The sequence below is a fragment of the Tangfeifania diversioriginum genome (genome assembly GCF_900141875.1).
Lineage (GTDB): Bacteria > Bacteroidota > Bacteroidia > Bacteroidales > Prolixibacteraceae > Tangfeifania > Tangfeifania diversioriginum.
On record NZ_FQZE01000002.1, the window covers coordinates 1 to 115,343 of the forward strand.

The 115,343-nt window shown below is 43.3% G+C and carries 94 protein-coding genes and 1 pseudogene (1 of these 95 running past the window's edge); 38 read left to right on the plus strand and 57 right to left on the minus strand.

Annotated features, from left to right (window positions below):
• Positions 1 to 400 precede the first annotated feature (400 nt).
• Positions 401 to 874, plus strand: coding sequence for a methylglyoxal synthase (locus tag BUC07_RS01250; protein WP_073164963.1), 474 nt, complete (start codon positions 401 to 403; stop codon positions 872 to 874).
• A gap of 141 nt (positions 875 to 1,015) precedes the next feature.
• Here BUC07_RS01250 and BUC07_RS01255 read toward each other — a convergent pair whose 3' ends face one another.
• Positions 1,016 to 1,336, minus strand: a complete 321-nt coding sequence (locus BUC07_RS01255; protein WP_073164392.1) for a nucleotidyltransferase domain-containing protein — start codon at positions 1,334 to 1,336, stop codon at positions 1,016 to 1,018.
• A 150-nt stretch (positions 1,337 to 1,486) separates the two neighbouring features.
• On the opposite strand from BUC07_RS01255, the gene BUC07_RS01260 reads away from it, so the two are divergent.
• Entirely contained in the window at positions 1,487 to 2,191 is a 705-nt protein-coding gene (locus BUC07_RS01260) for a queuosine precursor transporter (protein WP_073164965.1), read from the plus strand.
• A gap of 21 nt (positions 2,192 to 2,212) precedes the next feature.
• Entirely contained in the window at positions 2,213 to 3,373 is a 1,161-nt protein-coding gene (locus tag BUC07_RS01265; RefSeq protein WP_073164395.1) for an endonuclease/exonuclease/phosphatase family protein, read from the plus strand.
• A gap of 295 nt (positions 3,374 to 3,668) precedes the next feature.
• On the opposite strand, the gene BUC07_RS01270 is transcribed toward BUC07_RS01265, so the two are convergent.
• The 3 genes from BUC07_RS01270 to BUC07_RS01285 all read right to left on the minus strand — a co-directional run bounded on the left by BUC07_RS01270 (position 3,669) and on the right by BUC07_RS01285 (position 9,743).
• Positions 3,669 to 5,978 carry a hypothetical protein gene (locus tag BUC07_RS01270; protein ID WP_073164398.1) on the minus strand — a complete coding sequence of 770 codons (2,310 nt, stop codon included), beginning with the start codon at positions 5,976 to 5,978 and terminating at the stop codon, positions 3,669 to 3,671.
• 523 nt (positions 5,979 to 6,501) lie between these two features.
• Complete coding sequence (locus BUC07_RS01280; protein WP_073164968.1) at positions 6,502 to 8,886, minus strand: S9 family peptidase; 2,385 nt, start codon at positions 8,884 to 8,886, stop codon at positions 6,502 to 6,504.
• Between the two features lie 35 nt (positions 8,887 to 8,921).
• Positions 8,922 to 9,743, minus strand: coding sequence for an aldo/keto reductase (locus tag BUC07_RS01285; protein ID WP_317039634.1), 822 nt, complete (start codon positions 9,741 to 9,743; stop codon positions 8,922 to 8,924).
• A 124-nt stretch (positions 9,744 to 9,867) separates the two neighbouring features.
• Between BUC07_RS01285 and BUC07_RS01290 the strand changes: the two genes are divergently transcribed.
• Both BUC07_RS01290 and BUC07_RS01295 read left to right on the plus strand, forming a co-directional pair.
• A complete protein-coding gene (locus BUC07_RS01290; protein ID WP_073164406.1) occupies positions 9,868 to 11,118 on the plus strand; it encodes an aspartate kinase in 1,251 nt (416 codons plus the stop codon).
• Positions 11,119 to 11,213: 95 nt separating this feature from the next.
• Positions 11,214 to 12,506: an efflux RND transporter periplasmic adaptor subunit gene (locus tag BUC07_RS01295; RefSeq protein ID WP_073164408.1), complete on the plus strand. Its 1,293-nt coding sequence runs from the start codon at positions 11,214 to 11,216 to the stop codon at positions 12,504 to 12,506.
• A gap of 39 nt (positions 12,507 to 12,545) precedes the next feature.
• Here the strand turns inward: BUC07_RS01295 and BUC07_RS01300 are convergent, their stop codons facing one another.
• Positions 12,546 to 12,749: a transglycosylase gene (locus BUC07_RS01300; protein ID WP_073164411.1), complete on the minus strand. Its 204-nt coding sequence runs from the start codon at positions 12,747 to 12,749 to the stop codon at positions 12,546 to 12,548.
• 139 nt (positions 12,750 to 12,888) lie between these two features.
• On the opposite strand from BUC07_RS01300, the gene BUC07_RS01305 reads away from it, so the two are divergent.
• Positions 12,889 to 14,562: a T9SS type A sorting domain-containing protein gene (locus BUC07_RS01305; protein ID WP_073164413.1), complete on the plus strand. Its 1,674-nt coding sequence runs from the start codon at positions 12,889 to 12,891 to the stop codon at positions 14,560 to 14,562.
• Between the two features lie 57 nt (positions 14,563 to 14,619).
• On the opposite strand, the gene BUC07_RS01310 is transcribed toward BUC07_RS01305, so the two are convergent.
• The 3 genes from BUC07_RS01310 to lysS form a co-directional block, all read right to left on the minus strand.
• Positions 14,620 to 16,152: an outer membrane protein assembly factor BamB family protein gene (locus BUC07_RS01310; RefSeq protein WP_083578035.1), complete on the minus strand. Its 1,533-nt coding sequence runs from the start codon at positions 16,150 to 16,152 to the stop codon at positions 14,620 to 14,622.
• A gap of 209 nt (positions 16,153 to 16,361) precedes the next feature.
• Positions 16,362 to 16,958 (minus strand): DUF6680 family protein, encoded by a 597-nt coding sequence (locus BUC07_RS01315; RefSeq protein ID WP_073164419.1) that lies wholly within the window; start codon positions 16,956 to 16,958, stop codon positions 16,362 to 16,364.
• Between the two features lie 212 nt (positions 16,959 to 17,170).
• A complete protein-coding gene (gene lysS, locus BUC07_RS01320; protein WP_175552439.1) occupies positions 17,171 to 18,880 on the minus strand; it encodes a lysine--tRNA ligase in 1,710 nt (569 codons plus the stop codon).
• A 246-nt stretch (positions 18,881 to 19,126) separates the two neighbouring features.
• Between lysS and recJ the strand changes: the two genes are divergently transcribed.
• Positions 19,127 to 20,851 (plus strand): single-stranded-DNA-specific exonuclease RecJ, encoded by a 1,725-nt coding sequence (recJ, locus tag BUC07_RS01325; protein WP_073164422.1) that lies wholly within the window; start codon positions 19,127 to 19,129, stop codon positions 20,849 to 20,851.
• Here the strand turns inward: recJ and BUC07_RS01330 are convergent.
• The 5 genes from BUC07_RS01330 to purE form a co-directional block, all read right to left on the minus strand.
• Positions 20,848 to 21,489, minus strand: coding sequence for an HAD family hydrolase (locus tag BUC07_RS01330; protein WP_073164425.1), 642 nt, complete (start codon positions 21,487 to 21,489; stop codon positions 20,848 to 20,850). The two genes, recJ and BUC07_RS01330, sit on opposite strands and share 4 nt — an antisense overlap.
• A 1-nt stretch (position 21,490) precedes the next feature.
• Positions 21,491 to 22,630: a 1-acyl-sn-glycerol-3-phosphate acyltransferase gene (locus BUC07_RS01335; RefSeq protein WP_073164973.1), complete on the minus strand. Its 1,140-nt coding sequence runs from the start codon at positions 22,628 to 22,630 to the stop codon at positions 21,491 to 21,493.
• Positions 22,631 to 22,676: 46 nt separating this feature from the next.
• Positions 22,677 to 24,719 (minus strand): helix-hairpin-helix domain-containing protein, encoded by a 2,043-nt coding sequence (locus BUC07_RS01340; protein ID WP_073164427.1) that lies wholly within the window; start codon positions 24,717 to 24,719, stop codon positions 22,677 to 22,679.
• Positions 24,719 to 25,534, minus strand: a complete 816-nt coding sequence (locus BUC07_RS01345) for a PorV/PorQ family protein (RefSeq protein ID WP_139279433.1) — start codon at positions 25,532 to 25,534, stop codon at positions 24,719 to 24,721. Before BUC07_RS01345 ends, BUC07_RS01340 begins: the two co-directional genes overlap by 1 nt.
• Before the next feature lie 61 nt (positions 25,535 to 25,595).
• On the minus strand, positions 25,596 to 26,102 hold the full coding sequence (gene purE, locus BUC07_RS01350; RefSeq protein ID WP_073164432.1) for a 5-(carboxyamino)imidazole ribonucleotide mutase: 507 nt from the start codon (positions 26,100 to 26,102) through the stop codon (positions 25,596 to 25,598).
• Positions 26,103 to 26,212: 110 nt separating this feature from the next.
• Here purE and hpt point away from each other — a divergent pair, with 110 nt between their 5' ends.
• From hpt to deoC, 11 genes are all read left to right on the plus strand, one after another.
• The gene (gene hpt, locus BUC07_RS01355; protein ID WP_073164435.1) at positions 26,213 to 26,755 is read left to right on the plus strand and encodes a hypoxanthine phosphoribosyltransferase; all 543 of its coding nucleotides are present in this window, start codon (positions 26,213 to 26,215) and stop codon (positions 26,753 to 26,755) included.
• A 13-nt stretch (positions 26,756 to 26,768) separates the two neighbouring features.
• Positions 26,769 to 27,341, plus strand: a complete 573-nt coding sequence (locus BUC07_RS01360) for an adenylate kinase (RefSeq protein WP_073164438.1) — start codon at positions 26,769 to 26,771, stop codon at positions 27,339 to 27,341.
• 65 nt (positions 27,342 to 27,406) lie between these two features.
• Positions 27,407 to 28,396: a GTPase ObgE gene (gene obgE, locus BUC07_RS01365; protein WP_073164441.1), complete on the plus strand. Its 990-nt coding sequence runs from the start codon at positions 27,407 to 27,409 to the stop codon at positions 28,394 to 28,396.
• Positions 28,397 to 29,089 (plus strand): phosphatase PAP2 family protein, encoded by a 693-nt coding sequence (locus tag BUC07_RS01370; protein WP_073164444.1) that lies wholly within the window; start codon positions 28,397 to 28,399, stop codon positions 29,087 to 29,089.
• A 1-nt stretch (position 29,090) separates the two neighbouring features.
• Positions 29,091 to 30,878, plus strand: a complete 1,788-nt coding sequence (locus BUC07_RS01375; protein WP_073164446.1) for a MutS-related protein — start codon at positions 29,091 to 29,093, stop codon at positions 30,876 to 30,878.
• 193 nt (positions 30,879 to 31,071) lie between these two features.
• Positions 31,072 to 32,907, plus strand: coding sequence for a DNA topoisomerase IV subunit B (locus BUC07_RS01380; protein WP_073164449.1), 1,836 nt, complete (start codon positions 31,072 to 31,074; stop codon positions 32,905 to 32,907).
• Between the two features lie 20 nt (positions 32,908 to 32,927).
• Positions 32,928 to 35,576: a DNA gyrase/topoisomerase IV subunit A gene (locus tag BUC07_RS01385; RefSeq protein WP_073164452.1), complete on the plus strand. Its 2,649-nt coding sequence runs from the start codon at positions 32,928 to 32,930 to the stop codon at positions 35,574 to 35,576.
• A gap of 251 nt (positions 35,577 to 35,827) precedes the next feature.
• On the plus strand, positions 35,828 to 36,325 hold the full coding sequence (locus BUC07_RS01390; RefSeq protein ID WP_073164455.1) for a shikimate kinase: 498 nt from the start codon (positions 35,828 to 35,830) through the stop codon (positions 36,323 to 36,325).
• A 9-nt stretch (positions 36,326 to 36,334) separates the two neighbouring features.
• Positions 36,335 to 36,508 (plus strand): hypothetical protein, encoded by a 174-nt coding sequence (locus tag BUC07_RS20825; RefSeq protein WP_175552440.1) that lies wholly within the window; start codon positions 36,335 to 36,337, stop codon positions 36,506 to 36,508.
• Between the two features lie 219 nt (positions 36,509 to 36,727).
• On the plus strand, positions 36,728 to 38,020 hold the full coding sequence (locus BUC07_RS01395) for a serine hydrolase domain-containing protein (RefSeq protein ID WP_073164458.1): 1,293 nt from the start codon (positions 36,728 to 36,730) through the stop codon (positions 38,018 to 38,020).
• Between the two features lie 10 nt (positions 38,021 to 38,030).
• On the plus strand, positions 38,031 to 38,744 hold the full coding sequence (gene deoC, locus BUC07_RS01400) for a deoxyribose-phosphate aldolase (protein ID WP_083578053.1): 714 nt from the start codon (positions 38,031 to 38,033) through the stop codon (positions 38,742 to 38,744).
• 17 nt (positions 38,745 to 38,761) lie between these two features.
• Here the strand turns inward: deoC and BUC07_RS01405 are convergent, their stop codons facing one another.
• The 11 genes from BUC07_RS01405 to BUC07_RS01460 form a co-directional block, all read right to left on the minus strand.
• A complete protein-coding gene (locus BUC07_RS01405; RefSeq protein ID WP_073164464.1) occupies positions 38,762 to 39,325 on the minus strand; it encodes a DUF4256 domain-containing protein in 564 nt (187 codons plus the stop codon).
• Positions 39,326 to 39,393: 68 nt separating this feature from the next.
• A complete protein-coding gene (locus BUC07_RS01410) occupies positions 39,394 to 39,828 on the minus strand; it encodes a VOC family protein (protein WP_073164467.1) in 435 nt (144 codons plus the stop codon).
• A 195-nt stretch (positions 39,829 to 40,023) separates the two neighbouring features.
• Positions 40,024 to 41,595 (minus strand): TlpA family protein disulfide reductase, encoded by a 1,572-nt coding sequence (locus tag BUC07_RS01415; protein ID WP_073164470.1) that lies wholly within the window; start codon positions 41,593 to 41,595, stop codon positions 40,024 to 40,026.
• Between the two features lie 54 nt (positions 41,596 to 41,649).
• Positions 41,650 to 41,946, minus strand: a complete 297-nt coding sequence (locus tag BUC07_RS01420; RefSeq protein ID WP_139279434.1) for a hypothetical protein — start codon at positions 41,944 to 41,946, stop codon at positions 41,650 to 41,652.
• Between the two features lie 165 nt (positions 41,947 to 42,111).
• A complete protein-coding gene (locus tag BUC07_RS01425; protein ID WP_073164476.1) occupies positions 42,112 to 43,629 on the minus strand; it encodes a TlpA family protein disulfide reductase in 1,518 nt (505 codons plus the stop codon).
• Positions 43,630 to 44,357: 728 nt separating this feature from the next.
• Complete coding sequence (locus BUC07_RS01435; protein ID WP_073164482.1) at positions 44,358 to 45,449, minus strand: PHP domain-containing protein; 1,092 nt, start codon at positions 45,447 to 45,449, stop codon at positions 44,358 to 44,360.
• A 238-nt stretch (positions 45,450 to 45,687) separates the two neighbouring features.
• A complete protein-coding gene (locus tag BUC07_RS01440; RefSeq protein WP_175552441.1) occupies positions 45,688 to 46,599 on the minus strand; it encodes an endonuclease/exonuclease/phosphatase family protein in 912 nt (303 codons plus the stop codon).
• 7 nt (positions 46,600 to 46,606) lie between these two features.
• Positions 46,607 to 47,479, minus strand: a complete 873-nt coding sequence (locus tag BUC07_RS01445; RefSeq protein ID WP_073164485.1) for a metallophosphoesterase family protein — start codon at positions 47,477 to 47,479, stop codon at positions 46,607 to 46,609.
• Between the two features lie 82 nt (positions 47,480 to 47,561).
• Positions 47,562 to 48,332 (minus strand): DUF5018-related domain-containing protein, encoded by a 771-nt coding sequence (locus tag BUC07_RS01450; RefSeq protein WP_139279435.1) that lies wholly within the window; start codon positions 48,330 to 48,332, stop codon positions 47,562 to 47,564.
• Between the two features lie 28 nt (positions 48,333 to 48,360).
• Positions 48,361 to 50,172: a RagB/SusD family nutrient uptake outer membrane protein gene (locus tag BUC07_RS01455; RefSeq protein WP_073164492.1), complete on the minus strand. Its 1,812-nt coding sequence runs from the start codon at positions 50,170 to 50,172 to the stop codon at positions 48,361 to 48,363.
• A 119-nt stretch (positions 50,173 to 50,291) separates the two neighbouring features.
• The gene (locus tag BUC07_RS01460) at positions 50,292 to 53,555 is read right to left on the minus strand and encodes a SusC/RagA family TonB-linked outer membrane protein (protein WP_083578038.1); all 3,264 of its coding nucleotides are present in this window, start codon (positions 53,553 to 53,555) and stop codon (positions 50,292 to 50,294) included.
• Positions 53,556 to 54,106: 551 nt separating this feature from the next.
• Here BUC07_RS01460 and BUC07_RS01465 point away from each other — a divergent pair.
• A complete protein-coding gene (locus BUC07_RS01465) occupies positions 54,107 to 54,700 on the plus strand; it encodes a TetR family transcriptional regulator C-terminal domain-containing protein (RefSeq protein ID WP_073164494.1) in 594 nt (197 codons plus the stop codon).
• Positions 54,701 to 54,774: 74 nt separating this feature from the next.
• On the opposite strand, the gene BUC07_RS01470 is transcribed toward BUC07_RS01465, so the two are convergent.
• The 6 genes from BUC07_RS01470 to kdsB all read right to left on the minus strand — a co-directional run bounded on the left by BUC07_RS01470 (position 54,775) and on the right by kdsB (position 63,403).
• Positions 54,775 to 56,379: a high affinity choline transporter 1 gene (locus tag BUC07_RS01470; protein ID WP_073164497.1), complete on the minus strand. Its 1,605-nt coding sequence runs from the start codon at positions 56,377 to 56,379 to the stop codon at positions 54,775 to 54,777.
• Between the two features lie 23 nt (positions 56,380 to 56,402).
• Positions 56,403 to 58,013: a choline dehydrogenase gene (gene betA / locus BUC07_RS01475; RefSeq protein WP_073164500.1), complete on the minus strand. Its 1,611-nt coding sequence runs from the start codon at positions 58,011 to 58,013 to the stop codon at positions 56,403 to 56,405.
• A gap of 12 nt (positions 58,014 to 58,025) precedes the next feature.
• Positions 58,026 to 59,498: a betaine-aldehyde dehydrogenase gene (gene betB, locus BUC07_RS01480; protein WP_073164503.1), complete on the minus strand. Its 1,473-nt coding sequence runs from the start codon at positions 59,496 to 59,498 to the stop codon at positions 58,026 to 58,028.
• A 393-nt stretch (positions 59,499 to 59,891) separates the two neighbouring features.
• Complete coding sequence (locus BUC07_RS01485) at positions 59,892 to 62,132, minus strand: phospholipase D-like domain-containing protein (protein ID WP_073164506.1); 2,241 nt, start codon at positions 62,130 to 62,132, stop codon at positions 59,892 to 59,894.
• A gap of 93 nt (positions 62,133 to 62,225) precedes the next feature.
• Entirely contained in the window at positions 62,226 to 62,597 is a 372-nt protein-coding gene (locus BUC07_RS01490) for a T9SS type A sorting domain-containing protein (RefSeq protein WP_073164509.1), read from the minus strand.
• 56 nt (positions 62,598 to 62,653) lie between these two features.
• Positions 62,654 to 63,403: a 3-deoxy-manno-octulosonate cytidylyltransferase gene (gene kdsB / locus BUC07_RS01495; protein ID WP_073164511.1), complete on the minus strand. Its 750-nt coding sequence runs from the start codon at positions 63,401 to 63,403 to the stop codon at positions 62,654 to 62,656.
• Between the two features lie 306 nt (positions 63,404 to 63,709).
• Between kdsB and BUC07_RS01500 the strand changes: the two genes are divergently transcribed.
• From BUC07_RS01500 to secG, 4 genes are read left to right on the plus strand one after another with little or no spacing between them, the layout of a single operon-like run.
• Positions 63,710 to 64,954, plus strand: a complete 1,245-nt coding sequence (locus tag BUC07_RS01500) for a sigma-54 interaction domain-containing protein (protein ID WP_245792604.1) — start codon at positions 63,710 to 63,712, stop codon at positions 64,952 to 64,954.
• Between the two features lie 3 nt (positions 64,955 to 64,957).
• Complete coding sequence (locus BUC07_RS01505; RefSeq protein ID WP_073164982.1) at positions 64,958 to 65,473, plus strand: LptE family protein; 516 nt, start codon at positions 64,958 to 64,960, stop codon at positions 65,471 to 65,473.
• A gap of 1 nt (position 65,474) precedes the next feature.
• On the plus strand, positions 65,475 to 66,080 hold the full coding sequence (locus tag BUC07_RS01510) for a tetratricopeptide repeat protein (protein ID WP_073164517.1): 606 nt from the start codon (positions 65,475 to 65,477) through the stop codon (positions 66,078 to 66,080).
• 10 nt (positions 66,081 to 66,090) lie between these two features.
• Complete coding sequence (gene secG, locus BUC07_RS01515; protein ID WP_073164520.1) at positions 66,091 to 66,423, plus strand: preprotein translocase subunit SecG; 333 nt, start codon at positions 66,091 to 66,093, stop codon at positions 66,421 to 66,423.
• A gap of 122 nt (positions 66,424 to 66,545) precedes the next feature.
• On the opposite strand, the gene porE is transcribed toward secG, so the two are convergent.
• Positions 66,546 to 68,540 carry a PorE family type IX secretion system protein gene (porE, locus tag BUC07_RS01520; protein WP_073164523.1) on the minus strand — a complete coding sequence of 665 codons (1,995 nt, stop codon included), beginning with the start codon at positions 68,538 to 68,540 and terminating at the stop codon, positions 66,546 to 66,548.
• 160 nt (positions 68,541 to 68,700) lie between these two features.
• Entirely contained in the window at positions 68,701 to 70,890 is a 2,190-nt protein-coding gene (locus BUC07_RS01525) for a glutamine synthetase III family protein (protein WP_073164526.1), read from the minus strand.
• 307 nt (positions 70,891 to 71,197) lie between these two features.
• On the opposite strand from BUC07_RS01525, the pseudogene BUC07_RS21560 reads away from it, so the two are divergent.
• From BUC07_RS21560 to BUC07_RS01535, 3 genes and pseudogenes are all read left to right on the plus strand, one after another.
• Positions 71,198 to 71,263: pseudogene (locus BUC07_RS21560) on the plus strand (twin-arginine translocation signal domain-containing protein); the annotation flags it as partial.
• 45 nt (positions 71,264 to 71,308) lie between these two features.
• Positions 71,309 to 72,721 carry a TldD/PmbA family protein gene (locus tag BUC07_RS01530; RefSeq protein WP_245792606.1) on the plus strand — a complete coding sequence of 471 codons (1,413 nt, stop codon included), beginning with the start codon at positions 71,309 to 71,311 and terminating at the stop codon, positions 72,719 to 72,721.
• Positions 72,722 to 72,747: 26 nt separating this feature from the next.
• Complete coding sequence (locus BUC07_RS01535) at positions 72,748 to 74,064, plus strand: TldD/PmbA family protein (RefSeq protein WP_073164532.1); 1,317 nt, start codon at positions 72,748 to 72,750, stop codon at positions 74,062 to 74,064.
• 71 nt (positions 74,065 to 74,135) lie between these two features.
• On the opposite strand, the gene BUC07_RS01540 is transcribed toward BUC07_RS01535, so the two are convergent.
• The 3 genes from BUC07_RS01540 to BUC07_RS01550 form a co-directional block, all read right to left on the minus strand.
• Complete coding sequence (locus tag BUC07_RS01540) at positions 74,136 to 75,458, minus strand: aspartate kinase (RefSeq protein ID WP_073164534.1); 1,323 nt, start codon at positions 75,456 to 75,458, stop codon at positions 74,136 to 74,138.
• A gap of 242 nt (positions 75,459 to 75,700) precedes the next feature.
• A complete protein-coding gene (locus BUC07_RS01545; protein WP_073164537.1) occupies positions 75,701 to 76,606 on the minus strand; it encodes an alpha/beta hydrolase in 906 nt (301 codons plus the stop codon).
• A 198-nt stretch (positions 76,607 to 76,804) separates the two neighbouring features.
• Positions 76,805 to 77,512, minus strand: a complete 708-nt coding sequence (locus tag BUC07_RS01550) for a GntR family transcriptional regulator (RefSeq protein ID WP_073164540.1) — start codon at positions 77,510 to 77,512, stop codon at positions 76,805 to 76,807.
• Positions 77,513 to 77,697: 185 nt separating this feature from the next.
• On the opposite strand from BUC07_RS01550, the gene BUC07_RS01555 reads away from it, so the two are divergent.
• Positions 77,698 to 78,966 carry a dihydrolipoamide acetyltransferase family protein gene (locus tag BUC07_RS01555; protein ID WP_073164543.1) on the plus strand — a complete coding sequence of 423 codons (1,269 nt, stop codon included), beginning with the start codon at positions 77,698 to 77,700 and terminating at the stop codon, positions 78,964 to 78,966.
• A gap of 80 nt (positions 78,967 to 79,046) precedes the next feature.
• Positions 79,047 to 81,515, plus strand: coding sequence for an alpha-ketoacid dehydrogenase subunit alpha/beta (locus tag BUC07_RS01560; protein WP_073164546.1), 2,469 nt, complete (start codon positions 79,047 to 79,049; stop codon positions 81,513 to 81,515).
• A 314-nt stretch (positions 81,516 to 81,829) separates the two neighbouring features.
• On the opposite strand, the gene BUC07_RS01565 is transcribed toward BUC07_RS01560, so the two are convergent.
• From BUC07_RS01565 to BUC07_RS01575, 3 genes are read right to left on the minus strand one after another with little or no spacing between them, the layout of a single operon-like run.
• On the minus strand, positions 81,830 to 82,150 hold the full coding sequence (locus tag BUC07_RS01565; protein WP_073164549.1) for a YciI family protein: 321 nt from the start codon (positions 82,148 to 82,150) through the stop codon (positions 81,830 to 81,832).
• 58 nt (positions 82,151 to 82,208) lie between these two features.
• Positions 82,209 to 82,787: a YdeI/OmpD-associated family protein gene (locus tag BUC07_RS01570; protein WP_073164551.1), complete on the minus strand. Its 579-nt coding sequence runs from the start codon at positions 82,785 to 82,787 to the stop codon at positions 82,209 to 82,211.
• 14 nt (positions 82,788 to 82,801) lie between these two features.
• Complete coding sequence (locus BUC07_RS01575; RefSeq protein ID WP_073164554.1) at positions 82,802 to 83,185, minus strand: DoxX family protein; 384 nt, start codon at positions 83,183 to 83,185, stop codon at positions 82,802 to 82,804.
• An 817-nt stretch (positions 83,186 to 84,002) separates the two neighbouring features.
• Between BUC07_RS01575 and BUC07_RS01585 the strand changes: the two genes are divergently transcribed.
• Positions 84,003 to 86,432 carry a T9SS type A sorting domain-containing protein gene (locus BUC07_RS01585; protein WP_073164560.1) on the plus strand — a complete coding sequence of 810 codons (2,430 nt, stop codon included), beginning with the start codon at positions 84,003 to 84,005 and terminating at the stop codon, positions 86,430 to 86,432.
• Positions 86,433 to 86,774: 342 nt separating this feature from the next.
• On the plus strand, positions 86,775 to 87,149 hold the full coding sequence (locus tag BUC07_RS01590; protein ID WP_175552442.1) for a lipocalin family protein: 375 nt from the start codon (positions 86,775 to 86,777) through the stop codon (positions 87,147 to 87,149).
• 203 nt (positions 87,150 to 87,352) lie between these two features.
• Here BUC07_RS01590 and BUC07_RS01595 read toward each other — a convergent pair whose 3' ends face one another.
• The 10 genes from BUC07_RS01595 to BUC07_RS01640 all read right to left on the minus strand — a co-directional run bounded on the left by BUC07_RS01595 (position 87,353) and on the right by BUC07_RS01640 (position 97,882).
• Positions 87,353 to 88,615, minus strand: a complete 1,263-nt coding sequence (locus tag BUC07_RS01595; protein WP_073164566.1) for a hypothetical protein — start codon at positions 88,613 to 88,615, stop codon at positions 87,353 to 87,355.
• A gap of 76 nt (positions 88,616 to 88,691) precedes the next feature.
• A complete protein-coding gene (hydF, locus tag BUC07_RS01600) occupies positions 88,692 to 89,921 on the minus strand; it encodes a [FeFe] hydrogenase H-cluster maturation GTPase HydF (RefSeq protein WP_073164569.1) in 1,230 nt (409 codons plus the stop codon).
• A 122-nt stretch (positions 89,922 to 90,043) separates the two neighbouring features.
• A complete protein-coding gene (locus BUC07_RS01605; RefSeq protein ID WP_073164572.1) occupies positions 90,044 to 90,361 on the minus strand; it encodes a hypothetical protein in 318 nt (105 codons plus the stop codon).
• Between the two features lie 183 nt (positions 90,362 to 90,544).
• On the minus strand, positions 90,545 to 91,939 hold the full coding sequence (locus BUC07_RS01610) for an aspartate ammonia-lyase (protein ID WP_073164575.1): 1,395 nt from the start codon (positions 91,937 to 91,939) through the stop codon (positions 90,545 to 90,547).
• Between the two features lie 2 nt (positions 91,940 to 91,941).
• On the minus strand, positions 91,942 to 92,223 hold the full coding sequence (locus BUC07_RS01615) for a DUF2442 domain-containing protein (protein WP_083578040.1): 282 nt from the start codon (positions 92,221 to 92,223) through the stop codon (positions 91,942 to 91,944).
• Positions 92,220 to 92,525, minus strand: a complete 306-nt coding sequence (locus tag BUC07_RS01620; protein ID WP_073164578.1) for a DUF4160 domain-containing protein — start codon at positions 92,523 to 92,525, stop codon at positions 92,220 to 92,222. Before BUC07_RS01620 ends, BUC07_RS01615 begins: the two co-directional genes overlap by 4 nt.
• A 79-nt stretch (positions 92,526 to 92,604) precedes the next feature.
• Positions 92,605 to 94,005: a [FeFe] hydrogenase H-cluster radical SAM maturase HydG gene (gene hydG, locus BUC07_RS01625; protein ID WP_073164581.1), complete on the minus strand. Its 1,401-nt coding sequence runs from the start codon at positions 94,003 to 94,005 to the stop codon at positions 92,605 to 92,607.
• Positions 94,006 to 94,081: 76 nt separating this feature from the next.
• Positions 94,082 to 94,339 (minus strand): TM1266 family iron-only hydrogenase system putative regulator, encoded by a 258-nt coding sequence (locus tag BUC07_RS01630; protein ID WP_073164584.1) that lies wholly within the window; start codon positions 94,337 to 94,339, stop codon positions 94,082 to 94,084.
• 247 nt (positions 94,340 to 94,586) lie between these two features.
• Complete coding sequence (locus BUC07_RS01635) at positions 94,587 to 96,845, minus strand: VIT and vWA domain-containing protein (protein WP_073164587.1); 2,259 nt, start codon at positions 96,843 to 96,845, stop codon at positions 94,587 to 94,589.
• A 242-nt stretch (positions 96,846 to 97,087) separates the two neighbouring features.
• Positions 97,088 to 97,882 carry a hypothetical protein gene (locus BUC07_RS01640; protein ID WP_073164590.1) on the minus strand — a complete coding sequence of 265 codons (795 nt, stop codon included), beginning with the start codon at positions 97,880 to 97,882 and terminating at the stop codon, positions 97,088 to 97,090.
• 231 nt (positions 97,883 to 98,113) lie between these two features.
• Between BUC07_RS01640 and hydE the strand changes: the two genes are divergently transcribed.
• Positions 98,114 to 99,199: a [FeFe] hydrogenase H-cluster radical SAM maturase HydE gene (gene hydE / locus BUC07_RS01645; RefSeq protein WP_073164988.1), complete on the plus strand. Its 1,086-nt coding sequence runs from the start codon at positions 98,114 to 98,116 to the stop codon at positions 99,197 to 99,199.
• A gap of 61 nt (positions 99,200 to 99,260) precedes the next feature.
• Here hydE and BUC07_RS01650 read toward each other — a convergent pair whose 3' ends face one another.
• Together BUC07_RS01650 and BUC07_RS01655 are read right to left on the minus strand one after the other, a co-directional pair.
• The gene (locus BUC07_RS01650) at positions 99,261 to 100,769 is read right to left on the minus strand and encodes an alpha-L-fucosidase (protein WP_073164592.1); all 1,509 of its coding nucleotides are present in this window, start codon (positions 100,767 to 100,769) and stop codon (positions 99,261 to 99,263) included.
• A gap of 60 nt (positions 100,770 to 100,829) precedes the next feature.
• Positions 100,830 to 101,456, minus strand: coding sequence for a copper homeostasis protein CutC (locus BUC07_RS01655; RefSeq protein WP_073164595.1), 627 nt, complete (start codon positions 101,454 to 101,456; stop codon positions 100,830 to 100,832).
• 181 nt (positions 101,457 to 101,637) lie between these two features.
• On the opposite strand from BUC07_RS01655, the gene miaA reads away from it, so the two are divergent.
• Positions 101,638 to 102,564 carry a tRNA (adenosine(37)-N6)-dimethylallyltransferase MiaA gene (gene miaA / locus BUC07_RS01660; protein WP_073164598.1) on the plus strand — a complete coding sequence of 309 codons (927 nt, stop codon included), beginning with the start codon at positions 101,638 to 101,640 and terminating at the stop codon, positions 102,562 to 102,564.
• Positions 102,565 to 102,789: 225 nt separating this feature from the next.
• Here the strand turns inward: miaA and BUC07_RS01665 are convergent, their stop codons facing one another.
• From BUC07_RS01665 to BUC07_RS01675, 3 genes are all read right to left on the minus strand, one after another.
• Positions 102,790 to 103,179 (minus strand): HEPN domain-containing protein, encoded by a 390-nt coding sequence (locus tag BUC07_RS01665; protein WP_073164601.1) that lies wholly within the window; start codon positions 103,177 to 103,179, stop codon positions 102,790 to 102,792.
• The gene (locus BUC07_RS21400; RefSeq protein WP_073164604.1) at positions 103,176 to 103,496 is read right to left on the minus strand and encodes a nucleotidyltransferase domain-containing protein; all 321 of its coding nucleotides are present in this window, start codon (positions 103,494 to 103,496) and stop codon (positions 103,176 to 103,178) included. The genes BUC07_RS01665 and BUC07_RS21400 overlap by 4 nt, the downstream gene beginning before the upstream one ends.
• 278 nt (positions 103,497 to 103,774) lie before the next feature.
• Entirely contained in the window at positions 103,775 to 104,503 is a 729-nt protein-coding gene (locus BUC07_RS01675) for an acyl-[acyl-carrier-protein] thioesterase (RefSeq protein WP_175552443.1), read from the minus strand.
• Between the two features lie 194 nt (positions 104,504 to 104,697).
• Between BUC07_RS01675 and map the strand changes: the two genes are divergently transcribed.
• The 3 genes from map to BUC07_RS01690 all read left to right on the plus strand — a co-directional run bounded on the left by map (position 104,698) and on the right by BUC07_RS01690 (position 108,626).
• Positions 104,698 to 105,477 carry a type I methionyl aminopeptidase gene (gene map / locus BUC07_RS01680; RefSeq protein WP_073164610.1) on the plus strand — a complete coding sequence of 260 codons (780 nt, stop codon included), beginning with the start codon at positions 104,698 to 104,700 and terminating at the stop codon, positions 105,475 to 105,477.
• A 164-nt stretch (positions 105,478 to 105,641) separates the two neighbouring features.
• Positions 105,642 to 106,922 (plus strand): KamA family radical SAM protein, encoded by a 1,281-nt coding sequence (locus tag BUC07_RS01685; protein ID WP_073164612.1) that lies wholly within the window; start codon positions 105,642 to 105,644, stop codon positions 106,920 to 106,922.
• Positions 106,923 to 106,946: 24 nt separating this feature from the next.
• A complete protein-coding gene (locus tag BUC07_RS01690; RefSeq protein ID WP_073164615.1) occupies positions 106,947 to 108,626 on the plus strand; it encodes a diflavin oxidoreductase in 1,680 nt (559 codons plus the stop codon).
• Positions 108,627 to 108,699: 73 nt separating this feature from the next.
• On the opposite strand, the gene BUC07_RS01695 is transcribed toward BUC07_RS01690, so the two are convergent.
• Both BUC07_RS01695 and ilvD read right to left on the minus strand, forming a co-directional pair.
• A complete protein-coding gene (locus tag BUC07_RS01695; RefSeq protein WP_073164618.1) occupies positions 108,700 to 109,311 on the minus strand; it encodes a hypothetical protein in 612 nt (203 codons plus the stop codon).
• A 299-nt stretch (positions 109,312 to 109,610) separates the two neighbouring features.
• Entirely contained in the window at positions 109,611 to 111,287 is a 1,677-nt protein-coding gene (gene ilvD, locus BUC07_RS01700) for a dihydroxy-acid dehydratase (RefSeq protein WP_073164620.1), read from the minus strand.
• A gap of 170 nt (positions 111,288 to 111,457) precedes the next feature.
• Here ilvD and BUC07_RS01705 point away from each other — a divergent pair, with 170 nt between their 5' ends.
• Positions 111,458 to 111,841, plus strand: a complete 384-nt coding sequence (locus BUC07_RS01705) for a co-chaperone GroES (RefSeq protein ID WP_073164623.1) — start codon at positions 111,458 to 111,460, stop codon at positions 111,839 to 111,841.
• 81 nt (positions 111,842 to 111,922) lie between these two features.
• Here the strand turns inward: BUC07_RS01705 and BUC07_RS01710 are convergent, their stop codons facing one another.
• Both BUC07_RS01710 and BUC07_RS01715 read right to left on the minus strand, forming a co-directional pair.
• Positions 111,923 to 113,212: an aminotransferase class I/II-fold pyridoxal phosphate-dependent enzyme gene (locus tag BUC07_RS01710; RefSeq protein ID WP_073164991.1), complete on the minus strand. Its 1,290-nt coding sequence runs from the start codon at positions 113,210 to 113,212 to the stop codon at positions 111,923 to 111,925.
• Between the two features lie 223 nt (positions 113,213 to 113,435).
• Positions 113,436 to 113,858: a hypothetical protein gene (locus tag BUC07_RS01715; RefSeq protein WP_073164626.1), complete on the minus strand. Its 423-nt coding sequence runs from the start codon at positions 113,856 to 113,858 to the stop codon at positions 113,436 to 113,438.
• Positions 113,859 to 113,966: 108 nt separating this feature from the next.
• On the opposite strand from BUC07_RS01715, the gene BUC07_RS01720 reads away from it, so the two are divergent.
• Together BUC07_RS01720 and BUC07_RS01725 are read left to right on the plus strand one after the other, a co-directional pair.
• Complete coding sequence (locus tag BUC07_RS01720; RefSeq protein WP_073164628.1) at positions 113,967 to 114,575, plus strand: HAD family hydrolase; 609 nt, start codon at positions 113,967 to 113,969, stop codon at positions 114,573 to 114,575.
• Positions 114,576 to 114,578: 3 nt separating this feature from the next.
• Positions 114,579 to 115,343: the 5' portion of an endonuclease/exonuclease/phosphatase family protein gene (locus BUC07_RS01725; protein WP_073164632.1), read on the plus strand. 312 nt of this gene lie beyond the right edge of the window; the window shows 765 of its 1,077 coding nt (coding positions 1-765); it begins with the start codon at positions 114,579 to 114,581; the stop codon falls past the right edge of the window.

Here is a 115,343-nt window from a genome sequence, read left to right on the forward strand (position 1 = left end):
AAAAGAACCAAGCAGCATTTAAAGAAAAGCGTATTAAATTTCTTGAGAATCAACTCGCACAATTAAACAACGTTGCATGATTGTGTATAAGGTAGGTTAGAGTAACGTTAATTTTTAAGCTGTCATTTCGAAGGAGGCGCGACTGAGAAATCTGCTCCTTTAAAAAAGATTTCTCCTCATTCTTCGTCGAAATGACAGCTTTTGTATTCTACCGTTGCCACTGCCCCGGAAACATTTACTTAACAATTAATTATTATTTGGCTATTGAAAATTAAATTTTCAATATGTTTTTGTTATACAGTGAGTTATCGTTGTGTTCATTCGTGAATGCAGATTATCTTTGCCGTGAAAACCGCAAGCAGATGTCTTTAAGCATTTGTTTCCAGAAACTTTGAAAGAAATGAAGAAGAAAAAAAATATAGCCATTGTAGCCCACGACAACCGCAAGAAAGACATTATGGAATGGGTTTCATTCAACTGGAATGAATTGGCACAACACAATTTGATTTGCACCGGTACCACCGGTAAACTGGTGGAGGAGGCATTGATTGAAAAATGTGCCGCAAACGGGGTGGTGCCACCCACTGTCGCGCGGCTGAAGTCCGGCCCACTTGGCGGCGACCAGCAATTGGGGGCGCTAATTGTTGAGGGAAAGGTTGATATTTTGATATTTTTTTGGGACCCCATGCAGCCACAGCCACACGATGTGGATGTAAAAGCACTGCTCCGGATTACGGTTCTCTACAATCTTCCAACAGCTTCGAACCGTTCTACAGCTGACTTTTTGGTGTCGTCGGAACTTTTTCACGAAAGCTATCAGCCCATCCTGAAAGATTATTCGGGATATATAAAACGAGATGTGGATTTGGGTTAATTATGTCTGAATTTTGATATCAATAAGTTGCTTTATGTTTTGAATGAAATCCTGCATTTCGATATACATTTCTTCAACAATTTTCTTTTGCCTGTTCAACACGGTAATTAATCAACTTTAATCTGTCCTCGTCATTAATTGTCATGCGTAAATTCCTGAATTAATGGCATTCGTAAAAACAGGTTGTTTTCCTCTGGGTAAAGCCAGTTCTTTTTTTGAAAGAATATGCACATCGAGCAGAATGTTATATTTTAAATCAATATCGTAGCACAAATCTAAAATCTTGTTTTCATCTGTACTGTCATAATCTTCATCTAATATTATCAGTACATCGTAATCAGAGTAATCATTCGAGTGTTCCTCTAACCTTGAACCAAAAAGAATGACTTCCTTAACCGACTTGCCAAAATTTTTCAAAAGGTGAGATTTTAAATCCGATAGTATTTCCGGCCTGTAATTCATATCTGTTTTTTTTCAAATTTACAAAATTTTAAAATCACTTTTTGTCAGAACTTCGGTATTCAACAGAAAAACATTATTTTCGCGGCCGGAAATAGAATATTAATCACCCGCAGGTTCCATCACCCTGCGGCTAAAAATAAAAAAATGCAAATGCAAAACGAATTACTATGGCTGGCCATGCTGCTGGCAAATTTTTTCCTGATTATTTTAGCGTACAAATTGTTTGGCAAGTGGGGGCTGATTATGTGGATTCCCATTTCGGTGATTGTGGCCAATATCCAGGTGATTCAAACCATAGAGCTGTTTGGAATGGTGGCCACACTCGGTAACATTGTTTATGCCTCCTCATTTCTGGTTACCGATATTTTGTCGGAGAATTACGGAAAGCAAGAGGCCAAAAAAGCCGTTTGGATCGGGTTCTTCAGCCTCATTTCCATGACGCTGCTGATGAATTTGGCGTTGGTTTTTAACCCGCTCGAAGGCGATGAGTTTGCACTGATAACCCACGAAGCAACCGGCACCATTTTTAAATTGATGCCGCGGATTGCCATTGCCAGTATGGCGGCTTACCTGTTTTCGCAGCGACACGATGTGTGGGCCTTTCATTTCTGGCGGAAACGGTTTTCAAGCGATAATCAACTCTGGTTGCGAAACAACCTCAGCACAATGGTTTCGCAACTCATCGACAGCGTGGTTTTTGTGCTGATTGCTTTTTATGGCGTTTACGAAGCCGCTGTGCTGTTTGAAATTTTTATCACCACCTACTTCCTGAAATGGATTGTGGCCGCTTCCGACACCCCTTTCGTTTACTGGGGAAAACGGATTTTCAGGAAGGGAAATTACTGGATGGATTGATCAATATTAAAATTCAGAATTATGAAACAAATTACATGCGCAATACTTCTTATGGCCTTTTTACTTTCTGGCTGCCAGGCAGATAAGAAATCGACGGTTGTTCGCTTTGCTACTTTTAATACAGCCATGTACCGAAGTGAAGCAGGCCAGCTTCAAAAAGACCTTGTGGCGGGCGAGGACGGCCAGATTAAAATTATTGCCGAAATCATTCAGCGCAAAAGGCCTGATGTCCTGGCGCTGCAGGAGTTCGATTTTGACGAGAAAGGCACCAACCTGCAACTGTTTCAGGAGAATTACCTCAACAATTCATTTAACGGCTCCGAGCCTATCGATTACCCGTATGTGATGGCTTTCCGCTCCAACACAGGGATTCAGACAGGCTTGGACTTAAACAACGATGGAGAAACAAATATGCCTGAGGATGCTTTTGGCTTCGGCGTGTATCCGGGGCAATATGCGTTTGCCATTTTGTCGAAATATCCGCTCGTAACCGACAGTCTTACCACTTTCCGTAAATTTTTGTGGAAGGACATGCCCGGTGCCCATTTGCCGGGGGATGAAGACAGCACCATGTGGTATGCGGAAGAGGTGTTGGACACTTTCCGGCTTTCAAGCAAAAACCATGTGGATATTCCCGTATCTATCGATGGCAAAACAATTCATGTGTTGATAGCCCATCCCACACCTCCGGGTTTCGATGGCGAAGAAGATCGCAACGGCAAACGCAATCACGATGAAATTCGGCTTTTTGCCGATTATATTTCGCCTGAAAAAGGTGATTATTTGTATGATGACCAGGGCGAACCGGCCTCCCTCAGCCGAACCAGCTCTTTTGTGATTATGGGCGACATGAACGCCGATCCGCAGGCTGGCGATAGCTACCGGAATGCCATAAACCAGTTGCTTGATCATTCCCGTATTCATCCGGCACCTGCTAGCGGTGCACTGGCTCCTTCGAGTGAAGGAAGCAAAGTCTGGCATGAGGAAAATCCAAACGAGAGTCATCCGGCGCACAAAACCGCTGTATTTAACCTGCGTGTCGATTACGTTTTGCCTTCGTCCGATTTGCAGCCACTGAAGAGCGCCGTTTTCTGGCCCGCGGCTTCTGATTCGCTGTCGTACCTCACCACCGGCCGCGAAGGTTCTGATCACCGCATGGTGTGGGTGGATGTTTCCTGGTAAAGAAAACCTGGTACAACTGCACAGCAAGAAGGTCCAATAAGGTTCAAAATTTACTTTGGTGCGTTTGTCTGCCTCCAATGTGGGGAATGAGGAGGTCCTCAGGTTGAAGAAAGGGGGAGATTATTGGTATCCGAAAAGAATTTCAATTGAAATAGCCCGGTGACCATTCATCGGATGATTCGCAGTCATCCGATGAATAGTTATCCTGATAAAGACCGCATTCTTGATCAACCCAGGTGATGTTTTCGCCAGCGTGCAAAACCTCAAATCAAAAACGCGGTAATGGTAAAAAGCATTATGGATTCAATCGTTCCATCATTATTCGGGCAGATGACCGGTAAGCACCTGATGTTCCGGAATTGTATCCGTTTGTAATCCGCTGTGATGCCGTTAAGTGAAAGGTGTAGATTGTAAAATATTCTCCGGATTTAATCCAACCCTCACCTGATGAGGTGGGATGAATTTGTACATCTATCATACCCGGATTGCTGAAATCTTCATGGCTACCTGTAAAACCTGAGCAACCATGATGATTTGAAGAATTGCCTCCTCCCGCTAAAGTATAATTACCTGAAATTTCGAAGTTTCCACCAAAAGCATTCAGCATCAATGCAGAGTTCGGGCATCTTCCCATGGTTAATTCATACTCGTTTACAAAACCATGCGGGTCGTTTGCCTGGAATGCAAATTCAATCGGTGTTTTCATCTGGGCATCTGTTAAACGATACAGTCCACAATCTGTTGGCTCAATTAATGGATCACTAAACCCCGGGCTTGTCATCCTGAAATTTAATCCATTGTTGTGAATAAACAGGGGGATTAAATCCGTAGCGTCCGGGACCAGGGAACCCGAGGAATCATAACCATCTACTCTGACATAAAACGTACCCGGTGTTCTCACGCCCGAAATAATATCGTAAAGCGCAGTGTTTAATTGCATAAACCGGTCAATATTGGAGAATTCCCAATCCACACCGTCAACAAATGCTTCACGCTGAATATTGATGTACGCGGGAACTGAACCGTTTAATGTTCCACCGGCACTGGGATAAAATGGTCCCACATCGTCGCCGGTATAATTGGGCAGGTTCCGTTTTGAGAACTTCGGATGTTTATAATTTTGCGAAACATATTCCCAGTTTGTAGTTCCGGACCGTCTAACCCTTATGGTGTACCACTCAATTTTATTTTCAGAAGCTTTTTTGGCACTGTCGTACATACAGCCTTTCATGTCAATTGTACCTCTCCATGCTGCACATTCAACATTAAATCCGGCAAGAGAACTGTTGACAGATATTACCCCGTTTGATTCCAGGTAGTTGGAGTTGCCATACCTTCTCAGATTTGTGGGGAATGTTGACGCATATGTGTTTTGATTTCCTCCGATAAAAACATTGCCAAGGCTTCCAATCAGGTTTCCGTTAAAACAAGTTGATGTTACAGTTACTTGTGATTCAGGCAAACACAGATCAATTCGTTTTAAATTGGGAATATTATAAAACGGGGCGCTTTCGTAACGCACTTCGTACGGCGAGTATTCAACAATTTTTACGATTACATCGGGGAACATTACGGTATTTACATCTTCCCCGGGAGCGATGTCGGAAGCGTCTTCCAAACCCGGGAAAGTCATATCGAAACTGAACCTGAAAATGTAATTTCCATGCATGTCGGTAATGGTGTCACCTAATAATTCTCTGTTGCCGGTGCCTGTGTGTGCACCTCCTGACAACTCACCGGCTGTGCGATCGTATTCCTCAAAGGTTAGTGTCAGATTCGAACCGGCTTTCGTACTGCAAGGGTAGAACAGGCGACCAATATCGGTAGCCAGTTTTATTCTGTCTTCAGATAATGCTGAAATTCGCTCTGATGATGCCAGTCTGGATGAAGAAGAAAGCAACTGAAAATTTGATGCTGCCATTTCGGATGCCGTTTCTTTTGCTTTTTTGCCGTCATTTTTTTCTTTTTTATTCTGCTCCTCTTTTTCTTTTGGGTAGGAGGAGCGAACATAGTTTACCATTGATTTTGGCTGCATGGCCTCCCCGCTTAAATCAAAAACAACAGGTTTAAAATACGGTGCCGGATCCGGTGGATTAGGCTCCTCAATCTTCGGCGGAATGCGCTCCGGGTAGTATTTTTTGATCCAGTCTTCAATTAACGGATTTTTTAACGCTTTTTTTAATGCCGGATAAGTTTCAATTACAAACGGAAATCTGCGACACGGATTAAAGATGCATCTTCCGCTGTAAAGTGTCACATTTCCGTAAAGAATAAAATCATTGATATTTACAGGCGTGGAACAGGTAAGGATAAGATCGTTAAAATCATCATCCGTGCCTGCGTCATTCGACCAGATTTCAAATTCATAGTTTCCGCCTGCCTGCTTTGGAAATTTGATTTGAGTGTCAGATACCTGCCAGCCTGAACGTGGTTTGTTCTGGATAGCTATTGTCCACTGGTTTCCCGTTACATTTACTGATGTCCCGGCAGTACCGTTGTGGGTGCCATTTCCCGTTGTTGCACCCTGAATGATAAAACGATGTTGATAGGAGGCGCTTTTTGATTTTACAGTAACCTCCCAATTGCCTTGCATTGAAATAATCATAACAATTTGATTTTAGTGGTTGACCTACTCTTTTCAGGATTTTCAGCTTCTTCCTTATTGTTGTATATATTTTTGAATGGAGCATTTTATGCTGTCCGTTCATAAAAGTTGAAATATGAAAAAGACTGATTTTATCATACGTCCATTCAAATTACAACAAATATTTGAAAAAGAAAAAAATAAAGATGAAAAAGTATTTATTTAAATTGGTTGGAAATGAGTAGTTTTCATCCTGTAAGCGTGGATTATTACATGCAAAAGTGTATTTAATTATTTGGCGCAACAGAATAAACCGGATGAAGGAATACATCGTTGTGCTCTTTATAGAGCAGTTTCATAGTATCCCCACTACCAAATGAATAAAAAGAAACTTTATCAGGGCACGGCGCACACCGGAACGTTACAAAGGATATGTAATTTGATACTGGAAAGGCCGGAACAGCAAAAGAGCGGAAAGCTCTCCGGAAGAGAATAAAATATGCTGAATTATAAAAAGCGCGATTAAAAACCGCGCCTCCTTCACTCACTCCTTCAGTGTTTCTTCAAACAACTTGAAAATACGTTTGTACTCGTCGGTCCAGCTGCTGGGGTCACGGAAACCGTGTGGTTCCACCGGGTAAACGGCCAGTTCCCAATTTTCCTTGCCAAGCTCGATGAGGCGCTGTGATAGCCGCACAATATCCTGAAACTGCACGTTATCGTCCACCATGCCGTGGCACATGAGCAACGCCCCTTGCAACCCATCGGCAAAATAGATGGGTGAGCTGCGTACATACGCCAGGCTGTCATCCACCGGCGTGTTCAAAATATTTGAAGTGTAACCGTGGTTGTAGTGCGCCCAGTCGGTAACCGAGCGTAGTGCAGCACCAGCTGCAAACACTTCCGGCTCGGTAAACATGGCCATCAATGTAATGAACCCGCCGTAGGAACCGCCGTAAATACCAATTTTCTCCGGCGACACATCGTATTTTTCTACCAGCATTTTTGCGCCGTCAACATGATCGGAAAGGTCTTTCCCGCCCATGTGCCGGTAAATTCCGGTGCGCCAGTCGCGGCCGTAACCGGCACTTCCGCGGTAGTCGATGTCGAGCACCGTGTAGCCGTTATCCACCAGGAAATTGTGAAACTGGTACTCCCGGGAATAGCTGCTCCACCATTTGTGGGCGTTTTGCAGGTAGCCAGCGCCGTGTACAAAAATAACTGCCGGGCCATTGTTCCCGGGATTTTCCGGACGGTACAACCGTGCATGAATTTCTGCTCCATCCTCTGCTTCAAAAGTGATAAATTCAGGAACACGCCAATCGTATCGTTCAAACTCTTCAGTTGTTGAGTGGGTAATCCGCTCCGCTTCGGCACCGGCTTTGTTTTTTTGCAGGTACAGCTCCCACGGCTGGTTGGCGTAGGAGTAACGAATGGCCAACAACTTCTCATCGGGCGAGAGCGAGACTTCGTTGTGGCCTTCCATCGATGTAATTTGCGTCAGTTCGCCACCTTCCACCGGTATTTTATAAAAATGTTTCACGCCGGGATGTACTTTGTTGGCCGTGAAGTAGAAATGCTTTTTATCGTTGGAAATTGATGCATTCGATACTTCGAACTTGCCGGAAGTGAGTGCCTTTTTCTCTTTGGTTTCAATATTTACGGAATACAGATGCGAGTAGCCCGACTCTTCGGAATGGAACCAAACCGACTTGCCATCGGGCATCCAGCCCATTTCTCCGGCCGAAATACTGTAGCCGCCAATTCCGGGGCCTGCAATCCATGCTTCGTCACGCTGGCGGTCGAGCAGTTCCATCTCTCCGTTTTCCGGGTCGAGCAGCATAATCCAGCGGTCTTTGTTGTCGAGCGACAGGGCAACCACCACAGCCAAATTTTTTTCATCGTGCCACTGCGAGCCAACCAGGTTGAACTCCCTCTCTTTAATATCAGCCGTATCTTCCGGAATTTGGTCCGGGTAATCGCTCAGGAAATCGGGTAAATCTTTCAGTCCGGGAATGGCTGAAGTTTGCACCTCAATCGTTTTGTTGTTTTCCACATCGTAAATCCCGATGGTGGCCCTGGTTTCGGGACTTCCCACTTTTGGCCGGGCATCCTGTTCGCGGGTATAGCCGTCTTCGGTTATGAAATGTGCCACCCCGGTTGATTTTGAATTTTCCGGCCGGTCGTAAGTGGAGTAAATCACGTAATCTCCGCTGGGCGAAAGCGTGGCATCTGCTAGTCTGCTTTTGCCAAGATAGATTTTTTCGGGCGTTTCAATCTCTTCCTCTTCCCGCCTGTTTTCTTGGGCTTTATTTTCGGCCTCGCGTTCATTCAGCACATCAAAAAGCTCTTTCTGCTGGTTCTCCAGCCATTTGGCCTGGCCTTTATTTTCGCTATCCGGTTTTTCTTCACCTTGAACAAAATTAGTTACCTGTTCGATTACTCCGGTTTCCAGGTTCAGCAAAAACAGGTTGTTGTTTTTCATAAACGAAATGTGCGATTCATCTAATGCGAAATCGGGCGAGTACGCATTTTCAAGCCAATTGGTCAACTGTCTTTCGGTAGTCTTTTTTACATCGTACAAAAACAGGTTCCCGTTGCGGGTGTACACTTTCCTGGTTTCCCCATCGTTGTAACTGCCCCTTCTTCCCGGAAGGTTTTTCTTTTCATCCAGCAGTACTTTTTCAATTTTTTCATCTTTTAGTGAATAACGATAAAGCGACGAAAGCGTGTCTTGTTCCGGGTTCCAGTCGAAATAGATTTTTTCGCCCTGTTCGCCCCAGTAAATATTTTCGGGCAGGCTGCCCACCCATTTGCCGGGCTCTTGCATGATTTGCCCGATGGTAAGCGGACTTTGGTTGTTTTTTTGAATTTGAGAGAACGAGGTAAAAGGAATTAAAAGTAAAAACAGGAACAGTAAGTTTTTCATTTTTAGTTGATTTGTTTTTTTTGTGCTATTCAATTTTAAAACGAAACATTGTTCGGGTCGGGCCCAATGCGGTTATTTTTATCGAGCCGGTCGATTTTGGCCATGTCCTCGTCGCTGATTTCAAAATCGAAGATGTCTGCATTAGCCGCAATTCGTTCCGGGTTAACCGATTTTGGAATGGTTACCACGCCTTTCTGAATATCCCAGCGTAACACAATTTGCACTGGTGTTTTCCGGTATTTGGCAGCCAGCGCCTGCAAAACGGGGATATCATTCACTTTTCCTTTCATGATGGGGCTCCAGGCTTCCACTCGAATATTTTTTGACTGGCAGTAATCGAGCAGCTCCTGTTGCACCAGTTCGGGATGAAACTCCACCTGGTTAACGGCAGGCTGCACTTTGCAGCCGGGTAGAAATTCTTCGAGATGCTGCACCAGGAAATTGCTGACACCGATAGCCATTATTTTTCCTTTTTCGTACAGCTCTTCCATGGCTTTCCAGGTTTCTGCTGACTTGCTCATGGGCCAGTGAATGAGGTACAAATCGAGGTAATCGGTCTGCAGTTTTTCAAGGCTCTCCTCAAAAGCTTTTAAAGTAGATTGGTATCCCTGGTCGCTGTTCCACACTTTTGAGGTGATAAAAATATCTTCCCGCTCAATGCTGCTCTCCTTCACGGCTGTTCCCACGCCGCGTTCGTTTCCGTAAAGGGCAGCCGTGTCGATGCTTCGGTAACCAGTTTCCAGTGCCGTTTCTACTGCATTTTCCACTTCGCCTCCTTCGCTGGCCTGAAATACGCCCAGCCCCAGCCACGGCATCTCCACGCCGTTATTCAGTTTTACTTTTGAGCTAATATTCATTTTCATTCTTTTTTATTGCGAGCATCTAAAATAATCAAAATTTGGAAAGTACCAGTTTTGGTTTAGCTGTGACGAGCAAGTGAATTATTTCTTTAGTTTTGCTGAAAATTGAAAAAACAGGAAAATGAATGTTTTTAAATTTGGCGGGGCATCGGTGAAAGATGCCGATGCTGTGCGGAACCTGGCAAAAATACTTAATGCTTACAATACCAATTTGGTGGTAGTAATTTCGGCAATGGGCAAAACCACTGATTTGCTCGAAACCCTGGTAAAAGCCTATTTTGATGAAAAAGACCAGAAGTGGGATATTTTGGGGCTGTTTAAAAGTTATCACACTGAAATTTGCCATCAGCTTTTTGGCGAGGGAGTTACACCAAAACCCGTGCTGAACCATTTTGAAGAGCTGGAAGAAAAACTGGATAAAGCTCCTTCGCTCGACTATAATTTTGAGTACGACCAGATTATCTGTTTCGGCGAACTGGTGTCAACGCAAATTGTGAGTGAATACCTGAATGTTGCGGGAAAACCCAGTCAGTGGGTGGATGTTCGAACCTGTATCCGTACCGACGATTTACACCGCGACGCCAACATCGACTGGGAGCTTACTGGGGAATTATGCAAGCAGGTTTTTACTTTCAACGAAAATAACCTTTACATTACACAGGGATTTATCGGTTCCACTCCTGCCAACCTCACCACAACACTCGGTCGCGAGGGGTCCGATTTTACGGCTGCAATTATCGGTAATGTGCTGGATGCCGAAAGTGTTTCCTTTTGGAAAGATGTTCCGGGAGTGCTGAGTGCCGATCCGAAAAAAATGGAAAACACCACCAAAATTGATGCGCTCTCGTATCGCGAAGCTGTAGAGATGACCCACTCCGGTGCTAAAATCATCCATCCCAAAACCATGAAACCGCTTCATAATAAGGGCATTCCGCTTTATGTGAAGTCGTTCCTGTCGCCCGACGATCCGGGAACTGTTATTCAGGCCATCGACCATAAAATTGAATTGCCCCCCATTTTTATTATTCGCGAAAACCTGGCACTCATCACCCTGTCGCCTAAAGATTTTTCGTTTATCAGCATTGAGGATATTGACCGGGTGGTGAATTTTTTGATTGAAAACCGGGTGAAAGTTACGCTGATGCAGCAGTCGGCCATCGACCTCAACCTGGTGCTCGATGCCGGTGAAGCAGACTGGAACTGGCTGCTGGAGGAACTGGAACCGTTCTATTCCATTCGGTACAATACCGGGTTAACACTCATCACTATACGGCACTACACCGAAGAGGTACTCGACTGGATGGTGAAAGAGAAAGATATTTACCTGGAACAACACAGCAGGCTGACGGCTCGGATGTTGGTGAAATCGTAAGAATTCAGGAATAACGGAAAATAATCGCCCAGGTTATTCATTTTGTTGTAATTTTGATCAGATACAATCGACCTATGGAATAAAACTTTGGCAAAATGAAAAAGAAAAAATTATTGCCTTACGCAATTGGGCTGCTGGTTATTGTTATTGTATTTCTGGTTATTGGGAAAAATCAGGGATGGTTTGGTGAGGATTTTACCATCAGTGTAGCTGTTGAAAAAGTGGAAAGCAAAACCATTACTGAGTTTATTACAGCCAACGGAAAAATTCAACCCGAAACCGAAGTGAAAATCAGTCCCGATGTTTCCGGCGAAATTATTGAACTATATGTGGAAGAAGGCGACGAAGTGGAGGCAGGTGACCCGCTTTGTGTCATAAAACCCGACATGTACATTTCCGCACTCAACCGAGCCGAAGCGGCACTGAACTCTTCAAAAGCGCGGCTGGCACAAGCCGAAGCCCAATTGATTGAAAGGGAACTGTCGTTTAAACGAGCCCAACAGCTTTTTGATTCGGGAACCATTCCGGTTTCAGAATACGAATCGGCGGAATCAGCTTACAAAGTGGCACAAGCCGAAGTGCGTGCGGCCGAATTCTCAGTAAAAAGTGCAGATGCTTCAGTTGAAGAAGCACAGGAACAACTCACGAAAACACGGATTTTTGCCCCGATATCGGGAACCATTTCGGCACTAAACGTTGAAAAAGGTGAACGCGTGGTGGGAACCAGTATGATGACTGGTACAGATATGATGGTAGTAGCTGACCTGGAACGCATGGAAGTACTTGCTGAAGTGAATGAAAATGATATTGTTAGAGTTAGTTTAAACGATACGGCACTTGTAGAAGTGGATGCTTACCTCAGCCGTGATTTCAAAGGGGTTGTAACCGAAATTGCTAATTCAGCAAGCATCTCAGGTGCAGCTACCGACCAGGTTACCAATTTTGACGTGAAGGTTTTCCTGCTTCCCGGGTCGTATGTCGATTTGATTGATTCCACTGCTTCGAATATTTACCCGTTCCGGCCGGGAATGTCGGCAAACATTGATATCCTGACCGAAACACGGGACAATGTTATTTCGGTGCCCATTTCAGCAGTAACAACACGCGTTAAAGATGAGGCAAAAAGTAACGCACAAGCCAACACTGATGAAACCGCCACTCCAACTCCGGATGAAAAACTGGAAGTGGTTTTTGTGTACCAGAATGGAATTGTACGGCAAAAAGAAGTGAAAACCGGCATTCAGGATAATACCAGCATTGAAATCCTCGAAGGGCTGTCGGAAGGCGATGAGGTGGTGGTGGCACCGTATAATGCGGTCAGTAAAACACTAAACGACAGTACTTCAGTGAAGGTAGTCAGTGAAGAAGAGTTGTTTGGAGGAGAATAAATTTCAGATTTCTCCGGGAAAATATTCGAGGTGGTCGGGTCACCGTTTTTTGCCCACTATTGCCAGAATAATGCCAACTACCAAAACTATCCCGCTAAAAATTACCGGGGTCCAGTTGGCTTCGCTCACTGCAACATCAACGCCCAGCACGTTGAAACTTTCTGAAGCCTGCATGGCTTCGTATCCAAAATATATAACACCAATTAGGCCGACAACAAGCAATCCGATTCCAACTTTTTTCATAATTCTGAATTATTAGTTTAACATGTAAACGAAATAAAGTAACAATGGTTTACAATTTACAGGTTCAAATTAAATCGGTTTATTGATTTCTCATCATTTCATTTATATTTGTTAGATGTACAATTAGAAAAATTGAAAAATGAAAAATCCAGTGTTTACCTTGTTAATCCTACCCCTCATCCTGGTTTTTGCAGGTCAGAATACAGCTTTTTCCCAAGCCCCTGAAACCATTCAGATTAATCCGCAGGACACTTTTCAGACCATTACCGGTTTTGGCGCATCACTTGCCTATTACGAAGGCTGGCTGCCCGTCCATCCCAATAAAGCTGAAATTTATGATGCAATTTTCGATGAACTGAGCCTCGACATTTTAAGGGTAAGAAATTCGCATGGCTATTATTCTGAAATGATAAACACAGTAAAAGAGTTTCAGCAAGCTGCCGAAAATTCGCTTGGCCATCCCATTCCCATCATGACCACTTCGTGGGGGCCACCGGCCTACCTAAAAAGCAACAACGACAAGGACAACGGTGGAACACTGAAATATGAAGTGGTTGACGAAGAAGTTAAATTCAATTACGGTGGCTTTGCCCAATGGTGGGCCGAATCGCTCGATGCGTATGCTGCTAAAGGGATTTATCCGAAGTATGTCAGCATCCAAAACGAACCGGACTTTGAAGCCAACTACGAAAGCTGTTTGTTGCGTCCATCTGAAACAGTAAATGAAACCGATACCATTGCAGGTTATAATGTAGCCCTCGATTCGGTGTATCAAATGATTTCGGGGCGCGAGCACCAGCCGCTGCTGCTTGGTCCGGAGTGCGTGGGTATTGGTTACAACATGGTGCAAAATTACATTAACGCACTGGATGTTTCAAAATTGCACGGAATTGCCCATCACCTGTATCACGGGGCTGAAGAAGACAACCCTTTTTTATCGGATAATTTTTCGGAAGCAGGAAATTTTCATCCTGAAATTCCGCATTTCCAAACCGAATATTCACGTGCTGAATGGTTTCAGGTGGGTGCCACCATTTTTCAGTCGCTTTACGAAGAAAATGTGGTGGCTTACCTTTACTGGGATTTGATTTGGACCGATGGCGGCGGGCTGGTCGATCTCGATTTTCCATGGGACCAGTCGCAGTGGAAAGACCCGCAAAGAGGCTATACCCGTACAAAGGATTATTTTGTTTTCAAACAATTTTCGGCATTTATCCATCCTGGCTGGAAAAGGGTGGGAACCCCGGGAGATATGCAGGGAGTACATTCGGTTGCATTTATAAATCCCGGAAAAGATTCGGCTTCGGTGGTAATAGTTAATGAATCGGAAACGGAAAGCCGGAATGTAAATCTCGATTTTCAGGGATTTAGCATTGAAAAGGCAGAAGTTTATGTTACCTCCCCGTCGAAGAACGGCGAACATACCGGACAGCTGGCAGCCAACGATGAACTGGCGGTTGAGCCGCGATCCATCACAACAGTTGCCATGCAAATATCCAAAATCGATACTTACGCGGAACCACTCAGCGATTTTGCCAGCGGTGAAAGTTTGGGTGGGGTAAAATGTTTTCCCAATCCGTTTTCCGATTTCACCACCATTGAATTTGAAACTGCCACCAGCCAACACATTCGGCTAACGATTTTCGACAGCCATGGCCGCGAAGTGCGCAGGCAGCAGGCCGAAAATTTCGCTCCGGGGATGAATAAAATTCAGTTGCAGAAAAACAACCTGAAAGCTGGTATTTATCTGTTTAAACTGGAAAATGACAAAGGGGATTTTGAAACGGGAAGAATGGTTATTAAGGGGGAGTAGCGGCTAACTATTTTTTGAGGAGTAATATCGATCAAATTTAATTTCACTACGCTCATTTTACCGGGCGGCCTTTTTTATTTGTTTATCCACTGCATACAACTTCCTCATCGTAGAAATATACAATACACCATTGGCAGCCACAGGTGTAGTGTGAATCGGGCTGTCGAGCTGAACTGAATCCAATACGTTACGATTTTTGTCTTGCTCAATTATCCAAAAGTCACTGCCCCGCGATCCCACAAAAATTTTCCCGTCGGCAGCCAGAGCCGATCCCCATGCATCTTGCCTCATGGGTTGCTTCCAGTATTTATTTCCGGTTTCAGCATCGATGCAATGCAGGTTTTTGCCGCAATCGGTCACATAAACCAGACCATCTGAAATTGCAGGCGTTGCTGCCGAATGCTGTTCCAGTTCCGTTGACCACAATTCCGTTCCGTCTGTTGCATCGAAGCATTTGAGCCAGCACTCCTGTTTTCCCCACCAAATATCACCGCCACAGGTTACGTAAATCCGGTTTTTATAATACACAGGCATCCCCAAAAAGTTACTCGGACTTTCTTCCCTGTTTTTCAGGTAATCGTGGATGTTATTTTTAGGCGCATTCGGGTCACAATCGCGTTGCCATACTTTTTTGAAATGTTGTGGTTTTTCATTCGCTGTTGATTTATCAAGTGCTTCAAACGCATACAATATTCCATCAGGACCGGCAAAAAATATCAGCTTTTGGCCGTTTACCTCACCCAATGCGGGAGAAGACCACGATGAATGAAAAATACGCGGACCAAAATTTTCGTTATCGCGCGCAACCAGCTGGCCTGTGTTTTTATTCAATGCAATAAGCGAAGGCGCTTTCAATGCAGTGGTTTTAAGGTGTCGGTGATCCACGCCATTACAGGTATTCAGGTAGAGAAAATCGCCGTCGAGTAAAATGGAGGCATGTGGCGAGTCGTGCGGCCGGATGCCAAGTTGCAGCCGCAAATCGTACATCCAGATAATATCTGCATCTTTTTGAGTCACCTCCATCGGAAATTCTCCGGATGGGGCCATGTACCAGCTTTCGCCCAGAAAAGGACCATCATTCCCATCGGTTTGACCGTCCAAATCGAGGCATAGCACCTCCGAACGGTTGGTCAAAACATAAACACGGTCGCCTTCCACTGTAGGTTCCGAACAGATTCCAATCATGGGCCAGTCGTGATGCCGGTCGCCTTCAATTCGCGGCACTGTTAGCTGCCATAAAAAACTGCCATCTTCTTCACTAAAGCAAAGTATTGTGCCGCGGTCGCCTTCGTGGCACTCATCGTACTGAGCTACATTATTTGCACCAATCAGCACTTTCCCGTTTACAACTACCGGCGTGCCATAGCCGTGACTTCCAATATCAGCCACCCATTTAATATTCATCCCGGCTTCCGGATTGAAGCGCTCTGGCAGGTCTCTCGCATTTGAAACCATATTGCGCGAATGCTTTTCTCCCCATTGCGGCGCATCCTGCGCCATTGCCACATTGATGAAACAGATGCTAAACACCAAAACATTAAAAATGAATGTGGAATTCTTCAACAATCCGAATTTTGGATATATTTTCATAGATGAAATAGTTGGACACTGCAATGTATGTAAAAAAGCTTTTCATGGACTTTTTAATGAAATAAAACGTGAAAAGTTTTTGGCTTAAACGCTTTGTAGGTGTACAATTTAGTAAACTCTTCAATTAAGGAAGCATTCATATTTACCATTTCCTAGTAGGTCGTATCAAAGAAAAAGTTTATGGTTTAGGCCAAAAAGAATTTTTAAATTCAATCCACTACCTTAACGTTGAAAGGTTTATCGTTTTTATAATAATCAATTAGCATTTCTTGCAATTCCTTTTGAGAATTTAAGGTGCCTTCATCTAATATATTACTTATGGGCAGTGAAGATTTTCCCTCTAAAATATCCAAAATTCCTTTTCGCATCTGCTCCTGCTCAAATTCAGCTATAGCATGCCCTTGAGGAGAATAAATATTCCTTTTTATCAAGGTTTTATCAAATTTATATCCTAATGATTTCCCCATTTCATATAAAAGATTAACAAGTAAATCAGTCTTTTTATCTGCCCAAACATTTAAACTATTTATTCTGGTATTATCATCTCCTAAATGATCAAAATATTCTTTCCAATATTCAATAACTTTTTGATATTTTTCTTTTCCATTAAACTCTAAATCAATCCTATTAAGAGCTCCTACGTGAGTATTTGATAATGTTGTCCCTCTTGTAGCCATTAAAGTTTTGAAAATTTCAATTTTTCGGTTTCTATTACTTCTGTTATTCTCAATGAATTTTTGTACTTGAACAGCAAATATTGGTCCTGTAAAGAGAGCAATAATCGTAACAATATCAATAATTTCCATATATCTATTATTTTTTTAATTCAAATCAAATTTACAAAATACTATTCCTCGTTCTCAAATTGTTGAAAAAAAAAGAATAAACCGAATACCAAAAAAGTGACACACCAGCCTAAAACTCATCAAAATTGGTGATTTGAAATTGCCACACCCAACAAAAAGCCCCGGAATTCACCGGGGCTTTTATCTAATATCTCAATACTTTGTACTCTGTACTAACTCACAAGCTCCACAAAAAGCCCGTCATCGGTTTTATTGACTTTGGCCTGTTTGTGTTTGGTGAGGCCTTTAATGGCTTTGTCCCATTTTTTATTGCTCAGCCCCGACTGCGTTTTGATGGCTTCGAGTTCCACCGGCGATTCGGATTTTAGGAGGTTCAGTACCAGTTTCTCTTCTTCGGTGAGTTCCACCTGTTTTTTCTCCGGTTTCATTTGCGGGAAGAACAGGACATCCTGGATGGACGGGCTGTTGGTCATGAACATGGTGAGCCGGTCGATGCCCATTCCCATTCCTGAAGTGGGCGGCATGCCGTATTCGAGCGCCCGCAGAAAATCCTGGTCAATGAACATCGCTTCGTCATCTCCTTTTTCCGAAAGCTTCAACTGCTCCTCAAAACGTTCGCGCTGATCGATGGGATCGTTCAGCTCGGAGTAGGCATTGGCCAACTCCTTACCGTTTATCATCAGTTCAAAACGTTCGGTCAGGTCCGGGTTTTCGCGGTGGCGTTTGGTAAGCGGCGACATTTCAACCGGGTAATCGGTAATAAATGTGGGCTGAATGTAGTTGGGTTCGCACTTTTCGCCAAAAATTTCGTCAATCAGTTTTCCTTTGCCCATGCTCGGGTCGGTTTCAATATCCAACTTGTTGCAGATTTCACGCAGCTCGGCTTCGGTTTTTCCTGAAATATCGTAACCGGTATGCTCTTTAATGGCATCGGTCATTGTTACCCGCGGGTACGGCGTTTTATAATCGATGACGTGCTCACCAAGCTGTACTTTTGTGGTTCCGTGCAGTGCCAGTGCCACGCGTTCGCAAATTTGCTCGGTAAAGTTCATCATCCATTTGTAGTCTTTGTAAGCCACGTAAATTTCCATCACCGTAAATTCCGGGTTGTGGGTGCGGTCCATCCCTTCGTTGCGGAAATCTTTGGAGAATTCATACACACCCTCAAAGCCGCCAACAATCAAGCGTTTCAGGTATAACTCGTTGGCAATGCGCATGTAGAGTGGCATGTTGAGTGAGTTGTGGTGCGTAACAAACGGACGGGCAGCCGCGCCTCCCGGGATGGGCTGCAAAATGGGCGTTTCCACTTCCAGGTAGCCATATTCGTTGAACATCTGCCGCATGGTGTTGTAAATTTTCGTGCGTTTCACAAAAACATCTTTCACCTTAGGATTAACAATCAGGTCAACATACCGCTGGCGGTAACGCTGGTCGGGGTCGGTAAATGCGTCGTAGGTTTTGCCGTCTTTTTCTTTTACAATGGGCAGTGGCCGTAGCGATTTATTCAGCACGGTAAAATTTTTCACGTGCACCGTAATTTCGCCCATCTGGGTAATAAAAACAAAGCCTTCGATGCCGATGGTGTCGCCAATATCGAGCAACTTTTTAAACACTTCGTTATACATTGTTTTGTCGTCGCCCGGGCACACTTCATCGCGGTTTACATAAATTTGGATTCTGCCGGTGTGATCCTGCAGTTCGGCAAACGAAGCCTTTCCCATTATGCGGCGGCTCATAATCCGGCCGGCCAAACGCACCTCCTGGAAATTCTGTTCTTCTTCGTTAAACTTCTCCTTTATTGCATGAGAAGTGGTGTTTATAGCGTAAGCCGCAGCCGGATACGGGTCGATTCCCAGCTCACGTAACCTTTTTAGCGATTTCCTTCTGATGACTTCCTGTTCACTCAATTCCAACTGGCTCATTATTCTTTCTCCTTATATTTTCTGCAAATAAAACAACTTCATTTTTCAATTGTCTAAATTTATGTTTAGGGGTTGCTCAAATTTTCGCAAAGATAATAAAAGATGTGGTTCCCTTTTTATTTTAGGTGTTGGGTAAAACCACTTCAGTGAATACCGGGAATGACTTTTTAAAAGTGACACTTTATCGGATGCAATTTTTATCTTTGTAAAATTGGATTGGGGGGAGAATAAATTGAAAAGTGTGGTATGGAAAGAATTTGGAATCTAAAAAATCAGGGCGATTTAAACGAAATAAAACACCTCTCGGCAGCGCTCAATGTGAACATGACCATTGCAAGGTTGCTGGTGCAGCGGGGAATAAAAACGTTTAACGAGGCCAAATCCTTTTTCCGTCCGCGGTTGAGTGATTTGCACGACCCGTTTCTGATGAAAGACATGGAAAAGGCAGTGGCCCGCCTTGAACTGGCAATAGCCAACCAGGAAAAGGTGTTGGTTTACGGCGATTACGATGTGGATGGAACAACCTCCGTGGCCCTGATGTACACTTTTTTAAAACCCCGGATCAAACACATCGAATATTACATTCCCGACCGCTATACCGAAGGGTATGGCATTTCGCCCCAGAGCATCGACTATGCAGAAAAAAACGGTTTTTCACTGATTGTGGCACTCGATTGTGGCATAAAAGCGGTGGATAAAATAAGCGATGCTAAAAACAGGGGGGTCGATTTTGTTATCTGCGATCACCACAATCCCGATGACGAAGTGCCGCCTGCAGTGGCAGTGCTCGACGCGAAACAACCCGAGTGCAACTACCCGTATAAAGAACTCTCAGGATGCGGAGTGGGCTTTAAATTGCTGCAGGCTTATTGCCAGAAAAATAATGTCGAGCTGGAAGAAATTTACGATTTGCTCGATTTGGTGGTGGTGAGCATTGCATCCGATATTGTGCCCATAACAGGCGAAAACAGGGTGCTGGCGTATTACGGTCTGAAAAAATTGAATTCGAACCCCGGCGTAGGGCTGCAAACCATTATCAACTTTGCCGGCATTAACGGGAGCGAAATTACAATCAGCGATATTGTTTTTAAAATTGGGCCGCGGCTGAACGCGTCGGGTCGGATTGAACACGGCAAAAAGTCGGTGCAGATTCTGGTGGCCCGCGACGAAGATAAATCGGATTTGCTGGGCGAGGAGATTGACTCGTTCAATGAAATCAGAAAAACACTCGACCGCGATATTACCCAGGATGCCCTCGACATGATTGAGAAAGACCTGGAAATGAAGGACATGAAAAGCACGGTGCTCTACAACCGCGACTGGCACAAGGGGGTGGTTGGAATTGTGGCATCGCGTGTAACCGAGCAATATTACCGGCCTACCATTATCCTGACTGAATCCAACGGCCTTGCCACCGGCTCGGCACGCTCGGTAAAAGATTTCGATTTATATGAAGCTATCGGGCAGTGCAGCGATTTGCTGGAATCCTACGGAGGGCACATGTACGCCGCGGGCCTGACGCTTAAAATTGAGAATGTACCTGAATTCCGCCGCCGTTTTGAAGAAATTGTTAAAAACCAAGTGACCGATTTGCAGCAACTGCAAACCATTGATGTGGATGCAAAAATTACCCTCAGCGAAATTACTCCGCGGTTTTACCGTATTTTAAAACAGTTTGCACCATTTGGCCCCCATAATATGACTCCTGTTTTTGTTACCGAAGATGTTTTTGATGCCGGAACCAGCCGGCTGGTGGGTAAAAACCAGGATCACCTGAAGCTCGATTTGGTGGAGCCTGATGTGAACTCCGGAATTTTTCCGGGAATCGCATTTAATCAATCGGATAAATTTGATTTGATTACATCGGGGTTGCCTTTTGATGTGTGTTACTCGGTTACCGAAAACGAATACCGTGGTAAAACCAGTCTTCAGCTTTTCATCCGCGACGTAAAAAAACGGGATATCTTTTAACCTTCCTCAACTTTTTTTATTAGCTCTTTTAATGAAGGCACAACCACTGCACCTGTTTTTTTCAGGCGATTTTCCGATTGATGGCCGTCGGCAATTAAAATGCAGTTAATTCCCAATTCATCTGCCACTTCATAATCGTGATTGGTGTCGCCAATCATCAGGGCGTTTTCTTTTTCAATATTGAATTTTTCGAGTAATTCTTTCCCGCGCTCAATTTTAGAAACAGCATAGTGATCGTTCAACCCGGCTACAGCTTCAAAATACGAAAATATTCCATTGTGTTTAAGTGTTTTTTCCAGCATTGGCTGTTTCATTGCTGAAAGCACAAACTGGCGAAATCCTTTTTTATTGAAATAGCTGAGCACCTCTTCTGCCGATGCATGCAGCGGGCAGTTTTCCACCTGGTTGTCGTACAAATCGATATACTCGCGTGCGGGGATGTCAAAATCTTCTTTTGAAAAATCGAAGCCAATTGCCTGGTAATAGTCTTTTACCGGGAATGAGAAAACTTCTTTGTATGAAACGTGGTCGAGCAGGGGCAGTTTTCGTTTCTTCAGTAGGGAATTAATGGTGGCAATACACAAATCGAGGTCGTTCAGCAAAGTGCCGTTCCAGTCCCAGATTATTGTTCTGCTCATACTACTTTTTCGTTACTTTTAATTTGTTAATTACCGGATTGGCATAAATTTTCAGGAAACGTTCCTGGATGTCGGTAATCGGGAAATCGATGTGGATCATGGCTTGCTGGATCATCATTTCAAAATTCTTTTTTTCTTCGTAGTTGTATTTGTCCCTGAATTCATTTTCCTGAGTCAGTAAATCATACGCAATATAATTGTAGGGCCAGAGTTTGAAGTTGGTATAAATCTGGCGGTCGATTTCCGAAGCCAGTTCCTGGATGTATTCATTTTTTTGCTCGGTTGTTTTGGCCTCTTCAAAATTAACTTCTATGGGAGTGCCAAAAGAAAAACGCATTTTTCCTTTCGGGTTGAAAATCCCCATCGACATGCTTTTCAGGTCGTCTTTGCTGGTTTTCAGCTGTCCGTAATGTTCTTTTTTTATGAGCTCTTTCATTTTTGCCAGTCCGCAGGGTTCAATTTCGTATGATATGGAAACCGGCACAATATTCAGCTCGTTGAATCCATCGGCCAGGCTTTTTTTGTTGCTCATATTCAACATCTTCAATAAGCTTGGCTGCGTTTGGTCAAACCCGTCTTTAGTACGTCCTTCGCGCTGGGCAATCCACACCGACATGTTGTCTTCGGTAATTGATTTGCGGATATATTGCGAAACTTTTTTCGAGGCTTTCATCAGTTCGCGGGGAGTCAGGCTTCGTTTTATTATAAAAGCCCGGTTGAGTTTCACGGCGTGTTCAATCCATTCGTAAAGCAACAGGTTGTCGCCAATGGCAATTTGCGTGGTGTTCATCCCGTTTTCAAAAATCAGGTAATTGAGCAGTGCCGCGTCCAGAATAATATCTCTGTGGTTTGAAATGAAAAGGTAGGATTTCTTTTTGTCCAGGTTTTCGATGCCCCGGCTGCTTAACCCGTCAGAGGTTTTGTTGATAACGGTGCGCAGCAGATCGTACACAAATCCTCCCTGCAGCTGCTTGATGCTGCGGACCATGCGCAACTGAAGTTTTACGATTTCAACTTTGGGGCGGACTTTGAAAATATGCATTAAAACCTTGTCGAAGGCGGGCGATTTCAGCATCTTCCTGATTTTTTTCCGCACCTCTTTATCTGTATAAGGCCTTATGTCGTCGAAATTATATCTCACTTTTTTGTTTTTTATTGAATAACAGGGCAAAGTAACAAATTCATCACTATAATTTCAACCTCAGCTGGAATTTTACTTCGGTTTTTTTGTTGCCGGATATTTCGCTGTACCCCGAACCAATCGACTCTGCGTTGTTGAGCGTTGTGTTGGCCAGTTTAAACCAGGCTTCAATATTTTCGCTGATTTTGTATTTCAGGTTGAGGTATGTGCGAAATCCGCGGCCAAAGTAGGCAGGAATGGAAAACATGTAAAGCAAGTCGTTTTCGTAAGCATAAATTCGCGAATTGTAACTTTCTGTGTTGAACCATGCAATTCTTGCGGTTAAGTTCAGGGGCACAGAAAGCGGTGTGTACTGCACATCCTGAAATACCATAAACCCGTTTTCTGTATCGGTTCCTTTATAAAAAACATGCGCTGCCCGGGTTTTTAGTTTGATAGTTTCTGATGGCTGAAATTGAAAATGAATGCGGCTTTTCCGGTGTTGTTCCGGCAGGTTGATGTATTTCTCATTTTCCCTGAACTTCTGATCTTTCACTTCGTTTTTGTAGCGCAGGTAAAAGGAAAAACTGTCGGAAAAATGGAAATCGGCCTGTGTCATCATATCCCATCCATTTGCCGGACCGGCGGTGGTAAAGTTAATCCATTCCGAGTGGTAAAAATCGGTGTAGCCGGTAAGGGTAACAAATTTGAAAGGGAGGATGCGTGTCCCCATATAGAGTCCGGTTTCGTTGCCGGGCATGCTGCTTTCCGAAAACGGATTGGCCCACAACGCATGGTAGTTTTTATCGAGATGTCGGAACAGGGTTGAGAACTGAATGCGGTCGTGCAGGTGCCCAATTACACCCTGCAAAAATGCTTTTCCTTTTGATTTTGACATGGCAGCCTCGCCAAAAAGCTGGTATTTCCCTTTGCTGAAAAGGTAATTGGCACCGCCTGTAAAATTATTTTTTCCCTGAAAGCGGAATTGATTGTACAGTTGATCGCTGCGGATAAAAGGCAGTTCAAATTTGCGCTGTAAAAAAGTAAGGCCAATTTTCAGGTGGTTGAACTGGCGGGTTGCCACAACTCCCAGGTTCACATCGCGCACACTGTTTTTGTCGGCAATCTCGTTTTCGGTGCGGTGGTAGCCCGATGTTTGCAGGCTGGTGAAATAATTTCCCTGCGAATCGGAAAAAGCAAGGTTGGCATCGTTTTTCTTTCTGGAGTAGAAAATATTCACCCGGGTTTCCGCAATGTTGATTGTTGCCGATGCGCCCCTGAAAAAGCGGTTTTCGTCGGTAGATGTAAATGGTCGGATGCCTTGATTCGTTTTTGATATATCAAGTGCCAGAACCGATTTGCCGGTTGAAAATCCCTGCCATAAAACCAGCCCCTGCCCAGCGCGAACAACAAAATCGCCCACAGTTATATTTTCAATCACTTTGCTGAGTTTTAAACTCAGGTGCCCCGAGTAAAAATCGAAACCCTGCTTGTTGGAACCGGAAAAGAATGCTTCACCGGGATCTTTTTCGGCTGTAAATCCTGCTGCAATGTTTTCGCCCGCCCTGAAGCGGTAACGGGTGTAGTAGCGTGCCCGGTTGCCTTCAAATGGGATGGTGCCGTCGTCTCTTTCCTGGTAACCACGCTGTTTTTGGGTAGTGCCCAGCGTGCGCAGGAAAAGTTCATGCCGTCCGTATTTCAGGCTTTTTTTAAAACTTTCCGGTTCGGTTTCGGCAGGCCCAAACCAAATAAACGGCTCCATTTTGGTGAGCAGTTCGGGCGTGAATCCATCAATGGAGTTCAACTCGTAAATGGAGTACACCTGCCCGTAATTTTTAAGGTAATCCGTTAGTTTTTCAATTTGAATGTCGTTCAGCAAATGCAGCCTTGAAAGTTGTGACCGGCTGGCAGCATTTATATTTAACGGATTTTCAGCATACTCTTCCAGATCTTCCAGGATCAGGGCTGCATCGGTTTCTTCTTCCAGGTTTTCAAGGATTGATTCCAGAATTGATTCCAGCTGCATATTCTGTTCTGGGGTTTGTCCAGCCGAAATAAAATGGGCAGCCAGAAATATCAGCCAGAAGGTATGTTTGATCCATTTTGCCATCACCAGATAAATTGCAGTGAAACGGAAGGAGTGATGCCTAAATTCCCGTGGTAGCTAAATCCAAAATCTGCCGAAATAATGCCTGTTTTATAGCCAATTCCGGCAGTGTATTTAAATGGCTTGCCCGATGCGCCGAACCGCAGCGCCAGGTTTTCAACCGGTGAAAACTCGATGCCTGCTTTTACCAGTGCAGGGTTTTGGTTGTCTTTTTGGGTTTCGAATGCTGCCAAAACATATTTGCTAAAACGGTAGTGTCCTCCAATTCTGAAAGTGAACGGCATTTCAACTTTGCCGGCCGGTGATTCAATACCGCCCAAAATAGGATTGAAAACATGGGCTCCTAAAACCAGTTCATCGAGCGGTTGAAACAGAAGTCCTCCCCCGAAGGTAGCAAAACCGCGGGTACGTTCGTTCTCCGGGAAAGTTTGGGCAAGGTAGTCGAGTTCAATACCTGCGCTCCACTTTTCGTTAAGCTGGCGGGCAAAGGCCAGTCCAAACTTGTTCTCTTTGAACGTTCCTTTCCCGAACTGAAAAAAGCTGACCCCGAAAGTTCCCAGATTAACCGGGAGGGCCAACGATCCGGCCACCAGCGAAAGTTCGTCCACCCCAAATTTCGACTCATAAAAAAAACCGGCATTAAACTGGTTCAGTTTTGCCAGCCCGGCCTGGTTATGAAAGTTGGCCCAAACATCGGAAAATGATACGGAAGCATGCGAAAGCCCAAGTGAACGGGCGCCGACAGGATGATTTTCCATTGAAAAACCGGTGAAAGTTCCCAAAAGTATAAGGCAGGCAGTTAATTTAATTCGCTTCATAAAAAAGGAGGTAATCATTAATTACCTCCCGAATTTACGTTAAAAATATTTTTTTCTCAAATTAATTGGTCTTGAACTTATATTTCACTTCCGAGAGCTCTTTATTGGCATTTACAATTTTCTGTTTTAGATTTTCCTTAAACTCGAGCATTTTTTGCATCAGTGCCTCGTCGCCGGTGGCCATCATTTGTACGGCTAGTATGGCGGCGTTCATGGCACCGTTTACGGCAACTGTGGCTACCGGAATCCCGGGAGGCATTTGCACGATCGACATGATGGAGTCGAAACCTTCGAGGCTGGCTTTTATGGGAACACCAACTACTGGAAGGGGAGTCATGGCAGCAATTACACCCGGCAGATGCGCCGCCATACCGGCACCGGCAATAATAACTTTTACTCCGCGTTTTTGGGCACCTTTGGCAAATTTTTCTACCTCATCAGGAGTGCGGTGAGCCGATAATGCATTCATTTCAAATGGAATCTCAAATTCATTGAGCAATTTTGCTGCTTTCGACATCACATCCAAATCGGACGTACTTCCCATGATAATACTCACTTGTGCTTCCATGTTTTATAATTTAAATTTTCACTTAATCAATTTGTTTTGTTATTTTGTGCATCAATTTTTTTAAACGAAAATAAGGCATTTTACCCGCTTGTAAAAATAATAGTAAAGAAATGAAGAAAGTCAAAATTCACGATAAAACCTTTCAGTTATTTATTCCTTATGAAAAAATACGGGCTTCCATTGAGCTGATGGCTGAAAAAATGAATAAAGATTTGGCTGACAAAAATCCCCTGTTCATCTGTGTGTTGAATGGTTCGTTTATGTTCGCTGCTGAATTGTTTAAGCGCATCGATTTAATCAATTCTGAAATTTCGTTTGTAAAACTGGCTTCTTATGCCGGCGAGCATACTACTGGTAACGTAAAACAATTAATTGGGCTGAATGAGAAAATTGAAGGACGAACAGTTGTTGTTCTGGAAGATATCGTGGATTCGGGAATTACGATTGACAATATTCAGGACCAGCTTAAAAAGCTGAAACCAAAAGAGGTTAGCGTTGCAACCCTGTTGCTGAAGCCCGATGCGCTAATCAAGGAAGTAGAATTGGATTACGTGGGCCTGGAAATTCCGAATGATTTTATCGTTGGGTACGGACTGGATTACGACGGTTACGGAAGAAATCTGATTGATATTTACTCAGTTGTTAACGAATAAAAACCAAATCAGTATGTTAAATTTAGTTTTGTTTGGCCCTCCGGGGGCAGGAAAAGGTACTCAGGCCGAGTGTCTAATGAAATCGTTTGGTCTCATTCATTTGTCAACAGGAGACTTGTTGCGCGGCGAAATGGCAAAAGGCACCGAACTGGGAAATAAAGCCAAAACCTACATGGATAAAGGCGAATTGGTGCCTGACGAAGTTGTAATTGGCATGATTAAAAATAAACTGGAAGAGAACAAAGCAGCCAAAGGTTTTATTTTCGACGGGTTTCCGCGTACTGTTGAACAGGCCAAAGCACTCGACAGCCTGCTGAATGAAAACGGCACGCCCATTTCCGGAATGCTCAGCCTTGAAGTGGAAAAACAAGAGCTTATCGACAGGCTGCTGAGCCGCGGAAAAATTTCGGGCAGGGCCGACGACCAGGACCAGTCCATTATTGAAAACCGTATTAACGTATATAACGAAAAAACAATGCCGCTGATTGAATACTACAAAAAACAGGGAAAACATTTTGGCATTGACGGAATGGGGTCCATTGAGGAAATTGCAGGGCGGCTGGAAAAGGCAGTTGAAAAATTATAATTCAATTTGCTCATTATCCGCGAACCACATGGTTATTAATTGAAGTTGAAAAGAAGGGGAGGAAAATGGCAGAATCGAATTTTGTTGATTATGTAAAAATACACTGCAAGTCGGGCCACGGAGGTGCCGGATCGGCACACCTGCGCCGCGAAAAATTTATACCCAAGGGCGGTCCCGATGGCGGCGATGGCGGCCGTGGTGGCCATGTTATTCTCGAAGGCAGCCGGCACAAATGGACTCTTCTTCATTTAAAATACCAAAAACATATTAAGGCCGGGCATGGCGGGCCGGGAGGGGGCCAGCTTAAATCCGGTGCCGACGGTGAAGATGTAATTCTTGAAGTTCCGCTGGGAACTGTTGTCAGGGATGCCGAAACCGGAAATTTTTTATTTGAAATTACAGCGCACGGTGAGCAAAAAATATTGATGAAAGGCGGCCGTGGCGGACTGGGAAACGACCATTTCAAGTCGTCAACTTTTCAGACTCCCCGTTTTGCGCAGCCAGGCGAAGAAGGCGAGGAGGGCTGGAAAATTTTCGAGCTGAAAGTGCTGGCCGATGTGGGCCTGGTGGGATTTCCCAGTGCAGGTAAATCAACCCTGCTCTCGGTGGTTTCTGCAGCAAAACCCAAAATTGCCGATTATCCGTTTACTACGCTAACGCCCAATCTGGGCATTGTTAGCCACCGCCAGGAAAACTCTTTTGTAATGGCCGACATTCCCGGAATTATAGAAGGCGCCCACGAAGGAAAAGGGCTGGGGTTGAGGTTTTTGCGCCACATTGAACGTAATCCCGCGTTGCTCTTTCTTGTTCCGGCCGACAGCGACAACCATCTAAAGGAATATAAAATTTTGCTCAACGAGCTGGAAAAATATAATCCCGAGCTGCTCGACAAGCAACGTTTTCTTGCCATCAGCAAAGCCGATTTGCTCGACGATGAATTGATGAGCGAAATAAGCGATGAGCTGAAAGGTATTCCTCACCTTTTCTTTTCTTCAGTGACGGGGTTAAACGTAACGAAACTGAAAGATAAAATCTGGGAAATATTGAATAACTAAATGGAGTTTTTACAAAAAATACTGGAACTTGACAGCGAATTTTTTCTGTTTCTGAACAGCTTTCACAACAACTTTTGGGATACCGTTATGCTGATGGTGACACGCAAAGAGACATGGTTCCCGTTTTACCTGGTTATTCTGTTTTACGTGTTCAAAAACTTTAAGAGCAAGTGGTGGCTGGTGGTGCTTTTTTTGGCGCTTACCATTTTGCTCAGCGATCAGTTGTCGGTACTCGTGAAAGAAACGGTGCAGCGATTACGGCCGGTACACAACCCCGATATTCAGCACATGGTGCACAATGTATTGCGAAAGGGCGGGTTGTACGGATTTGTTTCGTCGCATGCCGCCAACACTTTTGCACTGTTTGTCTTTATCACCCGCATTTTCAGGAACCGCGGTTTCTGGCTGCTCATGCTTTTCTGGGCCTTGCTGGTGTCCTATTCGCGGATATATTCGGGCGTGCATTATCCGCTCGATATTGTTTCCGGTGCTGCACTGGGCTGGTTAATTGGCTGGGGCACATACAAGCTGCTCATGTTTGTGGAAATTCATTTCTTCCTTGCCCGAAATCCGAAAATTGAAACCACCAATCTTTCTGCCCGTCAGGCAGGACAGGTATTTCTGGTTTTTGCGGTGCTTTCGGTTACGGTAATTATTATGGCTACTTTGCTACACCGTTATAATTTTTTGTGATATGAATCCGTCGGCTGAAGCATTTTACCAGTCAAAAAATCAGCTTTACTCCGCCAAACTCAAGGCTGTTTCAAAAAAAATCAGACAATTTGCCTGGTTTCGTCTTTTTGCCTTTTTGCTCATATTTCTTCCGCTTATTATTTGGGGCTGGAACGGTTGGCTCACCGTGGTGCCCATGTTCGCTTTCACCGTCTTTTTTTTCTTCCTGATTAAAAAAAATATTCAGCTCGAAAAGCAAAAGAAGAAATATGAAGTACTGAAAAAGTTAACCGAAGATGAATTGCTGGCTTTAATACATCGTTTCGACCATTTTGATGAGGGGAGTGATTTTTTGGATACCAACCATTTTTATGCTTACGATTTGGATGTTTTTGGCACCGATTCTTTGTTTCAATTCATTAACCGCACATCAACTCAAAGCGGACGAACACAGCTGGCGGAGTGGTTTAAGAATCCTTTTCTGCAAAAACAGGATATTGAACAACGCCAGGATGCCATCCGCGAGTTGTCGCAAATCCCCAACTGGCGATTACACTTTTTGGCCAACGGGCATTTGTTTAAAGAAACTTCGGAGCTGAATGAAGAAATTAAACGGTGGTCGGAAACAGAATTGGAACTGAACCGCCCGGGCGCCATTCGTGCGGCGGTTATTGTCATTCCTTTACTGACCATTCTGGCAGCTATTCCGGCAATACTGGGAATTTCCAATTTTTGGATAATCCTGATGATTTTCATCCAATGGGGAGTCCTGTGGTTTTCGCGAAAAAGAGTTGCGCAATATTTTGAGTTTTTTGGCCGGAAATCGGAATTGTTGGGGAAGTACATGCAGCTGCTGAAATTTATTGAAGAGCGGGAGTTTGAGGCTCCGTTTTTGTTGGATTTGCAAAAAAGAGTATGCAACCCCGACAAGGCAAGCCATATTTTCAGCCAGTTGAAAAAACTGATCGGCCAATTTGAGTACCGCAACAACCTTGTGGTCAATATGGTTTTTAATTCCCTGTTTTTGTGGGATATACGTTGTGTGTACAAACTCTGGAGGTGGCACCGTCAAAACCGTAAAAAATTAGTTGCCTGGCTTGGGGTAATTGCCGAAATGGATGCATTAATCAGCCTCGGGAATTTTGCCAATAACAATCCTGATTTTAACTTTCCAGAAATTCACGATGGCGGATTTACATTTCGGGCGAAACAAATTGGGCACCCTTTGTTGCCTCCTGATAAAAGAGTCTCCAATGACATGACTATCGACGGATGGTCGAAAGTGGTAATTGTTACCGGTGCCAACATGGCTGGCAAAAGCACATTTTTGCGCACCGTAGGTGTAAACATGGTGCTGGCCCGTTTGGGGGCTCCGGTTTGTGCCGGAGAGTTAATTTGCACTCCCGTAAAAGTGTACACCAACATGCGCACCACCGATAACCTGCTCAAAGACGAATCTTACTTTTTTGCCGAGCTGAAACGCATTAAAGGCGTGTTGGATAGGCTGGAAAACGGGGAACGTATCCTGGTTATTCTCGATGAAATGCTGAAAGGAACCAACTCAGTAGATAAACTCAACGGATCGAAAGAACTCATCCGCAAACTGCTCCATTTAAAAGCAGTGGCATTAATTGCCACACACGACCTTAAACTCAGCGAGATGGAAGAAGAGTATCCGCAGATGGTTTTCAATAAGTGTTTCGAAATAAATATTGAAAATGATGAACTGGTTTTCGATTACCTGCTTTCTGATGGTGTAACAAAAACCATGAACGCAACTTTTCTCATGAGGAAAATGGGTATAATTTGAATCTATCGAATAATTTCTTCGATAGAAATAAATTATTTCCCCTGCTGTATTCAGTGCATTCTTTCAGAAAATACCCTTTTAACTCAATTACTTATCCATACTTTTTCAACTGTTTGCTGTTCATTAATGGTGTGGCTGCACCTATACAAAACATCGTTGTTTTAGTTATATTTGTGGCAAATTTCAAAAATATATGGCTCCGAATTACGACGAAGCAACAATTAGAACACTTGAATGGCAGGAACACATCAGGAAACGCCCCGGTATGTACATCGGTAAATTGGGCGATGGTTCTTCTGCCGACGATGGTATTTATGTTTTGCTGAAAGAGGTGCTCGATAATTCAGTGGATGAATTTATGATGGGGCACGGGAAAAAAGTAAAAATTGATATTGAAGAGGATAAAGTTGCCATTCGCGATTATGGCCGTGGAATTCCGCTTGGCAAACTGGTTGACGCTGCAAGTAAAATGAATACCGGTGCCAAATACGACTCTAAGGTTTTTAAGAAGTCGGTGGGGTTAAACGGTGTCGGCATTAAAGCTGTTAACGCGCTTTCTTCAAAATTCACTGTCCGCTCTGTCAGGGAAGGCGAGGCAAAAGAGGTAATATTCAGCCAGGGAATAATTGAAGACGAAAAGGACATAAAAGGCCTCGACGAACCCAACGGAACACTTGTGGCATTTGAACCCGATGAGGCAATTTTTAGCAAGTTTCATTACATCAGCGACTATGTAGTGAACATGGTCAAAAACTACACGTACCTCAATGCGGGGCTCGTCATTGAATATAACGGCGAGCGGTTTTATTCCAGAAACGGATTGCGCGATTTACTCGAAGATAACATCGATGAAAATCCCATTTATCCCATTATTCACCTGAGAGGAGAGGATATTGAAATTGCCATTACGCACGGAAACCGCTACGGCGAAAATTATTACTCGTTTGTAAACGGCCAGCACACCACGCAGGGTGGAACGCACCTTCAGGCATTTCGTGAGGTGTATGTGAAAACCATCCGCGATTTTTTCAAAAAAGATTTCGACCCGTCAGATATTCGCGCTTCAATAGTTGCCGCGGTGAGCATTAAGGTAGAAGAGCCGGTTTTTGAATCGCAGACCAAAACCAAACTGGGGTCGAAGGACATTGGCCCGAACGGACCTTCTGTGAGGGCACATGTGGGGAATTACCTGCAAAAAGAACTCGACAACTACCTGCATAAAAATCCCGACACGGCAGAAGTACTGCACAAGCGCATTGTGGAGTCGGAACGCGAGCGCAAAGCCATCTCGGGCATCAAGAAACTGGCTAAGCAGCGGGCCAAAAAAGTGAGCCTGCACAACAAAAAACTGCGCGATTGCCGCATTCATTTCAACAGTAAAGATCCGAAGGCGGAAGAGTCGAGCATTTTTATCACCGAGGGCGACTCGGCCAGCGGCTCCATTACAAAATCGCGGAATGTGAATACCCAGGCCGTTTTCAGCCTGAGGGGAAAACCACTGAACACGTTCGGACTGACCAAAAAAGTGGTTTATGAAAACGAAGAATTCAACCTGCTGCAGGCAGCACTGAACATAGAGGAAAGCCTCGAAGATTTGCGCTACAACCAGATAATAATTGCTACCGATGCCGATGTGGACGGAATGCACATACGCCTGCTGCTCATCACATTCTTCCTGCAGTTTTTTCCTGATCTCATCCGGAAGGGACATGTGTTTATTTTGCAAACCCCGCTTTTCAGGGTGCGAAACAAGCAAAAAACCTATTATTGTTATTCGGAAGAAGAGAGAAGAGAGGCGGTTAAAAAGCTGAAAGGGAAAGCTGAAATTACCCGGTTTAAAGGGCTGGGCGAAATTTCACCCGATGAATTCAAAAATTTCATTGGAAAAGATATCCGTCTCGATCCGGTGATGATGCGAAAAACTGACTCGGTGAAGCAGATGCTGGAATTTTACATGGGGAAAAATACGCCCGACAGGCAGGATTTTATTATTGATAACTTGTACGTAGAAAAAGACGAAGTGGCTTAAAAAGAGCTCAACAGAATAGAATGGCAGAAGAAAACGAAAACGCTAACAACGAAGAATTACAGGATAATAACCCGGAACGGATAAAGGAAGAAATCATTTATTTGCCCGGAATGTACCGCGACTGGTTTATGGATTACGCGTCGTACGTAATTTTGGAACGTGCGGTTCCGTACGTGAACGACGGGCTGAAACCGGTGCAGCGCCGCATTATGCATGCCATGCGCGAAATGGACGACGGGCGATTCACCAAAGTAGCCAATATTATCGGGCAAACCATGCAGTACCACCCACACGGCGATGCTTCAATCGGCGATGCCCTGGTGCAACTCGGGCAAAAAAACCTGCTTGTTGATACTCAGGGAAATTGGGGGAATCAGCTCACCGGCGACGGCGCTGCTGCACCACGGTACATCGAGGCGCGTTTAACAAAATTTGCCCTCGAGGTGGTGTTCAATCCCAAAACCACCGAATGGAAACTGGCCTACGACGGCCGCAAAAAAGAGCCGGTCACACTGCCGGTGAAATTCCCGCTGCTGTTGGCGCAGGGAGTTGACGGGATTGCCGTTGGGTTGGCCTCAAAAATTTTTCCGCACAATTTTAACGAACTGATCGATGCCTCCATCGCTTACCTGAAAAACAAAGAGTTTGAGATTTTGCCTGACTTCCCTTCGGGGGGCATGGCCGATTTCAGTAAATACAACAACGGACTGCGTGGTGGTGTCGTGAAAATAAGGGCCAAAATTGAAAAGCGCGACAATAAAACGCTGGTCATTACCGAAATACCGTTTGGGAAAACCACCACAACGCTTATCGATTCAATTATCAAGGCCAACGAGAAGGGTAAAATCAAAGTCAAAAAAATTGACGACAACACGGCCGAGAATGTGGAAATCCTTGTGCACATTGCCAACGATGTTTCGTCTGACAAAACCATTGATGCGCTCTATGCATTTACCGATTGCGAAGTTTCGCTGTCGCCAAATGCCTGCATCATTGAAAACGACAAACCCCATTTCATAAGTGTTTCAGAAATACTGAAACGTTCGGTAGATGCCACGCTTCGCCTGCTAAAACAGGAGTTGGAAATTAAAAAGTCTGAGCTGGAAGAAGCCTGGCATTTTGCTTCGCTCGAACAAATCTTTATTGAAGAGCGGATTTACAAAGACAAAAAATTTGAAGATGCCGCAAGCATGGATGTGGCCATCGCCCATGTGGATCAACGACTGGAGCCCTGGAAACCCAAATTCAAACGGGAAATTACACGCGAAGACATCCAGAAGCTCATGGAAATCAGGATGGCGCGAATCCTGAAATTCAACACCGACAAGGCCAACGAGCATATATTATCCATTGAAGATGAAATCGACGAAGTGGTGAATAATATCGAAAATATTGTTCCTTATACCATTCGTTGGTTCAGCCACCTGAAAGACAAATACGGGAAAGGCCGTGAACGCAAAACCGAAATCAGGAGTTTCGAAAATATTGTGGCCACCAAAGTAGTGGTGAAAAACGAAAAACTGTATGTTGACCGCAAGGAAGGTTTCATGGGAACCGGCCTGAGAAAATCGGAGTTTGTGTGCGATTGCTCCGATATTGACGACATCATTGTTTTCAGACGCGACGGAACCTATTTTGTCACCCGGGTTTCCGACAAAACATTCATTGGGAAAAACCCGCTGCACATTGCCGTTTTTAAACGAAACGACAAACGAACCATATACAATTCCGTGTATCGCGACGGGAAAACGGGTGTGTCGTACATGAAACGATTTGCCGTAACAGGAGTTACACGCGACAAGGAATACGACCTTACTAAAGGAACAAAAGGTTCGCGGGTTACCTATTTCTCGGCCAACCCCAATGGTGAGGCCGAAGTGCTGAAAATATTGCTGAAACCCAAACCGCGTATCAAAAAACTGGCTTTTGAAGTGGATATGGGTGAGCTGGCCATCAAAGGCCGCCAGTCGATGGGGAACATCCTCACCAAACATGAGGTGTATAAAATTTCGCTGAAGGAAAAAGGCATCTCCACGTTGGGAGGACGGAAAATTTGGTTCGATGAGGATGTGATGCGCCTCAATGCTGATAACCGCGGGAAATACCTCGGTGAGTTTTTGGGCGAAGACAAAATTCTGGTTATCTACAAAAACGGCGAATTGCAGCTTTACAATTTCGATTTGAGTAACCATTTCGATCCGGATATTTTAACCATTGAAAAATTCGACAGCGGTAAAATTCTTTCGGCAGTTTATTACGATGCTGAACAGAAGTTCTACTATGTAAAACGTTTCGAGATTGATGAACCCGAAGGCAAACGCATCCGGTTCATCGGCGACAACCCGGATAACAAGCTCATCAGCATTACCTGGGTGCGCTACCCGCGCCTCGAGATTGAGTTTGGCGGGAAACACTCCGAGCGGGAAAATGAAATCATAGAGGTGGCAGAATATATTGGTGTAAAATCATGGAAAGCAAAAGGGAAACGACTTTCGAATTACAGCATTGAAAATGTAAAAGAAGTGGAACCGGTGGTAAAAGATGAAGACCAGAAACCTGCTCAGGACAAAGATGATGAAGAAGGCCCGAAAGATGATTTTGATGACATCCCGTTTGAAGTGAAACGTCCGGATAAAAGCGATGATAAAAACCAGATGTCGCTTTTCTGATGCGGAGTTAGAGAGTTCGAACGTTCGGGAAAGTCGAAGGGGTGAGGTGTTTTTCCGCATGCTCGTTTCGGAGAACATTGGGAAAGTATGAACCAGGTAATTTGCTTGTGCATAAAAATTGAACTTTGACAGCCAATTGAACCTGAATCGAACTACTGTCGAACAATTTCAATCAGGTCAGCCTGAACCTGAAAAACAGATTTGGAAATCTTTTTTAGCTTTGTTGTTCTGACCGAAAAAATGAAAGAGCAATGCGAATTTACCTGATTGGATACATGGGCTGCGGAAAATCGACAATGGGAAAACGACTGGCCAATCATGCCGGGCTGCAGTTTGTTGATATGGATCATTACATTGAAAAACGAAACTGCAAAACTGTTCCGCAACTGTTTGACGAGTTTGGCGAAGAAGGGTTTCGCAAACGCGAACGCAAAGCCCTGGAAGAACTTTCGGAATTTACTGATGTGGTAATTGCCACCGGCGGCGGTGCGCCCTGCTTTTTCGACAATATCGATTTAATGAACCGTACCGGCAAAACCATCTACCTGAATATCGACCCGAAAATCCTGGCCAGTCGCCTGCTGAAATCCAAAACAGAACGTCCGCTCATTAAAGGGAAATCGAAAGAAGAACTGATTGATTTTATCGATGAAACGCTGAAAAAACGCGATGTGTTTTACAAACAGGCCCATTACGAAATAATACAGCCAGATGTGGATTTGGATGAGGTGATGGGGATGATTTCATAACAATTTATCATGCCAACCGTTGCTAATAAATTTGCCCGCACCCTCAAAGCTATCGGAGTTCGTTATGTTTTTGGTGTTCCCAGCGGAAACATGACCGATTATACTTATCCGGATAAAACAGAACAGGAAAAATTTCGATTCAAATTACGGAACAGACCTGCCCGTGGAATTATTTCAATCTGAGAATAACTATTTTGGTGTTCCGGTAATAAAAACTTCAAATTCCAAAGATTATCAAAAAGCACTCAAAAAAGCATTTTCACTAAAGGAACATGTTGTCATTGAGACGTTTGTCGATGTTGGGGGATATGATGGACTCCTTCTTCAGAACAATAAATAATACAAACTGAAGGAAATATTGTATTTTTACATAATAACTTTTGAATTTTTAAAGACTAAATCATGAAACGGATACTCTTTATTTCTATGCTGTTTTTCATTGCAACAGCAGTTTCTTCCCAGACTAAATCGGTACAGGTTTCGCAGGTGTTGACCGAAGCAGAGCCGGTAAGTGTTGGAATGTCGCCGGAACGCCTTGCACGCATCGACAAAATGTGTCAGCAAGCAGTGACTGAAGGAAACCTACCAGGGATTGTTTCGCTGGTAGCGCGGAACGGCAAAATTGTGCACTGGAAAGCGTATGGCATGGCCAATAATCAGCAAGGCCGCGAACTGAAAAGGGACGATATTTTCCGCATTGCCTCGCAATCCAAAGCGATCACTTCCACGGCAGTGATGATGCTTTGGGAACAGGGAAAATTTCAGCTGGATGATCCGATCTCAAAGTACATTCCCGAATTTAAAAACCAGCAGGTACTCAAAACGTTTAGCTACAGCGACACCAGCTGGACCGGCGAGCCGGTGAAACGCGAGATTACCATCCGTCACCTGCTCACCCATACCTCGGGACTGGGCTATGGAATAATTGACGGCGATGAACGCTTTAAAATGCTTTACCAAAAAGCCGGCGTAACTGACCTGTTTACTACTAAAAACATTACCATTGAAGAGAGTGTGAAGAAACTGGCCAAACTGCCGCTTCATCATCAGCCGGGTGAAAAATATACGTACAGCGAGGGACTCGATGTTCTCGGTTATTTTATTGAAGTGGTTTCGGGAATGCCGTTCGATGAGTTTTTGAAAACGCACATTTTCGATCCGCTGGGAATGGACGACACCCGTTTTTATCTGCCGGAAAGCAAAGCGGACAGACTGGTGGCCGTTCAGCACAAAAAAGACGGGAAATGGCAAAAGTACCCGGTTACTTTTTACGATACTGACTACCCTGTTAAAGGGGCAAAAACATTTTTCTCGGGCGGAGCCGGACTTTCGAGCACCGCAAAAGATTATGCCACGTTTCTGCAAATGTACCTGAATGGAGGTGAATACAACGGAGTGCGCCTGCTGAGCCGCACTACGGTAAATACCATCATGGCCAACCAGACAGGAGATTTATTCAGCGGAACTGAAGAGCATTACGGGCTGGCGTTTGGTGTGCTTACAACCGAAGCTGTGGCAAAAGGCGGACTGGGAAGCGAAGGCACTTTCGACTGGGGCGGTTATTTCAACACGCAGTATTTTGCCGACCCTGCTGAGAATGTAATCGGTATTATAATGAAACAAACCCAGGGGCCGGTTAACGATGACACCGGCTGGAAATTCCGGCAGATGATATTTCCGGCAATTGATGACTAAAAATAAGAAAATGGATAAAGTAAAAGAACTCGCGAAAATGATTGACCACTCCATTCTTCATCCCACAATGACCGATGAGGATTTAAAACGGGAGTGCGAAGTGGCCAAAAAATACGATGTAGCTTCGGTGTGTGTAAAACCGTACGCCGTAAAACAGGCGGTTCAGCTTTTAAAAGGAACGGATGTTTTGGTGGGGTGTGTAATCGGTTTTCCGGCAGGGAATTCAGCCATTCCGGTAAAAGTGTTTGAAACGGAAAATGCCTGTAACGACGGCGCCGTGGAGATTGACATGGTCATTAACATTGGCAAAGCGCTGCAGGGCGACTGGGATTACATTGAAAAAGAGATTGGCGCGGTGACCCAAAAATGCCACGAGAGCGGTGCCATTGTGAAGGTGATTTTTGAAACCGATTACGTGACCCAAAAAGAGGATATTGTAAAACTGTGTGAAATTTGCACCCGCGTGGGTGCCGATTATGTGAAAACTTCCACCGGCTTTGGGTTTGTGAAAGGCGACGACGGGAAATATGCCTACACCGGCGCCACCATTCCCAATCTCGAACTGATGAAAAAAAGTGTGGGGCCCGGCGTAAAAGTGAAAGCTGCCGGCGGCGTGCGCTCACTCGACGGACTGTTGGCCGTGCAAAAGGCAGGTTGCTCACGATGTGGTGCCACGGCAACAGTAAAAATCCTGGAAGACGCCAAAAAACGGTTGGGGCAGTAAACGGAGGATCCGGGGTGTCAGACTTTCAGGCAGCCGCGAAATCCCCTGGCGGCATAATACGACTCAGCGCCGTTGTGGTAAATAAACACTTTTCCGAAGCGCCGGTCGCCAAAAAGTGCACCTCCCCGCTCCCTGATTTCGGGTGGTGTGACTACCCAGCTGGATGTTTTGGTGTCGAATTCCCCCAATTGCTGCAATTCACGGTACTGCTCTTCTGTTAAGAGTTCAATGCCCATTTCCTGCGCCATGCCAACCGCACTATTTTTGGGTTTGAATTTTTTCCTCGATTCAAGAGCTTCCGGATCGTAACAAACACTTCTGCGCCCTTTGGGACTTTCCGCCGAGCAGTCATAAAAAATGAATTCGCTGGTTTTTGTGTCATAACCAATCACATCCGGTTCACCACCTGTTTCTTCCATTTCGTTGAGCGACCAAAGTTTCTCAGGGAGATTTTCAAGTTTGGTTTGAACTTCCGCCCAGTTGATGTTTTGGTGCCGGTGCCTGTTTTTTTCAAAACGGGTTTGCAGGGTTTTCAGCAGTTTTTCGCCCTCTTCCTGCGAGAGATGCTTATTATTCTTCATATCAGCAATGCGTTAAAGTTCATGAACTATTAACCGTGCTGAAATTCTATTGTTTAACGAGGGTGCCATTAACCGGTCCCGCGTTCTTCAAAAACAATTTCGTACTTAATTCCTTCGGTGTCTTTGAAAAACAGGGCATAATAACTTTCGCCATGCTGGGGATAAAACTTTGGCGGGTCAACAATAGTTGCACCGGTGGCTTTAATCTGCGGGTAGAGCCTGTCAACCGCTTCGCGTGATTCAGCTTTGAATGCAAGGTGATGTAACGCCCCCGGTTTTCTCCGGTGAATGATATCATTTTTAAACGCCTTTCTTGGCGAGTTAATCCCAAAAATCAACAGCGGATGAAAGTATTCCACCACATCAAATTCATGGGCTTGCACTGTTCCTTTCGACTTTTTGGCAAGGTCGAACCCTAAAACAGGCATTAGCTTGTCATAGAATGCTTCAGCTATTTCCAGGTTTTTTACCGTTATCTGTATGTGGTCGATTATTGGTTTCATAGTTTTTTAAAGATGTGCTCCGCCGGGTTTAATGGCTCAATTGAACAAAACCCATATTGCCGGAGCTTAATTTTGCATAAAGTTATGAATTGGTTGAACTCATTTTATTTTTTAATAATATTTCGATTTTATCTTCCACAATATAAGGCCTTAAATGAGAACCGTTTTCTGTAATAGTGCCTTGTTTTATTGAATCTAACTTTTTTGTGCAGTTATGCCCTGTTTCTGTTGTTTTAGCAGGTTCTCTATTTTTGTTTTAATTAAGCTCTCTCCAGGTCGCAACCGGGAGCCTTTATCTACAATATTTCCTTGTTGATCAAATAAAATGTATTGAGGAACTCCACTCATTTCAAATAATTCATAAATGAACCGACTTTGATCCGGTGTCGCTAAATAATGACTTCCTTCAATTTCCAGTTCACTAATTAATGCTTTCCATCTGTCCTCATTTGAATCAGTGCAGAGGTAAACAAAATCAACTTTGTCACTATTTATTTCATTCATTAATTTCTTTGAATTTGGCATCTCTTTTCGGCATGGACTGCACCATGTTGCCCAGATATCCATATATATTATTTTCCCTTGATGCTCTTGTGTTATTTTACTGATTAGTTGTTCAGCGGGTGTGTTTCTTGCTGACTTTAATAATGTGTTTTCATTCTGCTGAGGACACTCAAAATACTTCCTTGTCTCTAAATATTTATTAATTAAAGGTTCTCGTAAGAAAGGTTGGTGGACAATTTTATTAAAAAGTGAATACTGCTTTTCAAATTCAGCAATTTCTCTTCTGTCAAGGCAATCAAATAAGCATCTGGCAATTAATATTTCTTTTAAAAATTTATCCTTGGTTATATCATTTATTACTTCAATTTCTTGCGCTGTTGAACTCCCAAAATATGTGTTGTCTTTTCCTTCCAGTAAATAGCCAATAAAACTACTGGTGGAATATTTCTTTGAAAAGGCATTAATTCTACCAAACCTGTACCTGCTTATAAAATCGACAAATTTTGAATTGTGCAAATATTCATGAGAGACCTCAATGTTCATGAAATCATAAAAAGAGGAGGGAACAACTGTATCTTTATCAAGTTCATTAAACCTGGCGTGGTTTTGTGGGTACCGGGCAAGCCAATTGTAATATTCAAAGTCAACGTCGTTTTTTATCCATTCTTTTAATTCATTGGAAATGCCTTGTTGAATAAATTCATTGGCAACTTCTTTCCTGGCAGTTCTCAAACTATCTGGTATGGCAATGAAATCAGTTGGATATTTCTCTTTTTCATATTGGCGATATTGTTGTAAGGGGATGGATATTTTAGAGATTTCGGAATGGAAGGCAATCAATTTTGAGTTTTCAACTGCTGCACTACCCGAAAACTGAATGGTTTTTGCTAATTTATCTTTGTCTGACATCTTGTCTGCATCAAATACAATATGGATGCTGTCATTGGGATGAACGATTAGTGGAAAAGAATTATTAACATATTTGACTAATACATCTTTTGAATTATACAGGTTCAGCTTCATTTGAAAATCACCTGAACTATCCACCAGACTTGATTGGGATTTTTGATCGCCTGATAAAATATCGTTCTCATAAACAGTAATGGTATTATTCTCCGGCGTTGGATTTAAAATTTTTCCAGTTATAAAAACTGATTCAGTAGTAAGTTGCACTGGTTTTAAACCTTCTACTTTTGAGTTGCATGAAACTAGGAATAAAATCAGAGTAAAAATCAGGGCAGGAAATTTAATGGAGTTATTCATTTCGGTCTAATGTTTTATGGTTCATATTGCTTTTATTACCATGTTTTATTTTCATCATAGGTAGGTATTAATTGAGTGATAAAGCGGGATATCAAACTTAAAAGTATCCTTTTCATTTATTTCTGTTTTAAACACATGAGGATAATCAATTGTAATATCGTCAACTTCAAGATTAATTACTTTTGGAGCTTCAGTGAATTCTTTAAAATTTACGATATGTCCCATTAATACAGATCGTTGCCCGACTTCAGGATAAAATTTTCCTGTTTTGGAGAAAATACCCTGGGATTTTGACTCAAAGCTGAACAAAAGTATAGACGAGAGAATTAATGTGAAGAGTACTTTTTTCATGCTTGTTTTTGCTTTTTCATAGTAACGTTCAAATACAAATTTTTCGTAGCGGAATTCGAAGTGTGTTCCTTTCCGGTAGTACACAAAAAGCGATGCGAGAATCCAAAGTTGGCGAACCGCACCGACCCCGCTCTGAAATATGTACTGGGTTAGGCATTCGTATTTTTATTCTTTCAATAATTTCACAATCTTTTTCTCCACATTATTTGGTCTTAAATGAGAGCCTTTTTCTATAATAATTCCCTTTTTATCAATTAGAAAATAATGAGGAATACCACTAACCTCGAAAATTTTTCGAATATCCGTACTTTGTTCCTTTGTTAAAAAATAATGTTGACCAGTTAGTTGCAATTCTGCAAGTGATGCCTTCCAGAGTTTTTCCTCAGAATCAAGACACATATAAACAAAAGCAACATCTTTCCCTTCCATTTTTTTCCTTAATTCTTTTGAATTTGGCATTTCTGATATGCAGGGTGCACACCAAGTTGCCCAACAGTCAAGATATATAACCTTACCCTTGTTTGTTGTAATAATACTATCCATAATTTGCTTTGCTGATGAATCAGCAATCTTTTTCAACATGGCTTCTGATGCTATCTGAGGATTGTCTAATCGCTCTTTTATTATATTGTACTGTTCAAGCAAAGGTTCTATTAGAAAGGATTCCTTGATATTTGATTCAATTACCTTTCGGTATTTTTCAAAAAGTCTAATGTCCGACTTTTCGAAATTTTGCCTTATTAACTCAGTTAATACCATTTGTTTTAAAAGAGAGTCTGGTGTATGTTTAATGACACCATACACTATTAATGAATCTATAACATTACCTGGTCCTGCAATAAAACCATCGTTTGTTTTATACTTTTGATTTTCTTCATCTTCCCATAAATTATTTCTCACATAATCATAATGAAACCGATTGATAAAATTTGATAAAGCATAACCACTAATAAACATTGATTCTGATATAGGTATTCGCTTTTTTAGGTTATCATAGTAAGAGATTGGAACGGACCAGTCTTTGTTTGTAAGCTTGTTGGCCCTTTTATGTTTTGCCGGATAAAAGGCTAAGGCATCAAAGTAATCTTCGTCAAGATAAGTTTTTGCCCAAATTTCTGTTTCCTTGTTCGGGTTAACATCAGATACAAATTGATTATATAATTTATCCCTTACATTTTGCAGAGAATCTAAGTAGCTTATATACTCATCCTTGCCTAATTCTTTCACCGCTTTTGCTTTTGCATCCCAATCGTAATACATGGGATTTGAGAAATACATCAATTGAAATTTTGCGGCATTTTGATTCTGTGATGCTGCATCTCCGCTAAAATTTATTGATTTTAATAGCTCAGGACGTTGTTGTGGATTTCCATTAAATTCAACATAGATACTATCTCCAGGATGTGTTAAAACTAAAAAATTCGTTTTATACAAAACCCATACATCAGTAGGCGTGTAACTTTCAAAAGAAGCAGTAAAATATCCAATACTGTCTATTTCTTCATGTATTTGTAATGAACCTAATCCCAGACGATTCACGCTTAAATGTACATTTGGATTTTCAGGATTGAAGTTTAATATTTTCCCGGAAATAATTACTTGTTCAGGGACTTTATAATTGTTTTTTGTAGTACAAGAAATTGCTGTTATAATTACTAAAAGAAAATGGAGTATTTTTTTCATGCTTGTAATAGTTAGTTCTTAGTTTTTCAAAATGAGCTATATACATAAAAGGTGAATAATACATTCTCTATGCGTATGTATTGTTCATCTTTTGTAACATTTATATTACTGTAGAAAATACGGGTTGGTTTTCGTTTTGCATACACGGTTGTTTAACAAAAATCTAAAGGTAGCGGGTTTGTTTTTGATTTGCAAGGCGTTGGACGAAAAAAGTTGCTGTGTTTCTCAGTGCATGTTGGGGGGCGGAAATAAATCAGCGACGCAGGCAGTACCGGGCGGTGAATTGCTGGTTGGGAGAAATCAGGCCGGCAGCAGGGAAGAAAAGGTCTGTTTGCCGGCATTTCACCTGCTGACTTTTCAGCCAGCTGGTGAATAAAACTGTATTACTTTAATCGTTATTCGCGATATAACCAGAAATCCAACACCCGGTCAAAATATTGCCAGCTAAAGCAGTGGCTTTGTCTGGAGCTCGTCCCCCTTTAATTGTATTTTTTGCCATGAAAATAAATTGATGCCAATTAAAGGGGGAATTAAAGGGGGATTGAGAACAAAAGTTTTCACAACTCAAAAATTCTGAATCCCCCTTTGGTATAAAACATCGGTATTCCAAATGTAAAATCTCAATCAAAGGGGGACTCACTCCGATGAGCTGCATTCTGTACCTCAATGAATTGCAGCTAAATGCATTATTTGTTTGACGACTGCTCAGTAATTTTTAAAGGAATCAATTATTCCTTCACTTCCAGCTCCACCATCAAATTCGAAGTTTTGCCGGTGTACAAGTTGGTTGCCGCGTAGGGCAGAACGGCTTTTCCGTTTTTCAGGTTGCACTGTGCAATAACCGAACTGCGCGGTGCGATTTCAATTTTTCCGGGTGCCCCGTTGGTCGGGTCTTCGTTTTCAAGAATGAAAGTCAGATTGGTGGGATTACTGATTTCAAAATGTGCCGTCCCGTTTTCCACGTTAAAAGGTTGATGAACGGTAACCGATGCATTGAAGAGCTCTGAAAGTAACGCTTCCGGACCGGCCATTTCGTCGGTAAAAAAAGCGACGGTGCGTTTGGCAAAAAGTGCTTCTTTCAGTGCCCCAAGGCTTCTGTCTTTGGCAAAAACCAGTGTCATGGGGCGGCGGTGGTTTTCCAGGTCGAAACGGTACGCACTGGCCATGTGCACATCACTGTTGCCGAGGTAAGCCAGGTTCTTTTCGTTGCACCACTCAAAAGCAACGGGGTAGTATTCATCCCAGTTGAACACTTCGACTCCGTGCAGCCAGCCGTTTTGGTAAATTTCCTCGTGCACATCCCACCACTTGTTGGTGTCGGGTTGCTGCGCCTGCCAGCCGGGGTGGTTCCAGAAAACAAATGCTCCCTGTTTGTTGGCTTCTTCAATGGCATCCATGTAATCGGGGACATCGAGTTTGGTCACATCGTCAACAAACAGCGCGTTTAGGTGCCCGGGCGGCATGCCACGTGAAATTTCACCGGCTTTTACCAACAGGATGTTGCGTTTTTTGGCTTCGGGAAGGGCAATTTCGTAGGATGAATTCTGATCGCCGCCCACGTATTTTTTGCCCGGTTGGTTTTCAATGTGGTCGGTCAGGGCAATGGCATCCAGTCCTTCGTAATACGCTTCCTGCACGCGTACCGTGGGCCACACGTCGCCATCAGAAAAAATGGTGTGCATGTGAAAATCGCATTTTAGCGTTTCATACCCCTGAATGTCAGGTATCCGGATTTCCTGGCGTTTCATATGCCGCAGCATTTCGGGCTTTTTCACTACGTTGTGGTTTTGTGCTATTCCGGTCTGGGTGATTATTATCATTAGTAATGCAATTGCAAATTTTTTTTTTCATGGTGCTGTTTTTACGTGAAAGTATTGTATTCAAAATTAATTGTTGCTGTCATTTCGACGACGCAGGAGGAGAAATCTCTTTTTGTAGGAGCAGATTTCTCATCTTCGTGCCTCAGATTCGAAATGACAGTAACATTAAGTGTGTCATCTTCTCATTATGCCTGATAAAATTAGGTGAACACTCGAAATGACAAATTCATTCGATCGCTTACTCGTTATTTGTTGAATAAGAAGCAATTACTGCATAATGATCCGATTCGTAGCCCGGAATTTTTACGGCGCTGTCGTTTTCAGGTCTTCCCACACGTTTTACCGAGTTCAGAGCCCAGTTTGCAGGCATGGCCTGGTAAACAATATCGATGCGGTCGTACACTTCATTTTCTGAAAGGTTGGTGGTCCAGGTGATACCGTTTTTGGCCACTTCATCCGGATAGGCTTCACGGTAGGCATCTTCCATGCCGGTGTCAACCACTGCTTTTGAAACGGGCCACTCCACTGCCATTGAAAAATGCATGTCGTTTTCTGCTGCTTTTTCAGTCCAGTCGAGGTGCGACGGCTCGTTGTAGTCGCCGGTTAAGAATACCGGAACGCCTGCGTTCATAAGGCTGTCGATTTGTTCAAGCACCGGGTTGATTTCGGGAAGCCGGGTGTTTCCTGCTGCAGTTTCTGCATCCGCTGCTGTTTCAATTTTGCCGTCGCGAATGTCGTACGGCTCATAAGGATAAGCCGAAAGGTGAACTGAAAAAACGGCTATCTCATCGCCGTTGGGCAGTTCCACCATCACGCCGTTTTCAAATTCTTTCCCGATGGGGAAGCGGCTTAAAATTCCCGTGTCGTTGTCGCTCAGGTTTCCGGCGGCTTTGCTGAATGCGTGAAAATAGTACCCCAGCGAGTCGGCTGTTTCTTCAATACGTTCGTCGCTTGCTTCCTGCAACCCGGTAATGTCGGCACCGGTTTCGGCAATGGTTTTTATGGTCGATTCCACACTGGTGCTGTACAGCACGTTAAACGACATCACCGTAAAGGAAACTGTTTCTTTTTCTTCTGCGCCTTGATTTTTGGGGCTGTTCCCGCAACTCCACAAAAGTGCGAGTAGTAATATAAATCCAATATTTTTCATCTTAGTATTATTTAATTTCCCATCCGTAATCCACATATTTCCAGCTGAAGTCGTCGCCGTCGATGTCAATTTTCAGGTAGCCTTCTTCTGTTCCGTGGTAGGGGCCGCCCCACCAGTTGGCAGAAACTGCACCGGCTGTGATAAACTGGACGTCTTTCACTTTAATTTCTTCGTAAAGGTGCATGTGCCCCTGCAATACCAGTTTCAGGTTTTTGTCTTCGAACATGTCCCAGATTTCTTTGAAATTGGTGAACGTATCTTTTGGTGTGTATTCGCCATGCAATGCGGGATAGTAAACCGACAGGAACGGCACATGGGCCGACACGATAATGGGTGTTCCGGCATCCACTTTGGCCAAATCGGCTGCCAGCCACTGCTTTTGTTCGTCGCCCACACAATAATAGCCATCGCAGATTTGGGCTGAATTGAGCACGATAAAATGCCAGCCTTTGTGGTCGAACGAGTAGTAACTTTCGTGAAGGTATTTTTCAAAAAGGCCTTCGTTGTAAAGCGGATCATCTTCCCCGGTTGCCCAAAAACGGTCGTGGTTGCCAATGGTGGGGTAAAATGGGATTCCGGCGGCGTCGATTTTTCCGGCGTATTTTTCATAGAGGTCATGGGCAGGTTGCTCACTGTCCATCCCATCGATGTCCACATTATCGCCGCCCGTCATTATAAAATCTGCATTTTCCGCTTTTGCATTGGCAACTGCTTTTTCGAATCCCTCAAAACAGTTGTTGTTGTTGCCGTTGTTTAAGTGAATGTCAGTGAGGTATGCAAAGCTGAAATTGGAGGTGTTTTCATCCTGTGGTCCCGGTGCTCCGGCTTGCGAACAGGAAAAAAACAGAAGTATGGTAAGTGTAAAGAATATGTGTTTCATGATATTTTATTTTGATTGATGTTACAAAAAAGCAGAGAGCCCGGCCACGCCGGACCCTCAAACTTAACTTAATATACGAAAATTACTCATTGCCACTGCTAATTGTGAAATCATATGTACCGCCACCAATATCATATCCGCTGAATTCGAAACTTAAATGCAGCTCATCAGATGTGGCATTGTAAGTTCCGGCCTCTCCTGCATGGAAGGTCATGTCATCGCCGTAAGATGTTACATTTACATCATTTAAAAGCTTTACACTTCCTGTAAAAGTATCCATATCGATTTCGCCAAGCTGAAGTTCGAAAAGAGCCGGTGCCGAGGCATCTGCCCAAAAATTAAACGCAATGTTGATGCGGTGGCAGTCGTCGTCAATTTTTTCTCCAGTAGCTGTTGCCGGGCTGTAGCTCGGATAAATTTCATCCACACAGGTTATGTCGCCCACCCACCTGTCGGCAAGGCAGCCTACCGGGGGGACGTAATAGTCGAGAACAATGGTCCAGTCGGCAGTATTTCCCGACGGAGCCGTAACCTGGTAATTGCGTGGCGATGAAAAATCACCGTAAACACCCAATCGGGGTGCATCGCCAAGCGGTTCGATGGTGCAACCTGCCTCGAGGTTCGCGTTCAGGTACACATTACTGAAATCAACTGATTTGTCTTTCACCCAAACTGTGTCGATTCGGGCTTCGGGATAAATGGCATTCTCCTGGGCAACTTTCCCGTTTTCATTACCTACCAGTACCTCCTTAATTCCAGGATTGTCGGGTAGTTCGCCCACTTCTTCAAAAGTGGGTACGCAGCTTACTGCCAGGACACTAATCAATATAAATAAACGATTTAATATTTTCATTTTTTACTATTTTTCAGGTTAATGAATTTTACTCCCAGCCAAAAATCTGGGTAAGATTTGGATTAACTGTTGTGTGGGTTTGCGGAATCGGACGGTAATAATATTTTGGAGTAACAAATGATCCCCTGTCCTTAATTGATTCCATAAAACCTTCATTGTCGCCGCTGATATAGAAAGAGGCATCACTGTCCTGAGGACCAACGCGGTAATATATTAATGTTTCACCCAGCTCGTTGGTTTCTTTGTCGCCGGCGCCCGGTATCGATTCGCCCAGGTCGAGCAGTACGATGTCTTCAATGCCATCGCCGGTAAGGTCGTGTTTTCCCAACCCGGAAAAGTAAATTCCTTTGGGTTCTTTTTCCAGCACTTTTCCTGCTTCCCAGCGCATGATGTCGTCAAAACGGTAGCCTTCCAGTGCCAGTTCAACCCGGCGCTCGCGGCGTATTTCGAGCAGTTCATTTTTTTGAGAAGTAGTGATATTCGGATAACGTGCTTCCTGGATTGGATCCACCGGCGGGTCCATGGTCATGTGTGGCATTCCGGCGCGGTCGCGGAGTGCGTTAATTGTAATGTCCAGGTCGTCCTGTGTAAGTTCACCCAGTTCAGCCCTGGCTTCAGCGTAAATCAGGAGTGTTTCGGCAAAGCGCAACACCGGAAAATCCACCCCGTTCTGAACTGTTTGTTCGGTATTATTGATAAAACCTTTAATCTGGTGATAGCCGGTAAAGTTTTTCTGCAGCTGCTGCACGTAAATGCCGCCACCCTGAGAGTAAGTAGCTGTATTCACCAGTTCATATCCCGGGTAGGCATAAGTTTGCATCAGCCTGGGGTCGCGGTTTTCAAACTCTTCCACAAAAGGTTTTGTTTCGTAATCAGGCTGCGAGGTGTAAAAAGAGCCATCAGTCATCAGGTACGATTGCAACAAATCTTTCGACGGGCTAACCTCATAGTTACCGAACATCCATTCCCACCAGCCGCTGTTTTTCACCTGGTCTTCGTGAATGTTGGCAAAAATAATTTCAGGGTTTGACGTTAAATCCTGGCTGTTAAACAACGAGCCATAGTCCGAGTCCGGGTTTCCGGTATTGTGAATGCTGAACCCACCGTTGTCCATGATTTCTTTTGCCGCATCGCGGGCAATTTGCAGGTAGGTGTCGGCACTGCCCTGCAGTTCCAGTTCAGCATGATATTTTCTGAAAGTTCCCTCATACAGTGCGTGGCGCGCTTTGTATGCCAGCACAACCCATTTGTTTACTGCTCCGGTGGGCTGGTCGGCTTTTACGTGGTTGCTGGCAAATTCGTAATCTTCAAATATTTTTTGCACCACAAAATCACGCGGGTCACGGCCCTTAAACAGCAGTTCTTCATCCGATGAGCCAATTACCTGGTCGTACCAGGGGACATCGGAAAAGCGTTGCACTTTGTCCATGTAAAAACGGGCGCGGAAGAAACGAGCTAATCCTTCGTAATGCGCTGCGAGATCTTCAGGGAGCCCCGCTTTTTCAAAGTTTTCAAGAAAAAGATTGATGTTACGCAATGTACTCCAGTTCCAACCTCCGCTAATTGTGGCCGATGACGGATTGCTGCTGAGCATAATGTTTTTCATTTCCGTGCTCCCGGTATTGGCTGCATTGTCGGTTGTGTTGTACCCGTCATCGCCATATTCATTAACTCCCGGAAAACTGTAAAGGTTATAAATAAACATTTTCAGGTCCTCTTCGCTCTGAAAGAAGTTTTCGGTTCCGATAGATGTTTCGGGGAAACGATCCATATAATCATCGTTACATGCCGAAAGCAGCAAGATGAGTGTGATACTGAATAGTGAAACTATTTTTTTCATTGATATACTGTTTTTTATCGTATTAAAATTGTTTGTTATTATTGGTGAAAAATTTAACGAGCATGATTTATTCGATTTATTTTTTCTGCAATATTTCATCATCCATTTTTTTTAATTCGTTAAAAATCAATATTTACACCAAATGAATACCTTCTCTGGAAAGGATAAGCAGCTCCGTGCCCATCGTCGGTAACGGCTTCCGGATCGAAATAATCAGCTACTTCGGACCACTCGGCAATGTTTTCGCCGCTAACGAAGAAACGGACCCTGCTCATATTCCATTTCTGTGTTAATTCTCTGGGCAGAGTATAGCCAACAGTGATGTTTTTTATCCGGATGTAGGCGGCACTCAGCAGGTATCGGGTTTGTGGTGTAGCCATTCCTTTAGAGTCGTTCAGTCCTTCTCCCAGGTTGCGGTCGGCAAGCCACGACTGGAAAATGGGGTATTTGGCATCCAGGTTTTGGTGGGCAAGTCCTGCATCAATATAGGCTTGCGAATGTTTGGCCATGTCCACCTCGCTGTCGTCTGCCGGGCGATAAAAATCGAAGAGATGGCTGTACCCACCTTCGTAAGGCTGCTGGTAAAAGCCCCAGTACAAATAGTGGCGCGGGTAGTAATCTTTTTTGCCAATTCCCTGCACGAAAGTTCGTACGTCGAACCCGTTCCAGTCGAAGTTCAGGTTTAACCCGAAACGGAAGCGGGGAGAGGTATTCCCAATAATCACAGCATCTTTCGGGTCATCAACGGTATATCCTTTTTCAATGATGCCGTTGCCGTCCTGGTCGATGTATTTTGGCCACCCGGGAACAATTGAAAGTGCTCCCCAGGGAATGAGCTGGGTTTCATCCAGTGCCTGAATTTCTTCTTCTGTTTCAAAGAAACCATCGCTTTCGAGCCCCCACAATTCGCCAAATTCCCTGCCAATATAGTACTGACTCAGGTTTTTGTTGGGGTTGTCGAAGTCGGTAATCCACGCGCGGCTGTCGGATAAAATAAACCGTGTATTAAAATTGAAAAGTTCGCCTGCCAGGTTAAAACTGTTTTTATAAGAAAGTGTCAATTCCCAGCCGTTGGTTTGGAGGTCGGCAGCATTTTCATTGGGTTCGGCCGCTCCCAGCACATCGGGCAAATCTTTTCCCTGGGTTAACATGCCGGTGGTGTTACGCTGGTAAATATCGAAAGTGGCAGATATGCGGTCATCAAACATTCCCAGGTCGATACCGAAGTTGGTGGTTTGAACGGTTTCCCAGGTGTAATTGTCGGAAACGAGTTGTGGTGATGATACCCTTTGAGGTAGTTCTCCACCAACAATATAATTTGCTTCAGATGGATTCATCGTGGGTATATACCCGTAATAAACCGGATCACCATTTTCGTCATATACAAGTTGATTACCGAGTGTTCCGTAAGAACCTCTGAATTTGAGTGTGCTGATTACCGGTTTCAGGGGTTCCATGAAACTTTCGCGATCGACCTTCCAGGCAAGCGATGCCGAAGGAAAAAAGCCGAAACGTGTTTCTTTCGGGAATCTTGACGAACCATCATAGCGCCCGTTAAACTCAACGATGTATCTTTCTTTTAGAATATAATTCAACCGGTAGAAAGCACCGCGGATAGCCCAGTGGGTAATGCTTTCGTCCACATAGTCTTCGCCGGTGGCCAGGGCAATGGTGGGCAGCGAACCTGAAATTACATTGTCGCGCCGTGCTTCGAACCACTCTGAGCGGTTGTTTTCCTGGTTAAAACCTAAAAGTGCGGTAACATTATGGTCGCCAAATTCTTTGTTGAATGTACTGTAAATATTAAATACATTGTAGGTGTCGAAAGTGGCACTCCGGTATGCTTCGTTGGTCCCTTCTTCCCTGATATCCTCGGGCCCGTACCCAATATTGTATTTTGAATAGAACCAGCCGTAATTGCTGTTTCCTTTCCGGATGGTGTAATCGGAGTTAATTTTTAAAGTGCCTTCAAAAAAACGGGCTTCGGCAGTGAAGGTTGATTGCGTACTGTTGTAGCGGTTGTCCACGTCACCACCTTCGGTAAGCTGCGCGGCTTCAGTTCCTACTTCTGAATTGGCCCATGAGCCATCGGGGTTTTTATCCCAGGCAGTGGGTGCAATATTATACAAATCCCAGATATCGAGGTAGGAGGGTTCATTTCGCTCAGTCATCGTAAAAAGGGTGTTATTCCCGATAGTTAGCCATTTAAACGGGTCGTAATCTACTTTACTCCGGAGGCTGTACCTGTTAAACAGATCTTCTGCAATTGCCAACGCTCCGTTTTCATTATCGAAAGCACCCGATAAATAGAAGCGAACTTTTTCAGTTTTACCATCCATTTGGATGTTGTGTTTTTGCGAGAATGTGTAATCACTCAGGAAATAGGGTGTCCAGTCGCGGTTTCCCATATATTCCCACGAAGTTTCGTCGCGCGGATTAACCCGAACGCCTTCAGTTCCTTCAGGATTTTCGGAGCGATCTTTTGCCCATGCGTAGGTTTCGTCGGTGGGATTAAAATTATTCCATGGTGTGTTGTCGGTTGACAAATCCTGCAGACGCAAATATATATAAGGGTCGCTTGTTTTGTCGGGCAGAATGGTAGGTTTCGACCACGAAAGGTTGTTGTTGTAGCTGATGTTAACGCCCTCCTCGGTACCCGATTTTGTGGTGATGAGTACTACCCCAAAAGCCGCCCGGGCACCGTAAATAGCAGCCGAAGAGGCATCTTTCAATACCGAAATATCTGCCACATCTTCCGGGGTCAGCCGGTTGAGTTCCCATGCATCGGCCGGAACGCCATCGATAAGAATTAACGGTTCGCCCCCGTTAATCGAAGTCATCCCCCTGATGTTGATTCGCGCAGCCTGTCCGGGTTCTCCGCTCACAAAATCGATGTTGAGGTTGGGAGCAACTCCTTGCAATCCTTGTGCGATGTTAACAATAGGCCGGCTTTCCAGCTCTTTGGAGTCGATAGCATCAACAGCGCCAGATAAATTTACCTTTTTCTGGGTGCCATATCCAACTACTACTACTTCTCCAATGTCCGTCAATTCCTGCTCCAGGGATACATTGATTTCCGTACGGCCATTTACCGGAATTTCCTGTTCCTGCATACCGATAAATGAGTAAACCAGTGTGCCATCGGAAGGAGCACTTAGTACATATTCCCCATCAACATTGGTTACGGTACCGTGAGAAGTACCTTTTACAACAATCGATACTCCGGGAAGGGCAGCGCCATCGCTTGCCGAACTTACTTTGCCCTTAACCTCAATTTCCTGGGCCATCGAATACAATGGGAGAAACAAGGCTAAAAACAACATTGCAATTGTTAAGCTGTTCGCTTTTTTCGGGTTCTTTTTAAACTTGTAAATGATTTTCATAGAGTAAATTTTGGATTTAATATTCACTGATAAAATTGTTTTAATTAACACCGTTTTTGATTAAAAACAGATTAAAACATTGTAACATTTTTGTAAAAGATTGAATAAACATTCAAATAAATAAAATAATATAGTGATATACAAATAATTTAAATATTAATGAGTTATATTATTGTTTGATTAATTAATTATACAAACAATTAATATATACTTTTAGTTGAACATTTGCTTATGTGCAGCGTAAAACTTATATTTCCCCAATTTATCATAATTTAAAAATTCGAGATATGGTTCAATGGTTGGAAGTGTCTTATATTGAAGTAAAAAAGTCAAAATGAAGATAAGCATAATAAGATATTATTGTCTTTTGGGTCTGCAGGAGTTGCCATGCAAAAAAGTTTAATTTCTGGATGGCTGTAATTTGCTTATTTGTAACATGCAGAAAGGACTGAAAATGAACAATTAAAAAGATTTGTCAATTATTCAAAAAAAAGTGAATTAAAATTTTTATATTCGTCAATTAATTATAAATCTCCGGAATCATTAATGCTGTGGGACGGAAAAGTTTAAAAGAAACAAGGCAAAAAGAAATTGTAATTGCCTTTTACAAAGTAGCAAAAAAAGAAGGCTTAAAAAATGCCTCAATTGCAAAAGTTGCCGAGTGTTTGAAAGTTAATCCCAGTTTGATTATCCACTATTTCAAAACACGCAGGGAACTTATTAATTCGCTTGTTGATTTTATATTAAAGCGCTATCTGGAAATTTACAAGTTGGACGGCGGCATCGACTCCAAAGATAAGCTGCTGGCACTGATTGATCATCTGTTTTCGCGCAGCTGGCACCGGTTGTTTGACGATGGTGTGTTTTACAGCTGTTATGCAATGATTTACCGGAATCCGCCGGTAAAAGAAAAATATAAACTTTTACACGATTCATTGCTTGTGAAATTCAGGCAATCGCTTGAAGAGGCTCAAAATAAAAACATTATAGAAATTGATAACCTGGAAGAAACCGCTGAGGTTATTTTTTCAATGGTTGACGGTGCCTACTTTTCACTCGGTATGCTTTCCGATCAGGAAGAGCGTGATCGGAAAGCAGCAGTATATAAGCAATTTGTTAAGCGCATGCTGAAATTAGCCGACTGACCCTTGAATTTTACCGGTCCAGGGGGCATCCAATACCTAATTTCGAGCTTTTTCTGAAAAAATATTATCTGTATTTATTCCTTCCTCAGTGCCATTGGCGGTGAAACTTTCTGTGTCAGTCGCGATACTACAATTATGGTTATCAATCCGCTTGCCATAGCGAGTGTCCTGAAGGGGAACAACACCAATCCATCCTGAATCATTGGATATTTAATGATAATCGGAATTCCGAGCGTAGGATCACCTCCACCCATTCGTAAAATAAATGCCACAGCAAAACCGGCAAGGGAGCCAATGGCGTTGGCTTTTTTGTCGAACAGCGCTGTTACCAGCTGCGGGAACAGCAGCGTGTAAACAAAGTCGCTGCACAGAAACCACAAGGCATAAACGCTTTTGATTTTCAACGCCAAAATGGTTGCGGTTATTCCAATTATCCAAATGCTTTTCTTGATCACTTTCGTCAGGCTTTTGTTGTTGATGTTGGGTTTAATAAGCGGACGGTAAATGTTCCAGCTTGCCATTGATGAAGCCGAAAGAATGGATGAATCGACAGATGACATTACGGCAGCTGCAATGGCGCCCAATCCAACTGTGGCAAGAACGCCCGGTGTTAAATAGCGAATTACGTAGGGTAAAATCAATGCCGACTCGGAGGGTGCACTTTCCGCCCCCAGGGCTTCCCATGATGGAACAGCAGTGCCGATTACCCCAATCATAACAGCAGGGATGGCTGCCGCAAAACAAACAAATCCTGCAATAACAGATAACCTCACCGCTGTTTTAGGGTTTTTTGAGGAGAGGACACGCTGAAAGTAAACCTGCCAGGGAATGCCGCCAAAAACAAGGAGAAGCATATTGTCCCACCAGTTGGGGTAATAGTTGCCGAGCGCTTCACGTGATGGAAGCACAGACGCAAAATCGCCCATCTTTTCCTGATAAATTGACCATGCATTGTCCCATCCGCCAACACCTTTAAGGGCAAACGGAATAACAATTACAAGCCCTACCAGGAGGAAGAATAACTGAATTACATCGGTTAATGCCACAGCCCACAATCCGCCCACTGCGGTGTATGCAATGGCAATGAGTGAGGAAAGAATGATGGCCGTTTGGATGTCGAGTCCCAGGATGGTGGCAAATGTTGCCCCCAGGGCAGTGAGGATGGCAGCCGTCCAGAATATTTCGCCCAGTAGCGCCGGAAGAAAAAGTACTGCCGACATTTTGGTCCCAAAACGCTGTGCCAGCGGGTCGAGCATGGTTTTAAACCTGTAGGTGCGCATTTTGCGTGCAAAAAACAGCCCGCCGATAATTAGGCTTAAACTGTAGCCCCAGGGTGCCTGCACCCACATTAACCCGTAATTGGAATCGTGCGTGTATTCGGCTGCCCCGTTAATATAACCGCCGCCCACCCAGGTTGCACTCATGGTAAAGATTGCTATCCAAAGTGGGATATTTCGTCCGGCCAGCATCACTTCGGCAACCGAGCTTTCTTTTTTTAAATTGCCGGCGTAGGTTCCCATGAAAAAGATGATGGCATAAAACACAATCATGGAAATGTAGCCCGGCCAAAATACATTGGAATCGGTAAAATAATAGAGAATTATCCCTGTTACAGCTAATGCTGCAATTAAAATAAGAGTTGGTTTCAGATTTTTTAAAAGAGCGTATCCTGAATTCATGTAAAATGTTTCAGATGAATAATTTAATTTTCTGGTTTCAATGGTTTTTTTCCGGCGATGAGATCAGCCGCTTTTTCGGCTATCATTAAAACCGGGGCATAAATGTTTCCGTTGGTGATGTATGGCATTACCGAGGCATCTACAACACGGAGGTTTTCAACGCCATGGACCCGCAGCTGGTTGTCAACAACTGCCATGTCGTCGTAACCCATTTTGCAGGTGCAACTTGGGTGGTATGCACTTTCGCCTTCATGAGCAACCCACTTCAGAATTTCTTCATCGGTTTGCACACCTTTTCCGGGTTCCAGTTCTTCTCCCCGCAATTCTTCCATTGCTTTGGTCTCAATCAGCTGCCGGCTTTTTCTCACGGCTGCTATCCAGTTGCGACGTTCGTCGGGTGTTGAAAGATAATTAAACAGGATGCTCGGATATTCATACGGATTGGCCGATTTTATCTTCACGTGGCCCCGCACATCCGTATTCATTGGGCCAACATGAAGCTGAAATCCGTGGCCTTTTGTTGGCACTGTTCCGTCGTACCTGATAGCGAGGGGGAGGAAATGAAACTGAAGATTCGGGTATTTTTTGTCGTCGTGACTTTTGATAAATCCGCCGGCTTCAAAATGGTTGGTAGCACCCGGCCCTTTTCTTCTGAAAAGCCAGTTGAATCCAATAAACGGTGCTCTCCACGGATTAAGCGACGGGTATTCGCTGACGGGTTTTTTGCACCGCCACTGCACGTAAACCTCCAGGTGATCCTGCAGGTTTTCACCAACACCGGGCAGGTGGTGTACCGGATCGATTCCTGCCTTTTTTAACTCGTCGGCATTTCCAATACCCGACAATTGCAGCAGGGTGGGAGAGTTAATAGCTCCGCCGCAGCTGATCATCTCGCCACCGTAAACTTTTTTAATTTTTCCTTTGTGTTTAAACTCTACGCCAACCGCTTTTTTCCCTTCAAAAAGAATTTTGTGCACCATTGCCCCGGTGAGGATGGTGAGATTTTCTCTGTCTTTTACAGGGTGAATGTAGGCACGGGCAGCGCTCATGCGGCGGGCACGGTAAATGGTTTGGTCAAATTTACCAAAGCCTTCCTGCTGTTCGCCGTTTACATCGTCGGTTAACGGGTAGCCGGCTTCCTGAACAGAATTGAAAAAGGCTTTGAAAAGCGGGTTTTTATTTTCCGGGATCGAAAGTTTCATAGGGCCTTTGTCGCCGTGGTATTTGTCTGCCTTGGCCAAACGTCCCTCCAGCCGTCTGTAGTAGGGCAGGCAATGCGCATGATCCCAGTTTTCGAGCCCCTTTTCGCGGCCCCACTTATCGTAATCTTCTGCGTTTCCGCGAATCCAAATCATTCCGTTGATACTGCTTGACCCGCCCAGCAATTTTCCGCGTGGCTGTGCAATTTTCCGGTTATTCATGTGCGGTTCCGGATCCGATTCGTATGCCCAGTTGTAAAAGGTGCCGTTCAGCAAAAAGCTCAATGCAGCAGGCATGTGAATTCTGAAGTCTAACTTGTAATCGGGCCTTCCTGCTTCCAAAACCAATACTTTATTTGCGGGGTCGGCGCTGAGCCGGTTTGCGAGTACGGCTCCGGCAGTGCCGCCTCCAATAATAATGTAATTATAATTCATAAAAGAAAAATATTATCTGTAAGGTGAATCAATTTTATTCATTTCAATATAAACCGTTTTAAGCTGTGTGTAAGCTCCGATGGTTTCCAGTCCGTTTTCTTTACCCATTCCTGATTGTTTGTAGGGGCCAAAAGGAACTTCCACCGGGTTCACATTGTAGTTGTTTACCCAAACCATCCCGGCTTCAAGCTGGTTTACCATCCGGTGGGCCCGTTGTAAATCGTTGGTGAAAACACCTGCAGCCAATCCGTAAATGGTGTTGTTGGCTTTTTCAATGGCTTCTTCTTCTGTTTTAAAAGGAAGAACAGTCATTACAGGCCCGAAGATTTCTTCTTTTACAATCCGGGCGTTTTCATTATCGGTTTCAAAAATGGTGGGTTCCACAAAGAAACCATCATTCAGTTCGGTATTTTTGTGTTGCTGGAAACGATTGCCTCCAAGGTGCAGTTTTGCTCCTTCTTGTCTTCCAATTTCAATGTACCCCATCACTTTTTCGTAATGCGCTTTGCTGATTAAGGCTCCCACTTGTGTTTCCATTTCTGATGGGTCGCCAATAATCATTTTCCGGGTTTTTGCCTTCAGTTTTTCAAGGAATTTATCCTTTATTGTTTCTGCAACATAAACACGGGTGCCGTTGGAGCAAATTTCACCCTGTGTGTAAAAATTGGCCATCATGGCGCCCTGAACGGCTTCGTCCAGATCGGCATCTTCACAAATAATCAATGGTGATTTTCCACCCAGTTCCAGCGTAACGTGCTTGAGTGTATCTGCAGAGGCAGCCATCACTTTTTTCCCGGTTTCCACTTCGCCGGTGAGCGAGATTTTCCGGATGTCTGGATGTGCGGTAAGCATTTTCCCTACTTCTGCATCGCCCTGGACCACATTAAATACACCGTCGGGGATGCCGGCTTCTTTATAAATTTCTGCCAGATAAACGGCTGTTAACGGCGTTAATTCGGCAGGTTTGAAAATCATGACATTCCCTGTTGCGAGCGCAGGAGCCGATTTCCAGCATGCAATCTGGATGGGGTAATTCCAGGCACCAATTCCGGCCACCACTCCAAGTGGCTCGCGGCGGGTGTACGAAAATGCTCCCCCCAGGTCGTAATGTTCTCCGTGAATGGATGGTGCAATGCCGGCATAATATTCAATGGCATCGGCACCTGTTACAACGTCCACTTCAATGGCTTCCGAAATGGGTTTGCCGGTATCGGTCACTTCAATTGCGGCAAGCTCATCGTTGCGTTCTCTTAAAAGGTCGGCTGCTTTTTTGAGGATTCTCCCCCGTTCGGTGCCCGACATTTTCGACCACACTTCAAAACCTTTTTTGGCAGATTCAATGGCATTTTCAACATCTCTTTCCGATGCCACCTGGATTTTGTTTATCTCCCTGTTGGTTGCAGGATTTATGTTTGAAAATGTTCTGCCTGAAGTGGCCTTTTGGCGTTTCCCGTTATAGAAAAGATGGTTTACATGTTTACTCATGGGACGATACTTTTTATTTGTGAGAATTGACCGCAAATATATGAAAAAGGAATGTTTATAAAAATTATTGTTGGAAGTTGTGGTGTTTTAAATGAAATTTTAATATTAAATTTTTAAGTTTTCAATAATTAAATTTTAATTCTAATTTGTTTTTAAAATATTGAATTAAAGCTTTTTATTTGTGTGTTTTATGTTGGGTTTTAAGTTAAAATTAATTGAATGTTTATTCTATATATGTTTTAGAATAGTTTTAAATTTAGATTAAATAGTCATTCAATTTTTAATAATTGAGATAAATTTTTACGCATTGAAAAATTGTACAGTAATTATAACCGGCAAACTGTTAAGTTTCGGAAGGGGGAGAGAAGTATGCAAAATAGTCCGATGCCTGTATTATCTTATAACCGTAATTTTATGAGCGGATTCTTTCCCGGAATTTGTGCTGACTTTTATAAAGTAAAGGCCTGGTTCCAGGTGACTAATGCTGACATCAAAGGAATTGGAGTTGTCGCTTTCAGTTTCCAGGATTTTGATTCCGGAAAGGTTAAAAATTTTAATTCGTGAAATTTCATCGGGAGCCACTACTTTTATTTTATTCCTGGCCGGATTAGGATAGAAGTATGTTTCCTGTTGGTTTTTAACAAGGGGGGTATTTGTTGCAAGCATGCCGTTGTTGGCTGTAAATCGTGCAGCGAAATTCTGGTAATACTGATTGGCAATATCTTCGTTATGGATTATCAGTGTGTTTTCGTCGTTAATCTCGTTGGCCGAATTGCTCCAGTTGTGGCTGCCGGTAACTACCAGTGGATCAAATGTGGGTTTGTTGTTATCAACTACTGCATATTTATGGTGTAAAATTCCGTATGTCACATTATCGAACACGTATGAATTATTCCCCAGGGCATCGCTTAAAATGGAGTTTACTGTTCCGGTATTGGCATCGCCTTCGGTTAGTACATTCGCTGCCACACCTCTTGCTTTGGCTTCGCTTATGGCCAGTGCCAGGTCGGTGCGGGTAATGAGCATGGTGCCTACATTCAGGTTGTTATCTGCCGAGTGGATGACATTTACCAGTTGCTGGTTGGTGCCGTCCGACGGGCTGAAATAGCTTTCAACCCGGTTGCCGCCAATGATAAACTCGTGGGGCGTATTGTCGGTTTTGTCGGCACCGAACCTGGAATAATTCTCGTTGGGTTGCGCAGTATTACTACCCCACATCTCTTCAAATTCAATTTTATAGGCCCTGGCCAATGTCTGGTCTTGTATGAAGATCATGTTGTTGGCATCCGAAACTACCTGGTTATAAGAAATGTTGGTGGAGCCTGTCCACACAATGGGCTTGTCCGGATTGGATGATTCTGCATCGATGGCTGCAAATTTATTGTGCATAATACCATCGCGTTCATTTTCATTGGGGGCAACAAGCACTGGAATGTCCTGGTCGAGGTAGTACAACCCCTGGTTTTGTTTGGTCCCACAGGAAATTACCCTTACCCGGAGTCCTCTGTCTTTAGCTCTGTTAAGTGCATTGGGAACACTTGCCGAGGAAATATTGCTGAAACTGTAAATGGCGAAATCGATGGATTCTTCAGCACGGTCGATGTAGGCAACGAGGGTATCGTCGAGCGCCCCGCCAATGTTTTGCGCCGGGGTGTAAACAGAATATGTGGTGTCCACATCGCTGTTGAAATAGATTTTCATATCTCCTGTTGAATTCGATTCGGTGGCATAAGTCGCCAGTGGTGCAAATGCTGTATCGGAAGAGGCGTATGAGTAGGGTTGGGCATAAATCACGGAGCCGGCTTCCCGTCCAGTGATATTAACCTCCTGAATAAATTCTCCGTTTGAAGCTGTTGTTGTGCCCGTGGTAATGTCATTCCAGTCGCTTGAGTTAGGCGTGGTGCCGTACATTACTTCGGCGGTAGCTTCCGCATCAGTGCGCCATGTCAGGGTAAATCCACTTTTCGAAATATTTTCAACAGTAACCGGCGAAATAATATTGACGGCACTTGTGAGTACAAAATCGTTTATGTCTCGCGGGAGCAGCTGATAGCCAGTGGTTATATCGTTTTGGTTGTAGGAAAACTGAGAACAAAGTCCAATCAAATTCAGTGTTCCGGTGGGAATTTGTTCATCGATAATAGCTTCAGCATTCCGGTTAATTCTTATTTCGAAAGTGTTTTCACCATCGGTCAGGTTGTAGTTGGCGTCGCCCTCGAATGAGCCGGTGGGGGTGGCAAATTCCACATCGTTGATTTGCACGAGTTGCCCTTCGTATTCTTCCCCAATTTGTTCAATGGAAATTATTTTTGGAGCAGGTAACTGGTTTCCCGAAGAGTGGACAGTAACCGAGCTGACGGGATCAATTTCCAGCAGGTTGCGGTAATCCTTTACTGTGCCGCTAATGGTAACGGAGTCGCCCCGTTGCAGACTTGAAACGGTGTTGCCATAAGCTGCAATTCCTGCTGTTTCATCTTGTAAATATCGAATTCTTCCCAACTCGCCGCCGTTTGTAACAATTCCGCTAACAGTTACATTTTCGCCAACCGAATTGCGCGCATCGCTGATGTTTTGTTGCGGGCGGGCATTAAATGCTATGAGGAGGGCAATTCCTGAAAGTAAATACTTTACCATTATAAGTCATTTTAAATGAGGGGCGAAAATTATAAAAAATGAGGGGTTTTATTGGTGGGGGGAATGAAAACTTTGTTTTTTTTCGAAATGAATTTAACGGGACGAAACCACAAGCTTTTTTACAACTGTTTTGTTATCAGTTGTTTTTACCCGCATGAAATAAATTCCGTTGGGTACATTTTCAAGTTTCAGCTGGTACCTGTTGGTTCCAAATTCCATTCTTTTCTGCAAAACTTTTTCCCCGGCAATGTTTATCAACCGCACTTCGTCAATTTCCTGATCGTTCATCTCAAGCGTAACCTGTCCGGTTTTGCAGGGATTGGGGTAAATTTTAAGCTGATAGGTATCTTTGGGTTGTTCCTGCTGTGTAAGCAGGTTGTTTTCAAATGGCATGTTTGCCCGAAGTGTGTGGCTCCCTGCAATGTGAAAAGTAAATATGATGAAGAAAAGTATAATTTTTTTCATGGCAATTTCATTTTTAATTCCTTGTTTTTAAATGCAAATAGTATGCCTTTCTTTCATTAGACGAATTTCTCTTTTAAAAGTTGCACTGCATTTTCCAAATCTTCAGGTGTATCAATCCCAATGCTTTGGTGTTCGGTAACGGCGGTTTTTATTTTCAGTCCGTTTTCGAGCCATCTGAGTTGTTCCAGCGCTTCCATGCGCTCGAGTTTTCCGGGCGAAAGACGGGTGATTTCCTGCAAAACATTTTTACGATAGGCATACATGCCAACATGCGCCCAGAATGTGCCGGCGATTAACCAGTCGTTTTCTTTTTCTCCCCGCACAAAAGGGATGGGCGAGCGGCTGAAGTACATCGCGTTTTCTTCTTTGTCGATGACCACTTTGGGGCGGTTGGGATTGAAAAGTTCGTCAGTTGTTTCAATTTTTTTGATGAGCGTGGCAATTTCTGTGTCGTTGTTAAAACATGAGGCGAGTTGCTCAATTTGCTTTGCAGTTACAAAAGGTTCATCGCCCTGGATGTTTATAACCACATCAAAGTCAATTTTTTCTGACAGAATGCGGGCAGCTTCAGCGCAACGGTCGGTTCCGCTGCGGTGGTTTTTTGATGTTTTAATTGCTTTGCCCCCAAAATCCTGAACCGCTTTGAAAATCCGGTCGTCATCGGTTGCGGCCCACACCTCGTCGAGCGCTTTGGCAGCGTTTTCGTAAACCCACTGAATTACGGGTTTATTATTTAGAATGGCCAGCGGTTTTCCGGGGAAACGAGTTGATTGGAAACGGGCTGGTATGATGGTTATGAATTTCATTTGTTTTCAACTTTTTCTTTTTTGCAAGCATAAAGATAGTTATAAAATGAGTTTGAATTCTGAATAGCTATTCAAAAAGATGGTATTGGTTAAGTTTAGGTAACCTGAATTTTAAACCTGAACCGCAAAAAAAGGTTAATTAAATTTGAATGCCCGTCATTAACAGCGAAAAATTGTAAATTTGTAGCTGCAAAAGTTTTAAATAAAATTTTAGTTCACGTGAATCATTTTAAAAACAAACTCCCTCAGGAAAATTTTCCGGGACATCAGGCAAAAAAGTGAACATAAATTGATAAAATTGAGTAAATGGACAATACGAATATGGGTATTCAGGGAATAAAACAGCGGTTTGAAATTATTGGGAATTCACCCGATTTAAACCGTGCAATTGAAGTTGCCGTGCAGGTAGCTCCAACCGACCTTTCGGTGTTGATTAGCGGCGAAAGCGGTACGGGTAAGGAAATGTTCCCGCAGATTATTCATCAGTTTTCGAGCCGTAAGCACGGAAAATACATCGCCGTAAACTGTGGTGCTATTCCCGAAGGAACTATCGATTCTGAACTCTTCGGCCACGAGAAAGGGGCGTTTACCGGAGCTTTGTCTGACCGGAAAGGTTACTTTCAGGAGGCTGACGGTGGAACCATTTTTCTCGATGAAATAGGCGAACTCCCCCTTTCAACACAGGTGAGGCTGCTTCGTGTACTCGAAACCGGCGAGTTCATAAAAGTGGGGTCTTCAAAAATGATAAAATCGGATGTGCGGGTAATTGCCGCCACCAATGTAGATATTCCCAAAGCCATTGAGGAAGGAAAATTCAGGGAAGATTTGTATTACCGTTTAAATACTGTACCTATAAATATTTTGCCCCTGCGTCAGCGCCCCGACGATATTTACCTTTTGTTCCGGAAATTTGCTCGCGATTTTGCTGAGAAATACCGCATGCCCCCGGTCCGGCTCGATGAAGAAGCCCGTATTGCGCTCATTAATTACCGCTGGCCAGGTAACGTCAGGCAGTTGAAAAATATTACCGAACAAATTTCGATTATTGAGGAAAATCGCGATGTTACAGCGGATGTACTTCGCAAATACCTGCCCGATTCGTCATCGAGCAGGCTGCCTGCTCTTTTTTCGAAAAAAGAAGAAGCTTCGTATGCCAGCGAAAGGGAAATATTGTACAAAGTGCTTTTTGATATGAAGCGCGACATGAACGATTTAAAAAAGCTGGTACTCGACCTGATGGAAAACAAGGAATCGCCAATTTCGGGAGATCAGGCACGCATAATTCAGAATTTATACGACGACGGAGAGGATAACCTGCCCCAAAGAGAGCACGCTTCAAAACCGTTGCAGATAAACCATCTCGATAAAAATAATATTCAGGACACCGAAGAAATTGTGGAAGAATCGCTGTCACTTGAAGAAAAAGAGATTGAACTGATTAAAAAGGCACTGGAGAAACACAATGGCAAAAGGAAATATGCCGCCCGCGAGCTGGGAATTTCCGAACGCACACTTTACCGGAAAATTAAAGAATACGACATTAACAATTAATTGATGCTAAAAAGATTTTTAATACTCACAGGAATAATTTTGCTTGCAGGCGGAATTATGCATTCGTGTAAAGTTTCCTACTCTTTTACCGGGGCCAATATTTCGCCCGATGTAAAAACTTTTTCGGTTTACTATTTCCCCAACCGTTCGCGTTTGGTTAATCCAAACCTGAGTCAGAATTTCACCGAGGCACTGCGTGAAAAACTGCAGCGGCAAACTTCTCTCAACGAACTGGAAGAAAACGGCGACCTGATTTTTGAAGGGCAGATTACCGGCTACGAAGTGCGCCCAATGGCTATTCAAAAAGAAGACCAGGCTGCCCTTAACCGGCTTACAATAACGGTTAGTTTGAAATACACAAACAACAAAGATCCGGAACAAAACCTGGAACAAACCTTTTCGGCCTACGAAGATTTCGACAGCAACAGCTCGTTAAGCGCTGTTGAAGACGGACTGGTTCCTGAAATAATAAAAAAATTGAACGAAGATATTTTTAACGCCACAATTGCCAACTGGTAAAATGCAATACGAAGAATTTTATAAACTGGTGGAAAACCCCGGATTGCTCAGCGAGGAAACATTGCCTGAACTGGAGAAATTTACCGAAAAGTACCCGTATTTTCAGGTGGCCTGGATGCTCTATTTGAAAAACTTAAAACTTACAGGGCATTCCGGTTTTGGAGCCGCCCTGAAAAAGGCGGCTGTTGCTGTTCCCGATCGTAAAAAACTGCACCGGTTTTTATATTCTGATGATAGGAATCAGATTTCCGCTTACTATTTTGAACAGGCAGGGCTAACGAACAAAAATCAACCGGAAGGGGAAGCTATTGATAGTGAAAAAGGCGGTTCGTTAATTGATAAATTTCTTTCATCAGAACCAGCCCCTATCAGGATGGATAGTGAAAACACAAATGAAACGCCGGAAGAGGATGAGAATGAAATAATGGAAAAGTCAGTTTCCGAATCTGACGAACTGATTACCGAGACCCTGGCAATGATATACTTCGAACAAAAAAAATACGATAAAGCATTGGATGCATTTAGAAAATTAAGCTTGAAATATCCGGAAAAAAGTGTTTACTTTGCAACCCGAATTGAAGAAATAGAAAAATTAAAAAACATTTAATCGAAACGAAATGTACACATTAATAACCGTTTTAATATTCATCGTCTGTATCTTATTAATTCTTATTGTATTGGTACAGAACTCAAAAGGTGGCGGTTTGGCCAGCAACTTCCAGTCGTCGAACCAGGTAATGGGTGTTCGCAAAACCACCGATTTTCTTGAAAAAGCAACATGGGTGCTGGCTGTTTCATTAGTAGTTTTGGCTGTTTTAGGGTCGGCTTTTATTCCACGCGAACAGGTAACCGAACAACAATCGAGGGTACAGGATCAGATTCAAAATGCTGTTGATCCAACGCAAGTACCTAATTTCCCGACAACTGCACCTGAAGACACCAGCAAATAAAATATTCCTGCCCTTGCTGCCGCAAGGAAACAACGGCGGCGAGGAGTAAAAAATAGTATTCATTTTTATTTTGGAAAAGCCATTTGAGCGATAACACGTTCAAGTGGCTTTTTTTTAATAATTTATTCTTCCGGCTCGGCATCGAACCTTTCGATAAAATCGGTTGAGAGTACCTGGAATTCGGTGCGCCGGTTAATGGCACGGGCAATTTCCTGCTGCTCCTCGCTGAGTTCCATTATAAATTCCTCGGTCAGTTCATCGTTTCGGTTTAAGAAATCGTGCTGACTGGCCAGCCGGCGGGTTACCGTTTTAGGCCAGGTTTCACCATAGCCTTTGGCCACCAGGCGCTGCGGGTTAATTCCTTTTTCAATTAAATAATCCACCACGCTTTGTGCCCTTTTCTGCGAAAGATCGAAATTAAATTCATCGCTGCCCACATGGTCGGTGTGCGACATAATTTCAATGGTAATGGTTGGATTGAGTACCAACACCCTTATTAAAGTATCAAGTTCGGCTTCTGATTCCGGCAGTAATTCCCAGCTGCCAAATTCATAATTGATGTTTTCAATTTTTATGGGGTCGTCGGTTGATGTCAGAAACAGTTCAAACCTGAAGTCTTTGCTGTCTTCCAGTCCAATAGTGTTTGCAGTTGCCTTGTCGCGCAAATAACCTTCCTTAAAAGCCGCGAAAACATATTCGGTTTCGGGTTGAAGTTTCATCTGGAATTTTCCATCCTGGGTGCGCATGCGCATATTTGTGCCGTCGGTGCCGATAATCCGCACGGTGGCACCGTCAATCTTCTCCCTCGTTTCTTTGTCGTAAACTTCACCTTCAACCCGGTAAATTTTGGGCGGTACCATAAATTCATATAAATCATCGCCACGCGATCCTTTTCGGTTCGATGTGAACATGCCTTTGTTCTCGCCTTCAACAAATGCGATCCCGAGGTCATCAGACGGGGAATTTACCGGGTAGCCCATATTTTCAATGGTCCAGTTTCCGTCTTCATCTTCGCGGGCCACAAAAATATCGAGCCCGCCCATTCCAATATGGTAGTTCGACGAAAAGTACAGCTCCCCGTTGTCTCTTACAAAAGGGAACATCTCGTCGCCGGGGGTGTTGATTGTTTCCCCAAGGTTTTCGGGATTGACAAAAGTTCCGCCATCTTTTTCAGCTTTCCAAATATCTTTTCCGCCTTCGCCTCCCGGCATATCCGAAACAAAATAAAGCACCGAGCCATCGGGGCTCAGGGCAGGATGGGCTGCGATAATACTGTCGCCCACAAGCTGGATTTTTATGGGGTCGGACCAGGTGCCGCGCGATTGTGATGCGGAATAAAGCTCTGTTCCCAGCGACTGGTTTTTATCGTAGCGGGAACGGGTAAAAATCATCTGCTCACCGGTTGAAGATAAAGTGGCTGCTCCCTCCTCGTCGCCCGTGTTTACTACCAGGTTTTCATCAAGCAGTTGTGGTGTTTCCCATTTTTGCCGCTGGATGCTAAAAGTCGATTTGAACAGATCGGCATAATCCTGGCCGGTAATCATGCTTTCTTTTTTGCCGGTAGCAGCTTTTCGGGTCGATGTAAAAATCACCTCATTGTCGCGTCCGCCAACAAATACAGGGGAGAAATCGCTTTCACGCGAATTGATTTCTTTTATGGGATTGATGATGTGGCGGGTTGGATTGGCCACCCACTCCTGGGTTTTCCGAATGGCTTCAAGTCCGGCTTGTGCTCTTTCGTCGCCGGGAATGGTATCGAGATACATGCGGTAGTTTTCAATAGCCTGTTCGTAGTCTTGTGATGCCCTCAGCATTTCGGCATGGTAAAAAAGGGCTATGGGATTGGAGTATCCGCGGCGGATGGCATTTCGGTAATACAGTGCAGCCATTTCGTAATCGCCAATGTAGCGGTAGCATTCGGCAATGGAAAAGGCATATTCCCGCCTTTTGTCGCGGTCCTTCTCTTTCCGGCTTGCTTTTCTGTATTTTTCAATGGCATTGTAATACTCTCCGATTTCGTGCGAGAGCAGGGCGTCCCGGCCTAATTTGCCTGCACTGCATGAGGCTAAGGTAATTAATACGATGAAATATAAAACGAACCTGAAAACTCTATTCATACCCAACACTACTTTCCAAAAAGGTAAAAGTAAATTAATTTTTTTAACAGCTACAAAAATAACGGCTGTTTGGTTGATTAATTATAAAGTGTAGATTTTTTCCCAAAAAAAAAGAGGCTCTATTCTGAGCCTCTTTTTAATGCTGCTAAACCAAAAAAAATTATCTGACGAATAAAAGCTCTCTGTACTTGGGCAGTGGCCAAAGTTCATTGTCAACAATCAGTTCCAGCTTGTCGATGTGGTAACGGATGTCATCGAGAAAAGGCTTGACTTTTTTGTCATATGCTTCTGCCTTTTTAACGGTATCTTCAATAACATTTGCTTTTTTGCGTGCCTCAATCATGTCGTGCCGTTTTGATTTTATGGCTGAAATATGACCGCCCACTTCTTTTATCAAATCTTTGCGAGCACCTGCGAGCTGCTCAAATTCTTCTTCTGAAAACAGCTCTTTTTGGCGTAGCACGTTTTCAAGCAGCATGGTTTGGTACTGAACTGCTGTTGGTACAATGTGATTAATAGCAAGGTCTCCAAGCACGCGTGCCTCAATTTGGACTTTCATGATGAATTTTTCGTACTCCACTTCGACGCGGCCATGCAGTTCGGGTTCGTTAAAAATGCCAAGGCCTTCAAACAACCTTTTGTTTTCGGGACGAAGGTAGGCCGAAAGCGACTCCGGCACATTGCGTATATTGGTGAGTCCGCGTTTTTTCGCTTCTTTTACCCACTCTTCACTGTAGCCATCACCGTTAAACCGGATAGGTTTTGAATTGATAATCAGTTCCTTCAGTACCTGGAAAATGGCTTCGTCTTTTTTCACATCTTTTGCAATAATGGCATCCACTTTTTCTTTGAACTTATTCAGCTGGTGTGCCACTACTGAGTTGAGCACAATTAGTGCCGAAGCGTTGTTGGCCGAGGAGCCAACTGCACGGAATTCGAAGCGGTTCCCGGTGAATGCAAAAGGAGAAGTGCGGTTGCGATCGGTATTGTCGAGGATAATTTCCGGGATGCGACCGATGTTCAGTTTGAGTGCCGTTTTTTCTTCCGGTGTCATTTTACGGTCAACTACCGATTCTTCCATTAAATCGAGCATTTTTGAAACCTCGCTACCCAAAAATACCGAAAGGATAGCAGGAGGTGCTTCATTTGCTCCCAGCCGGTGTTGGTTGGAAGCCGTTAAAATACTTGCCCGCAAAAGATCCTGGTTGTCGTAAACTGCTTTCAGGGTATTGACCACAAAGGTCAGGAACAACAGGTTGGATTTTGGGTTCTTTCCCGGTGAGTACAAATTTACACCGGTATTGGTTGAAAGCGACCAGTTGTTGTGTTTGCCTGAACCATTTATTCCGGCAAAAGGTTTTTCGTGATAAAGAATGCGGAATTTATGGCGGCGGGCAATTTTTTGCATGATATCCATAATCAACTGGTTGTGATCGTTGGCCAGGTTGGCTTCCTCAAAAATGGGTGCCAGCTCAAACTGATTGGGAGCTACCTCGTTATGGCGTGTTTTTACAGGAATTCCCAGTTTGTAGGCTTCATTTTCCACATCCTGCATAAAACGGTTCGCCCGGGTTGGGATAGATGAAAAATAGTGGTCGTCCAGCTGCTGATCTTTCGACGACGCGTGCCCGGTTAATGTGCGGCCGGTAAGTACCAGATCGGGGCGGGCTTTAAAAAGCGCTTCATCAATTAAAAAGTATTCCTGCTCCCAGCCTAAGTTGGCTTTTACAGAAGTTACATTTTTATCGAAATACTGGCAAACGGCTGTTGCAGCTTTATCAACCTGGTGAAGGGCGCGCAACAGCGGTGTTTTGTAGTCGAGGGCATCGCCGGTGTAGGATATAAATATGGTGGGAATAGTAAGCGTGGTTTCGCTGATAAATGCCGGAGATGAAGGGTCCCAGGCTGTGTAGCCCCGGGCTTCAAACGTTTGGCGGATCCCTCCGCTGGGGAACGACGACGCATCAGGTTCTTGCTGGGCCAGTAATTTTCCTGAAAAAGCTTCAATAACCCTTCCTTCGTCACCGTGAACTATAAACGCATCGTGTTTTTCGGCAGTGGTGTCGGTAAGTGGCTGAAACCAGTGTGTGTAATGTGTTGCGCCATTTTCGAGCGCCCACGATTTCATGCCCTGTGCAACCTGGTCGGCCATTTTTCGGTCGATGGTTGTGCCTTTCTCAATTGCTTCCATTACGGCATTGAAAGCTGCCTTCGAGAGGTATTTTTTCATTTTTGGTTTGTCGAATGCCAACTTGCCGTAAAAGTCAGATACAAGGTTTTTCTCCCGGGTAAACTCTTCGGGTTTTCTGTTTAGTACCTCTTCAAGTGCTTTTAATCTGAAATGTGCCATAACTGATGTTTTTTAATTTTTTATTTCACTTCAAAAATATGTTTTTTTTATGATGTGAGGTTAAAAAATAAGGGCAAATGTCATATTTTGTTTATTATTTTTTAACAAACCCCCTTTTTTTATATTGATTCATTGAAAAAAATAAAATTTTATTGAAAAACACCCTTAGTGAAGAAGGGGTGAAAATTTGATTCGTGAATTTGTAATGGATAACTAATGAATTTGAACTAATAGTTATTAATTCACCATTATATTATAGTTGGCATTATTTTATTTAATTTCGAAATTTTTTAATTGTAGAAGCGACATGAAAACAAACCGGCGTAATTTTATTAAAACAAGCGGGGCGGCTGTGGCTGGGGGGATGCTTCTTCCTCCTTTTTTGCAATCGTTCCAAAACGTAAAAATATCAGCAAACGTGAAGTATTATTTAGATCAGTTTGAAGTTTCAGCAGAAATGCTGCAACGAGTGATTTCCGAGGCATTGAGCAAAGGGGGCGATTATGCCGATCTTTTTTTCGAACAGAAAACCACCAACAGCCTGGGGCTGGAAGACGGCAAAGTCAACAGGGCTTATTCCAATATCGATTTTGGTGTGGGAATCCGTGTGTTGAATGGCGACCAAACGGGGTTTGCCTATTCTGAAACGGTTACCCTTGATGCCATGTTAAATGCTGCACGAATGGCAGCAAACATTGCCGAGAGTAAAAAAGAATACCAAAACAGCGATATTCTTGAAAAAGTCCCTTCAAATTATTACAAAATTTCCAGAAAGTGGGAAGATGTATCGGTGAAAGATAAAGTGCCTTTTGTGCAGAAAATTAACGACAAAGTATTCAGTCTCGACGAAAAGGTAATTAAAGTAAATGCCTTTTTAAACGACGAATCATCGTATGTTATGTTCTACAATTCCGAAGGCCGCCTAACCTACGATTACCGTCCGATGATAAGTTTTGGTGCTGTTTGCATTATGGAAAAAGACGGGCAGGTTGAAAATGCCTACTCGGCACGTTCATTCCGCAAAGGATTTGAGTGGCTTACCGACGATTTGGTTGATGAACTGGCACGCGAAGCTGTTGACCGCACCAACATTCTTTTTGAAGCTACCAAACCAAAAGCCGGTGAAATGCCGGTTGTGATGGGCGCCGGAGGTTCAGGTATTTTGTTGCACGAAGCTATTGGGCATACGTTTGAAGCCGACTTTAACCGCAAGGGAACTTCCATTTTCAGCGACAAAATGGGTGAAAAAGTGGCTGCCGATTTTGTAAATATTATCGACGACGGAACGCTTGAAAACAACAGGGGCTCCATAAATGTGGATGATGAAGGCAACGACGTGGAGAAAACCTACCTGGTGAAAGACGGTGTGCTGAATAGTTACATTCACGACCGCATCAGTTCGCAATATTACGGGGTTAACCCCACCGGGAACGGCCGCCGCGAGTCGTTCAGGAATATTCCGTTGCCACGTATGCGCGCCACCTACATGGAACCAGGCCCTCACACAAAAGACGATATTATTTCGAATGTGGATTACGGGGTTTATGTGGATAATTTCAGCAACGGCCAGGTGAAAATCGGGGCTGGCGACTTTACGTTCTTCGTAAAATCCGGTTACCTGATTGAAAAAGGGGAACTAACCCAACCGATTAAAGACATCAATATTATTGGCAACGGGCCCGAAGCACTTGCCGATATTACCATGTGTGCCAACGATTATTTAATTGACAACGGAACCTGGACCTGTGGCAAAGATGGGCAGTCGGTACCGGTTACCTGCGGTTTGCCAACCGTACTGGTGAAGAAATTAACTGTTGGAGGTTCGGTATAAAAGTTCAACCCTAAAAAAATTGAAAAATGACAAAACAGGAAAAATATAATCTGGCAAAGTGGGCAATGAACCATGCCCTCGAAAATGGCGCCCAACAAGTTAGCGTGAGTATTTCGAACAACCGGAGCAGCAGCGTGGATGTGCGAAACGAAAAAATTGACAACCTGGAGCAGGCTATTCAGAGCAACCTCACCATCCGGCTTTTTGTGGATAAAAAATATTCGGTGCATTCCACTAACCGCATGAAAAAAGAGGATTTGGCACGTTTCATAAAGGAAGCTATTAAAGGCACCCGTTTCCTTTCGGAAGATGAATTCAGGACACTTCCCGATCCGGAACTCTACTACAAGGGGAATGGGGTGGACCTAAAAACACTGGATGCGGGATTCGACAGGCACGATCCGCAGCAAAAAATTGATTTGGCTTTTCAAACTGAAAAAGAGGTTTTCGGGAAAGATGATCGGATTATCTCGGTTTCGGCAAGTTATTACGACGGCCTGAGCGAGCGGCTCATGGTAACCAGCAACGGTTTTGAAGGCGACACATCAAATTCTTACTACGGGCTGAATGCACAGGTTTCGGTAAAAGGCGGCGATGCAAGGCCGGAATCGTACTGGAGCGAAAGTGCTATTTTTTACGATAAACTGGAGAAAAAAGGAATTGGTAAAAAAGCATTGGAGCGTGCACTGAAAAAAATCGGGCAGGACAAAATTGCATCGGGGGAAATGCCTGTGATTGTTGAGAACCGGCAGGTTAGCCGGCTTTTTAGCCCGGTGATCAGTGCGCTGAACGGTTCTGCCATTCAGCAAAAAAATTCGTTTTTGGTCGATAAAAAAGGAGAAAAGGTTTTTTCCGAAAAGTTGACCATTACTGACGATCCGTTTATTGTTTCGGGGCGGGGATCGAGGTTGTTCGACAGTGAAGGCCTGGCTACAAAAAAGCGTACAGTCTTTGGAAACGGCGTTCTGCAAAATTATTATATCGATACCTACTACGGCAAAAAACTGAATATGGAGCCCACCAGTGGCAGCACAACCAACCTGGTTTTCGAAACCGGTGATAAAAACCTGGAGGAGCTTATTGCTACGGTAAACAGAGGTATTTTGGTAACCGGCTTTAATGGAGGAAACTGTAACGGTACAACCGGTGATTTTTCATACGGAATTGATGGGTTCTTGATTGAAAATGGAGAATTGGTGCAACCGGTTTCTGAAATGAATATTACCGGGAACATGAAAGAGCTATGGGCCAATATTGGAGAATTTGGCAACGATGTAAATGAAAGTTCATCCTGGCTTACACCTTCTGTTCTTTTTGAAGGCGTTGATTTCAGCGGGATGTAGAAAATAGTTTGATTCAACAAAAAAAACGGCGGGTTAGAGCAACCCGCCGTTTTTTTTGCTTTTTGCAAAATTTAGTCGCCGTTATTCAGCAAGCCGGTATTAATGGCTTGCAGTGTTTTTTCTTTTTGCGAACTGGGCACGAGTACCGAAATATTGTAACTGCTTCCACCGTATGAAATCATCCGGATGGGAATGCCGTCGAGCGCATCGAAGACCTTTGACGCGAAACCTCTTTCTTCACCAATAATATCACCAACAATACAAACAATAGCCATATTATGGTCAATCTCAACTGTTCCAAATTTGTCGAGGTCGTTGTGGATTCTTTTTAGGTGATCGGTATTGTCGATAGTAAGCGAAAGTGCCACCTCCGAGGTGGAAATCATATCGATGGGTGTTTTGTACTTTTCGAAAACCTTAAAAACCGATCTCAGGAACCCGTAGGCCATCAGCATTCGGTCCGACCGGATTTTTATTGCGGTAATTCCATCTTTGGCGGCTACGGCTTTTATTCCTTTTCCTGTGGTTTCCGAAGTGATCAATGTTCCGGGGTCGGTAGGATTGAGTGTGTTTTTCAGCCGCACCGGAATATCGTGCACCCTTGCCGGGAAAACAGTTTGCGGGTGAAGTATTTTTGCTCCGAAATAGGCCAGCTCCGCTGCTTCGTAAAAGGATAAGTGATCAATTTTTTGTGTGTTTTCCACAAATCGTGGGTCGTTGTTGTGAAACCCGTCGATATCGGTCCAAATCTGAATTTCATCGGCATCGATGGCTGCTCCAATCAAAGAAGCAGTGTAGTCGCTACCACCGCGTTGCAGGTTGTCAATGTCACCAAAGGCATTCCGGCAAATGTATCCCTGGGTGATGTAATAGTCGGCCTCACCAACTTCGTTTAAAATCCCTTCAATGTGATCGCCAATGTATTTCGAATCGGCCATTTTTTCTTCGTCAATACGCATGAAATCGAGTGCCGGAAGCATTTTGGCATTGTAGCCGTTTTCGTTCATCACCAAAGTGAAAAGTTGTGTCGAAATCATTTCGCCTTGCGAAAGAATGGTGTTTTCGCCAACGGTAGTAAATTTCCCGGAAGTAAACGAGCGGATAGTTTTAAAACACGACTTTATAATTTTCAGGCCTTTCTCTTTGTTTTCTTCTGTTTCGAAAAGCTCCTTCACTACTTTTTTATAGCCTGATTCAAGCTTTCCGATGAGCAGCCCTGCTGTCTCCCGGTTTTTTTTCTTCAGGTATCCGGCAATTTCAACAAGCGAGTTTGTGGTGCCCGACATGGCCGAGAGTACCACGATTTTGGGCTCACCGTCAGTAATAATTTTCATTACTGCCCGCATGTTTTCGGGCGAACCAACCGATGTGCCTCCAAACTTTAATACTTTCATATCTTATGTTTTAGTCTGTTATTCATTTGCAAATATGTATAATTCTGCCAAACAGCAGCATTTAAGCATTTTATTTTGTGGAAGGGGTTAATGTTTTGTCTTGCCTGATGACCCTGGAAGGGGTGCCAGTGCTGCATGAAACGCTGCTATGATTAAAATTCTCCAGCATAATTTTATTGTAAATAAATATGTATGATCATACTTTTTGTTAGTATAAATATACAAATATTGTTGTTTCGGTTTTATGGCAGCTTAAAATTTTCAAGAAAGAAATCAACCAGATCCTTTCCTGTTGGGTCAATAATTCCAATTTCAGGGGCGTAAACAATGGCCTTCAACCCAACTTCAGCCGCCTTTTCTTTGATCACTTTTGCATGGAGCGGGTGGTGATTCAAATCATCCTGGTTGGCCGGAATACCGTTTTTGTGTTTATTGAAAACGAAGATGGGCGGATCGTTTTTATCCATCTTTGAAAGGAAATCGAGTTCGCGGCGTTTTTCATTATTGTTAAACAAATCCATCCCGTCGTTATAGCGCAGACCGAATGCTGCTGCTATGGAAATCAGTTGTTCGCGGGTGGCAGCCATCGGCACGCCAATGGTTTGTTCCCACTGGAAAATATCGTAGGTCGATTGCGTGGCAAAAGCGCCGGCGCATGTCAATCGGGTTGATTCACGCAAAACAGGATCGTCGTTTTCAGCATCAGCCATGTCATTGCTAAAATTCAGCCAAAGTGCAGTTCCGGCACCAGCCGAACCACCCGAGCAGGCGATTCGCGTTTTATCGATGTTGTATTTTTGGGCGTTGTGGCGAATGTATTGCAGGCACCGTTTCGAATCGTTAAAACTGGCCATTATTCCGTAAGGAGCTTCTGTCATGAAGCGATAGTTAATTACCGCCACCGAAACACCGGCATCGAGAAAACGAACCAAATCGGGAGAATCGAAGTATTTTGATTTATCGCCGCCAACAAAACCTCCGCCGTGAATGTAAATTACCAAAGGAGTTGGTTTTTCTGAGTTGGCCAGCCAGATGTCGAATGTGTTCCTGAGGTGATCGCCATATTTTTCGTTTGCAAATGTTGCCGGTTCGCCACGGAGGTTTACCGCCTCTTTAATTGTTTCTGCATGTAGTGTACTTTCTTCCAAACCTGTTTGTTTTCATTTAACTTTCCTGGAATTCATCGCTGATTACTATTCCAAAATAAACTGCATCTTAGTTTTTATAGCTTGAAATTCAATAAGAAAAACTTCGCAAAAATAGAATTAAATAAAAGGCCAGAAAAAATATATGAAGAAAAATTGAGTGTTAGCCAGTTTTCTGATATGTCAGCTTTACAGTTTTTGCTAGAAACTGCCGTAAATCGAGTGTTTTTCGGAATTGAAATAGATGGTTGAGTAGATGTTGAACGCCTCTTTGTTGGTAATCAGTTTTCGCTCGATGTAGAGCACTGGAGTACGGTTTCTTAAGTTAAGAAGTCTTTTTATTTTTCGGTCGGGAATTATAGCTTTCAGTTTTTGCTCTCCGCCCAGAATTTCCACCTGGTAATGTTTACGCAGCATTTCAAACAACGATTTATTCTCGAATGAACGGCTCGTTAGCCGGGGCAAATTCAAATTTGGCAGGTGGTTAATGTCGTAAAAAACGGGCTGGCCATCTACAAAGCGCAAGCGTTCCATGTAAATGCATCCTGCCTCTTTTTCGGGTTCCGAGAGTTCAAATGGAAATTCTTCGGGCCACGGCCTGATTTCCGGTTTTTGCAGAATCTCTGTTCTCAGGTAACGCACGCCAATTGCCGATGCTGTTCCTGCAATCGACAAAATTCCAATGTTTTGTGGTGGCTTTCTGACAATACTGCCTTTGCCCTGTTTTTTTATGATTAACCCGTCTTTTACCAGCGAATCCAGTGCATGCCGTACGGTGGGGCGTGTCATGCCATGTACGGCGCACAGCTCATTTTCCGACGGCAGCAAACTTCCTTCTTCATAAATACCGTTTAAGATATTTTTACGAAGAAGTTCGTACAATTTCCGGTATTGCGGCATGTTATCCATTCGGCTACAAAGTTAAAATTTTTTTAAAACATATCACACAACTTGTATTTACAAGTTATAAATTATATTTTTACATCGTGAAACTGTAAATATTTTGAACTTATTGTATTTCAATAAAATATTCCAATGATTGGTTTTTCAATTCGTATTAACAAGTGAAACAAACTTTAAAAAATCAATAAAATATGGCAATACCAGTTTTAATGCCTCGTCAGGGACAATCAGTAGAATCCTGCATTATGGGGCAGTGGTACAAATCGGTTGGTGAAAAGGTGAGCGAGGGCGACATACTTTTTTCTTACGAAACCGATAAAGCCTCTTTTGAAGAAGAAGCCAAAGATGATGGAGTTCTTTTGGCTGCCTTTTTTGAAGAAGGCGACGAAGTGCCGGTGCTGACCAACGTGGCAGTTATCGGTAAAGAGGGTGAACTGGTGGAGGAATTTGATCCACATAAAGGGAGTGATGCAACTAAAACCAAAGATCCCGAAGTGGAGAAGCCTGCAGGAGAGACATCCAAAGTAGTTGAATTTGAGGTGGGTGAGGGTTCGGAAAACAGCCGTGTCCGTATTTCGCCACTGGCAAAAAACATGGCGGAAAAAATGGGGGTGGATGTACGGTCAGTTAAAGGTACCGGCCCACACGGAAGAATAATCGCCCGTGATGTAGAGGCGGCAGAAAAAACAACCGTTGCAGAAGCAAAACAATCCCGGCCGGCTGCAAAACCAGAAACTCAAAAAACTGAAGTGTTTCAGTCAGGCAACGATTTTGAAATCAAATCGATTCCAAACATCCGTAAACTGATTGCGACGGCAATGCACCAGTCGCTCCAAAATTCGGCACAGCTTACTCACCACTTGAGTGCCGATTCCCGGCAGGTGTTAAAACTGCGCAAAAAATTCAAAAAAGAATATGCTGAAGGAACAATCTCGCAAAACGTAACCATCAACGATTTGGTTTGCTTTGCTGTGATTCGCGCACTCGAAAAATTCCCACGGGTAAATACCCACTACCTGGGCGATAAAATCAAGTGGTTTAAAAAAGTACACCTCGGCCTGGCTGTTGACACCGACCGAGGCTTGATGGTGCCCGCTCTGAAAAACGCTGATGATCTTTCTGTTATTGGCCTTTCGCGCCAACTGCAGGAATTGGCCACACAGGCTCGCAGCGGAAATATCAATCCCGATTTGCTGAGCCCCGAAGAGGCAGGTTTCACCGTTTCCAACCTCGGAAATTATGGTGTGGAAATGTTTACCCCGGTAATTAATTTACCGCAGACTGCTATTCTTGGTGTGTGCACAATTGTTCCACGTCCGATGGAAATTGAAGATGGCGTTTACGGCTTTGTGCCCATGATGGGACTTTCGCTAACCTACGATCATCAGGCTCTCGATGGCGGAGAAGCCACGCGCTTTTTAGCAGAAATAAAAAATCAGATAGAGAACCTTTCAGTTTAAAGATTTACAGTTTCAGGTTACAGGTTACAAGTTAATGTGAAAACCGAAACCTGAAACAAAAACATAAAAAATTTAATGAGATGCCAAAAAATCAATTCATAAATCCGGAAGAAGTACGCAAGCCTGGGCAAATCGATTTCAACCCAATTCCGGTTAATCAATACAACAAAACAGTTGAAGAAGAAAAGGAAAATTTCACGAAGGAAGATTTTCTGCGTATTTATAACGACATGGTGGTCATCCGTGAGTTTGAAACCATGTTGAACCTGATAAAAACCCGCGGCGAGTACAACGGAATTCCCTACAACCATCCCGGGCCGGCTCACCTTTCCATTGGACAGGAAGCGGCAGCCGTGGGAATGGCCTACAATTTAGATGTTGAAGATTTTATTTTTGGTTCGCACCGCAGCCACGGCGAAATACTGGCGAAAGGATTATCAGCCATCAGTAAGCTGGATGACAAAACCCTCGAAAAAATTATGGAAACCCATTTCGACGGGAAAACGCTCGCGCCTGTGAAGGAAAGTCATAAAGGTTCCACCAAAGAGCTTGCCGTTAAATTTTTGCTCTACGGTACGCTGGCCGAAATTTTTGCCCGCGAAACAGGTTTTAACAGAGGAGTTGGTGGCTCGATGCATGCATTTTTTACACCGTTTGGTGTTTACCCTAACAATGCTATTGTTGGCGGCTCGGGAGATATTTCGGTTGGCGCCGCACTCTTTAAAAAAGTGAACCGCAAAAAAGGAATTGTGGTGGCAAATATTGGCGATGCTTCAATGGCTTGCGGGCCCGTGTGGGAAGGGCTTACATTCGCCACTATGGATCAGTTCCGCACGTTGTGGGACGACGATATGAAAGGCGGCTTGCCGCTCATCATAAATATTGTAAATAACCAGTACGGAATGGGTGGCCAAACTTGTGGCGAAACCATGGGTTACGACATAGCCGCCCGGGTGGGGGCCGGACTCAATACCGACCAGATGCATGCCGAACGGGTGGACGGCTACAATCCGCTTGCAGTTATTGATGCCTACCGTCGCAAAAAGAAAGTACTGGAAGAAAAGCGTGGCCCGGTTCTGCTCGATGTTTTAACCTACCGTTTTAGCGGCCACTCGCCCTCCGATGCTTCGTCGTACCGGACAAAAGAAGAAATTGAAGCCTGGGAGAAACAGGATTCAATTGTGTGGTTTGGGAATGAACTGGAAAAGGCGGGCATTGTCACCAAAGAAGAATTGGAGAAAATTAAGGCTGAAACGACAGAACTCGTTACCAATACCATGAAGCTGGCCATCGACGATGAAGTTTCGCCGCGCATGGATATGAAGAAGTATCCGAACCGGATAGGGGAGATGATGTTCAGCAACAGCAGCGTGGATAAAATGGAAGACCGCGAACCAGAAGTGAACCATCCGATAGAGGAAAATCCGCGAGTGAAGCAAATTGCCAAAAAAGAACGGTTCATGTTTGACGAAAACGGAAAGCCGCACTCAAAAATAAAAACCTATGCACTGCGCGATGGCATTTTTGAAGCTATCATCGACCGGTTTTACAAAGATCCCACGCTAATTGCTTACGGGGAAGAGAACCGCGACTGGGGCGGCGCGTTTGCCGTATATCGCGGGCTCACCGAAGCATTGCCATACCACAGGTTGTTTAACTCGCCCATCTCGGAAGGTGCTATTGTTGGAACTGCCATCGGCTACGCAATGTGTGGTGGGCGGGTGATTCCCGAAATTATGTACTGCGATTTCCTGGGACGGGCTGGTGACGAAGTATTCAACCAGCTCCCGAAATGGCAGGCCATGAGTGGAAATGTGCTGAAAATGCCTGTTACAATTCGTGTTTCAGTGGGGTCGAAATACGGGGCACAGCACTCGCAGGACTGGACTGCGCTGGCCGCACATATTCCAGGATTGAAAGTGGTGTTTCCGGCAACTCCATACGATGCCAAGGGTTTGATGAATTCAGCTCTGCAGGGAACCGATCCGGTGGTTTTCTTCGAGAGCCAGCGCGTTTACGACATCGGCGAGCAGTTTCATGAAGGTGGTGTCCCGGAAGGATATTATGAAATTCCGCTGGGCGAACCCGATGTGAAGCGTGAAGGCAGCGATGTGACAATTCTGACAATTGGTGCCACGCTTTACCGCGCTTTGGAAGCTGCAAAAATTCTGGAAGAAAAATACGACTTCTCGGCCGAAGTAATCGATGCCCGTTCGTTGGTACCGTTTAATTACGAAACAGTAATTGAATCGGTTAAAAAGACCGGCCGAATTATCATTTCGGGAGATGCCAACGGACGCGGATCATTCCTGCGCGACATGGCTTCTAACATTACCGAGCTGGCTTTCGATTACCTCGATGCACCACCTGTAGTTGTTGGGTCGCGAAACTGGATAACACCAGCTCATGAACTGGAAGATTATTTTTTCCCGCAACCGGAGTGGTTTGTGGATGCCATCCATGAGAAAATCGTTCCGCTGAAAGGGCACTCCGCTGAAAACGATTTTTCGGATGGAGAACAGCTCGAACGGAATGCAATTGGAATTTAAAAAAAAGTATGCAAAGTGGCTGATGAATTGAAGGACTCCCAATACCTTCTTTCCGCCAACTGATATATGTTCTGTTAATAGAATATGGACTAAATCCGGCTTTTAAAAATGGCCGGATTTATTTTTTGGTAAATTTTGGGATGAAATATCTTACGTTAAAAAAATATCTTATGTAGATTTCGATTTGTTTGATTCATCATTTTTTTGAGCCAGAAGCAGATTATTTCGGCCAGTTATTCAGGTCCTTCTTCAATAACAAGATGTCCGGCTTCGGGAATAATACCGATCGGTGGTTTACCCCACGTTCGATTTACTCACTTCTCAATATTGCCTTTTGTTTGTGAATCTTCCAGCAACCAATTATTTTCTTCGTTTGCTTCTATTAATTCGTTCAATTCGTATGTTTGATAATATTTTTCAGAAACAAAAGGGTCTTTTTTAACAATAGATTCTGCAGCCGTTCGAGATGCCGCTTCTATAATCTGAATTGCCCCGTCATTGTCCTTAAATGGACCAGCTAAAAAAATATTTCCATTTATTGAATGTTTCTTTAGGTGGTCAACATGTCCCTGCAAGAGCTCATTTGTTAATGTCCCTTTTCGTTTATTCTTAAGAATTAAAATGTATTTTGCCATAATATTATTTATGGCCGAACAAAAAATTTTACAAAATTGTTCATCACGTTTTGTTTATTTAATCATTTAAGCCCTTTCCTTCGAATATTTTCGAAATGTGCTTTTCAATTCTTGATTCACGGGTTTTTGACTGTTTGGCCTGTGAAAAATACAGAAGATACCCTCGTTTCCGCCCGGGAGTTAGAGCTTCAAATGCCGGTTTTAAGCCGGGGGTGTCATCTAATTTCTTTTTAAATTCATCCGGCATCTTAAATTCTTTGGGTTTTTTCATTTTTACTTCCAATCCTGCCTTTTCTACTTCAATGGCTTCAAAAATATAGGATTTGATTACGGCTTCTTTTCCCTTTATTTCTTTTAGATTGGTAAATCGAATTTGACGCGCTGATTGTACATTTTCAGTTTGCTGAATCAGTATGTTGTTCGTATCTTTTAGTAATGCACCCTTGTGGAAAAGGAGCGCACAATAATCCTTAAATCCGTGAATTAAAACCACATTGCTGTTCTGAAACGTGTAGCAGGGAACGCCCCATTTTAACTCTTCTGTCAATCCACATTCAAGAACAACACTTCTCAGTTTTTTGTATTCGTTTTTCCATTGTGTGTCCTTATCAAAGAACCAATCGACTTTTGGATTCATATCTAATTTCCTTTCTATTGACTTTTCAAATTGATTTTCCTATTTGCAGGTCTGAAAGTCCAGGATATAACCGTCATGGTTAGAAGTACCAGCGAAGGAATTGTTTCAATAAATGACTGGTTCGCTGCAAGATGAGAGGCTGCTGCACCCGACATCACAAAAAAGAAACCTGCGTAAGCCCATTCCTTCACCAAAGGAAATTTGGGAACCAAAATGACGGCCACGCCCAATATTTTCCAGAATCCAAGAATGGACATTAAATACAACGGATAACCCAATTGAGTAAATATTTCAACATAGCCACCTATTTGCAGCAATTGTTGCACACCACCTGCCACCATTCCAAAAGAAAGAAAACTGGTGGCAATCCAATAAATAATTTTATTTCTTTTTCTCATTCTTTTTTAATTTTATGGTTTTACAAGTGATTGTCAATTACAGTGCAACAAATTATTTTAGCTTACTGACTATTTTTCGTAAACGGTTGTGACCCATGTTTATACCTCGTACAAAAGGCAACTTCATCAGTTGATCTCTGATTTCAACTGATCTGAATATGATATGCATATTGAGCTTGCTGGTATCATTAGTAAGCTCTTCAAATTCCAGAAATTTCAATTGGGCACCCATATCTCCGTTTTCCATTTCAAATGTTCGTGTAATTTTTTGGTTCGAAATAATCTCATGGATTGTTCCATAACCTTCTATTTATCAGATTCGTAATTTTTTATTATATAGCTATTTGACTACAAATATAAACGTAGCTATTTAACTACAAAAGACTTTTTTGTATTTTTTAAATAGTGTTCTGGATAGTAGAATGAAAAGGCCTCATCCGTACAACTGTCTTCCGCACTGAGCGCACCATTTATCTCTATTCTGTATATCCTAAATGTTAAGAGCACAATTAATTCTTTTGAGATTCTATACTCTAAACAGCATGTTTTTTGGTTGAGGGCTTCTTCTGTTATACATAATCAATCCTGATTTATTCCTGTCTCGCAGTATTGTTATTAAAGGCTTGTCAGTAAAAATTACCTCACTGATCAGTTTTTTAACCCCGATTTTACGGTTTTACGGTGATTTGATTTAAGCAAAACGTGCTTCAAGATTAATACTTTCTAAGTCCGGTTTTCATCATTGTGAATTCTTGTATAACTCTCATGCAGTGTAATTTAGCCGTAGGTTTTTAAAACGGGAAAAAGCATTTTTACAATGAAGCGTTTACTCTGGATATTAATTTTTATTTCAGGATTTTTTTCTGCCTATGCTCAAAAAAGCAAGGACAGTGGAATCGTGTCTGAAAGCCCGATTAATATTCCAACTGATGAGGTAAATGATATTTTTGTTAAACCAAGAGTGTTTTCGCCTCAGTTGAAATCGGGTCAAACAAACAACCTGAATTTTGAGGTTACTTATGTCGGTTTCCCGGAAGAGGCGAAACAAGCTTTTGAATATGCACTCTCTATTTGGGGAAATTTTTTCACTTCCACAGTACCTGTAAAAGTATTGGCAAACTGGGAATCGTTAGACGGAAACGTTTTGGCGTTGGCCCGTCCTTCTACTTTTCATATAAATTTTGAAGGTGCCTTGTTGCCCGATGTTTACTATCCGGTTGCATTAGCCGAAAAGCTGTCTGGCGAAAATAAAAACGGAGGCGAAGCTGATATCATTTGCAGTTTCAATAAAAATTATGCCTGGTATTTTGGTACCGACGGCAACACTCCTTCCACAAAATACGATTTTGTTTCATCAGTTTTACACGAAATTGCGCATGGTCTGGGATTTTCAGGTTTCTTTAAAACCAACAACGGGAAAGGATATTTCAACAACAGCAACAATTTGCCCAGTGTGTATGATTATTTTGTGTTTAATGCATTGGAGCAACAACTTTCTGACAATTCGGTATTTAACAGACCATCCAATGATCTTTATAAAGAGCTTACATCCGATAATTTAAAATTTCATTCGACAGCAATTACTGACGACCCGATTTACGCGCCCACAACCTGGAACAACGGCGCAAGTATTTACCACCTGGAGCTGGGCAGCGGCATGATGGATGCGTACGCAAACCGTGGCGAAGCGATTCATGATCCGGAAGAGGCAACCCTTGAAATTTTATCGGAAATTGGTTGGAAGTCAATACTATTCGATTTTGACAAGTTGAAAGATATTGAACAGCCAACAGCTGAAATTCCTGTTGAAATTGGCGTTTTTGCCGATTTCGATATTTCGGGCACAACAATGGAAGTTGTTTATTCAACAGATTATTTTGCAACTTCTGATTCTGCTGATTTGAATTCTATCTCATCGCCAAATAAATTTACGGGGGCCATGCAAACTGGTTCTTTCCGGGGTAACCTTCAGTATTATTTTAAAATGGTTACTGATGAAGGCAAAACTTACAATTATCCTTCCAGGGCACCTGAGAAAAAATTCGCGCTACGCATCGGTCCCGACTTTTTTGCCCCTTCAGTTGTACACAACCCTGTGAAAATTATTTCCAAAAACCATCCGGTGGTTGAACTGTCAGCTTTGGCTGACGATAACCTGGGCATTAAATCAGTGAAAATCGAGTACAAAGTGAATGGCGAGTTACAGGAACCGGTTACCCTCGAAAATAATGAGGGCGATATATATAAATGTTTACTCGATTTAAAAGCGCAACCGCTGAATGGTGATGTTGTTGAGTACCGGATTATTGCAGAAGATAAATCAGCAAGAGGAAATAAAAAGATAGTTCCGTCTTCTGGTTTTTACACCGCCGCTTTGTTTCGGCCCAACCAGCCGGTTCGTTCTTATTCAACTGATTTTGAAGATGCTTTGGAAGATTTCTCCACTGCCGATTTTTCAATATCTAAGTCCACTGGGTTTTACAGCAATATTCTTCATACCCGGAATCCTTATCCGGTTTCGGAAGTTGAAGGAGAAAAATACAACCTGGTTGCCAATCTGAAATACCCGGTTATTTTGGAAGAAAACGGAGAAATGACATTTGACGAGGTGGTTTTGGTAGAACCCGGAGAAACTAACACTGCCTACACCGATGAAATGTTTTGGGACTATGTAATTATTGAAGGAAGCAAAGATAACGGCTCCACTTGGGTGCCGCTTAAAAATGGCTACGATTCGGGTGATGAAACGAGTTGGCAAGAAGCGTTTGAAAGCAGCCTGACCAATAATACATCGGCTGCAAACGCCAACGAAGATATGTTTTTGAAACATACTATTAACCTGACCCTGAACACTGCTTTTTCAGCCGGCGATACTGTTTTATTCCGCTTCCGCCTGGCATCCGATAATTCAGGTAGCGGATGGGGATGGGCTATCGATAATCTTGAAATACAGAAAGGTTTTACAACGGGCAGTGATGATTTGGTTGCCGAAACGGAAATCAATGTTTATCCAAATCCGTTTTCCGGTAGTTTTTATGTTGACTGTTCGGGAGTTGAAAACCTGAATGAAGTTGACATTTTAGTTACCGATATGTTCGGAAAAACGGTGTATGCAGAAAAAAGTGTCGAAGCTTTTTATGCTGATAAGAAGCAGGTTGACTTTTCAGACAAAGCACCGGGAATTTACCTGGTTAATATTAGCGATGGAAATAGAATAATATCAACAAATAAAATTATTAAAAATTAGAATTATGGAAACACTATTAGCAATTGCACTTGTTGCCGCATTTGGCGGCTTTATGGTTTCTCTGGCAGTGATGGTAAAACTGGTATTTGGGAAAAGGAATTAGTTTACAGTTAGTTTTTAGTTTTACAACAATGGTACCCGGCATTTGCTTTTCACTAAGCTGATGCCGGGTTTTTTGTTTTTAAAACAGCTCCGCATTTTTACTTCATCCCAATCCTCACTATCTTACTGGCTTTTATTAAACTTTTTGCCCGAAGGCTGGTCAAAAAAAGAATTGAGAATAAATGTATGAAGATTAATGCTGTTTTTTCAAAAATAGTGTACTGGTTAAAAACTTCCGAAATGTTTGCCAGGCCCTCAAAGCAATTGCCGGGGCAGTGGAATTTATTCGAGTATTACACTGAGCCGGGGAAAGAACTTATTCATAAACAGGAAGAACAGTTAAAAGAAGAACAGCTTTTTTTGAGGCTTGAATTTTCAGAAAATGCGGATTTCAGTTATGAAACCAATTTGCCGATAAATTTTATTGCAGAGGAGGGAAATTTAACCTGGAGTATTGCAAAAAATTTTATCACCCTCATTCATCGGGATGATTTCAGAAAAAACCAGGAATTTCAGTTTGCCATCGAAAATGGAGTGCTGAAAATTTTGAAAAAAGACACCTTCGGAAAAATAATATTGTTTGGATTCTTCAGGAAAAAAGTTGCTGTAAAATAGAGTTCCCCCTGAAGTGTGTAAACCGGTTGTTGCTCAATTTTGTGGGGCGGTAATTTTTAAATTATTGATGTATTCCTGTTCATTCTGCCCAGTACATCCTGTCATAATATAAATCACAATGTAAACTGCTTAAAATAACGGATGCTTCATTTTTTAGGGATGACAATATAAAAATATCCTGACAGGGATTTATGTTGAGATACTTACCATCTTCCGTTTCCAAACCTCGGATTTACAATGTTGTTGTAAATGGAGCCGAAAGTGTAGGACAATTCAATACCGCCATCAACACTGTAAGCCGTAGCCATTTCTTGTAGCTGCAACAGAATGTCGGCTTCCGAAAGTTCGCCCCGAACCAGCGAGAGCTGATCGTGAATCCGTGCTATTCCTCCAAAAACACTTAGTTCCAATCCTTTCATGAGCCTCACTTCAATATCTCCCCAAAGTTCCAGCCGGTTTTTCGAAAAATCATGAAGGTAGTTGGAACCTTCGAGCGAGATATTTATTGAGCCCCATTTTTCCTGAACCCGGTAAGCTACCTGTAACTGATGCTGGGCGAGGTTTTCTTTCATTTTTGCGTAAATTGTGGTATCGTTATATTGGTTTAACGAAGCTCCGATTCCGTATAAAAACCGCAATTGCCGGTGTGTCGATTCCGAATAGGGGAAAAGGTTGTATTCCAGCGACGGGAAAATATCACTTCTGAATTTAATATTGCTAAAAGAGGAAGTGAGGAAATCGAGCCTCATTCCTGCCGACCAGTGCTGGCCTAAACTGTATGCTACCAGGTTTTCCAATTCGACTTCTGTTTTGTCTTTAACAAAGGTCTCATTATCATACGTATATTTTGTCTTGCTTAACCGGTGATCAAATTCAACTTCAATTTTCCACTCTTCGGTAATTTTGTTGGCGTTGAATGAATTCCTAAACGAAAATTCTTTATAGGATTCTTCGGATTCAAAACGCGGACTCGTTTCAATTTCAAAAATCCAGTAGTTCCATTTATCAACCATGGTTTCAATTTCGGCATCACCATCATATTCAATGTTAATTTCTTTATGCGAGGGTGTTTTTGCCACGTAACGCATCAAACCCATTTTTATCATGCTGGTGCGGCCGGTCCTTATTTCATCGTCGGTATCGTTTGGCCCCGATGTGTAAACGAGCGTATCTTTCATCGCCTCAAATTTTCCCTGGCCGTTAAAAAAATAAGAATATTCGCGGCCGCCACTCCCTGTGTTCTGTCTTGTTTCGCGAATGTAAAGCTGTGCATCTCTTACGTCCCGAACATAATTTACATAAGGAATTTCCCTCCGGATGTGGTCCATGTCGCATCGTTCACAATCAATAAAAACCTGGACGGCATTTTCCCGGATATTTTGTGTGGTGTCTTGGGCAATTGAATTGTTAAGCGTAAAAATTAAAACGGAGATTAGAATAAAAACTATTCTGTTTTTCTTAATCATTCTATTTGGTTTTTTTAATAAGACCCGCGGCGAACAACTAAGTTTAATTCAAAGGATTATTTATACTAATTCTTAATTAGTTGGTTTGTTGTGATTTATACACGTCGAGTGCAGCAGGAAATGGCTGCAGCGCGCGTTCAAAAATTCCCAAGGAGAAGGCAATTGTAAGGCCGTAATTGGTAATTGGCACCCCGGCCTGCCGTGCTTTCATAATGCGGCTGAGCATAGCACGGCGGTTCCACATGCAGGCACCACAGTGAATAATGATTTTATATTCTGAAATAGTTGGAGGAAAATCGTGTCCCCGCACACTGTCGATTTGCAGCTTACCTCCCACGTATTGGGTAAGCCAGCGGGGAATTTTTACCGTTCCTATATCTTCACCAATCGGGTGATGTGAGCAGGCTTCGGCAATTAAAATCTTGTCGCCGGCTTTCAGGTTATCGATGGCCATGGCGCCCCGCACCATTTCGGGTAAATCGCCCTGGAAACGTGCGAAAAGAATGGAAAAAGAAGTCAAAGGTATTTCGGGAGGAGTGTCGGCGGCAACTTTTAAAAATGCCTGCGAGTCGGTAACCACAAGCTTTGGCGGCTTGTTCATAATTGAAAGTGCCTGGCGTAGTTCACGTTCTTTTACCACCATGCAAAACGAATCGTAATCGAGCAAATCGCGAATGCTCTGGACCTGTGGCAAAATTAGCCGTCCTTTGGGAGCTTCCTTGTCGATGGGAACGACTAAAACTGCCGCTTCGCCAGGGCCAACCAGGTCGGCCAAAATGCTTGGACGGTTGATAAAGTCTGCCGGAGCTGATTTCAACAGTAATTGCCGGAGGTCTAAAATTCCATCTCCTTCGGTAGCTGAAGTATAAATATATTTGATTTTCAGGTTGTCCAGTTCGGAAATAATATCAATTTGTTCGGTGTATTTATCTATTTTGTTGAAAACAATGATGAATGGAATTTCTCTCTTTTTGAATTCCTCCATCAGCTGTAGTTCATAATTGCCCCAGTCAGAAAAATTGGTAATGATAACCCCCAGATCGGTGCGGTCGAAAACGGCCAGTGTTTTGGTTACTCGTTTGCCGCCTATATCACCGGCATCGTCAATTCCGGCAGTGTCTATAAACAAAACGGGGCCAAGAGGAAGTAACTCCATTGGTTTCTCCACCGGATCGGTGGTGGTACCTGCTACCTCAGAAACTATGGAAACATCCTGATGAGTTAGTGCGTTCAGAATACTCGATTTCCCTGCATTCCGTTTTCCGAAAATTCCAATGTGTAGCCGAAACGTTTTTGGTGCCCTCATTTACCTGTTTTTGAAACAGGCAAAGTACAAATTCCAAAGCATATTGCCAACAGTAACAAAAAAAAGCCGCTCGCTTTTGCGAACGGCTTTTAATTCCGTTTAAATATATTGATTTCTCTCAACTATTTTGTGTCGGCTGAGGCTGTAGCTGTCTTTTCTTTACCAGCACATCCTTCAGCTTTTGCCTCTGCTTTGCTTCCTGAACAACCGTCGGCTTTAGCTTCACTTTTTGCTTCACTTCCGGCACATCCTTCAGCTTTTGCTTCCGATTTTGAAGCTTCTGCTTTTGGTGCTTTTTCAGCTTCCGCAGTTTTGCTGTCACCTTTGTCGGCAACTACAGTTACTTTGTCTTTCTCATCGTCAGTTACTGTTGCGCTTGCGGTTGATACTGACAAACCGTAAGCCATAACTAATGCAAATACAAACAATACTTTTTTCATAATTTCTAAATTTTTGAGTTATACAATTCTAATTCTTCTTCTTTGTTAATATAATTTAGATTCAATATTAAGAACTTAATAAATTAACTCCAAAAAATATTAATACTTTTTTATCTTATTATTGGAAATATTATTTAATTGTTTGATTTTTAGTTGTGTGTGTTTTGGTTGAAAAGTAGCGTACTAATTTCCTAACTTGTTTACGGACTCCGGAGTTGTCAAATCTTCAAATTCTTTGTTCGAAATTACACCCGATTTTACTGCTGCTTCTTTTATTGAGGTTTTTTCGTTTTGAGCAATTTCCGCAATTTTTGTCGTCATCGAATAGCCAATTTTGGGAACGAGGGCGGTTAAAGTTGCAGTAGAATTTTCTACATTTTTTTTGCAAATTTTCTGATTAGCGGTAATTCCAAGAACACATTTTATTTTGAAAATTTTACATGCATTGTCGAGCAATGATAAATTTTCAGGCAAAGTGTGTGCGATAAGCGGCATAAACTGGTTCAGTTCGAGATTACCAGCGCTACAGGCCTGTGTAAGGATTTGGTCATTACCCATGACAAGCAAAGCTGCCTGGGCCACTGCTTCTGGAATTACAGGATTCACTTTGCCGGGCATAATAGAAGAGCCTGCCTGTCGGGGGGGGAGGTTAATTTCGTTGAATCCGGCATCCGGGCCGCTGCTCATCAGCCGCAGGTCGTTGCTTATTTTGTAAAGGTTCGAAGCACAGGCTTTTAAAATTCCCGAAACTTCCACAAAAACATCGGTATTTTGGGTGCCATCGATAAGGTTTTCACTGCGAGCCAACCCAATTCCGGTATTTTCACGCAGCTGGTCGGTCACTCTAAAGATAAATTTTTTTGGTGCCCCCAGCCCGGTTCCGATTGCCGTACCACCGAGGTTCACAACCCGCAGCCGTTCCTCGCATTTGTAAATACGCCAGCGATCGCGGTTAAAGGCTTCAGCATAGGCGCTCATTTCACGGCCTAAAGTGGTCAAAACTGCATCTTGTAACTGGGTACGGCCAATTTTCACGATGTGCGAAAATTTTTTCTCTTTTTGCTGAAATGCTTCCTGGAGTTCGAGCACACTTTGTTCGAGCAATCGAAGCAAACGAATGGCCGCAACTTTCAGAGCGGTGGGATAAGTATCGTTTGTAGATTGGTGCAGGTTGATGTCGTCGAGCGGTGAAACGATATCGTAGTTTCCAGGTTTTTTCCCAAGAATCTGCAGCGCCCGGTTAGCAATCACTTCGTTCACATTCATGTTGGTGGAAGTTCCGGCACCGCCTTGCAGTGCATCAACAAGTATGTGTTCAGAAAGCAAACCCTGGCTCATTTCGAAACAAGTTTTTTCAATGGCCTCTGCTTTTTCAGGATTTTCTTTCCAAAAACCAAGTTGCGTATTTGTTTGCGCGCAAGCCAGTTTTACTTCACCATAAGCTTTAATCAGTTCAGGGTGAATGGTTTTTCCTGATAGCGGAAAATTTTCAACTGCCCGTGCAGTGTGTATTCCCCAAAGTGCATCAGCGGGGATTTGTTTTTGGCCGAGGAAATCAGTTTCGTTTCTGTGAATCATGGTTAGGAGATTTGTCCTTTTTTTAAATCTTCAACAGGGAATATCATGTCATAATCATTCCAGTTAATGTTCCCGTCTACAATTTCAAAATTTCTAAAATTAGTTTTATCAAGGTATTTTTTTATTGCAGGATGTTGTGAGTTTTTTAAGAATGACTCAAAATCAACAATTGTTTTAGTTTCGTCATTAAATGTAATTTGGAGTTTATAGTTATCCAATATAACAGTACCAGTAACTGCAATTTTTATCTGATAATCTACAATTGGTTCTTCAACTATTTTCATTTTAATCGCTTTGTTACTCTTTCAAATGGAATTTCCTTATGTAGTACAAAATACTGTATCCATTTTTCAACAATATTGTCTCCGTAAACTTCCAAAAAATCTCTGAAATTTTGAATATCACTTTTTGAAAGTGGCATTCGACCTTTCACTTGTTTTAAAATTATCTTTTCAATTTTACCATCGACAATAGTAAATTCTGCTCTGATTTCATTTTCTCCTCTTTTAGCATGAACATGGATTGGCTCATGTTCATTTGAATAAAAGAAAATCAAAATTCCTAAATACTCATAGATCTTTGGCATTTCATAAAATTAAGAAACCTTTTGAATATTATCAATATTTTACTGACAGCTTCTGTCTTCCAACTTCCGACTTCCTTCTTCAACAATACACATCATCTCTTCCGGCTTCCACGCGTTTTACCAGTTTTTCGGCGCGTTGTTTTGCCAGTCCGTCCATTCCGGCAATGGTTTCTCTGATTAGCCGGTTCCCGATTTCAGTGGTTTCGGGTGTCGCATAATTTTGCAGGTATTCTTTAAATGACGACAAGCCGTTGGGTGCGCAGTGCAGTTTAATGTCCCCCGGTTTGGCCAGGTCCATAAAATCCTGACCGGTGCGGCCAAGCCGGTAACAGGCGGTGCAGAACGAAGGAATGTAGCCCATTTTTGCCACATCTTGAATTACTTCATCGAGCGGACGGTGATCGCCTAAACTGAACTGGCCTGAAGGATCGTCCTCATCTTCCTCATGTTCGTAACCTCCCGGGTTTGTGCGGCTGCCGGCTGAAATCTGGCTTACGCCCAGCGCAAACGTTTCGCGGCGCATTTTTGCTGTTTCGCGCGTTGACATGATGATGCCGGTATATGGAACTGCCAGCCGGAGTATAGCCACAATTTTCCGGAAATCGATGTCCGAAACCGGGAAGGGTGGGTGAGCAGCCAGGTCGCTTCCGGTGGCCGGTTCCAGTCGCGGAACACTGATGGTGTGCGGCCCCACGCCAAATTGTTTCTCCAGCTCGCGGATGTGTTGCATCATCGCCAAAATTTCAAAACGGTAATCGAATAACCCGAAAAGCACGCCAATTCCCAGATCGTCAATGCCGGCTTCCATGGCCCGGTGCAACGACCAGGCACGCCAGTTGTAATCGCGTTTTTTGCCGCCCAAATGAACTTTTTTGTAGGTTTCGCGGTGATACGTTTCCTGGAAAATTTGGTAAGTTCCGATGTTGGCTTTTTTCAGTTCCACGAATTCCTCGGTTGAAAGCGGTGCGATGTTCACATTTACCCGGCGAATTTCGCCATGCTCCGATTTCACTTCGTAAATTGTTTTAATTGAATCGAGAACATACTGAAATCCTTGATTTGGATAGGATTCACCGGCCACCATTAAAATTCGTTTATGCCCATGGTTGATAAGCACCTCCACCTCTTTGGCAATTTGTTCCTGCGTAAGTGCATTGCGCACAATGTCTTTGTTGGTGGCCCTGAACGCGCAGTACAAACACTCGTTGGAGCAGAGATTGGAAATATAGAGCGGGGCAAACAAAACAAGCCGTTTCCCGTAGATGGTTTCTTTCACCTGGTTGGCAGTGTCGAAAAGTTCGCCGAGCAAAACCGGATCGCTGATATTCGTGAGCGCGGCCACATCTTCCATGTCGAGGCCTTTCATCTCGGCAGCTTTGGCCAAAATTTCCCTGATTTTGTAACTATCGGCAGTTTTATGGGCATTGAGCACATCCCACACTTTTTGTTCGTTTATAAAATCGGCTGGTACATTATACATTGTTCTGTTATTTTAAGTTGTTTTTTCGTTTCATATTTTAGATTCAATACTGAATACTGTGACAGATCACTGCGACTTACTTCTTTGCTAATCCTGATTTGACTGAAACTCCATTGACACGACCGAGTTTCCCGGTCAAAACGCCCACTTCATCAGTGGTGGCATCTATTACAAGTGTAATTACCGATGTATTTCCTTTGGCATTGGGCAGCCCGGTGCGTGCCAAAATAAGTCCGGCGTGTTCACTCAGAACATCATTTACAATGCCCGAACACTTTTCGCGGTTGTCTATAATGACTCCGACAAAACCCAGTCGTTTCTGACTTTCAGTCATGTCCTAAAATTTTATGCGGGAAGAAAGTTGGGGAAGTTTCAAAGCAATGACGGACTAATCCTGTTTATTCATCCATAATCCTTCATCTTTTATTCTTCGTCTTCTTTCCCTAAGGTCAGCTTTGCCTTCCCGCAGGATTCAGTTTCAAATGTAAAAGTTTCTTTTTCAAATAAAGAAGAGAAATGGGGGCAATTTTTATGTTATTCAGTATGTTTTAGCTTTTTATAACAATCATTGGTATAGAATTTTAATTCTGCGATACCGCAATATTTTTTGAATCTACAGGTTTCCCGTCAATGAGCAGAGTGAGCCTGTAAACTCCCGGTCTGATGGCAGCATAATCGGTCAAATCAAACTTAATCCTGATGTATCCGTCATCAGTGTAATGCACTTCAACTTCATCCATTTTATGTCCGAGATTATCGAATAAAAGCAGCGCAATCCTGCTTTCTTTATCTGCTTCCTGAATGTTGAGCCACACTTTGAATTTTTCAGAAGCAGGGTTCGGATACACCTGGTCGATGGTAGATCTGTTCTCAGCCACTTGCTGTTCCCCGCCAAATCTTTTAAAAGCATCTGCTGAATATAAAGCAGAAGTATAGCCTCCACCTCCGTAACTACCCACAGCAAGGTCACTTACTCCGGCGGGAAGCGGCAATGGTTGTGTAACTGTTGCGGTTGAATCTCCAGTGTTGCGGATGAGCGAATCGATGGCTATAAAAGAGGTATAGCGGGTGAGCAGGTTGTATTTCAATCCGAGTTCGATGATTTCTTCTTTAACTGCTTCATCCTGTTCGCCGTATTGGTTGAGCTGGCCGTAATCGTCGAGGCGCTGAATTACATGGCGCGCCCACAAATATTTGAGTGCTGAATTTTGTTCCGAAGGCAGATAATTGTTTACATACAGTTTTTGATGAAAATCGTGATTGCCTGATAAACCGCTGATTTCGAATGAACCCTGCGGTGTGCCTTCATATTTACCGAAAATCAGAATGGGCCGCTCGGCAAAAACATCGGGCACAGTTGGTGGTTCCACGCTGTTTACCTGGAAATTATTGAAATCGACATCGATGTTTGTGAGAACAGGCGACTGGATATATTTTCGAAATTTTTCGGCTTTTAGCGGCGCTTCTTCCTGGTTGAGAATGACAAACGGTTCGCCCATCCCCACGCGGGCCAGTCCTTCAATCAGGTAGCGGTTTACCGAACTCCCGATACCGAATGCAAAAACATTGGCCTCCGACAAACTGTTGCGAATGAGTGAGAAAGCTTCTTTTTCAATGGTCACATAACCGTCGGTAACCACCACAAAAGTGCGCGAATAATTTTCCGTTCCCTTCAGTGCAAATGCCTTTTTAAGTGCTGCCAGCATATTGGTTCCGCCACTGCCTTGCTTGTTGCTAATCATATCCAGTGCTTTGTCGATGTTTTCCTGGCTGGCATCAAGCGAAGTTTCCGACAATACCTGCGAACCGCCGGCAAAACACATCACATTAAATTTGTCGGTTGGTTTCAGGTTCGAGATCAAATCGGTCAGCACTGTTTTTGAAATGCTGATGGGGAAACCGTTCATTGAGCCCGAAACATCCATGATGAAAACATATTCACGCGGCGGAATTTCATTTTCATAAACCTGCCGGGGAGGCTGTACCATCGTCAGGAAGAAGTTTTCTTTCTCCCCTTCATAAAGTAGCATTCCCGATTCCAGCCGGTCGGAAGAAAGCTGGTAATTCAGCACAAAATCTTTATTCCCCGATTTTTTTGCCTCTTCAGGAAGCGAACAGGTTGCAGAATTTTGCGAGGGAAAATCAATTTCCAGCGTTTCATGCGACGGTGACTCAACCGATTGAATTTTCATGCCGGCATTCAAATTCACGTCGATGTCGAAATCGTACAGCGGTGCCTCTCCTTCATGGGTATAAGGAATTTCAACCCAGGAGCTGTCTTCGTCGGCCGAGATTTCGGCATAGCGCGGACCAACAACCGTTGGATAGACAAATTTATAAATTCCTTCTTCCGGAGTAATCAGCTCCACATATTTCATTTCAACATTGATGGTATCACCGGGCATAATATTCGCCACATTCATCTGGAAAACATTCGGGCGCTGTTGTTCGAGCAGCGAGGTGGTTTTTCCTTCTTCTTTCGCCTCTTCGTATTCTTCGCGTGCCTGCTCCGCTTCCCTGATTTTTGCAATGAGAATGCGGTCGCCAATTTCCATTTGCATCGCGTAAACCGCCGCTTTTGTGGAAGCCGGGAATACATAAATGGCCTCCAGTGGCACCTGGCCGGTGTTGCAGTAAGTTTGGCGAACTGTTACATCGGCCATTACGCCGCTGATATTTACTTTGGCAGTCGTCGATTTCAGCGGAAGCTGATCTACATTATCATCAGTACCTTTTACAAAAAAGTAAGGCGATAGTGTTTTATCTTCTTCTTGTTGTTCCTGTGCTTGTGAAATAATGGAGAGAAACGATGCGAAAACAATTAAGAGAACTGTTTCCATTTTTGAAGGAGAGTAAAGTGATTTCATAACGCTGAGATTTTAGTTGTTGGAAGGTAGATGCAGGCAGACCGGAATTGGTTGCGTGAAAGAAATAAATATTTTAAGTATTTGTTTATTTTACCGTGGGAAACGGGAATGATTTCTAAATTTCCGGAAAATTTTTTTGTGAAATTTTGTGTTTTAGTGTCTTGCGCCGAAGGCATCACTATGTGAGTGGCAAAATGAATATGTCACGAAAATGGTTAAATTTCCCCGCGCTTCAATTTTTCAAACGGCGATGTTTTTCTGTTTTTAAAACCGTGAATCGATATCGCAATAAACAAAATGGCAGAAGCTGCAAGTGCTGCAATTACAATTTCCTGATTGATTTGCCACTGTTTCATGGCAATGGCTATCAGCGCCCAGATTCCAACCACCGCTGCTTCGCGCATATTTCGGGTTTTTATCAAAAAGAGATAAATTAGAGTGGCTGCAACAATCATAATAATTGCCCATACTTCTGCTGAAATAAATCCGCCTTGCCAGCCAGTGCTTACCAGGAATACCGAAATATTGGCCACGGTGGCAACAATAATCCAGCCCAGGTAAATACAAATGGGCCACCAAACAAAAGCAATTTTCCGCACGGACGCAACCCAAATTTCGAGCCGCAGGCGGATGGTCAGCATGATGAGTGAAAGCAGCAAAACCAGTATCAGCAACACGGAAAGTCCCATTTGTTCGTTGAGCCAGGCGACTATCCAAAATCCGTTGGCCATATTTCCAAGCGCAAACCACCAGCCGGCTTGTTTAAACTCCCGATCTTCTTTTCGATTGAACCAGGCAAACCACTGGTAAGCTACAAAAGCAATCAGCATTAAATAAATGATGCCCCAAATGGCAAATGCATAACCAGCCGGGGTAAAAAGTGTTTCGTATTTCGCACTGACTTCGCCCACTGTAGTCCCGCTAAAAAGCTGGCTTCCCTGCAGCGAATTCATAATTAGTGCAAAAATCAGTGTGATGGTATTGACAAGCAGTAAACTGATTCTTTTCATAAAATTTGATTATTGGTTTTTTTACTTTTTGAAACGAATGTTTTTGGTTTATGTTCATTTAAATTAACTGGAATCCCGCAGATTTCGCAGATGAACGCTGATTTATTACTTTTCTGCTAAAATCTGCGAAATCAGCGGGAGATTTTCTTATGGTTATTCTGAATGGTATTTTGTAAAATATTAAATTGCTCCATCATAAAAATCCTGCTGAAAGTAACTATTTTTGGGTTCATGGAATTGAGCAACCTTTTATCAAAAACTGAATTTGCCCACGAGGAGCTGGCGTTTTTGCTGAGTCTGAAAGGAGAAGAACGTCAGGCTTTGTGGAAGAAAGCAGCGGAGGTGAAAAATGCCGTGGTGGGTTCCAACGTTTATTTCCGCGGACTGGTTGAGTTTTCGAATATCTGCTCAAAAGATTGCTTGTACTGCGGCATACGCAAAAGCAATGAAAAAGTGGTGCGCTACAAAGCCACCGACGATGAAATCCTCGATTCTTGCCGGTTTGCGTGGGAAAACCGTTTTGGCTCGGTGGTACTGCAGTCGGGCGAACTGTCGTCGCCTGCGTTTGTAAAGCGCGTGGATAATCTGCTGAAAAAGATAAAGCAGCTTTCGAACAACGAACTGGGCATTACACTGAGTTGTGGCGAACAAACCCTTGAAACGTATCGCCGTTGGTTCGAGAGTGGCGCGCACCGTTACCTGTTGCGCATCGAGGCATCGAACCGCGAACTGTACTACAAAATTCATCCGGACACGCCCGCTCACTCTTTTGAAAAACGGGTGGAAGCGCTGCAGTTTTTGCGCGAAACCGGCTACCAGGTGGGGACAGGCGTGATGATTGGTCTGCCGTTTCAAACACTGGATGATTTGGCCGGCGACCTTCTCTTTTTCAAAAAAATGGACATCGACATGTGTGGAATGGGCCCCTACATCGAACATGAACACACCCCCCTTTTTGCACACCGCTATTTTCTCCAAACCAAGCAGGAAAGGTTTGAATTGGCACTGAACATGATTGCTGCCTTGCGCCTGCTGATGCCCGACATCAACATTGCGGCAGCTACGGCGTTAGAAGCCATTGACCCCAATGGAAGGAAAAAAGCCTTGAAGGTTGGAGCCAACATAATTATGCCAAATTTAACACCATGTGATTACAGGAAAGAATATTTTTTGTACGAAGACAAACCTGTACTTCTTGAAAACTCTGTTGAATCACTTAATGAACTGAAATCAAATATTATCGATGTCGGTTTTGAAATTGGTAAGGGCGAATGGGGAGACTCCAAACATTTCCGTCATCGAAAAAACAAACCCTAAGGGTTTTTGATATAGTTTAGTCATACTCTCACTTCGAGTGAGGGTATGACTTGGTTGAAACTCATTTCACTTCCGAAATCTTAACAGCCCAGGCCAAATCGCAGGGTAAATTATTACGGATTTTTCGCGGGATGAAAATTTTTACGCCTTCACCGGTATTTTCCCATTTCAGGTTGCCGCGGGCGCCAAGCATGCTGAGTTTGGCATTGTCGGCGGCAAAAATGCCTTTTACGGTGAATGATTCCGGCAACCCATTAGCGAGGGGCTCACTCGAAGTGAGGCCCTCGCTTTGCCCTTGTTCAAGGTAAATGGCATACACTTCTTTGGTATCTTTTTTCTGCGTGAGGCAGATATTGTCGGTTTTAAACGGCTCTATGGCGCGGGTGGAATAAATGGCTTCACCGTTCACTTTTATCCAGGCGCCCATGGCGGCCAGCAGTTCATAGGCACCCTGAGGCCAGGTTCCGTCAGGTCCCGGCCCGATGTTGTAAAGGAGGTTTCCACCTTTGGCTACAATGTCCACGAGCATGTGGATGGCCTGTTTCGGTGTCATAAACTCCGGGTTGGGCACCCACGACCAGCCGCCGCCGGCAATAATACACGATTCCCACGGGTAGGGGAGTTGTGTTTCGGGCACGCGATTTTCAGGTGTCAGGTAGTTTTGGTTGGGGCCGCGCACTGCCCGGTCAACCACAATCAGCCCGGGTTGTTTTTCGCGCGCTTTGGCGGCCAGTTCATCCATGCGAATGTCCTGATTCACCACCCGGTTTTTAATGAATCCCGAAGAAACACCTTCGGCTTTATGAGCGTAAGCCTCCTCGAGCATCGGTGCAGGTTTTTTGGCTACCCAGCCACCGTCGAGCCACAAAATGTCGATGTCTCCGTAATCAGTCATCAGCTCCATAATCTGGTTGTGGGTGAAATCCACGTATTTTTCCCACTTTTCAGGATAGAGTTCCGGATCGTAGTTTACGTTCCTGTCAAGTGGCGGAAATTTCGGGTCCCAGTAATTTTCGTGATTCCAGTCGGGTTTCGAAAAATAGGCGCCCGCCCACATATCTTTTGCCCGGAAAGCGTCGAAAATTTCTTTTGCCACGTTGGCGCGCGGATTGGTGCTGAACGGACTCTCTTCGTCAGTGATTTTGTAGTCGGTGTATTTCGAGTCGAACATGCAAAATCCATCGTGGTGCTTGGTAGTGAAGACTACGTATTTCATCCCGGCATCGCTCGCAGCTTCTGCCCATTTGTCGGGATTGAAATTCACCGGGTTGAACGACAGTTTCAGGTTTTCGTACTCTTTTTTGTAGGTGAAATAATCATCGGGATTGGAACCTTTTTTACGTTCGCACCAGCCATAATCTTCGGGGCAAATGCTCCACGATTCCACAATTCCCCACTGACTGTAGGAACCCCAGTGCATCAGCAAACCGAATTTCAGATCCTGCCACTCTTCCAGTTTTTGCAGTACTTTTTCATCCTCCGGCCACTCATACCCGGTTACTTCGTGTTCGTACTGTGCCTGCGAAATCAGCACAAAAAGAACGGGAATTATAAAAATTAACTTTTTCATTTTTTATTGATTTTTGATATTTAGAGACGCATAATTATGCGTCTGTACAACGTTTCCCATTTATTCTGAAACATTTCCTACAATTCGCCGGCCGTGAAATTCTGTTGCGCCGGTCAGTTGTTGCAATTCTTCCACATTTTTATCGGTCACTTTTCCGGCAATCATGATGATGGGATTTCCTTCAGCAGTTTGCAGCATTTTTCTCAGGGTTTCCAGTCCTTCTCTGGCAGTTGGTTTTCCGCCCGAGGTCAGGATTCGTTTAATGCCGCTGGTTTTTTTCAGTGCTTCCACACCTTCCACCGGATTTTCCAACTCGTCAATGGCCTTATGAAATGTTACCGGCATCGGATGTGCGTAATCAGCCAATATCCGTGTATTCTCCATATCGATTTTATTGTCCGCAGTCAGCAATCCGAAAACCGCGCCCGCTGCACCTGCCTGTTTTGCGTGGTCGATGTCAGTTTTCATTTGGTCGATTTCATCTTCGGTATGAATAAAATTTCCTGCCCGGGGGCGAATCATCACCATTACAGGGATTTTTAGCGCAGCACATGTTTTTTGCATCAACTCCGGCGATGGCGTCAGTCCGTCGTTTGCCAAATCGGAACAAAGCTCGATGCGACTGGCACCTTGCTGTTCAGCTTTTTGCGCTTCTTCAAAAGTTTCTACACACGTTTCTTTTATCATTTTACTTGTTTTTATTCAAAGATACTTTATTCACAAGTTTCTGATTCGGAGATCAATTATATTCTTAAAATTTTAGAAAGACAGGTTACTTTATAAAACAGTTATTCCTTATATTTCATGAATTAAAGGAAGCAATAGAGAAGTTAATATTCTTAGTTTTGTGCTCAATCCTAATTTTACGATGCAGAAAAAAGATTCAACATACAACCTGGTCACCATTTTAGGCCCGACAGCCACAGGGAAAACCGGGCTGGCAGCCAACCTGGCTGCAAAAATTGAGGGAGAAATCATATCTGCCGATTCGCGGCAGGTGTACCGTGGAATGGACTTGGGCACCGGGAAAGACTACGACGATTATTTTGTGGATGGCCGGGAAATTCCATCACATTTGGTGGATATCGAGGAACCGGGCGTGCACTACAATGTATATCGTTTTCAGGCTGATTTTATCAGGGTTTTTGAAGAAATTCAAGAACGTAAAAAAATGCCGGTTTTGTGCGGCGGCAGCGGGTTGTACTTAGAAGCGGTACTGAAAAATTACAAACTCATCCAGGTTCCTCCCAATAAGAAATTGCGAAAAGAGCTGGAAGGAAAGTCGCTGGAGGAACTTACGCAAATTCTGAAAGATTTGAAACCGGAACTCCACAACAAAACCGATGTGGAAACCGACCGGCGGGCCATCCGCGCCATTGAGATTGAAAAGTATTACCGCGAAAATCCTGATGTTGATACGTACTTTCCTGAAATTCAAAGTCTGAATGTCGGCGTAAAATTCGATCGCGATACGCGTCGGCAACGAATTACGGAACGGCTGAAACAGCGTTTGGAAGAAGGTATGATCGACGAAGTGAAAAAATTGCTGGATTCAGGATTAACTCCGGAACAATTGATTTATTACGGGTTGGAATACAAATACCTTACACTGCACCTGACCGGCGAATTGTCGTACGACGAAATGTTCCGGCAGCTTGAAATTGCCATTCATCAGTTTGCCAAACGCCAAATGACCTGGTTCCGCGGCATGGAAAAACGTGGTACAAAAATCCACTGGATTGACGGGCATTTGCCGATGGAGGAGAAGGTGGAGAAGATTATGGATCTGCTTTAGTTTTATCCGTGCAGCAGTTCGATCCACTTGGAGGGTGGTTTGTGTTTACGCTGACAGGTCTGCCGACGCTGTCAGGAGGGAATTCGCATCGCAAGAAAAAACTTGTCAGCATCCTTAGACCTGACAATATTTAAAGCATGGAGTGAAAGGTGTGGAAAGCGCTATAATTATTTGGGAGCAAATTATTCATCAGATGAAAATGGAAAGGAGCTGGCTCTTTTTGCGTTACTTTTCAACCATCTTTTCAATTTCTTCAATAAGAGAAATTACAGAAGGGAAATAGGGTAAAACTTTGTCTTTATCAAAATCAAATAAATCATCGTAATCTCCTTTCTGTCTCCATGTAAATAATTGAGAATAAATTTTGCCGAATTCTTTTTTGATTTTCCCGGTTTTTATAAAGTGTTCTGAGAAATTGTATTTTGCACCGTTATGGGTCGTTGGTTTAAGGTCAGAAGTAAGTAACAGAGCCATTACCGCATAATAGGCTGAGTAATACAATCTGTTAATGGTAGAATTCCATTTCTCTCTTTTAGCAAGAATCTGAGCATCGTCGAGGGTATCCTTTGCCCGGGCAAGTCTGTATTTTATCAGGTCTTGTTTTGTGCCCTTCATTTTATTCGAACTCCTTCATTTTTTACATTTTCATAAAACGGGGTTATGGAATAGTGTGAATTCCAGTCGTTTTTTGAATAGATTAATGGTGAAATTATTTCCCCGGTTTCCAGCTCAATATCATATAGTTCATCCATAATTTTTAACTCAAAATCAAAAGATATATCTGAACTATTTAGCAATATTAATAAATCCCAGTCCGATAATTTATCTGAATTCCCACGTGCTCTCGATCCATATAAATACAGTTCTGCATTCGGCGCATTTCGGCCAACCACCGTTTTAATCTTTTGAAGTATTTGACCCTTTTTGCTCATAAAACAAATATAGTGATTTTTAAATGGGAGTTAAACATTCTTAAGTCTAACTTTTTACAGGAATTGAGGCAGAAAAAGGAATTCTTTACAGATGATCTGGTTCCGCGGTATGGAAAAACGCGGCACTAAAATCCACTGGGTTGACGGGCATTTGCCCATGGAGGAGAAGGTCGACAAGATTGTTGAGTTGCTGTGAGCTTATCCGTCCAGCGGTTTGATCCGCTTGACGGGTAGGAGAAGCAGATTCCCGTGTTCGTGAGAATGACAGTCTTTTTTAATTACCGTTCCTGCCAAACCAATTTTGCCCGGATCAGCTCAACCCCATCATTTTCGCGAACTATACTGCATAGATGATTGGATGCATCAAGTTCCTGTTTTTTTACGGCCAGCCGGTCGGTGGGCATTCCTTCTTTTAAAAAGTTGACTTCAAACTCCACGAGTTCATTTTTCTCGTGAAAATCGAACGCGTAACTGTCGATAATGCGTTCCAGGTAACGTCCGCTGTTAAAATGCTGGTTGATGTCGATTTCGTTAAAACGCACCGGTGAAAAATCGAGCGGTTCTTCCGATTTGGGTGATTTTACCTTTGGGGCGTTGGTGCCAAACACGCTTTCGTTGTATTCGGGGAATTCCTCGAAATTATTTAATCGCACAATTCTTTTGGAGTCGGTGTCCAAAACCAGCCAGCTGCTGGTGGCCTGAATGATGCTGTTGCCTTTTTCATCTGCAAAAATGTAATCGCGGTAACCAAAAAAACCGTCGGTGCCGCGCGACCATGTTTCCAGCGTAAAATCCTCGGTCCACAATGGGCGGCGGTCAATTTTTACCTGCAGGCGCGACAGCACCCAAAATTGACTGTTTTCTTTTAGTTGTTCGTAGCCAAATCCCAAAAGGTTGGCATGTTCCCATGCAATTTCCTGCATCTGGAAAAATATATACGGTGTGGACAGTTTCCCGAACCGGTTAATAAAATAGGATTTGGTGGAAAGATGCTGTTTGTGTTTCATTTTACTTGTTGCTCGTTTCTCGTTACTTATTACTGGTTTTTGGTTCCGGGCTTTCATCTTCCGACTTCCAACTTCCGTCTTCGGTCTTCTGACTTCTCTCTTCCAACTTCTCCAAAACTTTTCTGCAAATTTATTGTTCGATTTTGAAATACAATTGGATTTAACCAATTTTGCACAAAATTTTAAAACAAGTTATGGGTGGAATTAATATAAAAAACCCGGAACAAATTGAGGGAATTCGCAGGAGCAGCCGTCTGGCCGCCGAAACACTCGACTTTGCAGCGCAGTTTGTAAAAGCAGGTGTTCATACTGAATTTATAGATAATAAAATTGAGGAATTCATTGTGGAACACAATGCAGTGCCGGCCACAAAAGGGTACAACGGTTTTCCCAAATCGAGCTGTATTTCGCCCAATGAAATTGTTTGCCATGGCATTCCGTCGGAAAATATGGTTTTGAAGGAAGGTGACATTTTAAACATCGATATCACAACCATTTTGGACGGATATTACGGCGACACCTCGCGCATGTTTACGGTTGGCAATATTTCTCCGCAGGCCGAAAAACTGGTTGACGTAACCAAACACTGTCTCGATTTAGGCATTCAGCAGGTGAAGCCCGGAAACCAGTTTGGCAATATCGGTTTTGTGATTAGTCGCTACGCTAAAGCAAAAGGATTCAGCGTGGTGTATGAGTATTGCGGGCACGGCGTTGGATTGCAGTTTCATGAAGAGCCGCAGGTGGATCACACTTCGCGCCGCAATAAAGGGCCTAAAATGAAACCCGGAATGATTTTCACGATTGAGCCCATGATTAACCAGGGAAGGCCAACCACTTCACTCGATGAATCAGACGGCTGGACGGCCCGCACTATCGATAACAAATTGTCGGCCCAGTTTGAACATACCGTGCTGGTTACCGAAACGGGTTTTGAGGTGCTTACTGATATTCATAACGAGTATCCCAAAACCTGATTTTGAAATTGTAAATTATTCTTTTCCCCTTTAAAAATTTACGCTGATTTCATTGTAAGTTGTCTTGATTTAGTCTAAATAAACTTTGTAGTCTTCCATTTTATTGGTAATTTCACGGGCATTTCGATTTTGAAAAGCAATTTTTTTCAATAAAAAAAGATATTATGAGGTTTTTAACTTTTAATGCCAAAAACTTCAGGGAGATAGAATACATGAAATATGTACCTGAAGAGACCAAAAAAGAAATTGACATTGTTTCGCGGGTTATTCCGTTTAAAACTAACAATTATGTGGTTGACTACCTGATTGACTGGGAAAATTACGCCGACGATCCGGTTTATATTTTAAATTTTCCGAATAAAAATATGCTGCGGCCCGAGCGTTATCAGATGCTTGAACAAGCGATTCGTTCCAATCGGCCACAGGCTGAAATTGACAAAATGATAATGGATATAAGGATGGAGATGAATCCACACCCGGCGCAGCAGATGACAAACGTTCCGGTATTGGACGGGGAAGAGCTGAAAGGGATGCAGCATAAATACCGCGATATTGTTTTGTTTTTCCCCAGCCAGGGGCAAACCTGCCACGCGCACTGCACCTTTTGTTTCCGGTGGCCGCAGTTTGTAAAAGAACTCGACATGAAATTTTCCATGCGCGAAATTGAGGTGGCCATTGAATACATCCGCCGGAATCCGCAGATTAATGAAATTCTTTTCACCGGTGGCGATCCACTGATAATGGATCCGGCCACCATTTCAAAATATGTTGATGCGCTGAAGGAAGCTAACCTGCCCAACCTTAAAAATATCCGCTTTGGTACCAAGTCGCTTACGTACTGGCCTTTTGCGTTTTTGCCCGAGTTCAGCGACGAAGGCCAGGAAATGCTCGACATGATGAAACGCACCGTTGACAGCGGATTCCACCTGGCATTTATGGCCCATTTCAACCATCCCAACGAGTTTGATAATGAAATTGTGCAGAAAGCGATTTACAATATCCGGCAAACCGGTGCCGAAATCCGTACGCAGGCCCCAATACTCAATCATATTAACAACAGCAGCGAGGCCTGGGCGCGCATGTGGAAAATGCAAATCAGCCTGGGATTGATTCCTTACTACATGTTTATTGAGCGGGAAACCGGACCGTACAACTATTTTGAAATTCCGCTGGCAGAAGTGTTTCGTATTTTCCAGAAAGCCATAAAAGAAACCGGCAGTTTTGCCAAAACGGTAACCGGCCCGGTTATGTCAGCCGCCAAAGGGAAAGCGCACATTATGGGCGTTGTGGAAAATCCGGCCGACGGCAAAAAGTATTTTATGATGCAGTATGTGCGGCACCGCGATTACCGCGAAACGTTTAAACCATTTTTTATGGAGTACGATGAAAAAGCTACCTGGATAAATCAGCTTGAAGAAGTTAAGGCAGAATCGCTGGTAGGTTAATTTCATTTTAAGAAAGAAAAATATATGGAAGCAACAGTACAAAATATCTCCGAAACGACCAGGCTGTCTGATAAAAAAGTTAATGCGGATTCAATACTTCATATCATTTATGGCAGCCGTACCGGAAACTCGAAAGCTGCAGCCACATTGGCCTGGGAATATGCCCTGTATCTGGGACTGGACTGCCGGTTACACGATATGAAAACGTTTGTGCATGAAAAAATAGGGGAGGTAAAAAACCTGCTCATTGCAGTAAGCACCCATGGCGACGGCGATCCGCCAGCCGTGGTGGAAGATTTTTATAATTTCATTCACAGCAGCCAGGTGCCGTCGATGAAAGGCGTGAAATTCAGTGTGCTGGCCCTGGGCGACAGCAGTTACAAAGATTTCTGCAAAACCGGAAGGGATTTCAGAGAACGGCTTCTTGAACTGGGGGCCAATGAAGTAAGTCCTTTGGTGGAGTGCGACATCGATTATGAAGAAAATGCCAAAGACTGGGTGGCCGATGCGGTGTTGGCATTCGAAAAAATTCTGCCCAAAAAGGAAAAACAACAGAAAAAAGGTTTTGCGTTTGAAATTAACAAACGCGAGCTGGATGAGGAAAATGCTTTTTACGCTACTGTAACTGATAAACAGTTGCTGACCGCCCCCGGTTACGACAAAAAAATATGGCATTTTTCGCTTTCCATGAAAGGTTTCGGAACAGACTTTTTCCCGGGTGATTCATTCGGGGTTTACACGACTAACTCCATGCTGTTCGTCGATAAGTTTTTAAGAAAACTTCGTTTTGATGGCACGCATCCTGTGAAAGTTGACGGCAAAACAAAACTTCTGAAAGAAGCGCTGGTGAATGATTTTGAAATTACGGTGGTTACGCCGCTGGTAGTGAAAAAGTATGCCGAACTTGTAAATAATGATAAGTTGACTGAGTTGGTTGCCAGCGAGAATAAACTGAATGAATTTTGTGGAAATCACGATGTGTTGGATTTGTTGTCTCAATTTCCGGGGGATGTTTCTCCCACCAGTTTGCTTTCGGTGCTGCGAAAATTAACTCCCCGTCTTTATTCTGTTGCATCCAGTCCTTTGGTTTACCCCGATGAGCTTCATTTAACGGCCGGAGTGGTGGAATATAATTTGAACGAAAGGAACCACAAAGGAGTTTGCTCAGTTTATCTGGATGAGAGAGTTGAAGTAGGAGATGCAGTTCCGGTTTTTCGGGAGCCCAATGAAATATTCCGCTTGCCGGAAGATGGTAACACACCTGTTATTATGATTGCCGCAGGAACGGGAATTGCCCCTTTTCGGGGTTTTTTGCAGGAACGTGAGCACAAAGGAGCGAAAGGTAAAAACTGGCTCTTTTTTGGAGGCAGGCATGCTGACGGGGATTTTCTCTATCGAGACGAAATGATTTATTTTCACCAATCGGGGTTGCTTACAAAAATGGATTTGACGTTTTCACGCGACCAGTCAGAAAAAAAATATGTACAGCACGCATTGCTTGAAAACAGCAGTGAATTTTTTAAGTGGATTGACCGCGAAGGCGCCATTATTTATTTGTGTGGGAATAAGCGCACCATGGGAGAGGACGTAAAAAAAACGATTAAAAAAATTATTGCCACAGAAGGTGGTCTGTCTGATTTCCAGGCTGATGAATATTTGCTCAGGCTGATAAAAGAACACAGGTTGTTGAGCGATTTATACTGACAAAAAAAAGCCGGCAATCGCCGGCTTTTTTGTTTTCATTGTTTTCTTTTCGTGGCTTTTTTGTTTCAGTTTTCTATTTTCCGTTCCAGTATTTGTAGTCCAGCATCCATTGTTCCAGTTTCAATTTCGGCTCGTCTTCTTCAATCATTATAAAAGCCCTTCTTCCAAATTTGTTTTCACCATAACGTGAACCGTAAGCTTTTTTCGATTTTTCTTCTTTTTTAATTTCTTTTACTTCTGCCAGTTTTTGAGTTTCAAAAAGGGTGTCGGATTTCATCCAGCTTTCAACTTCCAGTGCTTTCTCCGTTTCGGGTTCCAGAGAAACTGTGTTGTAGAAATTGCTCTCAGCGGTCATCCAGTTTTCTACTTCCAGAGCTTCTTCTGTTTCTGCTTCAAAAGTTACGGTTGCGTAGAAATTGTTTTCGCTAACCATCCAGTTTTCAATTTCAAGTGACTCTTCGGTTTCAGCCTCCAAATTTGTGGTTGCGTAAAAATTGTTTGAATTGGTCATCCATGCTTCCATTTCGAGCGACTCTTCAGTTTCTTCTGCCAAAAAGGCATTGAGTGAGTTCATGTTGGTTTCTGCTGCAAAAATGCTGGTTGATACTACCATTGCTAACATTAAAGTTACTGCTGCTACTGCTGATTTCAAGTTTGCTTTCTGAACATTGTTTGTTGTTTTCATGACTTTGTCTCCTGTTTGTTTTAATTATTGTTTTTTTCTGTTTTAACTCGTTTTTCAACTTTAAGACGTTGCGTTTTTAATTTCGTTACACTTTTTATAGAACTTTTTTTAAGATTGTACTTTTTTTTACCTTGTTATTTGCTATACAAATATAATGATAAAAACTAATACCATGCAATACCAAGTACTATGAATTTTGTCATGTTTCTGCGGTGTTTATGTGTAAATGTCTAATAGTGAATGATTTTTGGAGGTGAAAAAAATAAAAAAAAAAGTGATCTTTTTTTGTCTTCGTGAATTTATACGGTGGTGCATCCTTCCGAAGCGGAAGAAACGGAAGCTCTGAATTTTTTCAGCACACCGGCTAATTCTTTTTGCCGGGGTTTTTGCCATCCTTTTTTCCGGGTTTCAATTTCATCGGGAGTCAGTTCCACATCAATTCTGTTTTTTGTGATATCGATGGTGATCCGGTCGCCGTTTTTAACCAGGCCAATCGTTCCACCTTCATATGCTTCGGGAGTAATATGACCTACCACAAATCCATGCGAACCGCCTGAAAACCGGCCGTCGGTAATAAGTGCCACATCTTTTCCCAGTCCGGCTCCCATAACGGCACTGGTTGGTTTCAACATTTCAGGCATGCCGGGTGCCCCTTTGGGCCCGCTGTTCCGGATAACAATAACTTCGCCCGGTTTAACCTGTGTGCGAATGCCTTCAATGGCATCGTATTCATTTTCGAATACACGGGCAGGTCCCGAGAACAATTCACCTTCTTTTCCGGTAATTTTGGCCACCGCGCCTTTTTCGGCGAGGTTCCCGTAAAGTATTTGAATGTGCCCTTTCTTTTTGATGGGGTTATCGAACGTATGAATGATTTGCTGCCCTTTTTTCAGGTCGGGAGCTTCTTCCAGATTTTCTCCTACTGTTTTGCCGGTAACGGTCAGGCAGTTTCCATCCAGGTAATTTTCTTTTAGCAGGAATTTCATCACCGAGGGAATTCCTCCGGCATGGTGAAGGTCTTCCATTAAATAGGTGCCGCTTGGCTTTAAATCGGCAATGAAAGGGGTTTTATCGCTGATTCGCTGGAAATCATCGATGGTTAATTTTACGTCCACTGCTTTCGCCATGGCCAGCAGGTGGATTACGGCGTTGGTGGAGCCTCCGAGTGCGATGGTCAGCGTAATGGCATTTTCAAATGCTTTGCGGGTCATCACATCTTTTGGCTTAATATTTTTTTCAAGCACGTTTTTTATGGCTTTGGCCAGCAGTTGTGCTTCCTTGTTTTTATCGTTGCTCAGGGCCGGGTTGGAAGATGTTCCGGGAATGCTCATTCCCATACATTCAATGGCAGCAGCCATGGTGTTGGCCGTGTACATCCCGCCGCAAGCCCCGGCACCGGGGATGCAGTTTCTTATTATGCCTTTGTAATCTTTATCTGAAATTGTCCCTTTTATGCGTTCGCCGTAAGCTTCAAAAGCGGAAACAATGTTCAGGTCTTTGTTGCCCCAATGGCCTTTTTTTACCGTTCCGCCATACATCAGAATTGCAGGCCGGTTGAGTCGTCCGAGGGCAATCATGGCACCGGGCATATTTTTGTCGCAACCAACAATGGGAATCACTGCATCGTAAAACTGGGCGCTCACAACTGTTTCAATGGAATCGGCAATTATTTCACGCGATGGCAGCGAAAATTTCATCCCCTCGGTTCCGTTGGTGATTCCGTCACTTACTCCAATGGTGTGAAAAATGAGGCCATACAATTCCTCTTGTTTGTCCACTTCTTTTTTTACTTCGCTGGCCAGTGTGTTCAGGTGCATGTTGCACGGGTTGCCCTGAAAGCCAGTGCTTACAATTCCCACTTGTGCTTTTGTCTGATCTTTTTCATCCATGCCGATGGCATATAACATGGCCTGTGCGGCAGGTAGGCTATCGTCTTGTGTTATCAAACGACTGTAATTATTCCATTTATTTCCCATAACTTATTTTTTACGATTTCACTGAAATACTAAATTAAGATAAATATCTCTTTATATAAAGGAAACCGGGAAGATGTTGGTAATATTTATAGCTGTTGTTTGTATGTGGATTGGTTTGCCGAAACCCATCAGAATATTTTATCTTTGCATTTCTCAAAAAAGGGGAAATTATGTCACTTGTAATTGAAGAAAAAGATCTGGAGAAATTTATAATGGTTGGCGACCGTGTTTTGGTGAAGCCCAAAACGCCGTCGAGTAGAACAAAAACAGGGCTCTACCTGCCGCCAACGGTTCAGGAGAGTGAAAAAATTCTGAGCGGTTACATTGTAAAAGCGGGACCGGGGTACCCCATTCCGGCCATTTCGGAAGAAGACGAAGCCTGGAAACAAAAACAGGAAAATGTAAAATATGTGCCGCTGCAGGCTCAAATGGGCGATTTGGCCATTTACCTTAATAAAAGTGGCTACGAAATTGAATTTAAAAACGAAAAATATATCATCCTGCCACATTCAGCAATACTGATGATTATACGGGATGAAAACCTGATGGAGTAACGTAACCGAATTATCTCAAAAAAAACAGGCTGTCAGTTTTGAAACCGGCAGCCTGTTTTTTTGTTCCTTAAAAATATTATTTCAGCTGCACTCTTCGCAGGCCTTGTAAATTCCATCAAACATTTCTTTAACATCTTTGGCAGCTACAGCCGAAAATGCAATGCGCAGAATATTGTTCAGACTGATGGTGCCGATGCTGTACTTTTTAATGAGCACCTGCCGTACATCTTCTCCGTTTAAACCATCTGCCAGCTGGATGCACATAAAATATCCCGAGTTAAACGGAAGGGCAGTGAAATATTTTTTGTATTTCTCGTCTTCCAGGGCTTCTTTAACCGCTTTGAAGCGGTTTTTCATGGTTTGGAACTTGGCCTGCTTTTGCAACGAGTATTTTGGATTGTTGTAGGTAGCATACAGCAACGATTGCGAAATATTGGCCGCATTCGAAATATTACCGCGGATAGCTCCGGCAGTTTTCGACTCGAGCGCATTGTAGAGTTCGGCATCGCCGCCTTTAATGCCATAAGTAACAAACCCGGTGCGGAATCCCCACACATAATCTTCTTTGGTAGCACCATCAATTTTTACAGCCAACACATTTTCGTGCAAATTGCTCAGCGGTGCAAAAATACTCTCTTTGGCAATATCTTTTTCGTAAACCAGTCCAAAGTAAGCATCATCAGTAATGGCCACAATTTCGTTACCTTTCTCAGCGGAGTTGTTGATGATAGAAACAATTGAATCAACCTCCTCTTGTGTTGGCGTATAGCCTGAAGGATTGTTCGGGAAATTCAGAATCAGAATTTTTTTCCCGGTTTCGCCTTCATTTAATTTCTCCTCAAAAGCATCGAGGTCAAATCCGTCGTTCTTAAACAAATTGAATTTTGTGAGTTGCGCCCCGTAGGCATTGGCCAGCGTGAGATTATAATTTCCCCAGAAAAGGCTCGGCACAATCACCTCGTCGCCCGGATCGACAAACAGGTAACCGGCCATGCTGATTCCGTGTGTCAGCGCGTTGGTAACAACCGGCAGGCTCAAAACTGTATTTTGCAACGACGGGTTTTTCTCAACAATCATATTTTTCCATTTCGAACGCAGGTCGGGCCGCCCGAAACTTGGCGCATACGGAAAAACCAGCGAAGGATCAAGGTCAATTTTTGAAGCCAGCACATCGAGCCGCATGGGTGAGCCATCGTCTTCTATAGCTGCACCAATGGTGGCATTAATTTTTGTGCCTTTGGCCTCGGCAGTTTGGCCGAGTATCCCTTTTTTCGGGAAAAAAATATTTTTCCCTTTTTCGGAAAGCAGGTTGTAAACTACTGTGCTTTTCTCTTTAATAATCACATTCAATTCTTCAGCCTGTGGATTCATTGACATAGGTATTGAAATAAACTAATTAATTAAAATAATCTGATTTTGATTGTGCAATATAGGAAATCATGAAAACAAATGCATTGAATTGTTGGCATTTTGATGAATTTCTTGATAAGATTCTAACAAATTAACAGATGTGCAAAGTTTGTTATTTTGGGGTTGATCCTATTAATGGCGGTGAAAAATAAGAACTTACCGGCTTTGGTCAGGCAGAATTATTTTAAAGTGATCTCAATTCACCAACAATAATAAAAAAGCCAAACAGTGCCGTCAGTCCGGTCAGTATTATAAACAGGTTTCTCAGCTTTTTTTCTTTCCATTCAAAAATGAATGCCGGAATAGCCACAATGCCCGAAACGATGAAAATCCAGTATGCCGGAAGCATTTTTGCCTGGAGCGGAAGCTCTTCAAAAGTTTCTACTTCCAGTTCTTCGTTCATAATTTCGGCAGGTGTCAGGTAGTCGTAGGCCGAAAAATAACCGTTGGCAATGGCAAAACCGGCATACAAACCCAGCAGCATAAAAATCACCGGCCCAATCATCCTGAACATTTTTTTCTTTTCAACCCAGCCATATATGCTGGCAATTATTCCTGCAAATACAAACCACTGGGGGAGTGTATATAATATTGTATCCTGGTTCATCAGCTAATGTTTTAAGCAACGGCCACAAAATTACCCCTTATCTGAAAAGGATGGCAACAAATGGCCATTTATTTTTAATTTTGAGCTCAATATAAAAGTTAATCATTCGTGAAAGAATTAGTTGTCGATCCCAAAGCCAGGGCTTTAATTTTTGACCTTGACGGTACAATTGCCGATACGATGCCGGTTCATTTTTTGGCTTATAAAGAAATCCTCCGTGATTACGGAATTGAATTCACACCGGAGCTGTTTGCCACACTTGCCGGAATTCCCGCTGTTCAAACCATTCAAAAATTGAATGAGATGTTTGGAACAGAAATGGATTCGGTGAAAACCGGGCATTTAAAAGAACAGGTTTATGAACAGATGATGCATAAAATGAAACCCGTGGAGCCGGTGGTCAATTTGGTGAAAAAATATTACGGGGAAATGCCCATGTCGGTCGGTACCGGAGGGTACAAAAAGCTGGCGTGGAAGTCGCTAAAGATTTTGGAATTGGATAAATATTTTGACATATTGATTTCGAGCGAAGATGTTACACATCCGAAACCACACCCGGAAACATTTTTAAAATGTGCCGAAAAAATGGGCGTTTTGCCGCAGCACTGCCAGGTTTTCGAAGATGGTGAGCTGGGAATGCAGGCTGCCCGGGCCGCCGGAATGATGGCCACGCTTGTAACTGATTTTTACGATGTTTCAATTGGAAAGGAGATATAATTTATGAAGATAGTAAAGACTTACTGGGAAAAACTTCCAGGATTATTCCCTCGTCGGCAGGACCTTAAAATTTTGCTATATGCGTTGCCATTTTTGGTGTTCACTTCTTGCGCCCCTTGGCAAAACGCTGCCAAGCGAAATATGACAGTGGCTTTTTACAATGTGGAAAATTTGTTTGATTTGGAAGATGAACCCGGAAAACGCGATGAGGAATTTACCCCCGAAAGTGAAAAACAGTGGAACAGAGTACGGTATCAGACAAAACTGGAAGATCTTTCGCGCGTTATCAGCGCCATTAACGAAGGTGATTTGCCCGAAATTGTTGGTTTGAGCGAAGTAGAAAATGAAAAGGTGGTGACCGATCTCACCCGGACAGGACTGCTGGCCAGGGGAAAATACGAGATTGTGCATTCTGAAAGTCCTGACATGCGTGGAATTGATTGCGCGTTGATTTACCGTCCCGAAGAGTTTACGGTAACCAATCATTTTACTATTCCCATACATTTTGAGGATGATCCCGATTACATTACCCGCGATATTTTATATGTGAAAGGCCGCACACGCAACCGCGAGGAGTTTCATGTATTTGTGAACCACTGGCCATCGCGCATTGGCGGGGTTGAGCAAACGCAACCCAAAAGAATGGAGGTGGCCCGCATTCTTAAAAGTAAAGTTGATTCGGTCAGGGCTGCATCCGGCTCGAGAAGCCATGTTATTGTAATGGGCGATATGAATGATGAACCCACCAACAAAAGTTTACAGGAAGTG

Excerpts from the sequence above, each read along its gene's own strand:
- BUC07_RS01450 (WP_139279435.1), bottom strand. The coding sequence starts at position 48,332 with ATGAAAATATTAAATCGTTTATTTATATTGATTAGTGTCCTGGCAGTA.
- BUC07_RS21400 (WP_073164604.1), bottom strand. The coding sequence starts at position 103,496 with ATGAGCAAAAAGGGTCAAATACTTCAAAAGATTAAAACGGTGGTTGGC.
- BUC07_RS01685 (WP_073164612.1), top strand. The coding sequence starts at position 105,642 with ATGAGGTTTTTAACTTTTAATGCCAAAAACTTCAGGGAGATAGAATAC.
- BUC07_RS01435 (WP_073164482.1), bottom strand. The coding sequence starts at position 45,449 with ATGATAATAATCACCCAGACCGGAATAGCACAAAACCACAACGTAGTG.
- BUC07_RS01590 (WP_175552442.1), top strand. The coding sequence starts at position 86,775 with ATGTTTGCCAGGCCCTCAAAGCAATTGCCGGGGCAGTGGAATTTATTC.
- BUC07_RS01390 (WP_073164455.1), top strand. The coding sequence starts at position 35,828 with ATGCGAATTTACCTGATTGGATACATGGGCTGCGGAAAATCGACAATG.
- BUC07_RS01280 (WP_073164968.1), bottom strand. The coding sequence starts at position 8,886 with ATGAAAAACTTACTGTTCCTGTTTTTACTTTTAATTCCTTTTACCTCG.
- BUC07_RS01655 (WP_073164595.1), bottom strand. The coding sequence starts at position 101,456 with ATGATAAAAGAAACGTGTGTAGAAACTTTTGAAGAAGCGCAAAAAGCT.
- BUC07_RS01675 (WP_175552443.1), bottom strand. The coding sequence starts at position 104,503 with ATGAAACACAAACAGCATCTTTCCACCAAATCCTATTTTATTAACCGG.
- BUC07_RS01605 (WP_073164572.1), bottom strand. The coding sequence starts at position 90,361 with ATGAAAAAAGTATTGTTTGTATTTGCATTAGTTATGGCTTACGGTTTG.
- BUC07_RS01310 (WP_083578035.1), bottom strand. The coding sequence starts at position 16,152 with ATGAAAATATATCCAAAATTCGGATTGTTGAAGAATTCCACATTCATT.
- BUC07_RS01445 (WP_073164485.1), bottom strand. The coding sequence starts at position 47,479 with ATGAAACACATATTCTTTACACTTACCATACTTCTGTTTTTTTCCTGT.
- BUC07_RS01460 (WP_083578038.1), bottom strand. The coding sequence starts at position 53,555 with ATGAAAATCATTTACAAGTTTAAAAAGAACCCGAAAAAAGCGAACAGC.
- BUC07_RS01290 (WP_073164406.1), top strand. The coding sequence starts at position 9,868 with ATGAATGTTTTTAAATTTGGCGGGGCATCGGTGAAAGATGCCGATGCT.
- obgE (WP_073164441.1), top strand. The coding sequence starts at position 27,407 with ATGGCAGAATCGAATTTTGTTGATTATGTAAAAATACACTGCAAGTCG.
- BUC07_RS01570 (WP_073164551.1), bottom strand. The coding sequence starts at position 82,787 with ATGAATCCAAAAGTCGATTGGTTCTTTGATAAGGACACACAATGGAAA.
- miaA (WP_073164598.1), top strand. The coding sequence starts at position 101,638 with ATGCAGAAAAAAGATTCAACATACAACCTGGTCACCATTTTAGGCCCG.
- BUC07_RS01470 (WP_073164497.1), bottom strand. The coding sequence starts at position 56,379 with ATGAATTCAGGATACGCTCTTTTAAAAAATCTGAAACCAACTCTTATT.
- BUC07_RS01525 (WP_073164526.1), bottom strand. The coding sequence starts at position 70,890 with ATGGCACATTTCAGATTAAAAGCACTTGAAGAGGTACTAAACAGAAAA.
- purE (WP_073164432.1), bottom strand. The coding sequence starts at position 26,102 with ATGGAAGCACAAGTGAGTATTATCATGGGAAGTACGTCCGATTTGGAT.
- recJ (WP_073164422.1), top strand. The coding sequence starts at position 19,127 with ATGGAAAGAATTTGGAATCTAAAAAATCAGGGCGATTTAAACGAAATA.
- BUC07_RS01395 (WP_073164458.1), top strand. The coding sequence starts at position 36,728 with ATGAAACGGATACTCTTTATTTCTATGCTGTTTTTCATTGCAACAGCA.
- BUC07_RS01595 (WP_073164566.1), bottom strand. The coding sequence starts at position 88,615 with ATGATTAAGAAAAACAGAATAGTTTTTATTCTAATCTCCGTTTTAATT.
- ilvD (WP_073164620.1), bottom strand. The coding sequence starts at position 111,287 with ATGGGAAATAAATGGAATAATTACAGTCGTTTGATAACACAAGACGAT.
- BUC07_RS01285 (WP_317039634.1), bottom strand. The coding sequence starts at position 9,743 with ATGAATATTAGCTCAAAAGTAAAACTGAATAACGGCGTGGAGATGCCG.
- BUC07_RS01500 (WP_245792604.1), top strand. The coding sequence starts at position 63,710 with ATGGACAATACGAATATGGGTATTCAGGGAATAAAACAGCGGTTTGAA.
- BUC07_RS01250 (WP_073164963.1), top strand. The coding sequence starts at position 401 with ATGAAGAAGAAAAAAAATATAGCCATTGTAGCCCACGACAACCGCAAG.
- BUC07_RS01345 (WP_139279433.1), bottom strand. The coding sequence starts at position 25,534 with ATGAAGCGAATTAAATTAACTGCCTGCCTTATACTTTTGGGAACTTTC.
- BUC07_RS01415 (WP_073164470.1), bottom strand. The coding sequence starts at position 41,595 with ATGAATAACTCCATTAAATTTCCTGCCCTGATTTTTACTCTGATTTTA.
- BUC07_RS01420 (WP_139279434.1), bottom strand. The coding sequence starts at position 41,946 with ATGAAAAAAGTACTCTTCACATTAATTCTCTCGTCTATACTTTTGTTC.
- BUC07_RS01705 (WP_073164623.1), top strand. The coding sequence starts at position 111,458 with ATGTCACTTGTAATTGAAGAAAAAGATCTGGAGAAATTTATAATGGTT.
- BUC07_RS01640 (WP_073164590.1), bottom strand. The coding sequence starts at position 97,882 with ATGAAAAGAATCAGTTTACTGCTTGTCAATACCATCACACTGATTTTT.
- secG (WP_073164520.1), top strand. The coding sequence starts at position 66,091 with ATGTACACATTAATAACCGTTTTAATATTCATCGTCTGTATCTTATTA.
- BUC07_RS01360 (WP_073164438.1), top strand. The coding sequence starts at position 26,769 with ATGTTAAATTTAGTTTTGTTTGGCCCTCCGGGGGCAGGAAAAGGTACT.
- BUC07_RS01715 (WP_073164626.1), bottom strand. The coding sequence starts at position 113,858 with ATGAACCAGGATACAATATTATATACACTCCCCCAGTGGTTTGTATTT.
- map (WP_073164610.1), top strand. The coding sequence starts at position 104,698 with ATGGGTGGAATTAATATAAAAAACCCGGAACAAATTGAGGGAATTCGC.
- BUC07_RS01585 (WP_073164560.1), top strand. The coding sequence starts at position 84,003 with ATGAAGCGTTTACTCTGGATATTAATTTTTATTTCAGGATTTTTTTCT.
- BUC07_RS01300 (WP_073164411.1), bottom strand. The coding sequence starts at position 12,749 with ATGAAAAAAGTTGGAATCGGATTGCTTGTTGTCGGCCTAATTGGTGTT.
- hydF (WP_073164569.1), bottom strand. The coding sequence starts at position 89,921 with ATGAGGGCACCAAAAACGTTTCGGCTACACATTGGAATTTTCGGAAAA.
- BUC07_RS01385 (WP_073164452.1), top strand. The coding sequence starts at position 32,928 with ATGGCAGAAGAAAACGAAAACGCTAACAACGAAGAATTACAGGATAAT.
- BUC07_RS01535 (WP_073164532.1), top strand. The coding sequence starts at position 72,748 with ATGACAAAACAGGAAAAATATAATCTGGCAAAGTGGGCAATGAACCAT.
- BUC07_RS01650 (WP_073164592.1), bottom strand. The coding sequence starts at position 100,769 with ATGAAAAAGTTAATTTTTATAATTCCCGTTCTTTTTGTGCTGATTTCG.
- lysS (WP_175552439.1), bottom strand. The coding sequence starts at position 18,880 with ATGAGCCAGTTGGAATTGAGTGAACAGGAAGTCATCAGAAGGAAATCG.
- BUC07_RS01260 (WP_073164965.1), top strand. The coding sequence starts at position 1,487 with ATGCAAAACGAATTACTATGGCTGGCCATGCTGCTGGCAAATTTTTTC.
- hpt (WP_073164435.1), top strand. The coding sequence starts at position 26,213 with ATGAAGAAAGTCAAAATTCACGATAAAACCTTTCAGTTATTTATTCCT.
- BUC07_RS01380 (WP_073164449.1), top strand. The coding sequence starts at position 31,072 with ATGGCTCCGAATTACGACGAAGCAACAATTAGAACACTTGAATGGCAG.
- BUC07_RS01340 (WP_073164427.1), bottom strand. The coding sequence starts at position 24,719 with ATGGCAAAATGGATCAAACATACCTTCTGGCTGATATTTCTGGCTGCC.
- BUC07_RS01485 (WP_073164506.1), bottom strand. The coding sequence starts at position 62,132 with ATGGTAAAGTATTTACTTTCAGGAATTGCCCTCCTCATAGCATTTAAT.
- BUC07_RS01405 (WP_073164464.1), bottom strand. The coding sequence starts at position 39,325 with ATGAAGAATAATAAGCATCTCTCGCAGGAAGAGGGCGAAAAACTGCTG.
- BUC07_RS01370 (WP_073164444.1), top strand. The coding sequence starts at position 28,397 with ATGGAGTTTTTACAAAAAATACTGGAACTTGACAGCGAATTTTTTCTG.
- BUC07_RS01550 (WP_073164540.1), bottom strand. The coding sequence starts at position 77,512 with ATGGATAACATGCCGCAATACCGGAAATTGTACGAACTTCTTCGTAAA.
- BUC07_RS01330 (WP_073164425.1), bottom strand. The coding sequence starts at position 21,489 with ATGAGCAGAACAATAATCTGGGACTGGAACGGCACTTTGCTGAACGAC.
- BUC07_RS01315 (WP_073164419.1), bottom strand. The coding sequence starts at position 16,958 with ATGGAAATTATTGATATTGTTACGATTATTGCTCTCTTTACAGGACCA.
- BUC07_RS01690 (WP_073164615.1), top strand. The coding sequence starts at position 106,947 with ATGGAAGCAACAGTACAAAATATCTCCGAAACGACCAGGCTGTCTGAT.
- BUC07_RS01295 (WP_073164408.1), top strand. The coding sequence starts at position 11,214 with ATGAAAAAGAAAAAATTATTGCCTTACGCAATTGGGCTGCTGGTTATT.
- BUC07_RS01510 (WP_073164517.1), top strand. The coding sequence starts at position 65,475 with ATGCAATACGAAGAATTTTATAAACTGGTGGAAAACCCCGGATTGCTC.
- BUC07_RS01630 (WP_073164584.1), bottom strand. The coding sequence starts at position 94,339 with ATGACTGAAAGTCAGAAACGACTGGGTTTTGTCGGAGTCATTATAGAC.
- BUC07_RS01505 (WP_073164982.1), top strand. The coding sequence starts at position 64,958 with ATGCTAAAAAGATTTTTAATACTCACAGGAATAATTTTGCTTGCAGGC.
- BUC07_RS01540 (WP_073164534.1), bottom strand. The coding sequence starts at position 75,458 with ATGAAAGTATTAAAGTTTGGAGGCACATCGGTTGGTTCGCCCGAAAAC.
- BUC07_RS20825 (WP_175552440.1), top strand. The coding sequence starts at position 36,335 with ATGCCAACCGTTGCTAATAAATTTGCCCGCACCCTCAAAGCTATCGGA.
- BUC07_RS01635 (WP_073164587.1), bottom strand. The coding sequence starts at position 96,845 with ATGGAAACAGTTCTCTTAATTGTTTTCGCATCGTTTCTCTCCATTATT.
- BUC07_RS01455 (WP_073164492.1), bottom strand. The coding sequence starts at position 50,172 with ATGAAAAAAATAGTTTCACTATTCAGTATCACACTCATCTTGCTGCTT.
- BUC07_RS01665 (WP_073164601.1), bottom strand. The coding sequence starts at position 103,179 with ATGAAGGGCACAAAACAAGACCTGATAAAATACAGACTTGCCCGGGCA.
- BUC07_RS01695 (WP_073164618.1), bottom strand. The coding sequence starts at position 109,311 with ATGAAAACAACAAACAATGTTCAGAAAGCAAACTTGAAATCAGCAGTA.
- BUC07_RS01440 (WP_175552441.1), bottom strand. The coding sequence starts at position 46,599 with ATGAAAAATATTGGATTTATATTACTACTCGCACTTTTGTGGAGTTGC.
- BUC07_RS01425 (WP_073164476.1), bottom strand. The coding sequence starts at position 43,629 with ATGAAAAAAATACTCCATTTTCTTTTAGTAATTATAACAGCAATTTCT.
- BUC07_RS01710 (WP_073164991.1), bottom strand. The coding sequence starts at position 113,212 with ATGAATCCACAGGCTGAAGAATTGAATGTGATTATTAAAGAGAAAAGC.
- hydE (WP_073164988.1), top strand. The coding sequence starts at position 98,114 with ATGGAATTGAGCAACCTTTTATCAAAAACTGAATTTGCCCACGAGGAG.
- betB (WP_073164503.1), bottom strand. The coding sequence starts at position 59,498 with ATGAGTAAACATGTAAACCATCTTTTCTATAACGGGAAACGCCAAAAG.
- betA (WP_073164500.1), bottom strand. The coding sequence starts at position 58,013 with ATGAATTATAATTACATTATTATTGGAGGCGGCACTGCCGGAGCCGTA.
- porE (WP_073164523.1), bottom strand. The coding sequence starts at position 68,540 with ATGAATAGAGTTTTCAGGTTCGTTTTATATTTCATCGTATTAATTACC.
- deoC (WP_083578053.1), top strand. The coding sequence starts at position 38,031 with ATGGATAAAGTAAAAGAACTCGCGAAAATGATTGACCACTCCATTCTT.
- kdsB (WP_073164511.1), bottom strand. The coding sequence starts at position 63,403 with ATGAAATTCATAACCATCATACCAGCCCGTTTCCAATCAACTCGTTTC.
- BUC07_RS01270 (WP_073164398.1), bottom strand. The coding sequence starts at position 5,978 with ATGATTATTTCAATGCAAGGCAATTGGGAGGTTACTGTAAAATCAAAA.
- BUC07_RS01375 (WP_073164446.1), top strand. The coding sequence starts at position 29,091 with ATGAATCCGTCGGCTGAAGCATTTTACCAGTCAAAAAATCAGCTTTAC.
- BUC07_RS01490 (WP_073164509.1), bottom strand. The coding sequence starts at position 62,597 with ATGAAAAAAATTATACTTTTCTTCATCATATTTACTTTTCACATTGCA.
- BUC07_RS01305 (WP_073164413.1), top strand. The coding sequence starts at position 12,889 with ATGAAAAATCCAGTGTTTACCTTGTTAATCCTACCCCTCATCCTGGTT.
- BUC07_RS01615 (WP_083578040.1), bottom strand. The coding sequence starts at position 92,223 with ATGAAAATAGTTGAAGAACCAATTGTAGATTATCAGATAAAAATTGCA.
- BUC07_RS01565 (WP_073164549.1), bottom strand. The coding sequence starts at position 82,150 with ATGGCAAAATACATTTTAATTCTTAAGAATAAACGAAAAGGGACATTA.
- BUC07_RS01265 (WP_073164395.1), top strand. The coding sequence starts at position 2,213 with ATGAAACAAATTACATGCGCAATACTTCTTATGGCCTTTTTACTTTCT.
- BUC07_RS01620 (WP_073164578.1), bottom strand. The coding sequence starts at position 92,525 with ATGCCAAAGATCTATGAGTATTTAGGAATTTTGATTTTCTTTTATTCA.
- hydG (WP_073164581.1), bottom strand. The coding sequence starts at position 94,005 with ATGTATAATGTACCAGCCGATTTTATAAACGAACAAAAAGTGTGGGAT.
- BUC07_RS01410 (WP_073164467.1), bottom strand. The coding sequence starts at position 39,828 with ATGAAACCAATAATCGACCACATACAGATAACGGTAAAAAACCTGGAA.
- BUC07_RS01575 (WP_073164554.1), bottom strand. The coding sequence starts at position 83,185 with ATGAGAAAAAGAAATAAAATTATTTATTGGATTGCCACCAGTTTTCTT.
- BUC07_RS01255 (WP_073164392.1), bottom strand. The coding sequence starts at position 1,336 with ATGAATTACAGGCCGGAAATACTATCGGATTTAAAATCTCACCTTTTG.
- BUC07_RS01560 (WP_073164546.1), top strand. The coding sequence starts at position 79,047 with ATGCCAAAAAATCAATTCATAAATCCGGAAGAAGTACGCAAGCCTGGG.
- BUC07_RS01555 (WP_073164543.1), top strand. The coding sequence starts at position 77,698 with ATGGCAATACCAGTTTTAATGCCTCGTCAGGGACAATCAGTAGAATCC.
- BUC07_RS01610 (WP_073164575.1), bottom strand. The coding sequence starts at position 91,939 with ATGATTCACAGAAACGAAACTGATTTCCTCGGCCAAAAACAAATCCCC.